The sequence below is a fragment of the Hymenobacter fastidiosus genome, from assembly GCF_039539565.1.
Lineage (GTDB): Bacteria > Bacteroidota > Bacteroidia > Cytophagales > Hymenobacteraceae > Hymenobacter > Hymenobacter fastidiosus.
In genome coordinates, this window is sequence record NZ_BAABDJ010000040.1 from 56146 (window position 1) to 170263 (window position 114118).

General features: G+C 60.4%; 103 protein-coding genes (2 of these 103 running past the window's edge). 35 read left to right on the forward strand and 68 right to left on the reverse strand.

Annotated features, from left to right (window positions below):
• Positions 1-212: the 3' end of a transposase gene (locus tag ABD833_RS18315; RefSeq protein WP_345074977.1), read on the forward strand. The gene continues 292 nt to the left of window position 1, outside the view; the window shows 212 of its 504 coding nt (coding positions 293-504); the start codon falls outside the window, past its left edge; its stop codon occupies positions 210-212.
• Here ABD833_RS18315 and ABD833_RS18320 read toward each other — a convergent pair.
• Positions 206-400 carry an AAA family ATPase gene (locus tag ABD833_RS18320; RefSeq protein WP_345074978.1) on the reverse strand — a complete coding sequence of 65 codons (195 nt, stop codon included), beginning with the start codon at positions 398-400 and terminating at the stop codon, positions 206-208. The genes ABD833_RS18315 and ABD833_RS18320 overlap by 7 nt on opposite strands.
• A gap of 38 nt (positions 401-438) precedes the next feature.
• Positions 439-570, reverse strand: a complete 132-nt coding sequence (locus ABD833_RS18325; RefSeq protein WP_345074979.1) for a hypothetical protein — start codon at positions 568-570, stop codon at positions 439-441.
• Here ABD833_RS18325 and ABD833_RS18330 point away from each other — a divergent pair.
• Positions 541-807, forward strand: a complete 267-nt coding sequence (locus tag ABD833_RS18330) for a response regulator (RefSeq protein ID WP_345075152.1) — start codon at positions 541-543, stop codon at positions 805-807. The two genes, ABD833_RS18325 and ABD833_RS18330, sit on opposite strands and share 30 nt — an antisense overlap.
• 12 nt (positions 808-819) lie before the next feature.
• Complete coding sequence (locus ABD833_RS18335; RefSeq protein WP_345074981.1) at positions 820-1143, forward strand: sigma 54-interacting transcriptional regulator; 324 nt, start codon at positions 820-822, stop codon at positions 1141-1143.
• A gap of 68 nt (positions 1144-1211) precedes the next feature.
• On the opposite strand, the gene ABD833_RS18340 is transcribed toward ABD833_RS18335, so the two are convergent.
• Positions 1212-2354 (reverse strand): J domain-containing protein, encoded by a 1143-nt coding sequence (locus ABD833_RS18340; protein ID WP_345074982.1) that lies wholly within the window; start codon positions 2352-2354, stop codon positions 1212-1214.
• A 151-nt stretch (positions 2355-2505) separates the two neighbouring features.
• Here ABD833_RS18340 and ABD833_RS18345 point away from each other — a divergent pair, with 151 nt between their 5' ends.
• Genes ABD833_RS18345 through ABD833_RS18355 form a run of 3 tightly spaced genes read left to right on the forward strand, consistent with a single transcriptional unit; the run spans position 2506 to position 4407 of the window.
• On the forward strand, positions 2506-2883 hold the full coding sequence (locus ABD833_RS18345) for a phage holin family protein (RefSeq protein WP_345074984.1): 378 nt from the start codon (positions 2506-2508) through the stop codon (positions 2881-2883).
• 8 nt (positions 2884-2891) lie between these two features.
• Positions 2892-3662, forward strand: coding sequence for a hypothetical protein (locus tag ABD833_RS18350; RefSeq protein ID WP_345074985.1), 771 nt, complete (start codon positions 2892-2894; stop codon positions 3660-3662).
• Positions 3640-4407, forward strand: a complete 768-nt coding sequence (locus tag ABD833_RS18355) for a geranylgeranylglyceryl/heptaprenylglyceryl phosphate synthase (RefSeq protein WP_345074987.1) — start codon at positions 3640-3642, stop codon at positions 4405-4407. Before ABD833_RS18350 ends, ABD833_RS18355 begins: the two co-directional genes overlap by 23 nt.
• 173 nt (positions 4408-4580) lie before the next feature.
• Here the strand turns inward: ABD833_RS18355 and ABD833_RS18360 are convergent, their stop codons facing one another.
• From ABD833_RS18360 to panC, 7 genes are all read right to left on the reverse strand, one after another.
• Entirely contained in the window at positions 4581-5504 is a 924-nt protein-coding gene (locus tag ABD833_RS18360; RefSeq protein WP_345074988.1) for a helix-turn-helix domain-containing protein, read from the reverse strand.
• Positions 5505-5662: 158 nt separating this feature from the next.
• A complete protein-coding gene (locus ABD833_RS18365) occupies positions 5663-6802 on the reverse strand; it encodes an acyl-CoA dehydrogenase (protein WP_345074990.1) in 1140 nt (379 codons plus the stop codon).
• Between the two features lie 286 nt (positions 6803-7088).
• Complete coding sequence (locus tag ABD833_RS18370; protein WP_345074991.1) at positions 7089-7787, reverse strand: zinc metallopeptidase; 699 nt, start codon at positions 7785-7787, stop codon at positions 7089-7091.
• Positions 7788-7799: 12 nt separating this feature from the next.
• Complete coding sequence (gene rfaE2, locus ABD833_RS18375) at positions 7800-8285, reverse strand: D-glycero-beta-D-manno-heptose 1-phosphate adenylyltransferase (protein ID WP_345074992.1); 486 nt, start codon at positions 8283-8285, stop codon at positions 7800-7802.
• Positions 8275-9321 carry a lysylphosphatidylglycerol synthase transmembrane domain-containing protein gene (locus ABD833_RS18380; protein WP_345074993.1) on the reverse strand — a complete coding sequence of 349 codons (1047 nt, stop codon included), beginning with the start codon at positions 9319-9321 and terminating at the stop codon, positions 8275-8277. Before ABD833_RS18380 ends, rfaE2 begins: the two co-directional genes overlap by 11 nt.
• Positions 9322-9404: 83 nt before the next feature.
• On the reverse strand, positions 9405-9752 hold the full coding sequence (gene panD / locus ABD833_RS18385) for an aspartate 1-decarboxylase (protein WP_129921588.1): 348 nt from the start codon (positions 9750-9752) through the stop codon (positions 9405-9407).
• 34 nt (positions 9753-9786) lie between these two features.
• Positions 9787-10662 carry a pantoate--beta-alanine ligase gene (gene panC, locus ABD833_RS18390; RefSeq protein WP_345074994.1) on the reverse strand — a complete coding sequence of 292 codons (876 nt, stop codon included), beginning with the start codon at positions 10660-10662 and terminating at the stop codon, positions 9787-9789.
• Between the two features lie 118 nt (positions 10663-10780).
• Between panC and ABD833_RS18395 the strand changes: the two genes are divergently transcribed.
• The 7 genes from ABD833_RS18395 to ABD833_RS18425 all read left to right on the forward strand — a co-directional run bounded on the left by ABD833_RS18395 (position 10781) and on the right by ABD833_RS18425 (position 18789).
• Positions 10781-11593 carry a glycogen/starch synthase gene (locus tag ABD833_RS18395; protein ID WP_345074995.1) on the forward strand — a complete coding sequence of 271 codons (813 nt, stop codon included), beginning with the start codon at positions 10781-10783 and terminating at the stop codon, positions 11591-11593.
• Positions 11577-13088, forward strand: a complete 1512-nt coding sequence (locus ABD833_RS18400) for a DUF4270 family protein (RefSeq protein ID WP_345074996.1) — start codon at positions 11577-11579, stop codon at positions 13086-13088. Before ABD833_RS18395 ends, ABD833_RS18400 begins: the two co-directional genes overlap by 17 nt.
• Positions 13089-13179: 91 nt before the next feature.
• Positions 13180-15015, forward strand: coding sequence for a glutamine--fructose-6-phosphate transaminase (isomerizing) (gene glmS / locus ABD833_RS18405; RefSeq protein WP_345074998.1), 1836 nt, complete (start codon positions 13180-13182; stop codon positions 15013-15015).
• A gap of 152 nt (positions 15016-15167) precedes the next feature.
• Entirely contained in the window at positions 15168-15551 is a 384-nt protein-coding gene (locus ABD833_RS18410; protein ID WP_345074999.1) for a Rid family detoxifying hydrolase, read from the forward strand.
• 167 nt (positions 15552-15718) lie between these two features.
• Positions 15719-17266: a glutamate--tRNA ligase gene (gene gltX / locus ABD833_RS18415; protein ID WP_345075000.1), complete on the forward strand. Its 1548-nt coding sequence runs from the start codon at positions 15719-15721 to the stop codon at positions 17264-17266.
• Positions 17267-17504: 238 nt separating this feature from the next.
• Positions 17505-17867, forward strand: a complete 363-nt coding sequence (locus tag ABD833_RS18420) for a hypothetical protein (RefSeq protein WP_345075001.1) — start codon at positions 17505-17507, stop codon at positions 17865-17867.
• Between the two features lie 139 nt (positions 17868-18006).
• On the forward strand, positions 18007-18789 hold the full coding sequence (locus ABD833_RS18425; protein WP_345075153.1) for a TIGR00266 family protein: 783 nt from the start codon (positions 18007-18009) through the stop codon (positions 18787-18789).
• Between the two features lie 25 nt (positions 18790-18814).
• On the opposite strand, the gene ABD833_RS18430 is transcribed toward ABD833_RS18425, so the two are convergent.
• From ABD833_RS18430 to ABD833_RS18445, 4 genes are all read right to left on the reverse strand, one after another.
• The gene (locus ABD833_RS18430; protein ID WP_345075002.1) at positions 18815-18979 is read right to left on the reverse strand and encodes a hypothetical protein; all 165 of its coding nucleotides are present in this window, start codon (positions 18977-18979) and stop codon (positions 18815-18817) included.
• Between the two features lie 278 nt (positions 18980-19257).
• Entirely contained in the window at positions 19258-20781 is a 1524-nt protein-coding gene (locus ABD833_RS18435; RefSeq protein WP_345075004.1) for a GH3 auxin-responsive promoter family protein, read from the reverse strand.
• A gap of 2 nt (positions 20782-20783) precedes the next feature.
• Complete coding sequence (gene lptB, locus ABD833_RS18440; protein ID WP_345075005.1) at positions 20784-21518, reverse strand: LPS export ABC transporter ATP-binding protein; 735 nt, start codon at positions 21516-21518, stop codon at positions 20784-20786.
• A gap of 136 nt (positions 21519-21654) precedes the next feature.
• Positions 21655-23496 carry a M61 family metallopeptidase gene (locus ABD833_RS18445; protein WP_345075006.1) on the reverse strand — a complete coding sequence of 614 codons (1842 nt, stop codon included), beginning with the start codon at positions 23494-23496 and terminating at the stop codon, positions 21655-21657.
• 182 nt (positions 23497-23678) lie between these two features.
• Between ABD833_RS18445 and ABD833_RS18450 the strand changes: the two genes are divergently transcribed.
• Entirely contained in the window at positions 23679-24062 is a 384-nt protein-coding gene (locus ABD833_RS18450; RefSeq protein WP_345075008.1) for a DoxX family protein, read from the forward strand.
• A gap of 14 nt (positions 24063-24076) precedes the next feature.
• Here the strand turns inward: ABD833_RS18450 and recJ are convergent, their stop codons facing one another.
• From recJ to pdhA, 12 genes are all read right to left on the reverse strand, one after another.
• Positions 24077-25801, reverse strand: a complete 1725-nt coding sequence (recJ, locus tag ABD833_RS18455; RefSeq protein WP_345075009.1) for a single-stranded-DNA-specific exonuclease RecJ — start codon at positions 25799-25801, stop codon at positions 24077-24079.
• 285 nt (positions 25802-26086) lie between these two features.
• Positions 26087-27928, reverse strand: a complete 1842-nt coding sequence (locus ABD833_RS18460; protein WP_345075011.1) for a tetratricopeptide repeat protein — start codon at positions 27926-27928, stop codon at positions 26087-26089.
• 199 nt (positions 27929-28127) lie between these two features.
• Positions 28128-30254, reverse strand: coding sequence for a peptidylprolyl isomerase (locus ABD833_RS18465; RefSeq protein WP_345075012.1), 2127 nt, complete (start codon positions 30252-30254; stop codon positions 28128-28130).
• A gap of 132 nt (positions 30255-30386) precedes the next feature.
• Positions 30387-30677 carry a hypothetical protein gene (locus tag ABD833_RS18470; RefSeq protein ID WP_345075014.1) on the reverse strand — a complete coding sequence of 97 codons (291 nt, stop codon included), beginning with the start codon at positions 30675-30677 and terminating at the stop codon, positions 30387-30389.
• A gap of 11 nt (positions 30678-30688) precedes the next feature.
• Positions 30689-31264, reverse strand: coding sequence for an LPS export ABC transporter periplasmic protein LptC (gene lptC, locus ABD833_RS18475; protein WP_345075016.1), 576 nt, complete (start codon positions 31262-31264; stop codon positions 30689-30691).
• Between the two features lie 10 nt (positions 31265-31274).
• Positions 31275-32624, reverse strand: coding sequence for a BamG family beta-barrel-assembly machinery protein (gene bamG / locus ABD833_RS18480; protein ID WP_345075017.1), 1350 nt, complete (start codon positions 32622-32624; stop codon positions 31275-31277).
• Positions 32611-33354, reverse strand: a complete 744-nt coding sequence (locus ABD833_RS18485) for a type III pantothenate kinase (protein WP_345075019.1) — start codon at positions 33352-33354, stop codon at positions 32611-32613. The genes bamG and ABD833_RS18485 overlap by 14 nt, the downstream gene beginning before the upstream one ends.
• A 101-nt stretch (positions 33355-33455) precedes the next feature.
• A complete protein-coding gene (locus ABD833_RS18490; RefSeq protein ID WP_345075020.1) occupies positions 33456-35357 on the reverse strand; it encodes a pseudouridine synthase in 1902 nt (633 codons plus the stop codon).
• Between the two features lie 172 nt (positions 35358-35529).
• A complete protein-coding gene (locus ABD833_RS18495; RefSeq protein ID WP_345075022.1) occupies positions 35530-35913 on the reverse strand; it encodes a TraR/DksA family transcriptional regulator in 384 nt (127 codons plus the stop codon).
• Between the two features lie 254 nt (positions 35914-36167).
• A complete protein-coding gene (gene ribH / locus ABD833_RS18500) occupies positions 36168-36644 on the reverse strand; it encodes a 6,7-dimethyl-8-ribityllumazine synthase (RefSeq protein WP_345075023.1) in 477 nt (158 codons plus the stop codon).
• A gap of 248 nt (positions 36645-36892) precedes the next feature.
• Positions 36893-37666: a tetratricopeptide repeat protein gene (locus ABD833_RS18505; protein WP_345075025.1), complete on the reverse strand. Its 774-nt coding sequence runs from the start codon at positions 37664-37666 to the stop codon at positions 36893-36895.
• Positions 37667-37721: 55 nt separating this feature from the next.
• Entirely contained in the window at positions 37722-38894 is a 1173-nt protein-coding gene (pdhA, locus tag ABD833_RS18510; protein ID WP_345075026.1) for a pyruvate dehydrogenase (acetyl-transferring) E1 component subunit alpha, read from the reverse strand.
• A gap of 64 nt (positions 38895-38958) precedes the next feature.
• On the opposite strand from pdhA, the gene recF reads away from it, so the two are divergent.
• The 3 genes from recF (at position 38959) to ABD833_RS18525 (ending at position 42043) form a co-directional block, all read left to right on the forward strand.
• Complete coding sequence (recF, locus tag ABD833_RS18515; protein ID WP_345075028.1) at positions 38959-40068, forward strand: DNA replication/repair protein RecF; 1110 nt, start codon at positions 38959-38961, stop codon at positions 40066-40068.
• 104 nt (positions 40069-40172) lie between these two features.
• A complete protein-coding gene (locus ABD833_RS18520; RefSeq protein WP_073105773.1) occupies positions 40173-40490 on the forward strand; it encodes a DciA family protein in 318 nt (105 codons plus the stop codon).
• A 992-nt stretch (positions 40491-41482) separates the two neighbouring features.
• A complete protein-coding gene (locus ABD833_RS18525) occupies positions 41483-42043 on the forward strand; it encodes an acyl-CoA thioesterase (protein ID WP_345075029.1) in 561 nt (186 codons plus the stop codon).
• 102 nt (positions 42044-42145) lie between these two features.
• On the opposite strand, the gene ABD833_RS18530 is transcribed toward ABD833_RS18525, so the two are convergent.
• A complete protein-coding gene (locus ABD833_RS18530; protein WP_345075030.1) occupies positions 42146-42532 on the reverse strand; it encodes a helix-turn-helix domain-containing protein in 387 nt (128 codons plus the stop codon).
• Between the two features lie 333 nt (positions 42533-42865).
• The gene (locus ABD833_RS18535) at positions 42866-43729 is read right to left on the reverse strand and encodes a glycerophosphodiester phosphodiesterase family protein (RefSeq protein ID WP_345075032.1); all 864 of its coding nucleotides are present in this window, start codon (positions 43727-43729) and stop codon (positions 42866-42868) included.
• A 184-nt stretch (positions 43730-43913) separates the two neighbouring features.
• On the opposite strand from ABD833_RS18535, the gene ABD833_RS18540 reads away from it, so the two are divergent.
• Positions 43914-44537, forward strand: a complete 624-nt coding sequence (locus ABD833_RS18540; RefSeq protein ID WP_345075033.1) for a DUF2939 domain-containing protein — start codon at positions 43914-43916, stop codon at positions 44535-44537.
• A gap of 88 nt (positions 44538-44625) precedes the next feature.
• Here ABD833_RS18540 and ABD833_RS18545 read toward each other — a convergent pair whose 3' ends face one another.
• The 6 genes from ABD833_RS18545 to ABD833_RS18570 form a co-directional block, all read right to left on the reverse strand.
• The gene (locus tag ABD833_RS18545) at positions 44626-44907 is read right to left on the reverse strand and encodes a PLD nuclease N-terminal domain-containing protein (protein WP_345075034.1); all 282 of its coding nucleotides are present in this window, start codon (positions 44905-44907) and stop codon (positions 44626-44628) included.
• Positions 44908-45021: 114 nt separating this feature from the next.
• Positions 45022-45666 (reverse strand): rhomboid family intramembrane serine protease, encoded by a 645-nt coding sequence (locus tag ABD833_RS18550; RefSeq protein ID WP_345075036.1) that lies wholly within the window; start codon positions 45664-45666, stop codon positions 45022-45024.
• A gap of 128 nt (positions 45667-45794) precedes the next feature.
• Positions 45795-46766 carry a polyprenyl synthetase family protein gene (locus tag ABD833_RS18555; RefSeq protein ID WP_345075037.1) on the reverse strand — a complete coding sequence of 324 codons (972 nt, stop codon included), beginning with the start codon at positions 46764-46766 and terminating at the stop codon, positions 45795-45797.
• Between the two features lie 202 nt (positions 46767-46968).
• Positions 46969-49479: a ribonuclease R gene (gene rnr / locus ABD833_RS18560; protein WP_345075039.1), complete on the reverse strand. Its 2511-nt coding sequence runs from the start codon at positions 49477-49479 to the stop codon at positions 46969-46971.
• Positions 49480-49988: 509 nt separating this feature from the next.
• Positions 49989-51938 carry an ABC transporter ATP-binding protein gene (locus tag ABD833_RS18565; protein ID WP_345075041.1) on the reverse strand — a complete coding sequence of 650 codons (1950 nt, stop codon included), beginning with the start codon at positions 51936-51938 and terminating at the stop codon, positions 49989-49991.
• A gap of 330 nt (positions 51939-52268) precedes the next feature.
• Complete coding sequence (locus ABD833_RS18570; protein ID WP_345075042.1) at positions 52269-52925, reverse strand: lipoprotein signal peptidase; 657 nt, start codon at positions 52923-52925, stop codon at positions 52269-52271.
• Between the two features lie 292 nt (positions 52926-53217).
• Between ABD833_RS18570 and ABD833_RS18575 the strand changes: the two genes are divergently transcribed.
• A complete protein-coding gene (locus ABD833_RS18575) occupies positions 53218-55158 on the forward strand; it encodes a hypothetical protein (protein WP_345075043.1) in 1941 nt (646 codons plus the stop codon).
• Between the two features lie 108 nt (positions 55159-55266).
• Here ABD833_RS18575 and ileS read toward each other — a convergent pair whose 3' ends face one another.
• Positions 55267-58776, reverse strand: coding sequence for an isoleucine--tRNA ligase (gene ileS / locus ABD833_RS18580; RefSeq protein WP_345075046.1), 3510 nt, complete (start codon positions 58774-58776; stop codon positions 55267-55269).
• A 163-nt stretch (positions 58777-58939) separates the two neighbouring features.
• Positions 58940-61363 (reverse strand): efflux RND transporter permease subunit, encoded by a 2424-nt coding sequence (locus ABD833_RS18585; RefSeq protein WP_345075047.1) that lies wholly within the window; start codon positions 61361-61363, stop codon positions 58940-58942.
• A 235-nt stretch (positions 61364-61598) separates the two neighbouring features.
• On the opposite strand from ABD833_RS18585, the gene ABD833_RS18590 reads away from it, so the two are divergent.
• The gene (locus ABD833_RS18590) at positions 61599-62006 is read left to right on the forward strand and encodes a hypothetical protein (RefSeq protein ID WP_345075048.1); all 408 of its coding nucleotides are present in this window, start codon (positions 61599-61601) and stop codon (positions 62004-62006) included.
• A 297-nt stretch (positions 62007-62303) separates the two neighbouring features.
• Here the strand turns inward: ABD833_RS18590 and ABD833_RS18595 are convergent, their stop codons facing one another.
• Positions 62304-63893, reverse strand: a complete 1590-nt coding sequence (locus tag ABD833_RS18595) for a glycine--tRNA ligase (RefSeq protein ID WP_345075050.1) — start codon at positions 63891-63893, stop codon at positions 62304-62306.
• Between the two features lie 319 nt (positions 63894-64212).
• On the opposite strand from ABD833_RS18595, the gene ABD833_RS18600 reads away from it, so the two are divergent.
• Positions 64213-65613, forward strand: coding sequence for an inorganic phosphate transporter (locus ABD833_RS18600; protein WP_345075051.1), 1401 nt, complete (start codon positions 64213-64215; stop codon positions 65611-65613).
• 198 nt (positions 65614-65811) lie between these two features.
• Here the strand turns inward: ABD833_RS18600 and ABD833_RS18605 are convergent, their stop codons facing one another.
• The 11 genes from ABD833_RS18605 to ABD833_RS18655 all read right to left on the reverse strand — a co-directional run bounded on the left by ABD833_RS18605 (position 65812) and on the right by ABD833_RS18655 (position 81989).
• The gene (locus ABD833_RS18605) at positions 65812-66297 is read right to left on the reverse strand and encodes a hypothetical protein (RefSeq protein ID WP_345075053.1); all 486 of its coding nucleotides are present in this window, start codon (positions 66295-66297) and stop codon (positions 65812-65814) included.
• Positions 66298-66485: 188 nt separating this feature from the next.
• Positions 66486-66977 carry a DUF4385 domain-containing protein gene (locus tag ABD833_RS18610; RefSeq protein ID WP_345075054.1) on the reverse strand — a complete coding sequence of 164 codons (492 nt, stop codon included), beginning with the start codon at positions 66975-66977 and terminating at the stop codon, positions 66486-66488.
• A 1166-nt stretch (positions 66978-68143) separates the two neighbouring features.
• Positions 68144-69769 (reverse strand): Ig-like domain-containing domain, encoded by a 1626-nt coding sequence (locus ABD833_RS18615; RefSeq protein WP_345075055.1) that lies wholly within the window; start codon positions 69767-69769, stop codon positions 68144-68146.
• Complete coding sequence (locus tag ABD833_RS18620; protein ID WP_345075056.1) at positions 69753-70082, reverse strand: hypothetical protein; 330 nt, start codon at positions 70080-70082, stop codon at positions 69753-69755. The genes ABD833_RS18615 and ABD833_RS18620 overlap by 17 nt, the downstream gene beginning before the upstream one ends.
• Before the next feature lie 36 nt (positions 70083-70118).
• Positions 70119-71009, reverse strand: coding sequence for a class I SAM-dependent methyltransferase (locus ABD833_RS18625; protein WP_345075058.1), 891 nt, complete (start codon positions 71007-71009; stop codon positions 70119-70121).
• A 101-nt stretch (positions 71010-71110) separates the two neighbouring features.
• Positions 71111-72979, reverse strand: a complete 1869-nt coding sequence (gene mnmG, locus ABD833_RS18630; protein ID WP_345075061.1) for a tRNA uridine-5-carboxymethylaminomethyl(34) synthesis enzyme MnmG — start codon at positions 72977-72979, stop codon at positions 71111-71113.
• A gap of 228 nt (positions 72980-73207) precedes the next feature.
• Positions 73208-73936, reverse strand: coding sequence for a GNAT family N-acetyltransferase (locus tag ABD833_RS18635; protein ID WP_345075063.1), 729 nt, complete (start codon positions 73934-73936; stop codon positions 73208-73210).
• Positions 73937-74165: 229 nt separating this feature from the next.
• Complete coding sequence (gene ybeY, locus ABD833_RS18640) at positions 74166-74657, reverse strand: rRNA maturation RNase YbeY (RefSeq protein WP_345075064.1); 492 nt, start codon at positions 74655-74657, stop codon at positions 74166-74168.
• On the reverse strand, positions 74654-75112 hold the full coding sequence (locus ABD833_RS18645) for an ATP-binding protein (protein WP_345075066.1): 459 nt from the start codon (positions 75110-75112) through the stop codon (positions 74654-74656). Before ABD833_RS18645 ends, ybeY begins: the two co-directional genes overlap by 4 nt.
• A gap of 43 nt (positions 75113-75155) precedes the next feature.
• On the reverse strand, positions 75156-78557 hold the full coding sequence (locus tag ABD833_RS18650) for a DUF4175 family protein (protein WP_345075067.1): 3402 nt from the start codon (positions 78555-78557) through the stop codon (positions 75156-75158).
• Between the two features lie 372 nt (positions 78558-78929).
• On the reverse strand, positions 78930-81989 hold the full coding sequence (locus ABD833_RS18655) for a M16 family metallopeptidase (RefSeq protein ID WP_345075069.1): 3060 nt from the start codon (positions 81987-81989) through the stop codon (positions 78930-78932).
• A 364-nt stretch (positions 81990-82353) separates the two neighbouring features.
• Here ABD833_RS18655 and ABD833_RS18660 point away from each other — a divergent pair, with 364 nt between their 5' ends.
• Complete coding sequence (locus ABD833_RS18660; RefSeq protein ID WP_345075070.1) at positions 82354-84075, forward strand: M28 family metallopeptidase; 1722 nt, start codon at positions 82354-82356, stop codon at positions 84073-84075.
• A gap of 215 nt (positions 84076-84290) precedes the next feature.
• Here the strand turns inward: ABD833_RS18660 and ABD833_RS18665 are convergent, their stop codons facing one another.
• Positions 84291-84752: a DUF6799 domain-containing protein gene (locus ABD833_RS18665; protein WP_345075072.1), complete on the reverse strand. Its 462-nt coding sequence runs from the start codon at positions 84750-84752 to the stop codon at positions 84291-84293.
• Between the two features lie 119 nt (positions 84753-84871).
• Between ABD833_RS18665 and ABD833_RS18670 the strand changes: the two genes are divergently transcribed.
• Positions 84872-85273: a hypothetical protein gene (locus ABD833_RS18670; RefSeq protein ID WP_345075073.1), complete on the forward strand. Its 402-nt coding sequence runs from the start codon at positions 84872-84874 to the stop codon at positions 85271-85273.
• 82 nt (positions 85274-85355) lie between these two features.
• Here the strand turns inward: ABD833_RS18670 and ABD833_RS18675 are convergent, their stop codons facing one another.
• The 5 genes from ABD833_RS18675 to ABD833_RS18695 all read right to left on the reverse strand — a co-directional run bounded on the left by ABD833_RS18675 (position 85356) and on the right by ABD833_RS18695 (position 91944).
• Positions 85356-86762 carry an MFS transporter gene (locus ABD833_RS18675; protein WP_345075075.1) on the reverse strand — a complete coding sequence of 469 codons (1407 nt, stop codon included), beginning with the start codon at positions 86760-86762 and terminating at the stop codon, positions 85356-85358.
• 133 nt (positions 86763-86895) lie between these two features.
• On the reverse strand, positions 86896-88740 hold the full coding sequence (locus ABD833_RS18680; protein WP_345075076.1) for an alpha-amylase family glycosyl hydrolase: 1845 nt from the start codon (positions 88738-88740) through the stop codon (positions 86896-86898).
• 96 nt (positions 88741-88836) lie between these two features.
• On the reverse strand, positions 88837-89544 hold the full coding sequence (locus ABD833_RS18685; protein ID WP_345075078.1) for an SDR family oxidoreductase: 708 nt from the start codon (positions 89542-89544) through the stop codon (positions 88837-88839).
• A 60-nt stretch (positions 89545-89604) separates the two neighbouring features.
• A complete protein-coding gene (locus ABD833_RS18690) occupies positions 89605-89982 on the reverse strand; it encodes a GxxExxY protein (RefSeq protein WP_345075080.1) in 378 nt (125 codons plus the stop codon).
• 57 nt (positions 89983-90039) lie between these two features.
• Positions 90040-91944, reverse strand: a complete 1905-nt coding sequence (locus ABD833_RS18695) for a glycoside hydrolase family 13 protein (protein WP_345075082.1) — start codon at positions 91942-91944, stop codon at positions 90040-90042.
• A 430-nt stretch (positions 91945-92374) separates the two neighbouring features.
• Between ABD833_RS18695 and glgP the strand changes: the two genes are divergently transcribed.
• Positions 92375-94033: an alpha-glucan family phosphorylase gene (gene glgP / locus ABD833_RS18700; protein WP_345075084.1), complete on the forward strand. Its 1659-nt coding sequence runs from the start codon at positions 92375-92377 to the stop codon at positions 94031-94033.
• A 264-nt stretch (positions 94034-94297) separates the two neighbouring features.
• On the opposite strand, the gene ABD833_RS18705 is transcribed toward glgP, so the two are convergent.
• The gene (locus ABD833_RS18705; RefSeq protein WP_345075085.1) at positions 94298-94876 is read right to left on the reverse strand and encodes an arylesterase; all 579 of its coding nucleotides are present in this window, start codon (positions 94874-94876) and stop codon (positions 94298-94300) included.
• A gap of 357 nt (positions 94877-95233) precedes the next feature.
• Here ABD833_RS18705 and ABD833_RS18710 point away from each other — a divergent pair, with 357 nt between their 5' ends.
• Both ABD833_RS18710 and ABD833_RS18715 read left to right on the forward strand, forming a co-directional pair.
• The gene (locus ABD833_RS18710; protein WP_345075086.1) at positions 95234-95557 is read left to right on the forward strand and encodes a thioredoxin family protein; all 324 of its coding nucleotides are present in this window, start codon (positions 95234-95236) and stop codon (positions 95555-95557) included.
• An 11-nt stretch (positions 95558-95568) separates the two neighbouring features.
• A complete protein-coding gene (locus ABD833_RS18715) occupies positions 95569-95811 on the forward strand; it encodes a DUF6952 family protein (protein WP_345075087.1) in 243 nt (80 codons plus the stop codon).
• Positions 95812-95847: 36 nt separating this feature from the next.
• On the opposite strand, the gene ABD833_RS18720 is transcribed toward ABD833_RS18715, so the two are convergent.
• The 6 genes from ABD833_RS18720 to ABD833_RS18745 form a co-directional block, all read right to left on the reverse strand.
• A complete protein-coding gene (locus ABD833_RS18720) occupies positions 95848-96462 on the reverse strand; it encodes a TetR/AcrR family transcriptional regulator (RefSeq protein ID WP_345075088.1) in 615 nt (204 codons plus the stop codon).
• 37 nt (positions 96463-96499) lie between these two features.
• Positions 96500-97189 (reverse strand): carotenoid biosynthesis protein, encoded by a 690-nt coding sequence (locus ABD833_RS18725; protein ID WP_345075089.1) that lies wholly within the window; start codon positions 97187-97189, stop codon positions 96500-96502.
• Positions 97190-97339: 150 nt separating this feature from the next.
• Complete coding sequence (gene crtD, locus ABD833_RS18730) at positions 97340-98830, reverse strand: 1-hydroxycarotenoid 3,4-desaturase CrtD (protein ID WP_345075090.1); 1491 nt, start codon at positions 98828-98830, stop codon at positions 97340-97342.
• Between the two features lie 30 nt (positions 98831-98860).
• Positions 98861-100063, reverse strand: a complete 1203-nt coding sequence (locus tag ABD833_RS18735) for a class I SAM-dependent rRNA methyltransferase (RefSeq protein WP_345075091.1) — start codon at positions 100061-100063, stop codon at positions 98861-98863.
• A gap of 405 nt (positions 100064-100468) precedes the next feature.
• A complete protein-coding gene (locus ABD833_RS18740; protein WP_345075093.1) occupies positions 100469-100909 on the reverse strand; it encodes an SRPBCC family protein in 441 nt (146 codons plus the stop codon).
• 299 nt (positions 100910-101208) lie between these two features.
• Complete coding sequence (locus ABD833_RS18745) at positions 101209-101391, reverse strand: hypothetical protein (RefSeq protein ID WP_345075095.1); 183 nt, start codon at positions 101389-101391, stop codon at positions 101209-101211.
• A gap of 54 nt (positions 101392-101445) precedes the next feature.
• Here ABD833_RS18745 and ABD833_RS18750 point away from each other — a divergent pair, with 54 nt between their 5' ends.
• Positions 101446-102318 carry a hypothetical protein gene (locus tag ABD833_RS18750; protein WP_345075096.1) on the forward strand — a complete coding sequence of 291 codons (873 nt, stop codon included), beginning with the start codon at positions 101446-101448 and terminating at the stop codon, positions 102316-102318.
• 216 nt (positions 102319-102534) lie between these two features.
• Here ABD833_RS18750 and ABD833_RS18755 read toward each other — a convergent pair whose 3' ends face one another.
• The 3 genes from ABD833_RS18755 to ABD833_RS18765 all read right to left on the reverse strand — a co-directional run bounded on the left by ABD833_RS18755 (position 102535) and on the right by ABD833_RS18765 (position 104614).
• Positions 102535-103032 carry a hypothetical protein gene (locus tag ABD833_RS18755; RefSeq protein ID WP_345075097.1) on the reverse strand — a complete coding sequence of 166 codons (498 nt, stop codon included), beginning with the start codon at positions 103030-103032 and terminating at the stop codon, positions 102535-102537.
• Between the two features lie 15 nt (positions 103033-103047).
• Positions 103048-104205: a porin gene (locus ABD833_RS18760; RefSeq protein WP_345075098.1), complete on the reverse strand. Its 1158-nt coding sequence runs from the start codon at positions 104203-104205 to the stop codon at positions 103048-103050.
• Between the two features lie 118 nt (positions 104206-104323).
• A complete protein-coding gene (locus ABD833_RS18765) occupies positions 104324-104614 on the reverse strand; it encodes a potassium-transporting ATPase subunit C (RefSeq protein ID WP_345075099.1) in 291 nt (96 codons plus the stop codon).
• A 129-nt stretch (positions 104615-104743) separates the two neighbouring features.
• Between ABD833_RS18765 and ABD833_RS18770 the strand changes: the two genes are divergently transcribed.
• Positions 104744-105409 (forward strand): DUF2461 domain-containing protein, encoded by a 666-nt coding sequence (locus ABD833_RS18770; protein WP_345075100.1) that lies wholly within the window; start codon positions 104744-104746, stop codon positions 105407-105409.
• Positions 105410-105546: 137 nt separating this feature from the next.
• Positions 105547-106176, forward strand: coding sequence for a flavin reductase family protein (locus tag ABD833_RS18775; protein WP_345075101.1), 630 nt, complete (start codon positions 105547-105549; stop codon positions 106174-106176).
• Between the two features lie 238 nt (positions 106177-106414).
• Here ABD833_RS18775 and ABD833_RS18780 read toward each other — a convergent pair whose 3' ends face one another.
• Positions 106415-106675, reverse strand: coding sequence for a 4a-hydroxytetrahydrobiopterin dehydratase (locus tag ABD833_RS18780; RefSeq protein WP_345075103.1), 261 nt, complete (start codon positions 106673-106675; stop codon positions 106415-106417).
• A 168-nt stretch (positions 106676-106843) separates the two neighbouring features.
• On the opposite strand from ABD833_RS18780, the gene ABD833_RS18785 reads away from it, so the two are divergent.
• The 3 genes from ABD833_RS18785 to ABD833_RS18795 all read left to right on the forward strand — a co-directional run bounded on the left by ABD833_RS18785 (position 106844) and on the right by ABD833_RS18795 (position 108454).
• A complete protein-coding gene (locus tag ABD833_RS18785) occupies positions 106844-107350 on the forward strand; it encodes a hypothetical protein (RefSeq protein WP_345075104.1) in 507 nt (168 codons plus the stop codon).
• Between the two features lie 73 nt (positions 107351-107423).
• Complete coding sequence (locus ABD833_RS18790; protein ID WP_345075106.1) at positions 107424-107651, forward strand: hypothetical protein; 228 nt, start codon at positions 107424-107426, stop codon at positions 107649-107651.
• Between the two features lie 98 nt (positions 107652-107749).
• Positions 107750-108454: a metallophosphoesterase family protein gene (locus ABD833_RS18795; RefSeq protein WP_345075108.1), complete on the forward strand. Its 705-nt coding sequence runs from the start codon at positions 107750-107752 to the stop codon at positions 108452-108454.
• A 69-nt stretch (positions 108455-108523) separates the two neighbouring features.
• Here ABD833_RS18795 and ABD833_RS18800 read toward each other — a convergent pair whose 3' ends face one another.
• Both ABD833_RS18800 and ABD833_RS18805 read right to left on the reverse strand, forming a co-directional pair.
• Positions 108524-109324, reverse strand: coding sequence for a tetratricopeptide repeat protein (locus tag ABD833_RS18800; protein WP_345075110.1), 801 nt, complete (start codon positions 109322-109324; stop codon positions 108524-108526).
• 67 nt (positions 109325-109391) lie between these two features.
• Positions 109392-109952, reverse strand: coding sequence for a hypothetical protein (locus ABD833_RS18805; RefSeq protein WP_345075112.1), 561 nt, complete (start codon positions 109950-109952; stop codon positions 109392-109394).
• A gap of 166 nt (positions 109953-110118) precedes the next feature.
• On the opposite strand from ABD833_RS18805, the gene ABD833_RS18810 reads away from it, so the two are divergent.
• The 3 genes from ABD833_RS18810 (at position 110119) to rpiB (ending at position 112995) form a co-directional block, all read left to right on the forward strand.
• The gene (locus tag ABD833_RS18810; RefSeq protein WP_345075114.1) at positions 110119-111408 is read left to right on the forward strand and encodes a serine hydroxymethyltransferase; all 1290 of its coding nucleotides are present in this window, start codon (positions 110119-110121) and stop codon (positions 111406-111408) included.
• A 113-nt stretch (positions 111409-111521) separates the two neighbouring features.
• The gene (gene tatC / locus ABD833_RS18815) at positions 111522-112391 is read left to right on the forward strand and encodes a twin-arginine translocase subunit TatC (protein WP_345075116.1); all 870 of its coding nucleotides are present in this window, start codon (positions 111522-111524) and stop codon (positions 112389-112391) included.
• A 172-nt stretch (positions 112392-112563) separates the two neighbouring features.
• Positions 112564-112995, forward strand: coding sequence for a ribose 5-phosphate isomerase B (gene rpiB, locus ABD833_RS18820; protein WP_345075117.1), 432 nt, complete (start codon positions 112564-112566; stop codon positions 112993-112995).
• A 73-nt stretch (positions 112996-113068) separates the two neighbouring features.
• On the opposite strand, the gene ABD833_RS18825 is transcribed toward rpiB, so the two are convergent.
• Positions 113069-114118: the 3' portion of a hypothetical protein gene (locus tag ABD833_RS18825; RefSeq protein WP_345075119.1), read on the reverse strand. 363 nt of this gene lie beyond the right edge of the window; the window shows 1050 of its 1413 coding nt (coding positions 364-1413); its start codon lies off the right edge, out of view — the gene reads right to left on this strand; its stop codon occupies positions 113069-113071.

Here is a 114118-nt window from a genome sequence, read left to right on the forward strand (position 1 = left end):
CGGCCCATGGCTCGTGGCTGAACAGGGCCGAAATCGAATTCTCCGTACTCAGCCGGCAGGTGCTCGACCAGCCGTTCACCACGACCGAGCAGGTGCGCCACGTAGTAGACCAGTGGCAAGAGCGCCAGAATGCCCGGCCCAAGCCGCGTAACTGGCAGTTCAAAACGGCGGATGCCCGCATCAAACTAGCTAAATTATACCCGACTCAATAATGTTTTTCAACCACTAGTGTTTCGGGACCTGAAATTCTAGCCGTTACCCGCGCTGCTGTGTATCCGAGCTTCAGCACATGGCTTTTCCCCGTACCATTGGTACCGACAATCACATTGAGCCCCGGCCCGAACGTGAAGTCAGCATCGGCGAAAACCGTGAAATCCTTGATGAGAAGGCGTTTCAGCATATTTCAAAACTACGGCTAATTGCTGACTGGCCAATTCATCATTCTCCTTTCTTCATCGAAACCATGCCCCCGGAACCCTCCTCATCGTCGACGATGAAGCCCGCCTGCGCCAGCTCCTGGCCCAGGAGCTGGCGCAGGCGCTGGAGCTGGAAGGCTACACGGTGCTGCAAGCCCCCGACGCCACCCGCGGCCTGGAGCTGCTGGCCCAGCACACCGACGATATCCTGGTGGTCATCTCCGACGTGAAGCTGCCCGACGGCCACGGCGTGGACCTCATCCCCTGCTTCAAAGCCAAGGCTCCCGAAGCCGAAATCGTGCTGCTCACCGCCTTCGGCACCATTCCCGACGGCGTACAGGCCATGAAAGCCGGCGCCTTCGACTACCTTACCAAGGGCGACTTCGAGTAGCAGCTCATTGTGGTGGTGGAGCGGGCGGCGGAAAAGGGTCGGCGGCGGCGGCGGGTAATCGAGCGGGAGCGAAGAGTAGGCCAGCAGTATCGGTTTGAGTCGATGATTGGCGAGTCGGCGGAGCTGAAACGGGTGCAGCAGCTGGCCCGGCAGGTGGCGCCCACCGGCAGCACGGTACGGCTGGAAGGCCCCACGGGCTCGGGTAAGGAGCTGTTTGCCCAGGCCATTCACCAGGCCAGTGAGCGGAAGCTCAAAGCCTTCGTGGCCGTGAACTGCTCGGCCTTCCCCAGGTACTTGCTCGAATCGGAGCTATTCGACTACAAGATGGTGGTCTAGCCTTCGGCCCCGTCCTGGGCTGGAGTGGAGTAAGGCCGAGGCCGCCAACCCTACCCGGATGAAGCCATTTACCGGCAGCTTTTGAGCCGGGCTTCCTGCGCGTACACGTAATTGAGCTTCTCCGCCCGCCGAAAAAACTCGCAGGCATCCGCCCTGTTGCCTTCCTGCTGCGCCAGCCGACCCAGCAGAAAAAGAACCTGGCCGTTCTGCGGGTTACGCTCCACCACCTGCCGGTAGTCGGCCCGGGCTGCCGTGAAATCCCGCTGCTTGTAGTACGCCAGCCCCCGGTAGGTCAGGTAATTGAGGGCCAGAGGCTGCTGGGCCATTTTCTGCTGCCGCAGGCCAGTGTTGAAATCCTGGATAGCCTCCGCAAACAGGCGCAGCTCAAACAACCGCAGCTCGCCGCGGGCCAGCCACGCCGCGCTAAGCGTAGAATCCAGCGTTACGGCCCGGGTCAGGTTCAGCTCCGCCGAGTCGGACCGGCCCAGGCTGGCCTGGCACTGCCCCAGCCGGAACAGTACCCCCGCCGTTTCAGGCCCCGATTTACTCTCGCTTAAGGCCGCGTAATAATCTGCCCGGGCGGCGCGAAAGTTATGATACACCAGCTGCTCAATTTCACCCCGCCGACGCAGGGCCGCCCCGTATTCGGGCTTGAAGTGAATCGCCTGGCTCAGAAAGCTGTGCGCCGTGCTCCATTTCCGCCGGGCGTAGGCCTGCATGCCATCCTCGTAGTTGCTCACGGCCGTTACGTGGTCCATGGTCACTTTCACCGACGCAATGAACAGCAGCAGCAGCAGGAATAAGCCCGCCGTGAGCAGGTAGTCGCGCCGGGTAAATTTCGGCCGCTGCTTCGGCATGGTCTGGTAGTGCCGCTCGGCCGAGCCAGCGGGCCGCCGGGTACGCAAGGGAGCCGGCGGGGGCATCGGCACCCCATACACATGCTGGGCCTGGGGCCGGTACTGCTGCTGCCGCCGGGCGTCCTGCATCCGGCGGGCGTCCTGACGCAGCTGAAAGTCATACGCGGTGCGCCGGACCGGGTCGCCGACCACCCGATACGCCTCGCTCACCGCCTTGAACTGCTCCTCAAACTGCGTGCTGCCGCCGTGCTTATCGGGGTGAAAACGCACCGCCAGCCGCTTATACGCCAGCTTTATCTCCGCTGCCGGAGCCGTAGCTGAAATGCCCAATACCTGATAGTGATTCTGACTCAAAACGCAGCAGTATAGAGTAAAAGTAACGCCTTTTTCAGACAAGAAGCCTACTTTCCCGTATGGAATGGACAGCTCGAAAAACACCGTCCCGGCATTGTTTTCGGCCGCTGTCCTTCTAAACATTATTCTCCGCCTTTCTTCTCCCCGCCGTATGGCTTACGACGACGACACGACCAAAACGCCCCGCAACGACAGTATTGTCAGCAACCTGATGGGCTATCTTGACACGCGCATCGACCTGGTGCGCCTGGAGGCCCAGGAAAAAGTAAAAACCGCCTTCATAGGTACTGTCCACGGCGCAGCCATGGGCCTGATTGGGATTCTGGCCCTGATTTTTCTGAGCATTTTTGCCGGACTAGCGCTGAACAGCGCCTTGGACAGCTCCTACTGGGGCTTTGGCGTCGTTGCTGGTTTCTACCTGGTGCTGCTCCTGGTCTTCCTTGTAGGAGTTGATAAGAAGCTGTTTCAGGGCGTGGCCGACAAGCTGCTGAACAATACCATCTACAAATCTGACAAACGTCAAGCATAACCTGACTTATGGCTGAGCTGCACAATCCGCTGTTCGAGGACGAAAAAGAGTTTCTGGAGCGCCAAAAGCTTGAGTACGAGCGGGCGTTGCTGGGCGACGTCGATACTATCAAAGAGAAAGGTCAGCAGGTCGGCAAATACGCGCTGATCGGGGCCGGGCTGGCCGGCAGCGTCTGGCTGATTTCCAAAGCCCTGGGGCGCAAGAAGCACGCTTACAACGATCAGGAGAATGAGGACCGGGAGTTAGAGTATCGGCGGCACCAGCTCCAGGCAAAAAAAACGCACAAAGGTGCTCACTTTGCGCCCCAGCACACCGGGGTCGATACTGCCGTAGCCGATGACCTGGGCTTCGGAGGTGGTCAGCACCAGTATGATCGGGGTCGTACCACGGCTACGCATGATCGGGCTCACCTGGCCCCCGACGTATACCATACCGACGCTGATGCCCCCTTTGAGCCGCAGTCTGAGCGGCTCCGGCAACCACGCCAGACGCCGGGGCCATACGAGGCGGCCACTTATAAAGCGCCTTCTTCGGAAGCCGCTAATCTGGCCGCGTCGGCCTTTCAGTCGTTCCTGCAGTCAGACACTGGTAAAATGTTGATTGCGCAGGTTACGGCCGTATTGATGGCTTACGTGGCCAAAAAAGTCGGGGAATATTTACCTATGGTCAAAAATCCCGACCTTGCCACTTCTCCCAGCTATACTACAACGGAGCCGGAGACCAAGGATATCGACTTTACGTACCACGAAGAAGCGGATGCGCCTCACCAGCCTCTATGAAACTCTAATTAAGCGTCGGGCGCGCGGCCAGAAGTCGCTGGCCGTGTTGCTCGATCCTGACAACCTTGATGAGGCCAGCTGTCGGCAGGTGCTTCACTTAAGCGAGCTGCACGCGGTGGACTACTTTTTCGTGGGCGGCAGCCTGGTGACGAGTGCTCACCAGGCGTCGCTCATTCGTTTGATAAAGAGCCTCAGCGCCATTCCGGTGCTGCTCTTTCCCAGCCACAGCCTTCATCTCGACACGCAGGCCGATGGCATCCTGCTCCTCTCCCTGATTTCGGGTCGGAACCCCGATTTCCTGATTGGCCAGCACGTTATTTCCGCGCCGCTGCTACGAGCCAGCAACCTCCAGATTCTGCCCACCGGCTACATGCTCGTCGATACCGGGCGCCAGACTACGGCCAGCTACATGAGCGGAACCACCCCGCTGCCTTACGATAAGCCGGCTATTGCTGCTTGCACGGCCATGGCCGGCGAGCAGCTCGGTTTGCGGCTGGTCTTCCTCGACGGCGGCAGTGGCGCTATGTACCCCGTATCGTCCGCCATGATCCGGGCCGTGCGCCAGGCGGTAGATATCCCCCTGATCATAGGTGGAGGCATCAACACCGCTGAAAAGGCTCATGCCGCCCTGGCCGCCGGAGCCGATGTGATTGTAGTAGGCAACCAGATCGAAAAAGCCCCGGAGTTTCTGGGTGAAGTATCGAAAGTGGTCCGCACCTTCAACACGGTCCTGGATATTATCTGAACCACGGATTCATCCGGATTTTTCGGATTTCACAGATTTTGTGGACGATTATTACCAACCAAAAAGGCCACCCGAGCGGGTGGCCTTTTTAGTTCGCAGTTGCTGATACTGGTGCTGACGTTCGCGCCAACTACAAAATCCGACCAATCCGAAAAATCCGGATGAATCCGTGGTTAGATATTCATGGCCGATTCGCGGCGGCGCATTTTGCCGGCCGGAATGCCGAACATCATCTTGAAGCGGCGGCAGAAGTACGCGGTGTCCTTGTAGCCCACTTCCTTGCCGATGTCACGGATACTTTTCTTGGTGGTGCGGAGCAGAAAGACAGCCCGTTCCATGCGCTGGTATTCGATGTAGTCCTGGGGGTTAATACCCGTCAGCATCTTGAAATACTGCCCCACGTAGTCTTCCGATACGTTGGCTACGCTTGACAGCACCTTGTTCGACAGGTCACCACCGATATTTTCCTTGATGTAATTGAACAGGTCGATGAGCCGTGGATCCTTGAAGTACGTGCTGTTGGTTGCCAGCTGCTCCACGAACATCTTGTTTTTGAGGATGTAGCGCACGATTTCCACCACAACGTTCTCGGTGTAGATCGTGATGAGCCGTTCCCGGCCCGGCAACTCCTGCATGCTCTCTTCCACCACCTTGATAACCAGATTGGCCAGCTTGGAGTTACCCGTGATCAGGAAGGCGGGCACGTCGAGCGACGCGAAGAAGTTCACCGAGTCAAACACCTTGGCTTCGAAACTCACGAAGCTGTGGCTTTCCTCCGCGTCACCAATCAGGTCGAGGTCACCATTGGAATGGAAAAACTTGTCCTTGTTGCTGATCAGATCGTCGTTGGTGATGCTCTTGCCGGCCAGTTCCCCATAGCTGACTTTCGTAGCCCGGCCCCCGGGAATGAACAGCATCTCTCCCTCTTCCACTACCTGTTCTTCGTCCCCGAAGGCAACCCGGCCCTTGTGGAGCAGAATTAGATTATTGCCTACATCATAGTAATTACGGACGGTAAAGGGCTGTTGCAGAACCAGATTCTTCGCTTTGATGTAGCGTACGCCAAGCGATTCAATCACTTTATTGTAATCTTCCATATTCCGGGTTCGGTTAAAGTGTCAGGGTATCACCGGGCAAATAGGAGTCCGGACTTAGACAATGCAAAATAACATATAAAAATTCACAAAAACGAAAAACCCAGCCAAAAAATGGCTGGGTTAAATGCAATGATTCTGACTTTTAGGCTATTCGGGTTTTATTTGAGCAATTCACGAGAGATTACAATTTTCTGAATCTCGGAAGTCCCCTCGTAAATCTGGGTGATTTTAGCGTCGCGCATCATTCGCTCGACGTGGAATTCCTTAACAAAGCCATACCCGCCGTGGATCTGTACTGCTTCCACCGCCGTGTCCATGGCCGTTTTGGAAGCAAACAGCTTTGCCATAGCGCCGGACTTAGCATAATCCAGGTGTTGATCCTTATCGTTGGCAGCCTGCAGGCACAGCAGGCGGGCAGCATCGATAGTGGTCGCCATATCGGCCAGCTTGAACTGGATGGCCTGGTGCTTGGAAATCTCGACCCCGAAAGCCTTACGCTCTTTGGAGTATTTCAACGACAGCTCGAAAGCCCCGGAAGCAATACCCAGCGCCTGGGCGGCAATACCAATCCGGCCGCCAGCCAGCACCTGCATCGCGAACTTGAAGCCGAAGCCGTCTTCACCGATGCGGTTTTCCTTGGGAACTTTCACGTCCGTGAACATCAGGGAGTGCGTATCGGAACCACGAATACCGAGCTTGTTCTCTTTCAGGCCCACCACGAAGCCCGGCGTGTCTTTGTCGACAATCAGTACGTTGATGCCCCGGTGCTTCAGCTCGGGGTTGGTTTGGGCTACCACCAGATACACGGAAGCGGAGCTGCCGTTGGTAATCCAGTTCTTGGTGCCGTTCAGCAGATAATGGTCGCCTTTATCCTCGGCAGTAGTCCGCTGCATAGTAGCATCGGAACCCGCTTCGGGCTCCGACAGACAGAAAGCCCCGATAATTTCACCGGAAGCCAGCCGGGGCAGGTACTTCCGCTTCTGCTCCTCGTTGCCATACTGTTCCAGGCCCCAGCATACCAGCGAGTTATTCACCGACATGATGACGGAGCAGGAAGCATCGACCTTCGAAATTTCCTCCATAGCCAGCACGTACGATACCGTATCCATACCGCCGCCGCCGTATTCAGGGCTCACCATCATACCCATAAACCCCAGCTCGCCCATCTTCTTGATTTGCTCGGCGGGAAACTTCTGGTGCTCGTCACGCTCAATCACCCCGGCCCAGAGTTCATTCTGGGCAAAGTCGCGGGCGGCCGCCTGTACGGCGAGTTGTTCTTCGGTGAGTTGAAAGTCCATACGGGAAAGCTTGGGTGGGAATGAAGAAGGCCGCCGGGAAGACGGGCCGGAATACGTCTCAAAATTAAGTCGCTCAGCCCGCAGAATAAGCAGGTGCCGCACATTTTTTCGGCTGCCGCGAATAGCAGACTAAGATTTAGGCTAGGCCTTTTGTTTTATCAGGAGCCCGGTAACCCTGCTCAGAAGCAAAATCACTCACCCCCCTGACTAACTGAATGTCATCCTATTAAAAAAAAGCAGCCACTCCAGGTTGCGGAATGACTGCGGTTTTAATAACAAAACAACTTTAACGACGGTCCCGACCACCCATGAAAATGCTTACGTAGTAGAGCAGCGTAGCCAGGGAACTGATGGCGGCTACTACATAGGTCATCGCCGCCCACCACAGCGCATCTTTAGCCATGGCATGCTCCTGCGTGGTTACAATACCCCGCTTATCGATCCAGGCCAAGGCGCGGCGGCTGGCATCGAACTCCACGGGTAAGGTCACAAAGCTGAACAACGTGGTAAGGGAGAACAGCACAATGCCCAATCCCAGAGGAATAATGCTGGTGCGGATCATTAGCACGCCGGCTATCAAAATCCAGGGCATGTAGGTAGAAACACTACTCAGCACAGGCACCATGGTCGAGCGGAACTGGAGCATGCTGTAGGCGGTAGCGTGCTGCACCGCGTGGCCGCACTCGTGGGCCGCTACGGCGGCGGCGGCGGCACTACGCTCCTCGTAAACGGCTTCGCTGAGGTTCACGGTCTTGTCGGCCGGATTATAATGGTCCGTCAGGCGTCCTTCGGTGGAAATGACGCGCACATCGGTGATGCCGTGGTCAGCGAGCATAAGCTCGGCAATCTGACGACCCGACAGGCCCGACTGCAAACCGATCTGGGCATACTTGCTGAATTTACTGCGCAACCGCCACTGGATCAGCCAGCTGATCACCATTGTCAGAATGACAAGCAGGTAAATAGGATTTGAGCTGAAAGGCATGATGAAGAAATCTTAAGAAGTGAAGAGCCGATGGATCCGCTCAACGATACCAGTGGTGCTGTAACCTGCCACGAGCGGTACGGTGAGCACCTGCCCACCCTTGGCTAACACCAACTCGTGACCCACAATTCCACTGATCGGGTAGTCGTCGCCTTTCACCAGGATGTTGGGTTGGACCAGCGTAATCAGTTCCAGCGGCGTCGGCTCGTCGAAGAGGACCACAGCATCGACAAACAAAAGGGACGCCAGAATGCGGGCACGTGACAGTTCGTCCTGCAGCGGCCGCCCCGGCTTGAGACGGCTTACCGAGGCATCCGTGTTCAGCCCCACCACCAGGGCATCGCCTAAGTGGCGAGCCTTCTCCAGATAGTCGACGTGGCCCAGGTGCAGCAGGTCGAAGCAGCCGTTGGTGAAGACCACCTTCTTGCCCTGCTCCCGCCACTGAGCCAACACTGGGGGCAGCGCCTCGGGGCCGAGGATCTTGTCCTTACTCCACATCGGCAGCGACCGTTAAAGGCTCTGCGGCCAGCTGCCGCGCCGAGCGGCCCGACTTGATCATGCTGGCCACAAAACTGATACCCCCCATGAGCACTACCAGCAAGGTCTGGGCCCCGTGCACGACCAGGGCGTAGGCAATACCGGCTTCTTTGGAGACGCCGTAAACCAGCAAAATGCCCTGCACCATAATGTGAAATGGACCAATGCCTCCGGCTACCGGCGCCGCCATGCCAAAAGCGCCAAAGGTGAGTACTGCCAGACCGGCCCGCATATCCAGCGAATACGTAGCCGGAAAGCACCTAAACGCCAGATAATCCATCAGATAATAAACCAGCCAGGTGAAGAAGGTATGAAACAGGAACAAGGCCTTGTTTTCCATCTTCAACACGCTGAACACTCCGGCCAACAGCCCCTGCCCAAAGACTACGACCTTGTTGAACAAGGCATTTTGCCGGAGCCGCTCCAGATTCCGGAACAGCGCGTAGGTCAACCCGACCAGCAGCAGCAGCGCAATACCAGTGGCCACCAGCAAAGGGGTACGGTTTCGGGCCAGTTCATCATAGCGGCCACCCATCACCTTATCGGTTACGAAAGACCAGAAGGTGTTGAAGTCCAGCAGCAGCGTACTACTCAGCAGCCCCAGCAGCATCAGGACATCGATTACTCGTTCGGTTACTACCGTACCCAGGGCTATCTGCACCGGCACCTTGCTGGTCCGTTGCAGCACCGAACACCGGATTACCTCCCCCATCCGCGGCAGCACCAGGTTGGCCAGGTAGCCAACCATCATGGCGTGGTAGACATCCCAGAAAGCAGTCTTCTGCTGGGCGGCGTCCAGTTGCATCTGCCAGCGGTATGCCCGGCTCAGGTACCCAAGCACCGACAACACCATTGTGACGATCAGCCAGGTATAGTCGGCTTCCCGCATGTGCCGACCGATGCTGCTCAGGTCTTGTCCCTGTACCGCATACCACATCAGCAACCCCGAAACAGACAGCAGCAAGGCATATTTCAGGATATTAAACAGTGTCTTCATGCAAAAGCGAAATAGAGCCAGCCGAAAACCGGTTAGCGTTCAGAAGTAAAAAAGGCTTATCCGCAGAGAGCTGCACAATAACCTTACACCAGCCGGTTGTGCTGGTCAGGAAAGATGACCGTAGGCTTGTGGGCGCGGGCTTCAGCAAAATCAATCAGGGCATACGAGATGATAATAACGATGTCGCCCACCGCGACGCGCCGCGCCGCCGGTCCGTTCAGGCAGAGGGTACCCGTACCCCGCTCCCCCCGAATCGTATAGGTTTCAAACCGCTCACCGTTGTTGACGTTCACGATAGTTACCTTCTCATTCTCCACCATATTGGCCGCATCCAACAGGTCTTCGTCGATAGTAACACTGCCTACATAGTGCAATTCGGCCTGGGTGACCTTAGCGCGGTGAATCTTCGATTTGAGAACTTCGATATGCATAGGTACTAAAGCTGAATTTGGGCCGCAAAGGTAATTAAAAGCACCCGAACCCCTTATCTGATGATTCCACTACAATGTTGTCGATCAGGCGCACGCCGCCCAAATGCGCGGCTACACATAACGCCACCGCCTGTGCGGGCTGCGCCCTACCGGTTAAGGGCTGCAAAGTGCCCGCATCAACGACTTCAAAATACTCCAGCGTAAGCGCTGGCTCCGCCCCCAGGTACTGTACTGCCACCTGCTGCGCGGCCGCTGCTGGCTTGCCGTCTATCACCATCTGCGAAGCCAGCGTCAGGGCTCCGTACAAACGCGGAGCCAGCATCCGGTCGGCGACTGACAAGCGACGATTGCGCGACGACATAGCCAGCCCGTCGGCTTCGCGCACCGTAGGGAAAGCCGTCAGTTCCAGATCGAATGACAAATCGGCAGTAAGCTGCCGAATGATGGCGACCTGCTGTAAATCCTTCTGCCCAAAGTAAGCCCGGTGGGGCCGGCTCAGATGGAAAAGCTTGCTGACGACGGTCGCCACGCCATTAAAATGGCCGGGCCGGTGCTCGCCTTCCATTACTCGTTCCAGCAAACCAAAATCGAAGGTCAGCATAGCCGGCTTCGGATACATTTGCTCTACTGCCGGCAAGAACAGCACCGTACACCCGGCCGGGGCCAGCAGGGCGGCGTCCGCCTCAGGCAGGCGGGGATAGCGGCGGAAATCCTCGGCGTTGTTGAACTGAGTAGGATTGACAAAAATGCTAACGATAACCACGTCGTTCTCGCGGGCAGCGGCTCGTACCAGTTGTAGGTGGCCTTCGTGCAAAGCTCCCATGGTAGGAACCAAACCGATGCGTTGGCCGGCTTGACGCCATTTTTCAGCTCGCGCTTGCAACTCTGCGGCTACTTGCAGTATCTCCATAGGTGAGGGCTAACGGCAGGCGCCGGCGGGGTAGTTGGTTGATATTTCGCTCAAAAATGCTTAATTTTGTGCGTCCCAAAGTGTTGCCCTTTCCCAATCATACCAACTGACCCTTAATATGTCCAAGTTGAGAATACTCTACGCTGCCACGGAAATCAATCCGTTTTTGCAGACGACCAAGGTAGCGGAGTTTCTGCGGATGCTGCCCCAGGGCATGCAGGAGATGGGGATGGAAATCCGCATTTTCGTCCCCCGGTTCGGTATTATCAATGAGCGCAAAAACCGTTTACACGAAGTAGTTCGCCTGTCAGGCATCAATATTGCTGTGGGCGAAGAGGAGAAGCCCCTGATTATCAAGGTCGCCTCGATTCCGAATGCCAAGCTGCAGGTCTACTTTATCGACAATGAAGACTACTTCCACCGCAAGTCGGTGCTGGTCGACAAGAATGATAAGTTTCACGCCGACAATGACGAGCGGGCCATTTTCTTTTGCAAAGGGGTTCTCGAGACCGTGAAGAAACTGGGCTGGGCGCCCGACATCGTGCATTGCAACGACTGGATGACCGGCCTGATTCCGATGTACCTGAAAACGACCTACAAAAAGGATCCAATCTTTAAGGATGCCAAGTCGGTGTTTACTATTTATAACAACGAGTTCAGTCACAAATTCGAGGGCGACATCATTGAGAAGGCCAAGATGCTGGATATTGATGATGAAATGCTGGCGGCCCTGAAGTCAGCCGACTTCGGCGGTTTCATTAAAGTAGGCATGGAATATGCCGACTCCGTAGTGAAATCTGACGAAGACTTCAGCGACAACCTGAACGCGATGTTCGCCGAATACTCGCAGAACAAGCAGTTTGGACAGGTCAGTGCCGACGAAAACCTGCTTACCTCTTACTACACGCTTTATAATGAATTGGCCAGCTAATAGCGCCTTCCGATTTGCCTCGGTTTCCTTTTTTTCCGCGACGTTGTTGTTTACCGCGGCGAGTTGTGAAGATCCCAACGATTTAGGCGTAGAACTCCCGGGGGCCGCGCCCATCAATGCAGAATACCGTGACTTTCCCGTCACAGCCTCCACCGTGCTTCAGACCCCTGTAGAAACGCTGAACTCCAGCCACTTTCTGGTGGGTCGGGTCCAGGATACCAAGCTGGGAACGACTACGGCCAAAGCCTTCGCGAACCTGCGCGTAATTTCTGCCGGCACCGTACTAACGCCTAGCCAATACACCAATCCAACTCTGGACTCCGTGGTAGTAGTTGCGGGCTTCGATCAGGTGTATGGAAGTTCTGCCCAACCAGTTTCGTTTGACATCTATGATCTGGCCAGTTCGCTGGATGACCGGGGCACGTACAATTCTACCACCACTATCCCGCTGGGCAGTCTGATTGGTGGTGAACGGACCAGTTCCCTTAATCGCACCAGAATTGAACTCCGGCCCAACGGGCTCAGGGCCAAGATCCTCGTGAATGGAGCAGTCGTTGATAGCGTTAGTAGCGTTGCTGTCGCCGATGCGACGGTACGTCTGACCCTGTATAGAAAAGCAGCGGGGGCCACGCTTCCCGAGATTCCTTCCGCTTTTGCCCAGAGCGTTTTCACGGCCATCAAGGATAAGAATACGCCCTTCACCCAGGCCGTTCTGACTAGTTTATGGAAGGGCATCGCCCTGGTGCCATCTACTACCTTTCTGGGTAGCGTAGTTCGCTTTAGTCGGGCGCTTGAAAACCGGGTGATTTTCTATTATCACGTTGATGGCTCCGATACTACCCCCGTACCTTACCTGTTAAGCTTCAGCAACAGCGCGGGTACGGCTAATGCTCCCCGGGTTTTCACCCAGCTTAATACGGCATTCAGGGCTCCGTTCGATCAGCTTGCTGACGGTACTAAGTCGGTGGCGCCCAGCGCCCCGGACCAGGTAGTCTACATGCAGGAGGGTCTGGGTTTGGGAACCAAGCTGGAAATTCCAGGCTTAGCGGAGTTAATCAACAACCGTCAAGGATTGGCGATTAACCGGGCGGAATTGCTCGTGCCTCTAAAACCTAATACCAGTCTGGTTTTTCCCGCACCAAAACAAGCATTTCTTTACGAGTTGGACGCCAACAACAAAATTCTACAGCGCATCGTGAATATTTCCCCTGTCGAGCGGATTGTTCAGGCTGACGGGGCCAATCAGCAAGGGGCCGGGATCAATGCTACGGCTACTTTCTACGACTTAGGCCCAGCTAACAAGTACTACAGCCTGAACCTGACGGGTTACCTCCAGTCGTATGTCTATGATATTCTGGGCGGTGAACGGCCCGCGGCGCTGATGCTTTATCCGGTTGTCCGCTATTCTCCCCAATCAGTAAACCTCACGCTGAACCGGGCCGTGCTAGACGCGCCGAACATCAAACTGCGCGTGTATTTTTCTAAGCTGCGCTAACTTTTTTCGTTTTTCATAATCCCTGCGGCACGGCCTTTGTTAAGGGCCGTGTCCTTTGATTTTCTCCCAACATCTCTTTCTCTGACACACTATGTGCGGAATTGTCGCTTATATCGGATACCGGGAAGCTTGCCCAATCATCATCAAAGGCCTTCGGCGGTTAGAATACCGCGGCTATGATTCTGCTGGCGTGGCTTTGCTGAATGGAACGCTCAACGTCTACAAAAAAAAGGGTAAAGTCCAGGAGCTGGAGAATTTCATAGCCGAGAAAGATACCCACGCGCACATTGGCATGGGCCATACCCGGTGGGCTACGCATGGTGAGCCCAACGACTCAAACGCTCACCCCCACTACTCCACCTCCGAGCGGATTGCCATCATCCACAATGGCATTATTGAGAACTACGCGGCGCTGAAAATCCATCTGCAAAAGCAGGGGCACGTGTTTCACTCCGATACGGATACGGAGGTTTTTGTCAATCTGATTGAGGAAGTTCAGAAGCAGAACAACTGCACGCTGGAGGAAGCGGTACGTCTGGCGCTGCACGAGGTGGTAGGCGCGTACGCTATTGTCGTACTCAGTAAGGATGATCCCAACCAGCTGATTGCCGCCCGCAAAGGCTCTCCCCTGGTAATCGGCATTGGCAAGGACGAGTTCTTCCTGGCCTCCGATGCCACTCCTATTATCGAGTACACAAACGAAGTGGTCTATGTAAACGACTATGAGATTGTGGTCATTCGCGATGGGAAGCTTGATATCCGGAGCAAGGAGGACGTGAAGCAGACGCCTTACATCCAGAAGCTGGAAATGGAGCTCGACAGCATCGAAAAAGGGGGCTACGAGCACTTCATGCTGAAGGAGATCTTTGAGCAGCCCCGCTCTATTCTCGACTCTATGCGGGGTCGTCTGGAACTGGAAGCTGGCCACCTGAACATGGGCGGTATCCGGGCCTATGAGCGGAAGTTCGCGAATGCCGAACGCATTCTTATTGTAGCCTGTGGCACATCGTGGCACGCGGGTCTGGTGGCGGAATACCTCATTGAGGATCTGGCCCGCGTTCCGGTGGAAGTAGAATACGCGTCCGAATTCCGCTACCGTAATCCGATTATTACCGAGCGGGATATCGTTATTGCCATTTCCCAGTCGGGTGAAACCGCTGATACCCTGGCCGCTATTGATTTGGCAAAGAGCAAGGGCGCTACCATTTTTGGTATCTGCAACGTAGTCGGCAGCAGTATTGCCCGCGCTACCGATGCCGGGGCTTACACGCACGCCGGGCCGGAAATCGGCGTTGCGTCAACCAAAGCCTTTACCGCTCAGGTGACGGTACTCACCCTGCTGGCCATGATTGTGGGCCATCAGCGCGGGACGCTCTCCGACACCAAGCTGCGGGAGCTGATGATGGAGCTCAGCAACATTCCCTCGAAAGTGGAGAAAGCGTTGCTGCTGGACGCGGAGATTAAGCAGATTGCCGAAATCTTCAAGGATTCAACCAACTTCCTCTACCTGGGCCGGGGCTACAACTTCCCGGTGGCCCTGGAAGGCGCCCTCAAGCTCAAGGAAATCAGCTACATCCACGCCGAAGGGTACCCGGCGGCCGAAATGAAGCACGGTCCGATTGCCTTGATTGATGAGAACATGCCGGTGGTAGTAATTGCGACCAAAGACAGTTCGTACGAAAAGGTAGTGTCGAATATTCAGGAAGTGAAAGCCCGCAAGGGCCGTATTATTGCCGTTGTGACTGAAGGCGATGATGTCATTCCCGGTATGGCTGAGTTCGTAATCGAGGTACCGGCAACGAGCGAAGCGCTGATGCCGCTGGTATCGGTGGTGCCACTCCAGCTGCTCTCCTACCACATTGCCGTGCTACGCGGCTGCAATGTAGATCAGCCCCGGAATCTGGCGAAATCAGTGACGGTGGAATAACTTCCCTGGTTAGTAGAGAAGGCCGCGCGGAAATTCCGGGCGGCCTTTTTTGCGCCGTTAGATTTACGGCAGGCGAACCGGCAGGGCATATTTTTCGCTTACTTTCGGCCAAAGAACTGATCTTTTCTCTTTCCCTTTTTCCGTTGCTTGTTATGGCCAACACCATCATTTATTCTGCCGCTGCCCCCGCCCCGATCGGGCCTTACAGCCAGGCCATCCAGGCGGGTGCTACCGTGTATGTTTCGGGTCAGATTCCGCTGGATGCCGCTGGCCAGCTCGTTGGCAACGGGGATGTGGCCGCCGAAACCCACCAGGTAATGCGCAACCTGCAAGCCGTATTAGAAGCGGCCGGACTCACCCTGCGTGACGTGGTGAAGTGCAGCATCTTCGTCAGGGACCTTGGTAACTTCGGCCTGATCAACGAAACCTACGGCAGCTATTTCCCGGCCGACTACGCGCCGGCCCGCGAAACGGTCGAAGTAAGCCGCCTGCCCAAAGACGTGCAGGTGGAGATTTCGTGTATCGCGGTAAAATAGTGAGGTGGTGAAATGGTGGGCCGGGGCGGTTGCTATTCTGCTGGTGCTGCTTACGCAGATTGAACATCAACCGCCCCAGCTCACAATTTCACCATTTCACAAATTCACCGTTCGTACCTTTGCGCGGCGTTTTTCTATCCTGAAGAATGCCGCGAACTGACATTTTTATGGAAAGAGAAGTACGGGTGCGCTTTGCGCCCAGCCCCACGGGGCCGCTGCATATCGGCGGCGTGCGCACGGCGCTGTATAACTACCTGCTGGCCCGCAAGCTAGGCGGAAAGATGCTGCTCCGCATCGAGGATACTGACCAGAACCGCTTCGTACCCGGGGCCGAGCAGTACATTATGGATGCCCTGCGCTGGTGTGGCATCGAAATCGACGAGGGAATTGAGCAAGGGGGCCCCCATGCCCCCTACCGCCAGAGTGAGCGGAAGCCGATGTACCGGCAGTATGCCCAGCAGCTCATCGACAATGGCCATGGCTACTACGCTTTTGACACGCCCGAGGAACTGGACGTGATGCGGGCCCGCCTCACGGCCGCGAAGGTGCCTAATCCGCAGTACAACAGCATCACCCGCGCCCAGATGCGCAACTCCCTCACCTTGCCCGAGGACGAGGTGAAGCAGCTGCTGGAAGGCGGAGCCCAGTACGTGATCCGGCTGAAAGTACCCCGTAAGGAGGAAATCCGCTTCAACGACCTGATTCGGGGCTGGGTGGTGGTTCATTCCTCGGCCGTGGACGATAAGGTATTGATGAAGTCGGATGGGATGCCAACCTATCATCTGGCTAACATTGTGGATGACCATCTGATGGAAATCACCCACGTTATTCGGGGCGAGGAATGGCTGCCTTCGGCCCCGCTGCACGTGCTGCTGTATCGGTACCTGGGTTGGGAAGATACCATGCCCCAGTTTGCTCACCTCCCCTTGCTGCTCAAGCCCGACGGGACCGGCAAACTCAGCAAGCGGGACGGCGACAAGCTCGGCTTCCCGGTATTTCCGCTGGAATGGCACGGCACCGACGCTGAAACCGGCCAGCCGACGGTGAGCCGCGGCTACCGCGAAAGCGGCTATCTGCCCGAGGCCTTCATCAACTTCCTGGCTTTCCTGGGCTGGAATCCCGGTACCCAGCAGGAGCTGTTTACAATGCAGGAGCTGATTGACACGTTCACCATCGAGCGCGTGAGCAAGTCGCCGGCCCGCTTCGATCAGAACAAAGTGCGCTGGTACAACGAACAGTATCTGCGCGCCAAACCCGACGCCGAGCTGGCCCACTACCTGATGGAGGCGCTGCACCAGCAGGGCATCGAAGTACCCGCCGGCAAGGCCGAGCAGATTGCCGGGCTGGTGAAGGAACGCGCCACCTTCCCCGACGATCTGGCCAAGGAAGCACAGCTGTTCTTTCAGCGCCCCACGGCCTACGACGAGCAGGTTATCAGCAAGAAGTGGAATGCGCCGGTAGCAGCAGCCTTAACCGCATTTGCGCAGGAGTTGACCACTGCCCCCGATACCACGCCGGACGGCATCAAAACGTTGCTTACTCAGGTAGTTGAAGGCCAGGGCCTGAAGCTGGGCCAGGTACTGCAGGCGCTTCGCGTAGCCGTCACGGGGGCCGCCGCCGGTCCCGATCTGATGCAGGTGATGAACATTCTCGGAGCGCAGGAAACGGCGCAGCGAATTCAGGCAGCGGTGACGACGCTGGCGGCCCAGGGCTAAGCATTTCGGGTAACGTTTTTATACAGCCCTGTTTCTACTGTCTCAAAAGCCGCCCGCAGGAAACTCCAGGCGGCTTTTGAGACAGTAGAAACAGGGCTGAAAGCGCGAGCCATCCGGGCCGGCCGAGGCAACTTTGCGCATCCGTCCCACGAGTTGTATCGTAAGCAGAGGCCACGGCGCGCCTTTCGAAAAGCAGCGCTTCGTTCCCCTAACTCGTCACCTCTAACCGGACGCGCAGATGGCTAAGAAACCCGTTAATAAAACCAAGAAAACTGACCCCGACAAGAAAGCCCGCGTGCATAAAGAGCTGGAAGGCTTTGAAATCAAAGTGAATCCGCTCGGAGAAATCACGTCCAACTATTCCATTGAAGACATCAACCTCTTTCTGAACCGCCACGTGCGCGATAAGAAGCTGGTGAATCGTGACGGGCAATTCGGAGAGAAGGACGACGACTTCCCCGTAGAAGACGGGGTGCAGGAGCCGGAGGAAACCGATGATGACTTCATGCGCCGTACTACCAAGGAGGCCAAGAAGAAAAGCGCTACGGGCGAAGCAGACGCCACAGAGGCCGATCTGAAGCGGGAGCTACCAGACGATTAGCGTCCTATCCCGGTTGCTTACAGCCCAAAAAAGGAGCTATCCGGGCGGGCAGCTCCTTTTTTGGGCTATTACCCGGCAATTTATCCGGGTTTCACTATACTTGCCTGATCGTTCTTTTCTCCTTTCCTTCCGCTTCGCCATGCTCTCCCACGACGTCGACTACCGCATTATTGGTTCTGATATTCAGGTTCTGGAAATAGAGCTGGACCCGAACGAAACGGTGATAGCGGAAGCCGGGGCGATGGTGTATATGGAGGAAGGCATTGCCTTCGAAACCAAGATGGGCGATGGCTCGGACCCCGACCAGGGCGTTCTGGGCAAACTGTTCTCAGCCGGCACCCGCCTGCTTACGGGCGAGTCGTTGTTTATGACCCACTTCACGCACCGGGGCCACACAGCGAAGAGCCGCGTGGCGTTTTCAGCCCCTTATCCCGGCACCATTATCCCGCTGGACCTAAGCACGCTATCGGGGGGCCTGATTGTGCAGAAAGACGGGTTTCTGGCGGCGGCCCGGGGTACCAAAATCGGGATTCACTTCAACCAGCGTTTCGGAGCCGGCTTCTTCGGCGGCGAGGGCTTCATTCTGGAGAAGCTTACCGGCGACGGCAAGGCCTTCATTCATGCCGGGGGCACCGTTATTGAAAAACGGCTGAACAACGAAATTCTGCGGGTAGATACGGGGTGCATCGTGGCCTTCGAGCCCAGCGTCAACTTTAGTATCGCCCGCGCCGGAGGGTTGAAATCGATGATTTTCGGGGGCGAAGGTCTGCTCCTGGCCACGCTGCAGGGAACCGGCCGGGTGTGGATTCAATCTATGCCGGTCAAGAAGCTGATTCAGGCGCTGATGCCTAATGGCACCAATGCCGGCAAGGAAAGCGGCGGCATGCTGGGTCGGCTGACAGGCGGCGTGCTGAACGAGTAGCGACAGTCGTCCGGAAGACACCCTTTCAGTCCGTCAGCCGGGGCTTGCGGGTGGTGTCAGCCACAGCAGCCGGGGCCGCGGCAGCCGGGTCATAGCTCAGCGGGATGGTATCGTCGTGCCCCACGGTGAAGGCAATAGCGCCCAGGCTTATAACCAACGTTGCCAGCAAGAGGCCCAGAAGCCCTAGCATCGTCTTACGCCCGGGCTTGATAGCAGCCCACCAGGAGGAACGATGCCGCCGCCGCCGCGGCGCATGGGGGCGATGAGAAGAGTCTGCGACAGTAGGCACGGTGGGAGCGTGAGTTTTAACAATTATACAATATACTTATAAATATCTAAGACGGATTTGCCGGCCACCCGTTTTTATGGGCAAATAGACTACCGTAAATACCTGTTTTTGATAGCCTGCCGGCTACGCCGGTCAGCATTCCCATAGCACGATGACCGCAAACCCGAGCGGGCCCTGAACTACTGATCTGATTCTCGTAGAATTTCTTCTACCACCTCCCGGGAATTGCTCAGGCGCGGTACCTTATGCTGTCCTCCTAGCTTACCCTTGCGGCGCAGCCACCGCTCAAAGGTACCCGGGGCCGCTATTGTCAGTACGGGTGCCACCAGGGCCAGGTCGCGGTGGCGCTTGGCATCGTAATCAGAGTTCAGCTGGCGCAGAGTTTGGTCCAGCACGATGGCAAAACGGGCCGGATCCCGGGGCGGACGACTAAATTCCACAAGCCATTGGTGGCCGCCGCGGGAAGCGCGGGTAGCGTCGAAATAGATGGGGGCCACCGTGAAATCCCGCACGGTGGTGCCGGTAGCGGTGCAGGCCGCCGCAATGGCCGCGTCGGCATTTTCGATGACCACTTCCTCGCCGAAGGCATTGAGAAAATGTTTGGTGCGGCCCGTAATGCGGATGCGGTACGGAGCCAGACTGGTAAACCGGACCGTATCGCCGATTTTGTACCGCCACAGCCCGGCATTGGTGCTAATCACCAGCGCATAGTTCTTGTCCAGCTCCACCTGTTCAAGGGTTAAGGTCCGGGGAAAGGCCGCCTCAAACTGCTCAGCCGGAATGAACTCGTAGTAGATGCCATGATCAAGCAGCAGCAGCAGATCCTGGGAGCCCGGCTGATCCTGCAGGGCGAAGTATCCTTCTGAGGCGTTATAGATTTCCAGGTAGTTCATCTGACTGCCCGGAATCAACTGACGGAACAGTTCCCGGTAGGGCCCGAAAGCCACGGCCCCGTGCAGAAACAACCGCAGGTTGGGCCATACGTCGGTGATGCTGTCAGCCCCCGCCAGCGCCGTAACGCGACGCAGCAGCACAATCATCCAGGTGGGCACGCCCGCCAGCACCGACACGTTCACATCCAGCACGTGGCGGGCCACGCGCTCAATCTTCTCCTCCCACTCATCCAGCAGGGCCAGCTCCAGCGGCGGCGTACGAATATATTCGGCCCAGCCCGGCAGGTTCTGCATAATCACCGCCGACACATCCCCGACGCGCGAATCCGAAGCATCCGGACGGAACGGGTTGGGCGCGTGGTTGCCCCCCAGCGACAGGGTTTTGCCGTCCAGCACCCGGGCTTCGGGATAAAGCAGCGTGGCCGTAGCCGTCATGTCGCGGCCGGCGCGGTAGTGGCAGTCGTGCAGCGAATCGTGGGTGACGGGAATGAACTTGCTGCGGGCATTGGTAGTACCAGATGATTTGGCAAACCAGAGCACGGAGCCAGGCCATAGTACATCGGCCTCACCCCGCAACACCCGTTCCAGCGTAGGGTAAAGGTCTTCGTAGCTACTCACCGGGACGCGCTGGGCAAATTCGTGCGGGCCCGGGGCATCGGCGAAACCGTAGCGCCGCCCCCACTCCGTAGCGCGGGCTTTAAGCAGCAATTCCTGGAACACGCGCTGCTGCACGTCGTGCGGGTGCTGGCGAAAGTGGTCGATGCTGGCCAGCCGTCGCTGCACGGCCCACGTCAGAAGGGAGCCAATCACGCTTAGTATACTTTGCGCTTCAGCTCGAAATGCTTGCCCAGGTACACGCGGCGCACCATTTCGTCGTCGGCCAGCTCTTCGGCGGTGCCGGCTTTGAGCAGCTTGCCCTCGAAAAGAAGATACGCCCGGTCCACGATACTGAGCGTCTCGTTCACGTTGTGGTCGGTGATGAGAATACCGATGTTCTTGTGCTTGAGCTTGGCCACAATGCCCTGAATTTCCTCCACGGCAATGGGGTCGACCCCGGCAAAGGGCTCGTCGAGCAGCACGAATTTGGGGTCGACGGCCAGGGCCCGGGCAATTTCAGTGCGCCGCCGCTCGCCGCCGCTCAGCACGCGGCCCAGATTTTTGCGCACGTGGGTCAGGCTGAACTCGTGAAGCAGCTCTTCCACCTTATCGCGCTGGGCCTGCTTGGGCATATTGGTCATCTGGAGCACCGATAGGATGTTTTCCTCCACGCTCAGGTCCCGGAACACGGAAGCCTCCTGGGCCAGGTAGCCGATACCGCGGCGGGCACGCTGGTAAATAGGCAGCCTGGTGATGTCTTCGTCGTCGAGGAAGATGCGGCCGCTGTTAGGCTTCACCATGCCCACCGTCATATAGAAACAGGTGGTTTTGCCGGCTCCGTTGGGCCCCAGCAGCCCCACAATCTCGCCCTGCTCCACCGTCAACGACATATCGTTGACGACGGTGCGGGACTTGTACGTCTTAACCAGGTGTTCAGCGCGAAGAATCATTGGCACAAAGGTAGGAAAAGCGGCCGCAGGCCGGGCCTCTCCCCAACCTGCGGCCGGTAGAACGACGGGCGGCAGCTTAACGTCTGTCTTGGTCTGCAGCAAACAAGCCAGTCGCCCTGCTTTTTCCGGAACGGCTCTACCGCAGCGGCTGCAGCACCTGGTCGCGCAGGGCTTGCTGGGCCGGGGTGGCGGCGGGGTTAGCTTCGAGCAGGTTTTTCAGCTCCACGTCAAACTCGCGGGGCTCCGCTTTTTTTTCCTGAGCTGCCGCGGCACCCGATTGGAACCGGACCGTTACGGGCTGGAGCGAAACCGGCTCGACGAGCGGACGCAGCAGCTTTTCGGCGTTGGCCATATCCAGCGCGGTGCTGTTCACGGCCAGGATTACGTCGCCCTCACTCAGGCCGAAGCTGTTTTGCCCGGGCTTGGTGGCCGCCACGATAAACTGCTTTTTATCGGTGTCGTAGCGGAATCCCAGGTTACCAAACGCCTTGATCCGGCTCTGCCCCGAAGTCTGGAAGCGCCAACCGATTTTGTCGAAATACTCCGGGTAGGGCAGCGGCTGGCTGCCGATAACGTACTGGTCGAAAAACTGCTGCAGGGCGGGGTTGGTCAGGGCCACGACTTCCGGAATCAGGTCCTGGTCGTTGAAGGAGCGCGTAGGGCCGTATTTCTGGCGCAGGGCCAGCAGCACGTCGCGCAGGCTTTGCCGGCCCTGGCTCAGCTCCTGAATGCGGATATCGAGCAGCAACCCGATAAGAGCCCCCTTGGCATACACGTTTTCATACATGTCCTTGTAGGGCGGCTCCAGAATGTTGCGGCTCATCTCGGTGAACGAAACGGAGGGATATTTCTCCGCTTTGTCGATTTTCTCCTTGATGCGCTGGCGGAATTCGCCGGGCGGCACGAGACCGCCGCGCACCTGCACCAGCTGGGCCATGTATTCCGTCACGCCCTCGTACAGCCACAGGTGCTGCGACATTTTAGGGTTGCGGAAGTCAAACTCCCCGATTTCGCGACTGTGAATGTTGAGCGGGGCCAGCATGTGCAGAAACTCGTGCGAGGCCACTTCCTGCACCATGCTGCGCAGGCGCTCGGTATCGGGCACTTCGGGCAGAAAGTACAGCGACGAATACGAATGCTCCATGGCCCCGTAGCCGCCCTTCTTACTGGCCAGCGGCGAGCTGAAGCTGGGGAAATACATCAGAAAGTGGTACTCCGGCACCGGCATCTGCCCGAAATATTGGGTCAGCGCCTCGGCCATAGGGCGCATAATTTCGCGCACCTGGGTGGCCTGCACCGCGCCGGTTTCCGAGACGACGGCTACCGAAATCCGGGCCCCGCCGGTGCTGAAGCTGGCCGTGTCGGGCTTGCTGTACAGAATGGGCGCATCGGCCAGGTCGACGTAGCTGGGGGCCGTGAACACGTCCTGGGTGGGGGTAGCACGGCGCGTGGCCAGGGAAGTAGCCCCGTAAAAGTCCGCGGGCTTGGCTACCGTCACCTCATAGGACCGCATTTTGTAGCCTTCGAGGTAGCCGTACAGGCCGTAGTGGTTAAGCACGAAGTTTTTACCCGCGTCGAAGTTGGTGCCCCCGGGCTGGAAGATGAAGCCGTCGTCCTGCTTCACGTCCCAGGTATCGTCGACGAAATATTCGAGGCGGACCAGGCTGGGGGCATTGTCGATGACGAACAGGTTGGCCCCGTTTTTCTTCACCTTCAGCTTGTTGCCTTTCCCGTCGTAGGCCGTGAAGCTGGTGACAAAGCGGCCGTAATCCTTCCTGGAGTACGAACCGGGGATAACGGAAGGCATGACGTACGTAGCCTGGGCTTCCTTCACCGGCGGCGTATTGACGACGATGCGTACCTGGTCGTTGGTGGCGCGCTGCAAATCCAGCGCAATCTGGTAGCCGGCTGGCTGCTGGGCCTGCGCCTCAGATGCCACGCCCAACGTCAGCCCGAGGGCGAGATAAGTTAGTTTCATGCGGTAAGAATTAGGATAAAAAGCCGGCGTAGCCAGAGCCAGCCGGCCGATACTGTTGCGGCCCCAAAGCTGGGGTTTTTCCGCCAGTACTATCGGCTAAACGTACGTCACATCCGGCAAGCTGCGTAGTTTGCCGCGACTACATTCTCCCGGCGGGCGGCCCGCTGTTTTTTTCCTGCGCTATGTCCCGTTTCAAAACCCTCAGCCGCTACGCGCTGGCCTTATTTTTCATTGGAACCGGCATCCTGCACTTTGTAGCGCCGGCCACGTTTCTGCGCATCGTGCCGCCCTACCTGCCGGCACCCGGGCTGCTGGTGTACCTGAGCGGGGCCGCCGAAATAGCGGGCGGCCTGGGGCTGTTGCTGCCCGCCACGCGCCGCTGGGCCAGCTGGGGGCTGATTGTGCTGCTGGCAGCCGTGTTTCCAGCCAACGTGTACATGCTACAGACCCACGGCGCGGGTCTGCCGGTGCCGCTGTGGGCCCTGTGGCTACGCCTGCCGCTGCAGCTGGTCCTGATTGGGTGGGTGTGGTGGTGCGGGCAGGAGGAACGCATCCCCGAGTCCTGATCCGTATTTACTGCCTACTCCGCCCAGCGGATATCCTTCACCCGCAGCTGCAGGTTTTTCACACCGCGGTATTCATTGATTTCCACCGTGTAGCACACGTTGAAGGGCTGGCCCTGCAGGATTCGCTCGTGGTATTCGCCCAGGCCGAAGCCGATGGCGTCGATGGTGTGCTGGCCGTCCTGGGTGAGGGCCAGCTTGAGGTGGGAGTTGCCCACGATGCGGGCCGAGTTGGTGGCCGCGTACACGTTTTCCGACTCGAACACCGGGTTGGGGTTGCCGGGGCCAAAGGGCTCCATCTGCTGCAGCAGCTTGTAGAAGCCGGTCGTGATTTCGCTCAGCGGCAGCACGGCGTCGATTTCCACCGGCGGAATCATCTGCTCGGGCAGGATGCGGCCCGCCACGATGCTCTCGAACCGAATCCGGAACTTGTCCACGTTTTCGATGGGCAGCGTGAGGCCGGCAGCGTACATGTGGCCCCCGTACTGATCCAGCAGGTCGGCGCACTCCTCAATAGCCTGATGCACGTCGAAGCCGACTACGGAGCGGGCCGAGCCGGTAGCTTTGCCGTTGCTCTGGGTCAGGATGATGGTGGGACGGTAGTACTTGTCGAGGCAGCGGGAAGCCACAATTCCGACTACGCCCTTGTGCCAGTCTTCCTTGTAGAGCACGGTGGAGTGGGCCGTGCGGTGGGCACTATCGTCCTCAATCATCTGCAGCGCCTCCTTGGTGATGCTGGTGTCGAAGCCGCGGCGCTCCTGGTTGGTTTTGTCGACCACGCCCGTTTTCTCGGTGGCCTCCTCCTTGGTTTTGGCCAGCAGCATGGCCACCGAGCGTTTGGCATCACCCATGCGCCCGGCCGCATTGATACGCGGCGAGAAGCCAAATACGAGGCTGCTAATGTTGAGCGGCCCCGCGCCCAGCCCGGCCAGCTCCCGCAGGGCATCGAGGCCAGGGCGCTGTCGGTAAGCCGGGTCGTTGAGCAGGCGCAGGCCATGGTACGCCAGGGTGCGGTTCTCCCCAACGATTGGCACAATGTCGGCGGCGATGCTCACGGCCAGCAGATCGAACATGGTGTGCAGCGGGGCTTCGTCCAGGCCCTGGTTGTCGCTGAAAGCCTGCATCAGCTTGAAGCCCACGCCGCAACCGGAAAGCTCCTTAAACGGGTACTCGCAGTCGGCCCGCTTGGGGTCCAGTACGGCCACGGCCCGGGGCAGCTCGGCGCCGGGTAAGTGATGGTCGCAGATAATGAAATCGACGTTCCGGGTGTTGGCGTAAGCTATTTTATCTACTGACTTCACCCCGCAGTCGAGGGCGATAATCAGGGCGTAGCCGTTTTCAGCAGCGTAGTCGATGCCCGCTTCCGAGATACCGTAGCCTTCCTTGTAGCGGTCCGGGATGTAGTAATCGATCCGGTCGCTGCCAAACAGCGGACACAGGTAAGAATACACCACGGCCACCGAGGTGGTGCCGTCCACATCGTAGTCGCCGAAGACCAGCACTTTCTCCCCTTCGTGCAGGGCCCGCACCAGGCGGGCCACGGCCCGGTCCATGTCGCGCATCAGCAGCGGATCGGGCAGGTCGGCCAGCGCCGGGCGGAAATAAGCGTAGGCTTCGTCGTAAGTACACACGCCGCGCTGGCAAAGCAGCGCCACGATGGCTTCATTCACGCGCAACGCCCCGGCCAGGTGGCGCACTTTCTCAGCCTCGGGCGCGGGCTTGCGAATCCATCGTTTTTCCATAATTTCGGGAGGCTGCCCTAGCGGGCTACCCCTCCAAAAGTAAGAAGAAAACCGCGTCCACCCCGCCCGTCGGTTCCCGGCCCGCCCCCCAATACGTACTTTTGGCTTTCCGCTTTCTTTCGTAAGCCGCCATGAACAAGCTCCGCGCCTTCTATCAGCAGTACCGGCACTACATCCTCTCCGACGGACTGATGTACCTGGTGTTCATCCTCGCGCTGGTCATCATGTTCATTTTCTTCCGGTAAAGGCCCGGCAAGTCCTGCTATCCGGCGGGCAGGGCAAACCTCAGTTTATGACGTCGCCGCGCAGCCTGCGGAAGCGCTTGCGGGCTTCCGCGGTGTAGATGCTGCCGGGATACTTCACCAGCAGCTGATTGTACAGCTCCTTGGCCTTTTCGTGGTCCTGGAGGTTTTCTTCGGTGATGCCGGCGGTCAGAAATAAGGCATCGTCGCTGAGCACGTCATACTTCGGATTGGCCGTGATCCGCTGCAGCGTAGTCAGCGCATCCTGGTAGTTGCCCATGCGCCGCTGCAGCTGAGCCTTCAGGTACCACGCGTCATCGGACAGCGCGTGGCCGGAATATTTCTGCAGGAGCTTATCGAGCCCCAGCACGGCTTCGGGCAGCCGGTTCTGGAATACGAGCAGCTCGACCCGGGAGTAGTCGCGCAGGGCCACCCCGGAAGTATCCATGGCGGTGTTATCGGTGATGAGCAGACTGAGCTGCATGGCGTCGTTGGCGATTTCGCGGCTGGTGGCTTCCTTCAGAATATCCAGATGACTCTTCGCCAGCTTGAAGTCACCGGCATAATAGTTCAGGCGGGCATTGCGCAGCTTGGCCTCATAGCCGACCGGCGAGTCCTTGTGCGACTTCTCCACCTGCGAATACAACAGCGTAGCCTCCCAGGGCTCGTTACGCAGCAGGTAGATGTCGGCCAGGTTGATCTTGGCGTCATCCACCACTTCCAGGCTGGTCCGGGGCAGGTCGATAATTTCCTGGAGCAGCGTCATGGCCTTGTCCTTCTCATCGAGCTGAAAGGCATACAGCGCGGCCATGTTGCGCAGAATCCCCGCCGTTTCCGGCGTCCGGCCCAGTTCGGTTAACACCTGCTGGTATTCGGCAATCAGCCCCCGGATCTTGGCGGGGTCTACCGGATACGTACTGCGCACCTGTTCCTCCCGGGTCTGCACCAGGCGCTGCCGGGCCAGACCATAGAAGGGCCCTTTCCGGTACTCCTGAATCACGTAGCTATACCCGTCGATGGCGCTTTCGTAATCCTTATTCCGCTGAGCAATGGCGGCCAGCTCCAGCACCCGCTGGCCCTCGGTCCGGCCGCGGCGGTCCAGCGCCTTGGCCTGCACCAGCGCCCCCCCAAAGTCGCGGCGCTGCACCTGCAGCCAGAGCAGCAGCTCGCTGTTGGCCGCCCGCTCGGGGTACTGCTGCACGTTGGTAATCAGCAGGCGCTCCAGGGCATCAAAATCTTTTTCCTCCCGCAGGCTATTCTGCAGCATGTTGCGCACGAAGGGCAGCTGCTTTTCGTCCTGCTGCACCAGCCGCAGAGTTTCGGACATCACCTTGTCGGTCTGCCCCGCCTGGGTGTAGAGCTGGATGAGCTGGGGGGCAAATTCAGTGTCGCGCTTAGCCAGCTCCCGTCCCCGCAGATAGGTTTTTTCGGCCCACTGGGGCAGCTTACGCTTCAGGAACTCAACGGCGACGGCCAGCACCTGCTCCGCCCCGGTCTGACTGACGACGCGCTCATACTGCTTGTCGGCCGCGGCCGCATCACCGGCCAGGGTGTACAGACTGCCGAGGGCCACCCCGTAGGCCACCTCTTCCGGGTGCTGACGAATGCCTTTTTTCACCAGCTTCTCGGCGTCCTTGTACCGCTTAAGGTTTTGCAGGACCAGCAGGTAGTCGGGCAGCACGTTGGCGGCTACCTGCTCTTCGGCCCGCAGGCGGCCGAAGAGGAAAGCGGCTTTCTCGTTTTCCCCTTTGCGGGTGTATTCGCGGGCCAGGGAAATGCCCCCGCCGGCCTCCTGTGCCCGGCCGGGCACGGCACCCAACAGCCCGCCGCTCAGTAGCAGGGCCAGAAAACATTTACGATACCGGGCTGAAGGAAACGGACGCATAGCGGGGGAAGTCCGGTGGAGGATAATGGTAAGGTAAACCAACGCGGGGCCGGTTTCATTGCAGGCCGGCCAGGAAATCAGGCCGCCGCGGCCAGCACTCCGGGTGAATACGGGGGCCACACCCCCAACACGGGCGGAAACAAAAAGGGCTGCACCCGAAGGTACAGCCCTTTTTGCTGGCTGCGCGGGGCGCAGGCGCTTAGAAAAACTTGGTCCGGTTATCCTTGATTTCGGCCCGGGCCTTCACCGCTTCGTAAATGGCTCCGTCAGCCCGCGCCGTGCGCTGAGCGGCCAGCTGCTGACGCAGGGCTTTCACATCCTGCGGAGCCGTAGGCTTCACAATGGTGCCGCCTTCGAGGATGAGCACACCCTGCTCGCCCTGAATCGGGGCGGACTTCTGACCGGCTTTCAGGCCAAAGGCCCGGCCCAGAGCTACCGGCTCGCCGCCCAGACCCTGGATGACGCCCGTGCCTAGTACTACGTCGCTGGCGGTTTTCACCTGAGCTGTCGGGCCGTAGGCGGCGGCAATCTGCTCCAGGGTTCCTTTTTTCGGATCGAGCTTGGCCATAATCTGCTTGGCTTTTTCCTCGTTGCGGACCTGGGCCGTCAGCTCGGGCTTCAGGCTGGCTACATCAGCCGTACCCTTGGCCCGCTCGCCGGTGAGGGCGGCAATAACGTATTGGTCGTTCAGGTCAAAGACTTCGGAAATGTCGCCTACTGCCGTGGTTTTACCTCCCTGGCCGGCCCCGTAGGCCCAGCGGACCAGCTCACGGGCATTCTGCAGCGCGCCTACGGCCCGGTCGCCCCGGCCCAGACCTTTGGCTTCCAGCTTTTGCAGGGCTTTGTCTTTGGTGACCAGCTTACGGAACGAGTCAAGACTGGTAGCCTGACCTTTCAGCTCCTGGGCTTTCGCATAAGCAGCCTCCCGGGTGGCATCGGAAGGAACAATGGTTTTCTGGACGGCCGCAATCTGATACGTCTGGTTGGTTTTCGGCGCCGTGACTTTGATGATGTGGTACCCGAAAGAGGTTTTCACCAGCGCGGGCAGCAGGCCGGCCGCCGACACGCCGAAAACGGCTTTTTCAAACTCGGGTACCATGCGGCCCTGGGTGAACCAGCCGAGGTCGCCCCCTTGCTCCTTGGTGCCATCGGTGCCAAACTGACGAGCCATAGCGGCGAAATCAGCGCCGGCTTTGATCTTGGTCAGCAGATCCTGGGCTTTCACCTTCGCCGCGGCCTCCGCTTCCGGCGTGGTGCCTTCGGGCTTGATAAGGATATGGCTGGCACGGGCCGAAGCCTGGGCGCCGAGTTTCTGTCCCGTCACCTTGAAGATGGAGTAAACCCCGTTCTCCGCGTAAGGGCCGTATACCTGCCCTAGCTGCAGGGGCTGCTGGCCGCGCAGCTTTTCGGGCATGTCGGCCGGCGAGACGTAGGCCGCGCTGTAGGGCTGGTCCGAATTGAGCTTCACGAACAGCGAATCGACCGGGGCCGTGCGGAACTGTGCCGTCAGCTCGTCCACCGTTTTGCGCACGCTCAGGCTGTCTTCCGACGAGGACGTTACGGGGATGATGACGTACTCGACGTCGCGGCCATCTTCCACTTTGTAGCGGCCTTTGTTTTTGTCGAGGTAAGCCTGAAGCTGCTCGTTGCTCACTTTCACCGCCGAGTCGGAGAGGGAGAAGTAGGGCACGAACAGATAGCGGAAGCTCGCCTTCGTGTTCTGGTTTTCCCCGAACAGCTTGGCCTCCGCCGCCGTGACGTAGGTCGAAAGCTTGATCAGGTTGTTGTATTTGTTGGCGAGGCGCTCCGGACCCAGATTGGCTTCAAAGCTCCGGAAAGCGTCCTGCGCCTGGGGGGGCAGCTTGTCGAGGTTGCGCAGGTACTCAATCACCTTGGTCCGGTCGAACTGGCCCGTCTTAGGGTCGGTGAAAGCCTGTTTGATACTGGGATGCACATTCTTGCCCTGAACCATATCCGTCAGCTCGTCGTCGGACACTTTCAGGCCCAGCTTGTCGAACTCTTTCTGGAAGGCAATGCGGTAGATGGTCTGGTTCCAGGCCTGCTCGCGCAGATAGCCCATCGTCTGCTCGTCGGGCTGGCGGCCCTGCTGGGACACAAACTGCTGCTTGGCCTGCTCGACGGCCGCCTGAAACTCGGTGAATTCTACTTTCTCGCCGGCGACTTCGCCCACTACGTTTTCATTGCGGTTAAACAGACGGTTGTTGCCGCCGATCAGGTCGCCTCCGACGATAAAAAGCAGCAGTCCGATGGCAACAACGCCAACGGCCCAGCTCGATTTTTCCCGAATCGTGTTAATTAATGCCATTTACTTGAAAAAAAGCGCGGTAAGAAAAGTAGAAAGAGGCGCAAAATAACCAGAATCCGCAACACATTCCAAGCGGGTGTGCTACCAGCCCAGCCAACAGCCCAGCTACGGGGGCAAGAAGCAGGCGCGGAGCTAGTTCCGGCGCTTATTGCGGGGGGGGATTTTAACGATTTTCCCGGCGGGCTTCAGCGGCGCCCGGGGCGGAAGGGCCGCTTCGCGTTCTTTTTCCCGCTGTTTGAGGTAGCGGTAGTACATGGTGCAGGCCAGCGAAATCATGAACAGCCAATAGTTGCGCTGCAGGCTTTCCATGGGCACCTTCGGATCATTTCCCGCCAGCGTCTGGTACACGCCTATCACGAACGTGACCACGCCCACGGAAAATAACACGGTCCGGCCCATTCCCGGGGCCCAAAATCGCTTCATACTCGGGCCGGTTAGGGTTTGGTTTTCGACTGATCGAGGGTGAAAACGCCTTCCGGCTTCCTAATCCGGTAGCGCGAGAAGTCCTGATTGGCGGTCAGCCCCTTGCCGGTGAGTACCTCCGTCAGGGTTTCCACCCGCACCGCCATTTCGGGACGGGTGTAGATGTGCGCTTTGGCTTTGTCGTAAAACAGCTCCTCGGTGTTCATGGTCTGCTGCTTCTCCTCATTTTTCACCCGCACGTCGCCCCGGATCACGTAGAGATTGGTGTTCTTCTCAAACTTGCCATAGTTGCCGCGCAGCGTATTGACCACGGTGCGGCCGCCGTTGCCGTAGAAGGTTACGGTCACGCCTTGGGGGTAGATCCGGTCGCCGGTTTCAAAGCTTTGCTCCAAAGGGGCCGCCAGTCGGACCTGCAGCTTAGCCGAGTCACTCATCAGCGTCACAACGTTGGTGACTTCTACGGTCGGGCCTTTGTATACCATCTTCTTAGCCGCCGCCGAATCCTTTTTCTCGCAGCCTGCGGTCAGCAAACCCGCCAGCAGCAGGCTGGTCGGATATCCCCAGGGCCGGATTTTTTGGATGAGCATAGCGGCCCGGTTACTCAATGCGCCGCTTAACAAACCAGCGGTTATTCAACGTTACGCCCAGCTGCAGCTTCAGGTAGTCGTCCTTCACATTGCTGACCGTGCGGGTGGTTCCGGCTTCGGTCAAGGGGTATTGGTCCAGGTTGCCGCGCTGCCCATACGTGAAGGCCAGGCTGATAATGGTAGCATCGAGGGGGGTAGCGCCCGGCAGCGGCAGGCCGAAACCCCAGCTTACGGACCGGTCGTAGAGCGTTTGGCCGTTCGGCTGATAGGGCATCTGGGTCGCATTCAGGCCCGCCCGGTAGGTGATCCGCTTAAAGTAATTGTCAACGGACGTGGCATCGGGGGTGAATTCGCCTCCTACCCCCAGGCGCACGGTATTCTTAAGATCAACCGCAACCGCGGAGCCCGTAAACGCCCGGTATTTTGACCACTGCTGATGCGCCGCGTCCAGATTAACGCTCCAGTTCTTGTTGTTGTCGAAGCTCACCCCACCCTGGGCCAGTGCGGGCACGATAGCCTTGCCCTTCTCGTCGATGACTTCATCCAGGCGCTCCAGTTCGAAGCCACTCACATTTTCCCGGGTCTGGGTCCGGCTGCGGGTGCCGTTCAGGTTGGTCTGCAGGCTGTACACGCCGGCCAGGTTATAGTTGATTTTATCCGTGACCTTACCCCGGTAATGCAGAGCACCCCGGAAGGCAAAATCGGAAAAATGCAGTTGCTCTATGCGGATGCGCTTGGTGATGTCTTCCGCGGCATCCGTACTCTTGACTATTGCCGTGCCGGTAGAGAAATCGGTGCTGCCAAAAACGTACGAAACGGTAGCCCCCACTGAGAGGCCTTTCCCGATGCGGTAGCCCTGCGACAGATAGGCCTCCGACAAGCCCCCTTTGCCCCGCTCCTGAATCAGCACCTGTGCTTTGTCGGGGTCGTTGAGGACGGTCGACAGGGTGTTTGACTCGTAGTCTACCGAGGTATACGGCTTCAGCCCGGCCGCGGCGCCCCAGCTTTTCGACAGTGGCACGGCCAGCGCCAGATAGCCCAGCGAGGCGCTGCCCGAACGATTGGCCTGACTCACGGTATGCAGCCGCCGAAACAGCGCGTTGAAGCCGGCTTCGTACGTCGTGCGCGACACGTAAGCCAGCATCGCCGGGTTCAGCTCGTTGACGTTTGTACTGTTGGGCGCGGCCAGTCCAATACCTCCCATGCCCTGCTGCCGTACCCCGCCGGTATTGCCCACGAAGTCGCCAAAGCCCACCCGGGAATACGGGGAGTTGCCAAGACCCTGTCCCTGGGTACGGGAAGCGGATACCAAGCCCAACAAAACCAGCCCCGCGAGGCCGGCGAATTTAGTTTTCAACATTATGCACCAGTATGCGGTGAAGCCCGAGTAGCACGAGCTCCGGAATGACAAAGATATGGCCTTTCAGCCGGGGTTGAAAAAAACGCGCGTCTCCCCCGGCCAGTATTACGGCCAGGCGCGGGCTGCTTGCCCGGTAGCGGGCTATGAGGCCTTCAACTTCGGCTACCGCCCCGTTGAGTACGCCACTGCGGATGGCCGCCTGGGTGTCGTCGCCCATCAGAGCTACAGCAGCAGTAGGGTCGGTGGGCATCGCTACCAACGGCAGGCGACCCGTGAGCTGGTGCAGCGCGGCGAAGCGCATCCGCAACCCCGGCGCGATACTGCCCCCGCGGAAGGTATGGCCCCTCTCGACCCAGTCGCACTTGATGGCCGTACCGGCATCAACCACCAAAGTGTCGCCGGAGGGCCGCAGCCAGGCCGCCCCCACTGCCGCCGCCAGCCGATCGGCGCCCAACGTGTGAGGCGTAGCGTAAGCGTTCCGGAGGGGTACCGGCGTCGTCGCCGGGGCGAATTCCACTACCGTTCCGGCCACCAGGTGGCGCAGCGGCTCTATCCAGTCAGCCGTCGACGCCGCTACCGAAGCGGCCAGCACGTGCTGCGGCTGGAGCCGTTGCACCGTGGTAAGCAGCTGGTCCAACGTCAGGCCGGCCGCGGTTTCCAGCAGTACGTCGTCTTCGAAGCAACCGTATTTTACGGCGGTGTTTCCTATATCGAAGACGAGGGTACGCATGAGGGCAGAGGAGTTATGGGCTGATCAGCTACCAGTGGCGAAACAAAACTGCTGCCAACTCGCTGCTCCTAAGAGTCGGCGGGTTGGCAGCAGGTTGCTTGTTACATGAAATACTTCAGCCGGATAACTTCCTTTTCGGTCAGGAAGCGCCACTTGCCGCGGGGCAGGTCTTTCTTGGTCAGGCCCGCGTACTGCACGCGGTCCAGCGCGACTACCTCGTAGCCGAGGTGCTCGAAAATGCGCCGCACGATGCGGTTGCGGCCCAGGTGCAGCTCAATGCCCACGAAGTGCGCATTGCCCGCTACAATGGCCACATCATCCACATCGGCCTTGCCATCCTCCAGCTCCAGCCCCTCCGCAATCTGGCGCAGGTGGTCTTCCGTCAGCGGGTTGTTGAGCTCCGCCTGGTAGATCTTCTTGTTCTTGTGCGAAGGGTGGGACAGCTTCTGGGCCACTTCGCCATCGTTGGTAAACAGGAGCAGGCCCGTCGTGTTGCGGTCCAGGCGACCTACGGGGAAGATGCGTTCCTTCGAGGCCGTAGCCACCAGGTCCATCACCGTTTTACGGCCCTCGGGGTCTTCAGTCGTCGTGATGAAGTCCTTGGGCTTGTTGAGCAACACATAGACCTGCTTCTCCCGGTTCAGATTGGTTTTGCCGTACTGCACCGTGTCGGTGGGCTGTACCTGGTAGCCCATTTCGGTCACCACCTGGCCATTCACTTTGATTTCGCCGGCGGCAATCAGCTCATCGGCGTCGCGGCGCGAACAGATACCCGCGTTGGCGATGTAGCGGTTCAGCCGTACCGAGTCGGCCTTCTCCTCCTCGCGCCGCCGTTTGTTGCCGCGGGTTTTGTCGTCTTCGTAGTGTTTCAGGTTAGCATACGATGGCGCCTCGCCTTCAACTTCCCCCCGCTTCGGCTTATCGGCCCGGTTGGACGTGGCAAAGCGCTTGTCGGAGCTGGGGCTGATGCGCGGGGTGCGCTCCGCGTAAGGTCTGGCCTCGTCGCGCTGGTCGGCTCCTTCGCGCTGGTCCTCAAAGCGGCGGGGCGCGGCATTCCGGTCGCTATAGGTGCCCCGGTCGCTGCCGGGCTTGGTGCCGAACGCCGGACGCTCGCCAAAGCTGCGGCTCCCCGTGCCACCTTCGCGGCGTTCGGGCCGCTCAAAAGAATCACTCCGCTTCTCGTCGCGGGTAAATTCTTCCGGGGGCTTGCGGAAATCGAAAGGCCGAGCGGGCCGGATGGCCCGGTTCGGTCCCATGTCAGCTTCCCGGTCGAAGCTCTCTACCGGCGGCAGGCTCGGCTGCGGCTGGCTGGTACCGGATTCCTGCTCGAAAGGACTGGCTTTTTTGAATTTGCGGTTACGCTCCCCATGGTCACCGCGGGGCACTGCGGGCTTACCCTCCTGACGGTAGGGCTGGCCGGGCCAGTTGGCTTTGGGCTCGTACGGGCGGGCGGGCCGCTCATCGCGCGGCGACTCACTGCGGCTGCTCCCCCGACGGTCATCCTCCCGGCTTTCGCCGCGCCGCGGCGCGTCCCGGTCGAAGGAGCGCGGCGGCCGGCTGTCCTGGTCCCGGTTGAAGGGGCGGGCGGGACGGCTGCCGGTGTCGCGGCTGCCAAAGGAAGGGCGGTCCTGGCCTTCCCGGTTAAAAGGGCGACGGTCATCACTCCCACCTTGCGGACGGGAAGTGGAGCCACCCCGGTTGAAGCCACCCGGAGTGCCAAACTTCTTGGGCCCCGAATCGTTCCCGCCAAAACGTTTTGCTCCCCCAAATCCTCCACCTTCGCCGGGCTTACCCGCCGAACGGCCGAAAGAAGATGGGCGCGCCGGGAAATCCCGGCCCTTGGAACCGTCGTTGCCGAAGCGGTTGCTGCCGCCGGTGCTGCCTTCGGCGGGCCGGGGGGTGAACTTACGCGGACCGTTGGGGCCGCCGGAGTTACCGGATGGGCGGGAACCGGAGTTGCCGCGGTGTTCCGGCTTGCCGCCGGAATAAGGTTTCTTGCTCATGGTTGCAAGGTAAAAGTGCCGTATCGCTACGGTACAAATGAAAACAGAAATTCAAAAATCAGACCGGGGAATTGCCCTAACGAGCTATCCCGGAAAACAGTGCCCGGACCAGCAACCAAGCCCGAACGAGCCGGTTGAAAGTCCGGGCAGAATAGTAGCAGCAGTAGCCGTTTTAGTCGCGGCGGGCCATTTTGGCTTCGATGGAGTGCTGCGTGTGCGGCACCGCCCGCAGGCGCTCCTTCGAAATCAGCTTACCCGTACCGATACACACGCCGTAAGTACTGTTTTTGATGCGGATCAGCGCGTTTTCGAGCTGTTGGATGAACTTCATCTGGCGGGAAGCCAGCTGGTTCATGCTTTCTTTCTCGGCCGTATCAGCCCCGTCTTCGAGTACCTTCGAGGAGGAGGCGGTGTTGTCAGTACCCGAATCGTTGCGGCGGCTCAGGGTTTCCTTAATAAAGGTTACTTCCTTCCGGGCTGCGATGAGTTTATCCTGGATAATTTCCTGAAACTCAGCTAGTTCTTCCCTGGAATACCGTAGGTTTTCTTCACTCATGTTAGGTCAGAGAAAAATTTAACGTATTGGAGGTTAGTGACTTGCCTGGTAGCGCGGCCTAGCCCGGGCCGGTATGGCTTTTTAACAAGAGGCCCAACAGATAAGTTTGTTGGTGTTTTGTCATTGAAAGCTCCCTGCCCGGTTTAATTCAGCCTCGCCGCGAACCAGCATGATCCGGGCTCAAAGCTACGCTTTTGTCTGATACTGAACTACCGTTGCCTTTTTCAGTGATTATCCCTTTACCGGTCAAACGATCAGAAGCCCAGCATGTGGATGGCCGCCACGGCGCCTTCTACCCCTTTGTTGCCGTGTTTACCACCGGCCCGGTCCCAGGCCTGCTCGAGGGTATGGGTAGTAACCAGACCGAAAATAACGGGCTTGTTGAATTTCAGCCCAACGTTAGTCAGGCCCGCGGCCACGGCGTGGCAGATGTAGTCATCATGCTTGGTTTCGCCCTGAATGACCACCCCGAGGCAGATAACGGCATCTATTTCCTCGTGCTGGGCCAGCAGCTGCGCCCCCAGAGTCAGCTCGAAGCTGCCGGGCACCGTGTTGCGAAAGATGTTTTCCTCTTTGGCCCCGTGCTTCAGCAGCGTCTCGTAGGCGCCCTGGCTGAGGACGTCAGTAATTTCGCGGTTCCACTCGGCCACAACCAGGCCGAAGCGTTTTTCCGTGATATCCACGAAATGGTCGGAGGTGTAGTCACTCAGGTTTTTGAGGGAAGTAGCCATATGGTGTGTTGCCAGTAGTGTGTTGCCGGTTATGTGTTGCCAGTTGCCAGTTGCGTGTTGCGTGTTGCCAGTTGCCAGTTGCCAGTTGCGTGTTGCCAGTTGTGCGTGTTGCCTATTGCCAGATACTGCTCCCTTTGTTGGTCATCAGAACAGACTGGCAACTGGCAACACGCAACTGGCAACTCATCTAAACAAAAGCTGCGCCTCCCCTCCCGGAAAAGCGCAGCTTCACTGAATTGCCGTTGAGCTTACTTACCCGCCAGTCCTTCGGCCCGGGCCTTGAACTGCTTGGCTTCGCTGGCTTCCGCCGAGGTCTGGTAGTCGGTCAGGATTTTGTCGTAAGCGGCAATAGCCTGGTCGTAGTCCTTGGTTAGCTCGCGGGCCGAGGCTTCCTTCAGCAGGTAGCCGGGCGAGAAGAACTCGTTGGCATTGTGGTTCGCGGCTTTGTTGTAGAGGTCGGCGGCTTCCTTGTATTTACCCAGTTCCGAGTTAGCATCGCCCAGCAGCGCGTAAGCCCGGGCCTGTACCAGCAAGTCAGCGGAGGTGAAGTCTTCCAGGTAATCGATAGCCGCCTGGAACTTGCCGTCTTTCAGCGAAGCCACTCCGGCGTAGAAGTTGGCCATGTTGCCCGCCCTGGTGCCACTGTACTCCGTAGCTATGGCTTCCAGGCCATCGTACTGACCATCGCCTTTCATCGCCTTTTTCAGCGAATCAGCTTCCCAGTAATTCACGGCCTGGAACATGGCGGCCTGGCCTTTCTCGTCCTGCGACGAGCGCCAGGTGTAGTAGCCAAAAGCGCCTACCACGGCCAGCACCACCATCGTCAGCACCCCCAGCAGCACGTTCTTGTTGCGGCGCAGGAAGTCCTCCGAATCGGCCAGGCGGGCTGCCAGCGCGTCCGGATCTTCGAACAGGGGGTGCTCGGGCGTCAACTCGCCAATCGGCTGATTCGGATCGGCGGGTACCGGCTGCTGCTGAGGACGGTTTTGCGGGCTGTTGCGCGTGTAGGGAATCTTAGACATTACAGTTGATTTCGGGAAAGACGGCCCTCAGGCCGGGTAAAATTCCGCCGCAGGGTTAGTCGCGGATGTAGGGATAGTCCTGCTGCACGTACACGTCCTTGTAGAGCTCGTCGGCAGTGGGATACGGCGAAGTTTCGGCAAACTCTACCGACTCGCTCACCCGGGCTTTGATCTTTTCATCAATAGCCGTCAGGTCGGCTTCAGTAGCCATGTTGTTGGTCAGAATAGTATGACGTACGGCTTCGATGGAGTCGCGCTGCCGGTACTCTTCCAGTTCCTCTTTGGTGCGGTACTTGGCCGGGTCGCTCATCGAGTGACCTTTGTAGCGGTAGGTTTTAAACTCCAGAAACGTGGGGCCTTCGCCGGCCCGGGCCCGCTCAGCGGCGCGGGCCACAGCATTGTGGATGTCTTCCACGTTCATGCCGTTCACCGGCTCCGAGGGCATGTCGTAGCTTTCCCCCAGCGTGTACAGGTCCGTCACGTTGGACGTGCGCTGCACCGACGTACCCATCGCGTAGCCATTGTTTTCGACCACGAAGATCACGGGCAGCTTCCAGAGCATGGCCATGTTGAAGGCTTCGTGCAGCGCGCCCTGGCGCACCGCTCCGTCGCCCATGTAGCAGATGCAGAGGTTGCCGGTCTTGTTGTATTTCTCAGCGAAGGCCAGGCCGGCCCCCAACGGCACCTGAGCGCCCACGATGCCGTGGCCGCCGATGAAGTTGACGTTCTTATCGAACATGTGCATGGAGCCCCCCTTGCCTTTCGAGCAGCCGGTGGCCTTGGCAAACAATTCCGCCATGATAGCATTCGGCGAAGTACCGAGCGCCAGCGGGTGCGCATGGTCGCGGTAAGCCGTAATCCACTTGTCGTCTTTGGTCAGGGCCGAAACGGCTCCGGCCACGCAGGCTTCCTGTCCGATGTAGAGGTGGCAGAATCCTTTAATTTTTTGCTGCCCGTAGAGCTGGCCGGCCTTCTCCTCAAACTTGCGCATCAGCACCATCTGCTCGTACCACTGCAGGTACGTCTCCTTGGGAAAGACTGGCTTGGCCGGGCTTGTCGCCTGGGGGGTATTATTGGCCGCCTGGTCTTGGCCGTTGGGCGGCAATACCGGGTCTGGCTGCTTCACCGTATCAGTGGCAGCGGTAGGGTTGGTAGTAGCCTTCTTGGCCGACGATTTACTCGTCGAATTGGAAGGTTTTGGAGTAGCCTTTACTTTCGTCTCCGCCATCGTGCTCAGTTGTTCGCGTTTGGGATGCGAAAGTACGTAAAAGGATTGCAATTCCGAACCCCGAATGATTCTTGAAACTCTGCATCTGCTGTTCTTCAAAAACTACGATGAAGCCAATCTGCGTTTCTCCCCGCATATTAATTGCTTTATCGGCGACAATGGCAGCGGCAAAACCAACCTGCTCGACGCCATCCATTATCTGGCCCTGACCAAGAGTGCCTTCACTCCGGCCGATGCCCAGAGCATCAAGCAGGGGGAAGAGTTCTTCGTGGTGAAAGGCCGCTTCTGCGCCCCGCCCGACGATACCCGCGACACCATTCAGTGCAGCCTGCGCCAGGGTCAGAAGAAAGCCGTGACGCGCAACAAGCAAGCCTACGACCGTATCGCCGACCACATCGGCCGCTTCCCCGTGGTGCTCATCTCACCCTACGACACCGACCTTATCCGGCAGGGCAGCGAGGAGCGCCGCAAGTATTTCGACAGCCTGATTTCCCAGCTCAACCACGACTACCTGGAGCTGCTGATTGCCTATAACTATATCCTGCGCCAGCGCAATGCCCTGCTTAAGCAGGCTGCCGACCGCCAGGGCTACGACCGGGACTACCTCCTGGCCCTGGACGAGCAGCTCGTGCCCGCCGGCGAGCAGATTGCCCGGCTCCGCCAGCAGTTCCTGGCCGAGTTCACGCCCATCTTCCAGCGGCATTACCAGCAGCTGGCGGATAGCCGGGAAACGGTGACGCTGGACTACAAGAGCCAGTTGCCGGGTGCGGACTTTGCCCAATTGCTGCGCACGGCCGAGCGCAAGGACCTGGCCCTCCAGCGCACCACCGTCGGCCCGCACAAGGACGACTTCATCTTTCTGATGGACGCGGGCTCAGTGAAAAGCTTCGGGTCCCAGGGTCAGCAGAAGTCGTATGCCATTGCCCTCAAGCTTGCCCAGTTTGAAATTCTGGCGGAACACAAGCAGCACAAACCGCTGCTGCTGCTCGACGACATATTTGACCGGCTCGATGAGAAGCGCATCACCCGGCTGCTCCAGCTCGTGGCTGACCGCACGTTTGGCCAGGTGTTTTTAACCGACACTCACCTCGACCGCACCGACCGGGTTCTGGCTAACCTGTCGGAGCAAATCAGCCGCTTCCGGGTAGAAAGTGGTACCGTCACGGCTCTTTAGCTTTCCTACCGGCTACCTTTACCCGCACCGCTGTTCCGGCTTATCCTGCTTTCCAATGCGGCCCTGGCACCGGTTAGCTTCGCGCGTTATTATACTCCCCCGTTTTGAAAAAGCATAGCAACTCCGAGAACTCCCGTCAGGCTGACATCGTCACGCTCAAGGACGGAATTACGGCTTTGCTTAAGGCCTACCGACTCCAGGGCAAGCTTAACGAGGTGACCGTGGTATCGAGCTGGGAGCGAATCATGGGTAAGGCCGTTGCGCTCAAGACCCAGGAGATTTATATCAGCCAGGGCAAGCTGTTTGTCCGGCTCAGCTCGGCCCCGCTCAAGCACGAGCTGGTTATGGCCAAAACCCGGGTGCTGGAAATTATCAATGCCGAAGTCGGAGAAAAGGTAATTCAGGAGGTCGTTTTTTTATAGGGCCTGAAGTCGGGTCATCCCGCCACCTTCGGCTTTGGCCGGCTTCGTTTACGGTCTTCCCCCGGTGCTCCGGCTTGTCGCCGGCCAACGAAGCGGTTTAGCCAGTCAAGCAGTCTGTCATCCTGAGCAGAGCGAAGGACCTTATCCCGGCTGAACGCTACCCGCTCGATGAACTACCAGGCGTGATAAGGAACCTGTTTAGGGTTTCGGTTTTTTCGTCGTTTGTCATCCTTCATCTGGCGTACGCTTGCGAAGGACCTTCTCACGACTGCTCATTTTGGCCCAATTCCAAGTGGCACGGACGTGATAAGGTCCTTCGCTCCGCTCAGGATGACAAACGCTTAGAAAAAACGACGTTCTAAACAGCTTCTTTAACCAATCATTGCTAACCGGGATCTTCCCTCTTGTTGAAACCGCGTGCCGCGTGGGTGAATGGGCGGGCAAGCACCTGCCTCTCTCTATTCCCGGTACCCTGGCCCGGGAACTGACCCAAGTGCTTATAGCGGTTTCATCGCCGGCATTCGCTTATGGAGCCGCTACACTTCGCGGCTCAGCCACCGCGCCGCTGCACCGATTGTCGTTCAACGCGGGATCCGCGAAGCACCGCGGCTCTACCCGCTATGCATATGGTTCGTAAAACGGCTCTATCTAATGAAGCTGTTTAGTCGTTCAAAATACCTGTCATCCTTCGCAAGCGGACGCCAGATGAAGGATGGCAGGCATTTTGAACGACTAAACAGCTTTAATAACATTCGGGGTGCCCAGCACCGGGCTGGAGCGAAATAAAGCCACCGGCCCGATAACTCTCCTTTAGGCCAGTCAGGGTCGGCATGAAATATAGCGGGGCGGGTATCGGCTAAAATCACCGCCTGATACGACCCGCTTTTCCCCACCTCTGGTTCTCGGATATGGCCCCCTGCTTCCGGGTCTTTGGCGCGGGAGTAGTTTTACCAGTTGCTTAATCCATCCCAAACCCTCCTACCATCTCCCGCATGAGTTACCCTAAACCCGAATTTCGTCCGGTGTCTTATTCCCGGGTCACGCTTACCGAACTGATGATCCCGGCCTACGCCAACTTCGGGGGCAAGATTCACGGGGGCATTCTACTTTCCCTGATGGATAAGGCAGCCTACGCCGCGGCTTCCAAACACGCGGGCAACTACTGCGTGACGGTGAGCGTGGACGGCGTCAACTTCCTCCAACCCGTCGAAGTGGGGGAGCTGGTATCCCTGCTGGCATCGGTCAATTACGTCGGGCGTACTTCGCTGTTGGTGGGCATAAAAGTCATTGCCGAAGATGTCCGCAGTGGAACAGTAAAGCATACCAACACCTCCTATTTCACCATGGTAGCCAAGGAGGATAACGGCCAGCCAACGCCGGTACCGGGACTGGGCCTGGAAACACTGGAAGACACCCGCCGCTTTGTGGAAGCCATCAAAAGACGGGAGCTTAAGGACCGCTATCGGATGGAGTTTGATAACGCCGTATCAGCTTTGGCGGTACCGCGCGAGCTACACTTGTTGGCCCACGAGCGGTGTCAAATCATGTATTAACCCCGCTCGGCCCTTGTCGCTTTTATCTACCCTCAGACCACGTTCCATAGAGGCATTAGCCACCCGCAGGGTGACAAAAATGTTTCACGTGGAACATTTTTGTCATTTAGGGCCGTACACTTTCACCAGCAGCTCATTATAGGCTTCCAACAGGGCTATATACTTCGTCTGAAGGGCCATGAGCTGTTTAATCGGCTCCTGCTCGACACTCTGTAAAGCCCCTGAACGCGGTGTAACACTGTTAACAACATTACTTGTTACACCAGAAGCAACAAAGGGCAACACTGTTTGCTGTAACGATGTAAAATCACTGGAAAAGTCGTGTCCGATAATATCACCAACGCGTTTTACAAAGCCGTAATCAAGTGTTTCATCCTTGAATTTACGATAGATCGTAGGGCGGGTTATCCCAAGCTCATCAACAATACGGGTAATGGATATACCGCTGCTTCTGATGGCATCCTGAAGGATTTCGCCCTGATGTGGCATAGAGGAGTGCTGTAATGTATTGGGAGTGTAAATATGTACAATATGTCTCAACTGAACAAGCCCCGGAGTGTAAAACCGGACGCATTACAGATCGTGTAACAAGACAAAAACACCTTTCTTTACACGTTACAATGTTCGTATTACAGTGTCATTGTAAAGCAGGCGCTTTAACACCTACTTACACCTCCGTTACAGCTGCCGGACTTAAGGCCCTGCAACAGGTTCTGAGGCCGTTTCCGCGGTCCACAGCCAAACCCAGGCACCACCTGCCCCAAGGCTAAGATCAGTTACGCCTTCGCTCATGGGCAGTGTGGATGAACAGTTAGCGGACAGCTAGCCCCGGCTGCTGTTCAGAACATCGCGCAGCCGGTCCGGATAGTCGGTGGTGAGGCCATCAACGCCGAGCTGCCAGAGGGCCAGCATAGCCCCGGTGGCATTCACGGTCCAGGGCACGAGGCGGATGCCTTGCGCGTGCAGATCAGCGACCAACTCGGCGGTAACCAGACGGTACTGGGGCCCATAAACCTCCGGGCGGAAACCCAGCGCCGCGACGTGTTCCGCACAGGGCACCTCGTCTTCGACCAGCAGGCAAACAGGCAGTGCCGGGGCCTGCCGGCGCCCTTCCCGCAGGATGCGCTTATCAAAGGAAAGCAGGGTACTGCGGCCCAGGATTTGTTCCTCAGCCAGGACCGCCAGCACCTGCGCCACGAAGGGCGCGGGCTTGGGATGAAATAAATCGTCGTCCTCAGGGCAGGATTTTATTTCAATACTGAAGCGGATGGCCGGCCGGTTCAGCTCCTGAACGCGCTGCTCAACGGCGCGGATTACGTCGCGCAGCAAGGGCTTGTAAGCCGCTATTGATTGTTGCCGCGGAAACCCCGGATGCGGGGTAAGCCCACAGTCGCAGCGCCGGATTTCGGCGTAGCTCATCCGGTACAGATTGTGTTGGCGCTCCGCTCCGGCTTCAACAGCCCGGCCCCGCGCATCGCGGCACAAAGACGACAACCACGGCTCATGCGACACCACTACTTCGCCATCGGCCGCTAGCACAACGTCCATTTCCAGGGCGTCGACGCCCAGCTCCAGCGCGTACAGGAAAGCGGGCAGCGTGTTCTCCGGCAATAAACCCCGACAGCCGCGGTGGCCGTGAATCTCGGGGCGGGCGGCAAGAATAAGGCAAGGCGGCGGGTGGAGCATAGTAGCAGAGCATACGCAGCCGGACTACAAAAAGCAACGGCAAGCCATCTGACCGGTCTGAATTCCTGCTTTCGTAAGCCTGGCCGCAACTCCGGTACGCCCAGCCATGGCGGCGTTGGAGCAACCCTACCAGATGGGCCGATAAAACCGGTATTTTGCGTCCGGATTAACTCTCTTCTCCTCTATGAAAAAAATCATCCTGTTGCTAGTGCTCCTAGCCGTAGCTATCGGCGGCTACTTCTTCTACCGCAGCCTGACCACGGGCCCCAAATACGCCCTGGTGCAAGCCGCCAAAGCCACCCAGACGCACGACATGGCTGCCTTTGAGCGCTACGTAGACGTGACCAGCGTAACCGGGAGCCTGGTAGACCAGGTGGCGGAACAGGGCTCGGCCTTGGGCTTGCTGAACCCCGGTGGATTTGCGTTTCGGGGCGCCTTGCAGCTGCTCAAGCCCCAGCTGGCCAAAGCCGCCCGCCAGGAAATAGAGACTTACATCGAGACGGGTTCTTTGGAAGCTGCGGCGGCGGCCCGGCCCGAGCGCACGGTGAAAGTTTCGATGCTGGGCATGGCCAGCAAAGTGGTCAGCTCCGACAGTAAGTTTAAGGACATAAAGTACGTGAACGAGCAGGGCGACCAGGCCCTGGTCGGCATCGAGTTCACCCAGCCCAAATATGACACGACGCTGGTGGTAGAGCTCAAGATGCGCGATAAAGGCGACCATTGGCAGGTGACGGAAATCACCAATACCGGGGAGCTGCTCAAGCACGTAGCCCGGCTGGAAAAGAAGCGGCGACTGGGCGGCAACTAAAGCGCCCGTCATCACTCCTACCGCAAACAAAAATGCCCGTCGCTAAGTAGCGACGGGCATTTTTGTTTACTGGTTTAGCTTCTTAAACCTAGAGGCTGGACTTGCCACGGCCGGCAAACAGGTAGTAAATGATCAGGCCCCCGATGGGGAAGAAGAAAATAATGGCCGCCCACAACAGCTTCTTGCCAATGGTCCAGGGCTGCCGGAAAACGTCGATCAAAGCCAGCACATCAAGTACCAGGATGATCATGCCCCAGAGGGATGTGCGGCCATTGCTGTTAAAACGGCTGCACGAAGAAACGGCGACAGTCAGGGCAATCAGCAGGCTGGCAACCGGCAGACGGCTGGCGAGAGAGGTGAGCTTATTCATCAGGAGTCAGGTGTAGGAGAGTGGAAAGGGAGTATGCCGCTCTGTACGCACGACGCCTTAATATAGATATACCGGATATCTTTTTACGTATGCAAACCTTTGATTATCATATTATTAAAATAAATAAGTCTGGATTTGCTGCCAGAAGTAGGTGGCGACGGAGGGGTAGAAAACCAGCGCCAGAATGACCCCATACAAGGCCCCGTAAAAGTGGGCATCGTGGTTGATGTTGTCGCCGGAGCGGCGGCCCTGGTAGTAGGAATACGCCAGGTACAGGAAGCCGAAGATGAACGGCTGAATCGGAAACGGAATGGGGAATATGATAATCCCCTGACCCTTAGGGGCAACGGGATTAAACATGATACCAGCAAAGATAACCGCGGCTACCCCGCCCGAAGCGCCCAGGCTCCGGTACTCCGGGTCGTTGCGGTGGCGAAAGTAGGTAGGCAGGTCCGACACCACGATGCCGCCGAGGTAGAGCGCCAGGAACTGCAGCAACCCGGTGGTGACACCCCCCAGCTGGACGAAGATGTTCTGCACCTGCTTGCCAAAGGAGTAGAAGGCAAACATGTTGAAGATAAGGTGGGCCCAGCCGGCGTGCAGAAAGCCGGAGGTGAGCAGGCGGTACCACTCGTTCTGCTTGCGCAGCACGTAGGGTCGCATGATCCAGCTTTCCATGAGTTCGTGGTTGGACCAGGCGTAGATGGAAATACCGGCGGTGAGCACCAGCAGAACCAGGGTGGCATCGAGAGTGAGCATAGGCAGGGAAAGAGTGAGAAGCGTTTTCGGGGCTTGCAGGACTTTATCCGTGTACAAAGCCAGGCGAAGACACGGAAGAATGATAAAATGCTGGCACAGGGCTTAAAAACGCCGTAAAAAAAGCCCTTTTAGCTTTCGCGCTCCATAAGCTGCAGCGCCAGCTGACGCAACGGCTCCTTGCGCCCGGCCGGGGCCACCACGCGCTCCAGGTGGTGCAGGGCATCCCGGAAGTAGTCGTTGATAAGCGCCTCGGTCTGGGGGCGGATTTCAAGCTCATCGTAGACGGTGCGCACGGCCTGCACTTTGGCCGCGGCATCGGCTACCGGCTGACCGATGTGCCGGGCCAGCACCGTACGCTGAGCCGCGCTGGCCTGGGCCTGGGCGGTGAGCAGCAGGAAGGTTTTCTTATCGCTCACGATGTCGCCGCCCACGCGCTTGCCGAAAGTGGCCGCGTCGCCGTACACGTCGAGCAGGTCGTCGCGGAGCTGGAAGGCCAGGCCGATATCGGTGCCGAACTGGCGCAGGTGGTCGGCATCCTGCGCGCTGGCCCCGCCGAGCAGGGCCCCCAGCTCCAGCGCGAAGCCCAGCAGCACGGCGGTTTTCAGCCGGATCATATCCAGGTACTGCGTGATGCTGACGGTGGCTTCGGTTTCGAAGTTCATGTCCCACTGCTGGCCCTCGCACACCTCGGCAGCGGTCTGGCTGAACCGGCGCAGCACGGTAGGCAGCAGATGGGCCGGAATGTCGAAGAACAGCTCGTAGGCCCGCACCAGCATCACGTCGCCGCTGAGGATGGCCACGTTGGCGTTCCACTTCTCGTGCACCGTGAGCTGGCCGCGGCGCAGCGGCGCCTGGTCCATAATGTCGTCGTGGAGCAGGGTGAAATTGTGGAATACCTCTACGCCCAGCGCGGGCTTCAGCACGGGGTCCAGGTTGTCGGTGAAGACGTGGGCCCCGAGCAGAGTGAGCAGCGGCCGGATGCGCTTGCCGCCCAGGGCCATGATGTAGCGGATGGGCTCGTAGAGAGCGGTGGGCTGCTGGCCGTAATTAAGCTGAGCCAGGCCGGCGGTGATTTTAGCGGAGAAGAAACTGAGGTCCACGGAGTAAGGAGGAGTTGCGGCGGAAAGGTACGGAAGAGTAGCTGAGTGGCTGAGTAAGCTGTAAGCCACGAAAACGTCCGTCATCCTGAGCAAAGCGAAGGACCTTATCCCGTAGGAACGAGCCGTTGTGGCGTCAACCGTTCTAACGTAATAGGGTCCTTCGCTTTGCTCAGGATGACAGACGTTTTATAGCAGGTGCCCCCTACCGGCGGCGCTTGCCCTTATCCCCACCGCCGGGGCGGCCGCCGCCGCTACGCTCGGGGCGGTAGCCGCGGGGCTTGCTGTTTTCGCGGCGCTCCTGCTGCTCGCGCTGCTTTACCGAGTCGGGGCGGTTATCTACCAGCTCGAAGTCGATGGTGCGGTCGAGCAGGTTGGCGGCTTTCACGATTACCTGCAGCTCGTCGCCGAACTGGATGATGCGCTTCGAGCCCCGGCCCACGATCCGGTAGTTGTCCTTGTCGAGCTCGAAGGTGTCGCCGGGAATGTCGCTCAACCGGATCATGCCTTCGCACTTGTTCTCCTCGATTTCGACGTACATGCCACGCTCAGTGAGGCCCGAGACTACGCCGGTGAACGTCTCGCCGATAACCTCCGACATGAACTCCACCTGCTTGTACTTGATGCTGGCGCGCTCAGCCGAAGCCGCTACTTTCTCCCGCTCCGACGAGTGCTTGCACTCCTCCTCCACTGGCGCTACTTCCACGTTGCCGCCGCCTTCGAGGTAGTGCTCGAGCAGGCGGTGGGCCATCATATCCGGATAGCGGCGGATGGGCGAAGTGAAGTGCGAGTAGTGCTCAAAGGCCAGCCCGAAGTGGCCCATGGGCTCGGTGGTGTAGATAGCCTTCGACATGGTGCGGACGGCCAGGGTCTGCAGCACGTTCTGCTCCGGCTTGCCCATCACTTCCGACGACAGGTCGTTGAGCTCGGTGCTCAGCTTCTTGGGATTGGTCAGGTCCAGGACGTGGCCGAACTTCTTGGCGAAGAGGGCGAAGTTCTGGAGGCGGTCCGGGTCGGGGGCCTCGTGCACGCGGTAGACCATCGTCATGCGCGGCTTGCGGCTTTTGAGTTTGAACACGAACTCAGCCACCTTGCGGTTGGCCAGCAGCATGAACTCCTCAATCATCTTGTGGGCATCCTTGCGCTCCTTCACGTACACGCCCAGGGGCTTGCCGTTCTCGTCGAGCTTGAACTTCACTTCCTGGGTTTCGAAGCTGATAGCGCCACTCTTGAAGCGGGCCGTACAGAGCTTCTTGGCGATGCTGTTCATCAGCACGACTTCCTCGGCGTAGTCGCCCTCGCCGGTTTCGATGCGCTCCTGGGCATCTTCGTAGGCGAAGCGGCGGTCGGAGTGAATGATGGTTTTGCCGAACCAGGAGTCGTAGAGCTTGCCGTTCTCATCGAGCTCAAACACGGCCGAGGAAGTGAGCTTGTCCTCGTTGGGCCGCAAAGAGCAGAGGCCATTGGACAGGCGCTCGGGCAGCATCGGAATCACGCGGTCGACGAGGTAAACCGAGGTGGCGCGGTGCTTGGCTTCGCGCTCCAGCTCGGTGCCGGGCCGCACGTAGTAGGTCACGTCGGCAATGTGGACGCCAATTTCCCAGTGGCCGTTTTCCAGCTTCTGAATCGAGAGGGCGTCGTCGAAGTCCTTGGCGTCGGCGGGGTCGATGGTGAAGGTGGTGATGCCGCGGAAGTCACGGCGGCGCTTGATTTCATCGGCCGGAAGCACCTCGGAAATGCCTTCCGACTCGGCTTCCACCTCGGGGGAGAACTCAAACGGCAGCCCGAACTCGGCCATGATGGCGTTGATTTCGGCTTCGTTGCCGCCGGCCTGCCCGAAGCTGCGCACTACTTCGCCCGTGGGGGAGCGGTTCGCGTCGTTCTCCGGGAATTCCGTGATGCGCACCAGCACCTTCTCCCCGTTGTTGGCACCGTTCAGGTTCTCGTAGGGCACAAACACGTCGAAATACAGCTTGCGGTTGTCGGGCTTTACGAAGCCCATGCCGCCCTGGATCTGCAGGCGGCCCACCACTTCGGGCCGGGCGCGCTTAAGCACCTCCACTACGTCGCCCACGGGCCGGCCGTCGCGGGAGCCGCGCAGGCGCAGGCGCACCGTGTCGCCGTGCATGGCAAACTTGAGGCGGTCGGTGAAGACGCGCACGTCGCTCTCGCTTTCTTCCGAAATCACGAAGGCAAACGTGTTGGTGGCCAACGATACGGTGCCAACGATGGTGTCGGCGGTATGCTTGAAGCCGGTGGGGCTCACTTCGGGCTGGTCGGTGTCAGGGAAGTCGAACCCGGCTTCGCGGCGGCGGTGCACCACGGGGTCCTGGCCAAACTCGGCTTCCATGGGGCGGCCACCGCGGCGGGCGGGTACCGGTGTGTTCTCCGGATTGCGCGGTTTGCGGCTGCTGGCGGGTGCCGTGGCCGCCTCGGCCGCACCGGGGTCGGTGAGGCGGTAGTCGTCGTTCTGGAGCAGCGTGAGCTGGCCGGAATTCTTCAGGGCCTTCAGGTGGGTGAATACCTCTTCGCGCTGCTCTTTGGTGGTCACGCCGAGGCGGCGGGAAAGCTGGCGGTAGGCGAATATTTTGCCGGGATTATCGCGGAATACGCGAAACACGAGGTCTTTGGTGATGGGGGCAGCAGCGGCTTGGTCGCCGCGGGCGGCCTTCGCGCGGGGGGCGCGGGGGGCAGCGGAATCGTCTTTTTCTTTCATCAGAAAATGCGGGCCGCCAGTGGTTGTCTTTTTCGCAGGCGGCTTGGGTTGATAAGAAGGCCCGCCGAAGAATTTCAGGCTGGCCCAAGTGAATGTACTGGAGCCCGGGAAAGGGCGGTGCCGGCCAATTGCCGGGCTTCGGGAAGATAATACGGAATATCTGGGCGAATAACTATTTCAGGCGGGAAAAGTAAGGTTACGGTTAGGTTAAGGGTAGGGTAATTTGAACGTCATGCCGAGCGAAGCCGAGGCATCTCGCGTGGGGTCGTCACCAAAGCCCCTGTCATCCTGAGCAGCGCGAAGGACCTGCCTCATTCCGCGCTGTAAAACTCCTTTCAACGCACAAGCTCCTTCTCCGCGCCACAGTGAAGGGCTTTACTCGTTTAATCAGGCTTGGCAGAATATCCGAGGCAGGTCCTTCGCTTTGCTCAGGATGACAGACGTGTATTTGACAATTCCTGCTCTATCGTTCTGATGACAGGCGCTTTTTTCGACTTCCCTCCTGCTGCCTACGCCCGGCTGGCTACGGCGGCCCGGATGTCGGCGGGCTCATCTTTGGGAATGGCGGCCAGCAGCTGGCGGGTGTACTCGTGCTGCGGATTAGCGTAGACCTCGGCCGCCGGACCGCTTTCCACAATCTGCCCCTGCCGCATCACCAGCAGCCGGTCGCTCATAAAGCGGGCCACCGACAGATCGTGGGTGATGAAGAGGTAGGTGATGCCGAAGTCACGCTTGAGCTGGTTGAGCAGGTTGAGCACCTGCGCCTGCACCGATACGTCGAGGGCCGACACCGATTCGTCGCAGATGATGCACTTGGGCTGCAGGGCCAGGGCGCGGGCAATGCAGATGCGCTGGCGCTGACCGCCCGAAAACTCGTGCGGGTAGCGCAGGTAGTGCTCGTCCTTCAACCCAACCGTAAGCAGCAGCTCCAGCACCCGGGCTTTCTGCTGGACTTTGGTACCGCCGACACCATGCACGCGCATCGGCTCCAGAATGGCTTCGCCCACGGTCATCATCGGGTTGAGGGCCGCGTAGGGGTCCTGAAACACCATCTGGAAATCCTTGCGCCGTCTGCGCAATTCGCCGGCGGGCAGCGCCGCCAGATCCGTGCCTTCGAACAGGATGCGGCCCGCCGTTGGTTCCACCAGCCGCAGCAGCGCCCGGCCCAGCGTAGTCTTGCCGCAGCCCGACTCGCCCACCAGCCCCACGGTTTCGCCGGGGTAAATATCGAAGCTCACCCCATCCACGGCCCGCACAAACTCGGGGTGGCGGTTGAAGAAGCCCTTGCGGATGGGGAAATGCACGTTCAGCCCGGAAACCTGCAGCAGCGTGGTGCCACGAATTGCCGCAGGCTTCGTGGTACCACTATCGTTGAACGACCCACCGGCGGATGATGCGCGGCTTTGGTCATGGTCTTGTTCAACGATAGTGGTACCACGGCTGGAAAAAGCCGGGGCACCACTCTGGTCCGCAACCGCATCATTATGTTCCACGGGGAACGTTTTGGCGGTTTCGAGGGAAATGTTATCGGAGCTGGCAGTTACGGCTAAAGTTGAGCTTGCGGGCTCGGGGTGAATGAGCTTTTCCACCAGATTACCCGCCGCGTCCTCGGTCATGAAATCGGCTACTACGGGCAGCCACGGCTTACCCACGGAGAGCTTGGGGCGGCAGGCCAGCAGCCCCTTGGTGTAGGGGTGCCGGGGGTTAGTGAAGATGTCGAGCACGGGGCCCTGCTCCACGATGCGGCCGCGATACATCACCAGGATGCGGTCGGCTATTTCGGCTACTACGCCCAGATCGTGGGTGATGAAGAGGACGGCAGTGTTGTGCCGGCGGCGCAGCTCGTCGATGAGTTGAAGCATGCGGGCCTGCACGGTCACGTCTAGGGCGGTGGTGGGCTCATCGGCAATGAGGATGGCGGGGTTGCAGGCCATGGCCATGGCAATCATCACCCGCTGCTTCTGGCCGCCGCTGATTTCGTGCGGATACGCCTTCAGGATCTTCTCCGGGCGCGGCAGCTGGGCCATCGTAAACAGCTCCACGGTGCGGGCTTCAGCGTCTTTCCGGCTCAATGACGTGTGCAGGCGCAGCGCTTCCACTACCTGGCTGCCGCAGGTGTACACCGGGTTCAGGGACGTCATCGGCTCCTGAAAAATCATCGAAATCTCGTTGCCCCGCACCTTTTGCAGCTGCTTATCGGGCAGCGTAAGCAAATCGACCTCGCCCAGCTCCTGCGAGTGGAACCGCGCCGTGCCGGAAGCCACCCGGCCCGGCGGCATCGGAATCAGCCCCATCAGCGCCAGCGACGTGACCGACTTACCCGAGCCCGATTCGCCCACGATGGCCAGCGTTTCGCCGCGGTGCAGCTGAAACGACACGTCGTTCACCGCCCGCACGTCGCCACGGTGCGACTGAAAATCGATGGTGAGATTGGAAACGGTGAGGATGGGCTCGGGCACGGGCAATAGATTCGGTTGAGCGGCAGGCGCTACGGGTAAAGATAAGAGCGGAGATAGTAGCGCGAACGTTGCTAAGCAAATTGCGGAAGAGCCACAGCGCGGCGACAGGTTTGTAGAAAATCGCGCAGTCGGCGGCTCAAAGCCGCGTAGCGGCGACAGAAACACCCGAACGGATCTGTCACCGCTACGTGGCTTTTATAGTCTCCCTGGACACTTGCTACAAACCTGTCGCCGCGCTGTGGCTCTCCCGCGCAAAGTTCGCGCTACTACTACCGAAAACGGCCGGCTGAATTGCTTCAGCCGGCCGTTTTGCTTTCAAAAAACCGGCTTTTAAGACGCTACTTCCGGGGTTTCCGCGTCATAGCGGGCTTTAGCGGCGGCGGTATCCCCGGCGGCCGGCGGCTGGGCTTCGGAGTGATCGAAAAAGCGGTTCTGGTTGAGTAGAATCAGCATCACCCCGATGAAAATGGCCGAATCAGCAATGTTGAAGATAGGCCAGAGCGACAGGTGGTAGCCGCCAACCAGCGGCCAGGTGGAGGGCAGAATGCCTTCGTAGAGGTCCAGGTAGAGCATGTCAATCACCTGCCCGTGAAACCAGGGCGTGGGCGCGCCAAACGGGGCGTTGTCGTAGATGATGCCGTAGAAAATGGAGTCGATCAGGTTGCCCACGGCCCCGCCCAGAATAAGCGCCACGCAGAGGATGAAACCCGTCGCGGCGCGCTGCCGCCAGAGCTTGTGGATGTAGTAGATCCCGCCAAACATAGCGACCAGGCGGAAGCTGGTCAGCAACACCTTCCCGTAGGGCGGCGGCAGCTCGACCCCGAAGGCCATACCGGGGTTTAGCGTGTAGTGCAGCTTGGCCCAGTCGCCGAGCAGGGTTATTTCGCCGGGCATGCCGGGCAGCATGTAGGTGTGCGTGGCCCACTTCGAGAGCTGGTCGATGGCGATGATGAGCAGGGCCACCAGGTAGTATTTCCAGTATTTCATAAGCACAAAGAGAAGCAGAATTATAGACCAACCCGCTCCGGAAGAAAAGCCCTGGGTATATGTTGGAGGAGTGGTTTTGTGCCGGTTTAAACCCTGATTTCCGGGGTTTGTGCGGCGCAGTACCAAATGCGGCAGAAGGCAAACTTACGGCAAAGCCCGCGGTTTTTGGCCGCCGGCGCCCGGGGCCGGCCGCTGGTGCGGATTGCGTAGCTTACGAAAACCGGGGCTGGCCCTAATCTGACGTCACAAACAGGAATTCAGGATGAGAAAAATGAGGTTGGCGCTGGTGGGATTGTGGGGTATACTGGCAGTTGAAAGCCGGGGGCAGGGGCCCGGGCCGGCAGCGGATACCCTGGGGCAGGAATACACGGATGCCCGGCTGGGCCTGCGTCTTTCCCTACCCGCCGGCTTCCGGATAGAGCCCTACCCCAGCAGTCCGCCCGACGGGGTCCTGCTGAACCAGCTCCGGCAGCTGGCCGGCGACAACGCGGCCCGCGCTTCGGTGGTAGCCCGGATCCGGCAGCCCACCGCCCCGCGCAGCGTGCTGTCGGTGCTGCATTTGCCGGGCGACAGCCTGAACTGGCTGGCCGCGGGCTTCCGGGCGTGGCGGCCGGGGCGCTATTATCGCAGCAGCACCGTGCCACCACTGCGCCAGGAGTTGGCCTGCGCCCTACCGGGCGGCGGCTGGCTGTATCTGCGGGCCGAGCTGCCGCGGGAACCCGCCGACCGCTCGGATCTTAATTTTTCCCGGCTGGGCCGCACGCTGGAAATCCTGTATGGCAGCCGGATTTTCCCCGCCCTGGCCCTGCTTCCCGACCCATTGCTGCGTACTCCGGCCAGCTTTGCCCGCTATGCCGACAGCCTGGTGCGCCACACGCCCGGCGGCAACCCGCTGCCGGCGCTGGCCGCGCTGGAAGAAGGCCGCCGCGCGGCGGGAGCCAGCCTGATTACGCCTGCTGAGAGTCAGGCCAATCCGGCCCTCACGCCGTATCAGTCCCGGTTTGGCCCCCGGCTACCCGCCGATTTCTGGTACCTGGGTGATGCCGTGGATAAGGTGGAATCCTGGACGAATGCGCCGGCCCAGCGGTGGCTGTTCAGCGAAACCAACCTGGATTTTATTTCGCTGCCCACACCGGAGTATGGCGGTGATGCTGCATATGCCTGCACCAGCGGGGCCGTGTACTCGGCGCGGGAGGCGCTGGCCGACATCCGGCAGCGGGCCCGCGGCAAGCAGGTAGTGCTGTTCAATGAAAACGTGTACCGCCCCCAGCACCGTACGCTGCTGGCCCTGGCCCTGCCCGATCTGTACGCCCAGGGATTTCGCTACCTGGCCGTGGAAACGCTGAACGGAACCGATGCCGACCTGAACCGACGAGCGTATCCCGGCCTGCCGCAGCACGAATTCGCGCCCGACTACCAGTTTGCCAACCTCATCCGCACGGCCCGCCGGCTGGGCTTCACGCTGCTGGGCTTCGCGGATACCACGCAGCCCGCGGGCTTCCAGCAAACTATGCCGCAAGGTATTTCGGAGGCTTTTGATAAAGCCAGCTGGGCGCGGCGCTACCAGCCCATCCGGAAGCTGCGGCGGGTGCTGGATACGCTGCCGCCGCAGGCGCGCGTAGTGGTGCTGGCCCCGGGCCTGCAAACCTTGTGGGAGGCAGATAGCTACGGCCGCAAAACCGCCGTGCGCCTGCTCGACGGCTGGGGCGGAAAAGCCGTGCTGACCATAGACCAGCTGCACATAGAGCAGGACGTCTGCGTCCGGTTCGGGGTGTTGCCGCCGTTGCAGCTACCGCCACCCTGGCAGCCGCTCGATTCGCTGGCCCGACCCGATATAGCCCGCACGCTGTACGTGCGCTACCCCGCCATCGACGGGCCCGGCCTGTCGCCCGCGCGGCCCCTGACCGATGCGGCCGACCTGACGGTGTACAACCGCCTCGACGCCCAGCGGCTGCCCCTGCCCTACCCGGCCGCCATCAATGCCCGGCTAATAGTGTTTGATCTGAGCCCCTACCGCGCCACCAGCGCCACCGGCCGCCGCGTGCTGCAGCTCTACCTCCTTAGCGAGCTGAGCGGCCCCCACCCGGACCAGGTACCACCGGTTTTCACCCACGAAATCGGGCCGCTGGCCGGGCCCCTCACGCTCCGGCTGTGCCCGGGCCGCTACCGCTACCTCATTCGTTCCTCCGGCCCGGCCACCGAGGTGCAGGCTGATTTAACCGTGCCGGAATAAGAGCCGCGCTGGTATGCGGAGCTATGCCTGCAGCGGCTCCATACACCATAAAAAGCCCCGAAACGGAGGTTTCGGGGCTTTTTATGGCATGCAATAACAGTCTGTTGTTTAACCTTTTGCCACGCTCAGCTGCACGGGCACCGAGTAGTCATCGAATTCGAGCACCGAGCCGCCGTTGACATCGGCCGCGAAATCCAGGACCAGGGCCTGCACTTCGGTGCGGATATAGTCGCCGAAGCTCTGCACGGCGGCTTCCAGCTCGGGCTGCTGCCCTAGCGTGACGCGGATTTTGTCCTGGACTTCCAGGCCGCTGTCCTTGCGCAGGTTCTGGAGGCGGTTTACCAGCTCGCGGGCCACGCCTTCCTGGCGCAGCTCGTCGGTCAGGGTCACGTCCAGCGCCACCGTCAATGGGCCGTCGGTGGCCACGAGCCAGCCGGGTAGGTCGTCGGTACGGATTTCTACGTCGTCGGGGGCCAGGGTATAGGTTTCGCCGTCGATATCTACGGTCAGCTGGCCGGTTTTTTCGAGGGTGCTGATTTCATCGGCCGTCATCTGCTGGATGCGGGCTCCTACTACCTTCAGCTTCGGACCGTACTGCTGGCCCAGGCGCTTGAAGTTGGGCTTCACCGACTTCACCAGCACCCCGCTGGTATCGTCGAGAAACTCCACGTGCTTCACGTTCACCTCGGCGCAGATCAGGTCTTCGACCAGACCAACCTGCGCCCGGGTTGTGTCGTTTAGCACCGGCACCAGGATGCGCTGCAAGGGCTGGCGCACTTTCAGTACCGACTTCTTCCGCAGCGAGTGGGTGAGTGAGGAAATCCGCTGGGCCAGCTCCATCCGCCCTTCCAGGGCTTTGTCGATTCGAGCTTCATCAGCCTGCACAAGTAGCGTCAGATGCACCGATTCGGGCGCTAACGGCGTGTTCTTGGCCAGGGCTTCCTCCCTCATGCCGTCAGTCATGTTCTTGTAGAGCCACTCGGCGAAGAAAGGCGCAATGGGGGACATGAGCTGCGAAACGGTTACCAGGCATTCCTGCAGGGTTTCGTAGGCGGCGCGCTTGTCCTGGGTCAGCTCGCCCTTCCAGAAGCGGCGGCGCGAGAGGCGCACGTGCCAGTTGGAAAGCTGGTCCGTCACGAAATCCTGGATGGCCCGGGCCGCCTTGGTCGGGTCGTAGGCGTCGTAGTGGCCGCGCACTTCCAGAATCAGGGACTGGAGCTTGCTCAGGATCCAGCGGTCCAGCTCGCCCAGCTCAGCGTGGGGCGTGCGGTCGAATTCGCGGGCCTGGAAGCCGTCGAGGTTGGCGTAGAGGGCGTAGAAGGAGTAGGTGTTGAAGAGCGTGCCGAAGAAGCGGCGCTGCACCTCGGTGATGCCGGCCAGGTCGAACTTGAGGTTGTCCCAGGGCTGGGCGTTGGCAATCATGTACCAGCGGGTGGCGTCGGGGCCGAACTGGCTGATGGTGGCAAACGGGTCGACGGCGTTGCCGAGGCGCTTGCTCATCTTGTTGCCGTTTTTATCCAGCACCAGGCCGTTGGCCATCACGTTTTTGAAGGCTACGGAGTCTTCCAGCATCACGGCCAGCGCGTGCAGAGTAAAGAACCAGCCGCGGGTCTGGTCCACGCCTTCGGCAATGAAGTCGGCCGGGAAGTTCTGCTTGAACTTCTCCCCGTTCTCGATAGGGTAGTGCCACTGGGCGTAGGGCATGGCGCCGCTGTCGAACCACACGTCGATGAGGTCGGTTTCGCGGTACATGGGCTCCCCGCTAGGCGAAACGAGGAAGATGTCGTCCACGTAGGGACGGTGCAGGTCGATTTTTGAGTTGCCGGTTGCCGGTTGCCGGTTGCCAGTGTCGTTCTGCTGGTCGCCTTCACTGGCAACTGGCAACTGGTCACTGGCAACTGAATACGGGTTGTGGGTCATGACTTTGGCGGCCACGGCCTTGTCAATTTCCGCGTTGAGCTGCGCGATGGAGCCGATGCAGATTTCCTCAGTGCCGTCCTGGGTGCGCCAGATGGGCAGGGGTGTGCCCCAGTAGCGGGAGCGGCTCAGGTTCCAGTCGACCAGGTTTTCCAGCCAGTTGCCGAAGCGGCCGGTGCCGGTGCTTTCGGGCTTCCAGTTGATGGTTTTATTCAGCTCGATGAGCCGGTCCTTCACCGCCGTGGTCTTGATAAACCAGGAGTCGAGCGGGTAGTAGAGCACGGGCTTGTCGGTGCGCCAGCAGTGGGGGTAGGTGTGCTCGTACTTCTCCACCTTGAAGGCCGTGCCGTCGCCCTTCATTTTGATAACGATGCTTTCGTCCAGCGTCTTGTAGTCGGCGCCGGACTCGTCGTGGCCGTCGTAGTTTTTCACCCAGCGGCCGCCGAATTCGCCCATCTGCTGCACGTAGCGGCCGGTGCGGTCCACGATGGGGCCGAGCTTGCCTTCATCATCGAGCACCATCAGGGCCGGGATGTCGTTTTGCTGGGCCACCCGGAAGTCGTCCGCGCCGAAAGTGGGCGAAATGTGCACGATACCGGTGCCGTCCTCGGTCGTCACGAAGTCGCCGGGGATGACGCGGAAAGCCCGCTCCTGCCCCTCAAACGGAGTAAAGTCGAACAGCCGCTCGTACCTGATGCCGACCAGATCGGAACCTTTGAAGCTGCCTTCGAGGTGCCAGGGCAGCACTTTGTCGCCGGGCCTGAAGTCCTCAAACGAGGCGTCCTTGCCCTTTTCGGAGAAGTAGCGGCTCACCAGCGCCTCGGCCAGCACCACCCGGATGGGCGCGTAGGTATACGGATTAAAGGTGCGCACCAGCACGTAGGGAATCTTCGGCCCCACGGCCAGGGCGGTGTTGGCCGGCAGCGTCCAGGGCGTAGTGGTCCAGGCCAGGATGAACACCTCGGGCTCGGCGTTATCGTCGCCGTAGAGCTGGGCCAGGGGCACTTCGTCCAGGCTCACGTTGTCGAACAGCATCTCCGACTTCTCATCCCGCTTCACCCGGAACTGGGCCACCACGGTCGTGTCCTTCACGTCGCGGTAGGTGCCGGGCTGGTTCAGCTCGTGGGAGCTGAGGCCGGTGCCGGCGGCCGGGGAGTAGGGCTGGATGGTGTAGCCCTTGTAGAGCAGGCCTTTGTCGTAGAGCTTTTTGAGCAGGGCCCAGCAGCTTTCGATGTATTCCGGCTCGAAGGTGATGTAGGGGTCGTCGAGGTCGACCCAGTAGCCCATCTTCTCGGTCAGATCGTCCCATTGGGCCTTGAAGCGCATGACCGTTTCGCGGCAGCGCTGGTTATAGTCGGCGATACTGATTTTCTTGCCGATGTCCTCCTTGGTGATGCCCAGCTCCTTTTCCACCTGCAGCTCGATGGGCAGGCCGTGGGTGTCCCAGCCGCCCTTGCGGTGCACCTGCTTGCCCAGCAGCGTCTGGTAGCGGCAGAAGATGTCCTTCACCGTGCGCGCCATCACGTGGTGGATGCCGGGGGCGCCGTTGGCCGAAGGCGGGCCTTCGTAAAACACGAACGTGGGCTGGCCTTCGCGGGTGCTCACGCTTTTCTCAAAGATGCCGTTCTGCTTCCACCAGGCCAGGATATCGGTGCCGACCTGGCCGTAGTTGAGCGGCTGCTTGAATTCGGGGTAGTTCATTGTTGGGTTGATTCTTAGCCTCCAGTCGCCTCACCCCCTGGCCCCCTCTCCAAGGGGAGAGGGGGGACTAGAGCTAGAGGCAATGCTATAGAGGTAGAGGTAGAGTTTATTTTTAGAGCTAGTTCCCCCTCGCCTTTTCCGGAGAGGGGGCCAGGGTGAGGCGCTACGAATCCAGCTTTTTCTGCAGCGGGATGCGGCGCAGATTGATGTCCACGTCGTCCTCTTCCTGGTAGGTATCGTCGAAGTGCTGGACGAAGGATTTATCGATGTCCTCGTCCTTGCCGTGCTCGAAGGTAACGAGCAGGGAAGGCAGCAGAATCAGGTTGGAGAAGTTGGTGATGAGCAGCGAGGCCGACATGAGCAAACCCAGGGCCTTGGTACCACCGAATTCGGAGAAGGCAAACACCGAAAAGCCCAGAAACAGCACGATGCTGGTGTAAATCATGCTGGTGCCGGCTTCGCTGAGCGTGGTGCTGATGGCGGCCCGCACCCGGTGGCCGTTGGCGGCCATTTCCTGGCGAAACTTGGCCAGCAGATGAATGCTGTTGTCGCCGTCGATGCCCAGGGCAATGCTGAAAATAAGCGCCGTGCTGGGCTTGAGCGGAATGCCGAAGTAGCCCATCAGCCCACCGGTAAGCACCAGCGTGACCAGATTAGGCAGCAGGGTGAAGAACACGGCCCGGATGCTGCGGAACAGAATCAGAACCACCAGCCCCACCAGCCCGAAGGCGATGAGCAGGCTTTCCTTGAGGCTGTTGATGAGGTACTCGTTGCCCTTGGTGAACAGAATGGTGGTGCCGGTGAGCTTCACGCTCATGCCCGTGCCGTTGAAAATCTGCTGGATTTGCGGCTGAATCTGGTTGGTGAGCAGCGTGTCGAGGTTGCGGGAGCCGATGTCGGCAATCTTCAGGGAGATGCGGGCCCGCTGGGCCGTGGAGTCGGTGAAGGAGCGGATCAGCTTGCTGTCCATGCCGCCGCCCTTGCCCTGGGAGCGGGCCAGGTAGCTCAGAATGAAGTTCTTCTCGGAGTTGTCGGGCAGGCGGTAGTACTCGGGGTTGTCGTTGTAGAACGCCTGGGTCGACGCCTTCAGGAACGTGACGATGCTGACGGGCGTGGTGAGCACCGGCTGGGTGCGCAGGTACTTCTCGAACCGGTCGATCCTCTCCAGGTTCTTGAGCTTCATGATGCCGCGCTTGGTGCCCGTATCCACCACGATTTCCAGGGGCATCACCCCGTTGAAGTGCTGCTCGAAGAACTTCAGATCGGCATTCACCGAGCTGTCCTTGGGCAGGTCGTCGACCATGTACGACACCGACTTAACCTTCAGAATCCCGCCTACCGACAGCACCACCAGCGCCGCGGCTACCAGGTACACCGTGCCCCGGCGCTCCAGCACGAGGTGCTCGAAAAACTCCAGCAGCTTGGTCAGCGGGGCGGCTTCGAGGTGTTCCAGCTGCCTGGGCGTGGGCGGCGGCAGGATGGTGAAGACGATGGGAATCAGAATGAACGAGACGATGAAGGCCACGAAAATATTGACCGTGGCCACCAGCCCGAACTGGTAGAGAATGGCAATGTTGGTGAAGCAGAACACCACGAAGCCGATGGCCGTGGTGGTATTGTTCATCAGCGTCACCAGCCCAATTTTGCTGATTACCCGCGTCATGGCCAGCACCTGATTGCCCGATTTGCGGTAGTCGTAGTGGTAGCGGGAAAGCAGGTAGGTGCAGTTGGGAATGCCGATAACGATGATAATGCTTGGTATCAGGCCCGTGAGCAGGTTGATTTTGTAGCCCAGCAGCACCATGGAGCCGATGCACCACGTCACCACGATGAGCACGATGAGCAGCGGAAACACCACCGCCGACCAGGTGCGGAAGAACATGAACAGGGTCACGGCCATCATGGCCACGGTCAGGGCCACGAACAGCTTCATTTCGGCGGCCACCTTGGTCGTCATCGTGGAGCGCACGTAAGGCAGGCCGGCGTAGTGCATCCGGATGCCGGTTTTCTGCTGAAACCGCTCGGCGTGGCCCAGAATCTCCTTCATCACACCCTCGCGCCGGGAGGAGTTCAGGAACCTGGGGTCCATAGTCAAAGCCAGCAGCGTGGCTCCGGTAGTAGGCGAAATCAGCTGACCCTTGTAGAACTCCTGGCGGTTCACGATACGCATCAGCGAGTCCAGCTCGGCCTGGGTCTGGGGAAACTGCCGGAAGATGGGGCTGGCCTTGAAGCTTTGCCTGGTGGTGTCCTTTTCGAGCCTGATGAGCTTGGTCACCGACAGCACGCCGCTCACGCCCTCCACCTTGCCCAGCGTGTCGGTCAGGCTGCGCAGCTCGTTGAAGTTGCCCAGCTTGTACACGCTGCTGTCCTGCAATCCCAGCACGAATACGTTGCCGTCTTCGCCGAAGGTGCGCTTGAACTGCTGGAAATACACCATGTCCGGGTCATCCGGACTCACGACCTGGGCAAAATCGTAGGTCATTTCGACCTTCCGGGCATGCCAGCCCATAAAAACGGTAATAACGGCCAGCAACCCGATGAGCAGTCGGCGGTTTTTAATAACGAAAAGCGCGAGGTTACTCCACATTAGGCTGCTAAAATGCAGCAAAGGTACGGAATGCCCCGCTGTCGGAAACGGCCGCCGCCAGTTGGCTTTGAATCGGAAAAACTTTGACTCTGCTTCTTTTATTTATTAACCTGCTGAATTACTTCTAAATATATGAAACTCAAAACCTTAGTTACCACGTACACCCTTTAATCAAGCTCAACGATTCGGAGGCTGCCCGCCCGGGCCCTCTGCATTGCCTTCCCGTTACCTTCTAATGATTCTCTACCAAACCACCGACGCCTCGCTTACCTATTCCGTCAGCACGGACACGATGTACCTGAGCTATAGTGCCAGTCGCCTGTCCGTATCGTTTGGCCAGGCCTACCAGCTGGCGCTGGAAGAAATGCTCCGCCAGAACGTAGGCAAGCTGCTGCTCGACCTCAAGCGTAATGGCCCGCCCGGCGACGACACCGATGAATGGGTGCTGGAACCCCTGGCCCGGACGTTACCGACGGAATTCACCCGCCCTATTTTCATTGCCGCCGTACTTTCCGAAGGACAATACCAGTACCAGATCGGCTCTTATCTGCCCAGCATTGGCTCTACCTTCGATACCGATCAGGTGGAGTTCAACTACTTCACCTCCCGCCGCGAAGCATCGGCCTGGCTGAACGCCAGCTAACCTTTTACCCGCCCGGATTTCTACCACCCCCATATAAAAGCGGCCCCGGAATATTTCCGGGGCCGCTTTTATATGGGTGATTTTTATCGCCGGTTCCAAAATCGGCTGTCATCCTTCATCTGGCGTCCGCTGGCGAAGGACCTTCCTCCGAGCGAAGCAGAAGCCCCGTGAAAAGAGCAAAGCCCTTTCCCGTCGGGCGCGGAAAAGGGCTTCAGACCTTGAAATGGATTTGGCAGTGACGAAGAGGAAGGTCCTTCGCTCTGCGTACGCCAGATGAAGGATGACAGACGTTCTTTCTTACAGCTTCTCGAAAATCCGGGAGAAGCTTACGGCCTCACCAATGTAGGCGCGCAGCTCCGCAATCGGCATGCGGGTTTGCTCGCGGGAGTCGCGGTGGCGCACCGTCACGGTTTCGTCTTCCAGCGTCTGATGATCCACGGCAATGCAGAAGGGCGTGCCGATGAGGTCCTGGCGGGTGTAGCGCGTGCCGATGGAGTCCTTCTCCTCCACCACCAGGCGGAAGTCGTGGCGCAGGCTGTTGTAGATTTCGTGGGCTTTCTCGGGCAGGCCGTCCTTTTTCACCAGCGGGAAAATGGCGGCTTTCACCGGGGCCACGGCCGGGTGCAGGCGCAGCAGCTTGCGGGTTTTGGTTTTCTGCTCCTCCCCTTCGCCCTCCACGATGGTTTCCTCCTGAAACGCCTGGCAGAGCGTGGCCAGGAACAGCCGGTCGGCCCCCACCGACGTTTCCACCACGTAGGGCACGTAGTTGCCGTAGGGCTTGCCGGTTTCGGGGTTCACGTCGTTGTCGAAGTAGTTCTGCTTTTTGCGGCTCAGCGTCTGGTGCTGGGTCAGGTCGAAGTCACCCCGCGAGTGGATGCCTTCCATTTCCTTGAAGCCGAAGGGGAATTCGTACTCGATGTCGACGGCGGCTTTGGCGTAGTGGGCCAGCTTATCGTGGTCGTGAAAGCGGAGCTTGGCGGCGGGCAGGCCCAGAGCCTCGTGCCAGCGGCGGCGGGTTTCCTTCCAGGTCTTGTACCATTCGCCTTCGGTGCCGGGGCGCACGAAGAACTGCATTTCCATCTGCTCAAACTCCCGCATGCGGAAGATGAACTGCCGGGCCACAATCTCGTTGCGGAAGGCCTTGCCGATCTGGGCAATGCCGAACGGCACCTTCTGCCGCGCCGACTTCTGCACGTTCAGGAAGTTGACGAAGATGCCCTGGGCCGTTTCGGGCCGCAGATAAATCTGGCTGGAGTCGCCGGCTACCGCGCCCACCTGGGTGCTGAACATCAGGTTGAACTGGCGCACGTCGGTCCATCTTGTGGAGCCAGTCCCCGGTTCGCCGATTTCCAGTTCGCGCATTGCGTTCTGTAGATCGAAAGGAGTTCCGATTGTCAGACTGTCAATTGCATACTTGATTTTACCTTCGATATCATGAATTTCTCCTTGATTATCCCAAGGCATACCCTTCACGGGTATTGCACCGTTTTCTCTCGCATTTTCTAATTCAACTTTTCTTTTTTCAAGCTGAACTACTGCTTCCTCAATGAGCACGTCGGCGCGGTAGCGCTTTTTGCTGTCGAGGTTGTCGATCATGGGGTCCGAGAAGCCGTCGATATGGCCGGAGGCTTTCCAGGTGAGCGGGTGCATGAAGATGGCCGCGTCGATGCCCACCACGTTCTGGTTGAGCTGGGTCATGGCTTTCCACCAGAGCTGCTTGAGGTTGTTTTTCAGCTCCACGCCGTTGGGGCCGTAGTCGTACACGGCGGCCAGGCCATCGTAGATTTCGGACGACGGAAATACGAAACCATATTCCTTGGCGTGCGATACGATGTCGGCCAGGGTGTTCTCCGCCGTGGCGGCAGTCTGCTGGGGGGCGTTGCTCATGAGGGTAGTCGTGGGGCTATGGGGTCGGCAAAGTAAACTACGGCTGTGCTTTCCGGAACGTGCCGACAAAAGTAGCAGAAGCTGTGCGGGTTTGACGATTGCCGGACTCACACCAACGTATTCAGCCCCGTCCGGGCCCATCGGCGGGCTTTGGCCTCACCCTTTTACCGCCCCCCTGAACCCCTCTCCCATTCCTGCGTTAAGCGCAAGCAAAAGTGCCTTATTACCAATGTGGCGTAACAATTTCATAATCTTGCCCCGCCTAAGGCCAACAGTACCTTTGGTTGCCGAAAACTGATTTTGAATTAAACCTCCCCTTATGCTTGGCTTAGAGCCTCATGTGCTGCTGCTGCTGATTTTGTGCCTGGTAGCGGCCTGTGCTTTTGAATTCGTCAACGGGTTTCACGACACGGCCAACGCCGTGGCTACCGTTATCTATACCAATGCCCTGCGGCCCTGGGTAGCCGTGGTGTGGTCAGGCTTCTGGAATTTCATCGGCGTGCTCACGGGCGGCATTGCCGTGGCCATGGGTATCGTGTACCTGCTGCCGGTCGAAAGCCTGGTCGATCAGAATGTGTACCACGGCATTGCCATGGTGGGGGCCCTGATTATGGCGGCCATTATCTGGAACGTGGGCACCTGGTACTACGGCCTGCCCTCGTCGTCGTCGCACGCGCTGATCGGCTCCATTCTGGGCGTGGGCATTGCCTACTCCCTGCTGCCCGAATCGCAGAATGCCGCCGTGAACTGGGGCAAAGCCGGCGAAACCGGCCTGGCTCTGCTCATCAGCCCCATCTTCGGCTTCTCGCTCACCATCATCATGATGTTTCTGCTGAAGCGCTTCGTGGCCAACAAAACCATCTTTAAGGAGCCCAACAAGCACAAGCCCCCACCCATCTGGATCCGCCTGATCCTGATCGTCACCTGTACGCTGGTCAGCTTCTTCCACGGCTCCAACGACGGGCAGAAAGGCGTAGGCCTGATTATGCTGATTCTGATTGGCATCGTGCCCATCCACTTCGCCCTCAATGAGAAGCTGAATCCGCTGGACATGCGTGCTTCGCTGACCAATGTGGAGATGGTGATACAGAAGATCAACGCCGATGGCCTGGGGGAAGCCGACCGCAAGCTGCTCACCGAAGTCCGCACCCAGACCAACACGCTCGACCAGATCTTCGTCGACAAAACCGACGTCAAGCAGCTGCCCGAGCAGGCCCGCTTCGAAATCCGGAAGGCGATTCTGCTGCTGAACAACCGGGCCAAAAAACTTATTTCCAGCGACAAAATACCGCTCAGCGCGGCCGACCGCAAGCTCTACGAAACCAGCATCACGCAGATGCGCACCTTCACCGACTACGCCCCGTGGCAGGTGTCGTTGATGGTGGCCTTATCGCTGGGCCTGGGCACCATGATCGGGTGGAAGCGCATCGTGAAAACCATCGGGGAACGAATCGGCAAAGAGCACCTGACCTACGCCCAGGGCGCTTCTTCGGAGCTGGTGGCGGCAACCATGATTGGCATTTCCACCTACGCCGGTTTGCCCACCAGCACCACCCACGTGCTGTCGTCGGCCATTGCCGGCTCCATGGTGGCCAACCGCGGCATCAAGAATCTGAACCCCCAGATGGTGCGCAACATTGCCCTGGCCTGGGTGCTCACCCTGCCGGTTACCATGACGCTGTCCGGGTTGCTGTTTCTCTTGTTCCGCGCCGTGATGTAAAAACCGGCTTCTTGGAATGACACAAAAAAGCCGACCCTGATGGGTCGGCTTTTTTTATTAAACAACGCTGCATCAGCTATTTACTATTTTCGGGAAACCTGACTTCTGACAAGCGAGTTTTCCACCAAAACAGCGGGTTATTAGCTACTTATCAACTTATCAACACCAAAAACCGGGGGTTTTGTGGATAACCTATAGTTAGGCCGGCCATTGGACCTCCAGTTCGTCGTTGATGAAGACGCCGAAATTCACGAATTGGAGCTGATCCTCATCAAAGTAAAGGTCAATCATCTCCTTTTCGTAGGACAGCCGTACGGCCCCTTCTTCCATCTTCTCCATCTCGCTCGACTGCAGACCGTGGCGGCTCATCAGGTCCTGTATTTCCTGAACGCTCCTGCCGTGAATGGCCTCGCCGAAAATGCGCAGCCCGGGATGGTCCGTTTCAATGCAGCTCAGGCGGTAGTCGTCTTCGCGGTCGAAATAGAGCGAGTAGCCTTCCTCCAGATAATTCCAGGCCTGGTGCTCAAACTCGTCGTCATCTTCCGACTCCTCAATCTCTTCGGGCTCGCCCATCAGGGCGCGTACTTCATCCTGCGAGGTGCCGAACTTCAGCGGGCCCATGCCGATGCCGAGGGTGATTTCGTTTTCTTCGGTACTGTTGGGTTGTGGTTGGGAGATTTGCATAGCCTTGGGGTGAGGGGTTTCGGGGTTAAAGGTAGGGAATGGGGACTTGGGGTCTTGGAGGCTTGGGGACTTGGGGACTTGGGGACTTGGGGAGAAGATAGTCGCGGATTCGAAACGGTGGGAAGCCCTTCGGTCTCATTACTCATTGCTCATTGCTCATTGCTCATTGCTCATTGATAATTGCTCATTCACTTCCCGTAGTGGGCTTTAAAATCGGCCATCTGCTGAACGTAGTCGGGGTGCTGCTTGGCCTCGTCCCATTTATGCTTGAAGATGGCGGCCGCAGCGGCTTTTTCGGGGTCTTCGGGGGAGCGGGGCAGCTCAGCGCGGCCGTGGGCGCCGCTCTGCCCCTTCTTGTCGTCCGGGACGGGCCCAGCGTACTTCTTGCCGCCGCGGTGGTTGGCGTAGCGCCTGGCTCTTGTAAAGCCCATCTGCAGGAACTTGCGGGCCATGTCGGCCCCCACGAAATCCCGGGCGGCCAGATAGCCGAGGAAAAGCCCGTAGATCAGCTCCGCTGATTCCTGCGCCACCGCGGGCGTCCGGAACCGCCAGTGCGGTAGTATTTCCGACTTATAGGGCTCCACCAGCAGCACGCCCTGCTCGCCCTTGCCCACGCGGTACAGGTCCGGCCGGTGGCGGAAATCGGTGTGGTGAAAATCGAGGGTGTAGTCGAACGGCATAGGGAGCGGCGGTGGCCCGTATACGCTGAAAAGGCTGGCGATGGTCAGCACCGCTCCTTATCCACGATTCAGGCGGTGGATAAGTGGATAACCTTTGGCTTCTACTAGCTGATAGTCAGATTCTTGAGGTATCAGCTAACGGATGGAGTGGTGAATAACAGCCGTTGGAGGCGCGGTAGTCGTCTGAGTATGCCTTCTCCAAACTGCCGGATTCGGCTTCACGACAAAAATCCAGCGACCCTGCATTTGAAAACTGAAGCCGGCATTTCAATTTTTGGCGGCCGGCTCGTTTATCCACACGGTTAATAACTTTTTAAAAGAGTTTATTTAAAAGATCTTTTTCAAACTCACTCGTTAGGGGTGTGCATAAGTGGATAAGATTGCCGAGTTATAAACAGGGTTGAAAACTTGTGTACAAGTTCCGGCTTATGCACCGTCTGTCAACAGGGGGTGTTGATAATAAAAGACAAGTTATCAGATCATTATACCGATTGTTCACAATCCACAGCGTTATCCACGAATCCACAATCCACACCTTTCGCGCAGTGTGGATTAGGGTGTTTTCCGGGGCAAGTTATCCACCGCTATCCACACTCATGGTGTGGGCAAGCAGGGGTGCAAATGGATTGAAAGCACCAAAAAAACTTATCCGCTATTTATCCACGGGTTATCCGGCGGTTTCCCCACTGTTATCCACAGATTACGCCAGACGACTGAAACCCGGTGGACAACCCTGTGGAAAAGGTGGGGAAAATCAGCTAGTAGCCTAAGGGCGAAGCCTCCCCGTGTGGACATCTTTTGACGCCGCCCGGCCCGGGCGGCCAAGCCGACTCCAGAGGTCAGGGCTACCGCTGCCAACTCTCCAGGGAGGTGGTTGATCGGCGGCCCGATGCGCCGGCCCCGCCGGAGCCGGATTTCTGCTGATCCGGAACCTTCGGAGTTCTTTTCCGGAACGACTACCGGGCCTGTACCGCCCGGCTCCCTTCCGGCAAAAACACCCCGGTCAGTTCAGGAAATGGCCCCCGATACCGACTTAGACGCTGGCAAGGCGCTGGTAAAGGCCATGATGAATCCGGGGAAAAGCACCGGCCCAGAAACGAGCCCGCGGCCCCCGGCAGGGTTACCGAAGGCCGCGGGCCGGCCCGCAACAGACGCTGGCAGGTGGCCTAGAATGCCACCTTTATATCATCGACCTCCCAGTTGGCGCGTACCTGCACGGTCTGGGGCGCCACGTACACCGGCTCGGCGGGTAACCGGAGCTTGGGGTCCCCGCCCCGCCAGGTACCGTCGCCATCAGTATCGATGAGGACGCGCAGCCGGTAGGTGCCGGGCGTGAGGTTGTCGAAGCGGAACGTCCCGCGGGGACTGTCCAGCACGGCCACCGGCTGGTAACTGGCATCGATCAGCTGGAGCTGGTAGCGCCTGGACTTGGTTTGAATGGTACCCGCCAGACTACCAAACGGCGACTCTTCCGTGACGGCCAGCCGCAGCGGCTTCAGCCCCAGGCGTTGGCCGGTACTGGATACCAGGGCCGTGCTGTCCAGAGAAAGGGTCACCGTTTTCCTGGCTTTGGTATTCAACCTGACGGTGAGCAGCGTGCGGTCGGGGCTGAGCGTAACTTCCTGGGGCACGCGCAACGGGCGGCGGGTGAGCGAGTCTTCGACCAAAGTACCTACCGGCTTAGTGGTTACCAGCGGCCGCAGGGGGGCCGTAAACTGAAGCCTGATAAGTCCCTGCCGGTACACGGTGCGCGGGCTGCCTTCCACGGAGTAGGCCGCGGCCCGGCGGGTGGGAAGCGTACCGGGAAACCGCACATTAATGGTGTCGCGCCCCGCATTGCCGACGCTGTCGGCAGAAGCCAATACGTAGCGGCCTTCCGTGAGCACATCCGTCTTGAACAACTGTACGGCGCGCCCTTTTTCGGTTATCGCGAGGCCATCGTTCAGAGTACCGGCCGTAGTGGCGGCGGCATCCAAAGGAGCCAGCGTAGCCTGGCGCAGGCCTTCGTTGAAGCTGACTTTGAACTGCGTGGGCTCGCCTTTCTGCCCCGTAATCAGCGGGCGGCGCGCATCCGGCCGCACCAGCGCGAAGTTGACGGAGTCGAGGCCGGGCCGAATGGTGAGCAGGTCGGGTAGGTAGCCGATCCGCTCCCCGCCATCGTAGCGGCCGTTCTGGTTTTTATCGGCCAGCACGTACATGCGGTAGCGGCCTTCCTTCAGGTTTTGCAGGGTGTAAGCGCCCGCCTTATCCGTTTGCGCCAGATAGTAGGGCTTGCCCCGCCGGATGTTGAGCGTATCCGCCTCCGGATAAAGCGCTACCGAAATTTCCCCGGCCGGCTGATCCGTCAGCAGCTCGATAACGGTTCCTTTCACCGACCCCGAATCGAGGCGGGCTCCGGTGCTGAAGGCCAGCATTACCGTTTCGGCCTTGTTGCTCTCCGTGATGTCGATTATGGCCTCGCGGAAGTTGAAGGAGTAGGTGGTGTTCGGGTCGAAAGGCTTTTCAAACGCCAGGGTGAAGGCCGTGCGCTCCTCCTTTATCTCGTACTTGTTGTCGGCCAGCACGGGCGCCACGAGCAGGTTTTTGACCAGATCCTTGAGCTGCACCGGTTCCGAAAACTCCAGCCGGATAAACTGCTGCTTCACGTTGCGGGCGCCGTTCGGCGGCGAGGTGCTGACCAGCTTGGGCGGCGTGGTATCCCGGGGGCCGCCCTGGGGCGAGCTGATGGTTGCACAACCGCTTAAAAAAGCTCCGGCAGTCAGTAAAAACAGCAGATCAGCGCGAACGGACATTGTACAGCAACAGGGTGGTAAGGGTAACAACGGCCATAGCCGCCACAATGTAAAGCGCCGACTTGCGCGTCACTTTATCGTCGTCGGGCACCAGGGCTACCGCCGCCGGGCGGACTTTCACCGTGTCGGCTACGCTGGTTCGTGCCCTGGAGGTATCGGGCCAGAGAACGGCGGGTGGGCGGGCCTGGTATGAGCCGGGCCTACCGCCAGCGGTGCCCGGGGCCGGCCCGCTGCCCGGAGCGGGCGACCAGGACGGCCGCCCCTCCCCTACCCCCGCCTTGGTTTCAGCCGCCGGAAGCAGGATCAGCAGCAAAAAAAGCCAGGGTAGAGCAGGCGCAGCCACGGCAGGTTAGCGGCGGGCCGCTACGTAAATCACGCTCGAATACAGCCCTTCGTGTTCTTCGGCGAACTTATTGGACTTGTAGCCGGCCTTGAGCACGGTAAGCAGCCCGCCGCCCCGCTCCGCCTTGTGCTTCTCGCTGAGCATGCTCACGTAGTAGGCATCGAGCGGCAAAGGCAGCATTTCGCGCACCGCGAGCTTGTGCTTCTTGAGCAGCAGCTTCATGGTTTTAGGGCTGAAGTGGTAGAGATGGCGGGGCACGTCGTAGGCGGCCCAGTCCTGGCGGTAGTGCTGGGCATCGAGGCTCTCCACGTTGGGCACGGCAATGATGAGCACGCCATCGGGCCGGAGCAGACTTACCAGCTGCTGCATGGTTTCGTTCAGCGTGTGCACGTGTTCGAGCACGTGCCAGAGCGTAATGGCATCGAAGGAGCCCTGCTGGAAGGAAACCAGGCTTTCGGAACCGATGGACTGGCCCACGCGCCGGGTGGCTTCTTCCCGGGCCCGCGGGCTGGGCTCGTAGCCGGTTACCTGCCAGCCGTTGCTTCGGGCCGCGGCCAGAAAGTGGCCGGTGCCGCAGCCGTAATCCAGGATTTTGCCCTTGCGGGGGGCCAGCTGGTTGAGCAGGGCCACCTTGCGGCGCATAGTGAAAAAGCGGGCCACGCGGTACGCCTGGTTGATGACGCCGGTGGCAGCGCTGTTGTGCGACACGTAATCGTCGGACTCGTAGTAGCGCCCGATATCCATCAGGCCCGGCCGCGGATTGGTAAACTGAAACGTGCAGGCCGTGCACTGCACAATGGCAAAGCTTTCCTTACTCACCGATTTATCCTCGACCACCAGCTTGTTGCGGAAGTCGTCTTTGCCGCACACCGGGCACTTCTCTACTCGTTCGTACACTTCTTTCAATTAAAAATTAAGAATTAAGAATTAAGAATTAAGCCCGGGAATGAAAGAAGCACCCCCAATTCTTAATTCTTAATTCTCAATTCTTAATTGATTTACCGGCCAAGGTACACCATCAGCACGGAAATGTCGGCCGGGGAGACGCCGCTGATGCGGGCGGCCTGGCCGATGGTTTCGGGCTGCACCTTGAGCAGCTTTTCGCGGGCCTCGTGCGAGAGGGCCGGCATTTGCAGGTAGTCGAGGCGGCCCTGAATGACGAAGTTTTCCAGCTCGGCCACGCGGGCGGCCTGCTGGTTTTCCTTCTCGATGTAGGACTCGTACTTGATGGTGATAATGGCCTGCTCCAGGCTGTCGGGCAGGTAGTGGCCCAAAGCCAGCGTCAGGTGGGGCAGCGTGCGGGTGAGGTGCGCCAGCTCCAGGTTGGGGCGGCGCAGCAGGTTGATGGCCCGGGTCCGCTCGTGCAGGGTAGCCGAGCCCAGCTCCGCCAGCAGGCCGTTGATTTCGGCCGGCTCAATGGCGAAATTCTTCAGCAATTCTACCACTTCATTCGTTTCCCGCTGCTTCTGCTCCACCCGGAACAGGCGCTCATCCGAAGCCAGCCCCAGGGCGTGGCCCAGCGGGGTGAGGCGCAGATCGGCATTGTCCTGGCGCAGCAGAATGCGGTGCTCGGCGCGGCTGGTGAACATGCGGTAGGGCTCGTCGGTGCCCTTGTTCACCAGGTCGTCGATGAGCACGCCGATGTAGGCCTCGCTCCGCTTTAACACGAACGGCTCCTTGCCGTTGGCCTTGTTGTGGGCGTTGATGCCGGCCATCAGCCCTTGGCAGGCGGCTTCCTCGTAGCCCGTAGTGCCGTTGATCTGACCGGCGAAGTAGAGGTTTTTCACCCGCTTGGTTTCCAGGGTCAGCTGGAGCTGGGTTGGCGGGAAGAAGTCGTACTCGATGGCGTAGCCGGGGCGGAACATCTTCGCATTTTCGAAGCCCACGATTTTGCGCAGGGCGCGGTACTGCACGTCTTCGGGCAGCGAAGAGCTGAACCCGTTGATGTACATTTCCACCGTGCTGCTGCCCTCGGGCTCCACGAAAATCTGGTGGCGGTCCTTGTCGGCGAAGCGGTTGATTTTATCCTCCACGCTCGGGCAGTAGCGCGGCCCCAGTCCCTTAATGCGGCCCTGGAACATCGGCGACTTCTCGAAGCCCTCCTTCAGGATTTCGTGGACTTCGGCGTTGGTGTAGGTGATGTAGCACGGCCGCTGCTTCGTCAGCGTGGGCGTGTCGAGGTAGCTGAACTTGCTTGGGGTTTCGTCGCCGGCCTGCTCTTCCATTCTGGAGTAGTCGAGGCTGCGGCCGTCGACGCGGGGCGGAGTGCCGGTTTTCATGCGGCCCGTCTCGAAGCCCAGCGCCAGCAGCTGCTCGGTGATGCCGGTGCTTTGCTTCTCGGCCGCCCGGCCACCGCCGAAGCTTTTCTCGCCGATGTGAATCAGCCCGTTGAGGAAAGTACCGTTGGTGAGCACCACCGACTTGCCCCGGAACCCGATGCCGAGCTGGGTTGTCACGCCCACTACGGTGTCGTTTTCTACTATGATGCCCATGACGGACTCCTGCCAGAAGTCCACGTTCGGGGTTTGCTCCAGCGTATGGCGCCACTCCTCGGCGAAGCGCATCCGGTCGCTCTGCGCCCGGGGGCTCCACATGGCGGGGCCCTTGGAGCGGTTCAGCATCCGGAACTGAATCATGGTTTTGTCGGTGATGATGCCGCTCTGCCCGCCCAGCGCATCCACCTCGCGCACGATCTGGCCCTTGGCCACGCCGCCCATCGCCGGATTGCACGACATCTGGGCGATGGTGTTCATGTTCATCGTGACCAGCAGCACCTTCGAGCCGAGGTTGGCGGCGGCGGCGGCGGCCTCGCACCCGGCGTGGCCGGCTCCTACTACAATGACGTCGTATTCTTCTTGCTGAAACATGGACCGCGGAGTTAAACGGATTGGACGGATTGCGCGGATCCCCGGCGGCTGAGCACGAACAGGGAGGTTCGGATTCAGCCGCCGGGCGCGGGCCGTTGGGAGCAAACAGGAAGCCCGGGCGGGAAAGTTCGCGCGGCTCCGTACAGAAAACGCCCGCGGCTGGCCCGGCGCAACCCGCTCAAAACGTGCGCAAAGATACGTACGCCCCGGCTTTTTTGCGCGGTATGGCTAATCCGCCGCCGCCCCGTCCGGCTCCTCCCCCGGCCAGTCGGCCAGCAGCCCGGCGGATTGCCGCGCTACGTCATCCCAGGCAAAGGGCCGCCAGCGGCCGGTGAGGCAGTCGAATACTTCCGTGGCGGCGGGGCAGGCAAACAGCTTGTAGTCGAATTTGGGATAGTCGTGCACCACGTAGCCGGGATAATAATAGGTGCATTGCTGGCGGCGGGCGTGCTCTATTTTGAGCAGCATCAGGTATTTGCCCAGGCTGTGCCTGCGGTAGTCGGGGTGGTAGAAGTTCATGATGCCGGCCAGGCTGCGGATGCCGCGGTCGAAAATGCCGGCTGCAATCAGCTGCGTCCCGTCCCGCACTTCGATTACGCTGGTATCGAAGGCATTGTGCTTGGCCCCGGCCAGCAGAAACGACTCCACGGTGGGCGGCGCATCGAAGGTGATGGTGCGGCGGTATGCTGCGTACAGCTCCTCCAGCTCCCGGGTGAGCTGAAAGGGGCGCAGCGCAACCGAGAACCGCCCGTTGAGGCGCAGCAGCCGGCGCTGCTCGGGGCCGTAATGCACGTCGGTCAGCACCAGGCGCAGCCAATGCACGGTGTACACGCCCCCCTCGATAGGGAGGAAACGGCAGGTAAACAGGTCCTGGTGCATTCGGTAGTAGCCCTGACTCAGGTAAAAATCCAGCGCCTGGCCGGGAATGATAAGGTTATGCGACGGGGTGGCGGACATAAAACAGGGAAGGGATATATAAGAACGTCATTCCGAGCGAAGCCGGGGAATCTCGCGCGCTGACTTCAGGAGGAGTAATCCAACGACGCCACGCGGGATTCCCCGGCTTCGCTCGGAATGACGGTCTGTTGCACGGAATACTGTCTGGGGTGCGGCCTTCAGAAACAAAAAACGCCCGCAGTCGGGCGGGCGTTTTTTTAAATCAGATTTCGGAAAGCCACGAACGGCCTCAGAATGTCCGCAGCGAAAGGCAGTAATCCTCTTTCTTGCGCATGGCCGTCTGGCTGAGCAGGTCCTTGTCGGCGTAGCCGAGCAGGTGGAGCACGCCGTGAATCATGACGCGGTGCAGCTCATCGGCGAAGGAAACGCCCAGCTGCTGGGCATTTTCGCGCACCCGCTCCACGCTGATGAAGATGTCGCCCTCGATAATATCGGCATCATCGGCGTTATCGAAGGTGATGACGTCGGTGTACGTGTCGTGGTCGAGATACTCGACGTTGACGCGGTGCAGGTACTCATCGGAGCAGAAGATGTAGGTGAGCTGGACGATTTCGTGCTCGTGGACTTCCGCAATGCGCTCAATCCAGGACGTCAGCGCCTCCGCCTCGGCCAGCTCAAAGTCGACCTCTTCCACCAGGAACTCAATGTCGTGCGACTCCTGTTCCTGCCCGGGCAGGTCGTCGTTCAGCTCATCCCCGTTACCGGGCGGGTGATGCTTCATACCGCGTGCCCGGAAGAAACAGTGTCGGAAGAAGATGATTCACCGGCGGTGGCGGGCGTCAGCAAGAAGGTGAGCTGCACGTTGCGGCCTTCCTTCTGGAACTCCACTTCATCAGCCAGGTGACGGATCAGGAAGATGCCGCGGCCGCCGGGGTTTTCCAGGTTTTCGGGGGCAGTCGGATCAATCAGGTTGTTGAAATCGAAGCCTTCGCCTTCATCTTCTACCTCGAACCGAACCCGGTCTTTGTTGACGTAAAGCGAGAGGTAGACGTTCTTGTCCTTGTCGAACTTGTTGCCGTGGCGAATGGCATTATTCACGGCTTCGGTAACGGCGACCATGATGTTGCCATAAATATCGTCTTCGATGTGGAACGTCTCTTTCGAATTATCGATAAAGCTCTCCACAACGCGGATGTTCTCAACGAGGGAAGGAACCTGAATTTTGACCTGCTTCATAAGTGTGGTAAAGGGAAGGACGGGCGGTAAAATTAGCGGAACGCTATTTCATTTTCTGAAAATATTCACTGACCTCGCGCTGATAGTACGGCGTAAGGGCGGGCGGCACCGTGCGGAGCAACTCCGTCTGCCGGTTTTTCTGCTGCTTATACTTGTCGAAAGCGGGCGGAAATACCGGTGGGCGGGGTTGCGCAGTCTGGGCTTCGCGCTTCTCATCCTGGTCCCGCTCCCGGGCCGATTTCTCGACTTCCAGCAACCGGGTAAGGATCTGACGCTGACGGAGCACCGTTTGCTCCGTTAGCCGCTTATTTACGAGGTCAGTTTCGGTTTGTTCCATTAATTTCTTCACGTCGCCGGTGCCGCCGCCGCCGTCCTGACCTTTGCCGTCCTTCGAGCCTTTTTTTCCTTTTTGCTGGAGCTTATCAAGCTCCCTGAGGGCTTCGCGCAGCATCTGCTGCTGGGCGGCCAGCTTGGCCAGGTCTTCACTCATGGCCCGGCCGGTTTTGCCGCTCTGCTGCAACTGCTGGATCTGCTGGTTGAGCTGCTGCTGCATGCGGCCCATCTGCCCGTCGCCGGCGGCGCTGCCCTTCTTCTTTTTCCTGCCGGGCTTGCCACCGCCCTGCTGCTGGGCCTGCTGGCCCTCGCGCTGCTCCTGCTGCATCTGCTGCAGGGCGTCGTTGAGCATCAACGCCAAGTTGTTCATGCTGGTCATGGCCAGCTGCTGGCTGCCGGTGGCGCGGGCCACGTTGCGCTGCCTGATCTGGTCGAGCGCCTCGTCCATGCGGCCGTTCATCTCCCCTACCTCACGGGTTACGAAGCTCTCCAGCTGCGACACGCGCCTGGCCAGGGCGTAGAGCGAATCCTGAATGATGGCGGCGTCGTCCCTGAGCTTGCGCTGGGTCTGGCCGAGCTGCACGAAGCGCGGATCGGCCTGGTCGACCTGGCGGAACTGCTTCATCAGGCCTTCCTCGTCGAAAGAGAGCTTGAGCAGGTTTTCGAGGATGTCGCGCAGGTCGTCGATGTTCTCCTGCTTCTGGTCGCTTTCCTCCTCTTTCTGCTGCTGGCGCATCTTCTGGGCCATCTGCTTCATCTGCTGGGCGGCTTTCTGCTGGCTCTGGCTGGCTTTCTGGTTCTGGTTTTTGCCCAGCTGCTCCTCACTTTCCTGCTGCTGCTCGTCCACTTGCTCCTGCTCCGGCTTCATCTCGTCGGCGCCGTTTTCGTTGCCGAGCTGCTCGTCCAGCTTCTTCAGGTCGCTGAGGTCCTTCTTGAGGTCTTCGAACTGCTGCTTTTTCTCGGCTTGCTGGTCTTTGAGCTGTTCGTTTTTGGCTTTCTGCTGCTCGTTGGTCGCCTTGTTGTCGGGGTTGTTCCTGTCGTTTTTCGCGGTCTGCTCAGCCAGCTTTTCCTGCTCCTGCGCCAGCTGCTCCAGCTTCTCGGTGGCCTGCTCCTGCTTCTGCTCAAACTGCAGCTGCTTGAACATCTCCAACGCCCGCTCCAGCTCTTTCTGAAGGGTGTTTTCTTTGTTTTCGAGCTGCTGCATCAGCTTCTGCAGGTCCACATCGGGCGTTTTCTGCTCCTGCAGCAGCTTTTGCAGCTGGTCGTAGAGCTTTTTGGTTTCGGGGTCGAGCAGCGAGTCCATCAGCTTTTGCAGCTCCCGGGTTTTCTCGGCCAGCTCCTGGCTTTTGGGGTCGAGCTGGTCCTGCTGCTGGTTGAGCTCCTCAAACAGCTTTTTCATGTCCGCAATCTGCTCGTCCATCTGCTGCTTCTGCTCCAGCATGTCCTGCAGCTGCTTGCGGTCCTGGAAGTTCAGCTCGCGCTTGGTCTTGAGCTTGTCCGAGGCCTTGGCCAGCTCGCGCTCCATCTTCTTGCTCTGCTCCTGCGACTTGCTAAGCTGGCTCTGCACCGAAGCCGACTGCGAGGCCAGCTGCTGGCGCAGCTCCGTCTTGGATGGCAGGCGGAACTCCGCTGCCCGGGTCCGCGCCGACTTGGGGCCGTGCACGCCGTCGTTGTCCCACACCTGCACGAAGTATTCGAGCCGGTCGCCGGGCTTCATACCCAGCGGGGCCAGATTCCACTGGTAGGTATAGCTCTGGCTGGGGCCGCTTTGCAGGGCCAGGGCCCGGACCTTGTAGTCGGCATTGGGCCGCGCTTTCGACGTGACGCGGTAATGCAGCTGCAGGCGCGAGAGGCCGTAGTCGTCGCGCACGTTGCCGCCCAGGGCCAGGTAGCGCAGGGAGGTCGTATCGGCAAAGCTTTCTACCGTCACCTCGGGCACCTGATCGGGCACGGCAGTAATCTGGTACTGGATGGGGTCGCGGTTGAGGCTGGCGGCATTCCGGAGGCGCACGGCGTATTCCTGGCTGCGCAGCACGCGCCGCGTCACCTGAAACTGGTCGTCGGCTGCCGTCGCCGTCACGGTTTCGGTAGGGTTCTGAAACAGCAGCTGGAGCTGATCGGTGGCGGCGGTGGTGAATTCCCAGCGCACGTTGCTGCCTTCCGGTACGGTCAGGTTGCCCGAGTTGCGGATGGTTTCGGCCGGCTTGCTCAGGTAGGCGGGGTAGGTGACCAGCACGGTGAAGTCGCGCAGGTTGGGCCGCTCCCGCACCGTCAGGTCGTAGTCGTCGGAGGTGAAACCGGCCCCGCTGAGCCGGAACTCCACGTCGCGCTGGAGCTGCCGGAACGCGTAGGTGTAGGTGTTGGCGGCGGCCCGGGTCAGGCGTCGCTCCCGGCCGCCGTAGCGAATGCTGATTTCGTTGGGCAGCGCGTCGCCTTCGATGGCCACTTCGAGCTTGAAATCCTCGTTCTTAAACGCTCTCAGGTCCTTGTTCTTCAGCACGAACCGGAATGGCGCGGGCGGGGCGTAGGCGTTGCGGTAGTGCAGAATCCGGTCGGTGCCCTGCACAAACAGGCTGGGCCACACCAGCAGCAGCAGCACCATCACCCCGGCCGGCACGGCCAGGTATTTCCACAGCGGCCGGGTCTGGGCTTTGATGTTGATGCCCCGGGCGAATTCGAGGCCCGTGAGCTGGCCCGCGCGCTGCTCCAGGCTGGCGGCCACCAGGGCATTTTCGCGGGCCTGGCCCTGGAGCTGGAGGGCGTTGAGGAGCTTATCCTGCACCTGCGGAAACAGCTCCCCCACGCGGGCGGCGGCCTGCTCGTCGGTGAGCAGGCGGCGCAGGTTGGTGAGGGCCGCCAGGGGCTGCCAGATCCAGTGCAGAAAAGTGTAGGCCACCAGCCCCAGAAAGCCGAACAGCAAACCGCCCCGCACCCAGGTGGGCAGGTAGAGGAAGTATTCGAGCAGGTTGAGCACCACGAACAGCGTGAGCAGCAGCCCGCCCGCCACCAGCCCCCCGCGGATCAGCAGGTTCAGGTAAAACTTGCGCTTAAAAGCATCCAGCTGAGCCAGCACCTGCTCCAGGGCTGGCAGTCGGGTAGTAGGCGTAGACACAGATTTGTTCGCTAATGGTATAGATAAGCTCATTTCAGAGCTTGGGAAAGATACGGATTGTGGCGGGCCGGCTGCACCAGTCGGCTCAGTAGCAAAACGACACGCACGGGGCCGGTTTTGTTCCGAAGCAAGATACGGCCGAAAAGGCTGCCCTCAGTTTTTGGCCGCGCTGACCTGGAACCGAACAACGACGGTTCCCGCTGAGGTACGCCGAGCGCGGAAGATGCTCCCGGAGGGGCCGCGGTAATTTCAGCCGGCCGGCCCGGCCGCTCTGCCAACGGCACCCGGGGCAATACTCCGGCCCGTTCAACCGTAAAACGCCCGGCTCCTTGGCGGAACCGGGCGTTTCACGGTATCAGAAGCATGTTCAAACTACTCGCCTTTCTCCTTCACTTTCACGCTGTTGTCGTCCTTTTTCTGCTTGCGCTTCGACTTGCGACCGTCGGCATCTTCGGTTTTCGACTTGGCTTTCTTGATGTCACCGGCGGGTACGGCTACCGTAGTCGGGGCTGCCGTCGGCGAGCCTAGCAGAGGCCGGGGCGTGAGGCGGTTGCCGGCCGCATCCATTTCCACGACTTCGTAGCCCAGCTCACTGATACCGGGGAACACCTTGGCCCGGTCGCCGACCACGACGATGTACATCTTATCGGTAGGCAGAACTTTCTGGGCCGTGGCCTGCACGTCTTCCTTTTTGAGGCCGCGCAGAATGGTGTTTTGCTGCTGCACGAAGTCCGGCTTCAAATCATATTCGAGCAGACGGGCGAGGAAGGCGGCTTTCTGGGGGCCGGTTTCATACTTCAGGGCTTCACTCTGGCCAATGGAGGTTTGCAGGGTTTTCAGCTCCTCGTCGGTGATGCCGTTGCGGAAGCCCTTGAGCTCCTTGTCGAACTCCACCAGCGAAGCCGTGGTAGCATCGGCGCGCACGCCGGCCTGGGCCGTGAATGGACCCACGTAGCGGGTGCCGCGGAAGCCGGAGTAAGCGCCGTAGGTGTAGCCCTTATCCTCGCGCAGGTTGCGGTTGATGCGGCTGGTAAACTCGCCGCCCAGCAGGTAGTTGGCCAGGTAGGCGCGGTAGAACTCACCCGTGGCGTCGTAGGGCAGTGCCAGGTAGCCGATGCGGATTTCCGACTGGGCCGCGTCGGCCTTGTTCACGAAGTAGATGCGGGTTTTGTCGGGGGCCGGGCCGGGGTTGCCGGCGGGCAGGGTAGCGCTTTTGCGGGCCCAGGTTTTCAGGAAGGCCAGCCTGGGCAGCAACTCCTGCTGCTCCACGTCGCCGACGACCACGAGGTGGGCGAGGTTGGGGGCGTAGTACTGCGCGTAAAACTGCTTCACGTCGTCGAGCGTGATGCTCTGCACCGTCGTCGTCGTCCCGCTCACGGGGGTGGCCATGATGTCGCCGGCACCATAAAGCAGGGCGGCGTAGGTGTTGTTGGCAATAACCACGGGCTGGGTAGCCTGGTTGGCAATGCCTTCCAGCGTCTGCTTTTTGAGGCGGGCGAAGTCGGCCGGGTCGAAGCGCGGGCGCAACAGCTTCTCTTCCAGCAGCGCCAGGGTGGCGGGCAGGTTTTTGGTCAGGCTTTGTACCTGCACCGTGGTGTTGTCGTTGCCGGACCCGATCTGAATGCTGCTGCCGAGGCGCTCCAGGGCGGCGGCCATCTGCTCACCGGTGTATTTCCGGGTGCCTTCGTTCAGCATAGCTGCCGTGAGGGCCGCCACGCCGGCCTTGCCCTGGTCGAGCTGCTCCAGGCGGTGGCCGCCGCGAATGGTGAGCAGCATATTGACCGCCGGCACCTCGGTGTTGCGGGTACCCATGATGCGCAGGCCGTTGTCGAACAGATCCTGCCACAGCGTGGGCACCGTCACTACCGGATTGGCGCCGGCGGCGGGTACCACGTTGCGGTCAAAATTGTCCTGGCCCTTCACGTAGGTCAGCCCTTTGTACTCGTCGGCGGGAGCCTGGTAGCCGGCCTTGGAAATGGTGAAGTTGTCGGGCCGGGCCGGCTTGGTTTCGCCCGTTTTGGGCAGCACGCTCAGCAGCACGGCTTTTTTGCCCTTGATGTACTGATTGTAGACCCGCAGCACGTCGGCTTTGGTGAGGGCGCGCAGGCGCTTCACCTGCACGGTGAGGTAGTTGGGGTTGCCGGTGTAGGTCTGGTTTTCGGCCAGCGTGCCCACCTTGCCATCGACGCTGCCCAGGCTGCTGACCAGCTGCGCCTCGCGGCTGGCCTTGAAGCGGGTGAGGTCTTCGTCCGTCACGCCGCGGCGCTCAAACTCGGCCAGGCTCTGGCGCACCCGGTATTCGAGGCTGTCGAGCCCCTTGCCGGGAAAGGCCTGGGCCGTAATGGTAAACTCGCCGCCCAGCTCGGCCGTGGGGTGGCCGGCGCGGGCCTGCACGGCCCGCTGGTTTTTGATCAGGTTTTTGTAGAGCAAAGAGTTTTTACCGCCGCCGATGATGTCGGCCAAGGCGTCCAGCGGCGTCTCGTCGGGGTTGTTCTGGGGCACGGTCGGAAACACCATCTGCAGCATCGGGAAGCGGATGTTGTCGGTGTAGCTCACGTAGCGGTCCTGGGTGAGCCTGGGCGCGGGCAGCTTCATGTTCTGCACCGCCGGCCCGCGCCTGATGGAGCCGAAATACTTTTCCGCCAGGGCCACCACGTCGGCCGGCTTCACGTCGCCGCCCACGGTGAGCGTGGCGTTGTTGGGGCCGTACCAGCGCAGGAAGAAGTTCTTCAGGTCCTGCACGCTGGAGCGGTCCAGGTCCTGGAGGTAGCCGATGGTGAGCCAGCTGTAGGGGTGGCCGTAGGGGTACAGGTTCTTGGCTACGTATTCGCTGGCCAGGCCGTAGGGGCGGTTGTCGTAATTCTGGCCGCGCTCATTCTTCACCGTAGCCCGCTGCACCTCGAAGCGGGGCTGGGTTACGGCGTCGAGCAGGTAGCCCATGCGGTCGGCTTCGAGCCAGAGGGCGCGCTCGAGCTGGTTGTTCGGAACGGTTTCGTAGTAGTTGGTCCGGTCGCGGTTGGTGCTGCCGTTGTTGGTGCCGCCCGAGCCGACCACGAGCTTGTCGAACGTGCCCTGGGGGGCGTGGTCGGAGCCCTCAAACATCATGTGCTCGAAGAAGTGGGCAAAACCCGACTTGCCGATTTGCTCCCGGGCCGAACCGACGTGGTAGGTTACATCGACGTGGGCCAGCGGGTCGGAATGGTCTTCGGTTACGATGAGGGTGAGGCCATTGGCCAGCACGTACTTCTCGTAGGGAATCATCAGCTCGCCGGGCTGGCGGGTTACTTTTTCCACCAGCCGGGTGCCGGCCGCGGTGGTCGGGCCAGCGGCTGGTTTGGCCGCGGCCGGAGCCGCTTTTTTCTGCTGGGCCACGGCCGGGCTTAGCGTAAGGGCCGTGCCCAGGCCCAGCAGCAGGAAGGATTTTGTGAGCATAGAGCAGGAATAGGGAAGGAAGTTCGGCTTGAAGGTAAGCGAGAAAAAGACACCGGCCCTGGGTAAGCGACAACGCTTTTTGGATGAGTGAAGCCCTTGCCAGCGTGTGGGGGCGGGGCTGGCCCCCGCCCGTCGTGGAACGAATCCGGCCCCAATCGTTCCACGACGGGCGGGGGCCAGCCACTTCGCGAGGGGTTAACCAAGATTTTGCGGGATAACCGAGGACGGTCCTTCGCAGGCTCAGGATGACGGGTGGTGGTAGCCACTGAAACGCCGCCCGGCACCCTGGATTGCCATGCGCCGTTTTTTCGGCACCTTGACCCCAAATTACTTCCCGCGCCATCCTCTGTCCCTTTCCCTGCTCATGCGCTTCTCTTCTTCTCCCCTACTCCTGGCCGGTGCCGCGCTGCTCACGCTGCTGGCCGGCTGCCAGAGCCGTACGTCCGACTCCGCCACCACGACCGCGTCGCCCGAAACAGCCGCTGCCCCGCCCGACACGACGGTGGCGCCTTCGCCCAACGACGGCATCACGGCCGCCGGCATTGGCGACTACATCAAAGTGCTGGCGTCGGACGAGTACCAGGGCCGCAAGCCGTTCACCATCGGGGAGCAGAAAGCCACGGATTTCCTGGCCGCGGAGTTTAAGAAGCTGGGCCTGCAGCCGGGGCCGGACGGCACGTATTTCCAGGCCGTGCCGCTGGTCGAAATTACCGGCACGCCCGCCCCTACCATGCAGATTACGGGGGGCCAGCAGCCTCTCACGCTGAACTACAAAACCGACTACATGGCTTTCACCGAGCAGGAGAAGCTGAAGGTGGCGGTCAACAACTCGCCGCTGGTCTTTGCCGGCTACGGCGTGGTGGCCCCCGAGTACGGCTGGAACGACTACGCCGGCCTCGACGTGAAGGGCAAAACCGTGGTGGTGCTGGTGAATGACCCCGGCAACGCGGGCAACGACACGACTATGTTCAAGGGCCGCGCCATGACCTACTACGGCCGCTGGATGTACAAATACGAGGAAGCCGCCCGCCAGGGCGCTACCGGCCTGCTCATCATCCACGACACCAAGCCGGCGGCGTATCCGTGGTCGGTGGTGCAGAGCAGCTACTCGGGGGCCAAGCTGCGCCCCCAGACCGCCGACAAAGGCGCCAGCAAGTGCGTGCTCGAAGGCTGGGTGACGCTGGACGCGGCCAAAAAGCTGTTCACCGCGGCCGGCCAGAACTATGATGAAGCCTACGCCGCCGCCAACAAGCCCGGCTTCCGGGCCCGCCCCCTGAACCTGCAGGTCAGCACCAGCATCAGTAATAAGCTGCGCCGCCAGACTTCCCGGAACGTGGTGGCCGTGCTGCCCGGCACCACGCGCCCCGGCGAGTACATCTTCTACTCGGCCCACTGGGACCACCTCGGCATTGGGGCCCCGGTAAACGGGGACTCGATTTACAACGGGGCGGCCGATAACGCCAGCGGCTGCGCGGCCCTGCTCAGCATCGCCAACGCCTTCCGGCAGGCCAAGGAGAAGCCCGGCCGCAGCATCGTGTTTCTGGCCGTAACGGGCGAAGAGCAGGGCTTGCTGGGCTCGATGTACTACGCCAGCCACCCGCTGTTTCCGGTGAATAAGACCGTGGCCGACCTCAACATGGACGACCTGCCCAACATGGGCCCCATGCGCGACCTGACCGTTATCGGCTACGGGCAGTCGGAGCTGGACGACTACGCCCGCGTAGCCGCCCGGGAGCAGGACCGCTACATCCAGCCCGACCAGAACGCCGACAAGGGCTACTTTTTCCGCTCCGACCACTTCAGCTTCGCCCACGTGGGTGTGCCCTCGCTCTACGCCAGCGGCCAGGCCGACAGCCGCCTGAAAGGGAAGGCGTACGCTCAGCAGCGGGCCGAGGAATTTGAAGCCCACACGTACCACCAGCCTTCGGATGAGTACGACGCGAAAGCCGACTTCCGCGGCATGGAGCAGGATGCCCGCCTGCTGTTCCGCGTGGGCCAGCGCCTGGCCGCTGAAACCACCTTCCCGCAGTGGAAAGTGGGTTCGGAGTTCAAGGCTATCCGGGAGAAGTCAATGAAAGGGAAGTGAGAGCGGAGAACTGGGAATACGCCCAATGGAGCTGTCATCCTGAGCTTGCGAAGGACCTTCCTCTTCGCCACTGAAAAGTTGTTTTGAACGAGCAAAGCCCTTTCCCGCGCTGTGGGAAAGGGCTTTGTGAATTGAAACGGCTGCAGTAGTAGTCGAAGAGGAAGGTCCTTCGCTCTGCTCAGGATGACAAACGATTTCAGGCTGACCGTCAGCACCTAATCGTCGTCGTCGTCGTCCTCTTCCTCATCGGGCAGGCGGCGGCCGTGCTGGTCACGCTGCCGCTTTTGCTCGTAGTGATACCGGCGGACGGTGGTCGAATTGCCCGTGGCAGCGGCTTTGGCGGGCTTTTCCAGGCGCACGGGCAAGGGCAGGAAGGTGGTGCCGTCGGGGTTGGTGGCGCGCCGGACAAACCAGGTGCCGGTGCGCAGATCCACGCCGTCGCCGGCCAGGAGCTGACCCTGACGGCCGTAGGCCAGAAGTACGTGGCCGTTGGGCCGTACGCGGGTTCCGTTGGGCAGCCGCACTTCCCGGGTTACGGGGCGGGTGGTGCCGTTTTGCAATAGCAGGAGCCGGCCGTCGGACCAGAGCAGGCCGTCGCGCCCAGGCGGCGGGGTGGTTTGGGCGGAGGCGGCGAAACCGATCAGGGCCAGCAGCAGTCCGAATACAAGGCGGATCATCAGGAAATTTTCAGTCAGCCCGGACATTTTCCACCATTGCTGGTTTAGCTGGTATCACAAAGTAACGGGCTTTTTCGCCCCGCCGCCCGCGGCCTGCCGTTTCGTCGTTTTTTGCCTCTATGCTCGTTCCCAGCCTCGACCTCACCTACCTGCGCCTGTCCCACCGCCCCGACCTGCAAATCCTGTTTTTGCGCTGGAACCGGCCCGTGTCGTCGCAGGAGCACCGCGACGGCTACCGCCAGGCGCTGGCAATGGCCCAGGTGCACGGGGTAGGCCACTGGCTCATCGACCTGCGCACCCGCGGGCTGGCCAGCGCCGAGGATTTCGAGTGGGTGCTGACCGATTTTCGCCTGCAGATGGCCCAGGCTTTGCCCCAGGCGTCGCGCCGCCTGGCCTATTTCGTCACGCCCTACCACCAGCCGACCATCGATGAGCGGATAAAGACCCCGGAGCTGCGCAGCCTCCACCGGGTTTTCATCGAGGAAACTCCGGCTCAGCAGTGGCTGGCGACGGGCAGGTAAGCCGCTTCCCGGAATCTTCAATTCAAGCAAAAGGGCCGCTTCCAACCAAGGAAGCGGCCCTTTTATTTTCCGATCAGGCGGACTACACCCGCGGATTGGTTTGCATGGGCGAATCGTAGGCCGGGTTGTCCAGCGTGGGCTGCTCCTCGGGCAGGCGGATGTCGTCGGTGTCGTTGACGCGCAGGGTCAGCAGGCCGGCGATGATCATCGAGCAGCCGCCCAGCACCAGCGTGTACACCGATTCGCCGTGGAACACAGTCTTGGTAAAGAAGCCCAGAATCAGGCCCGCCACCACCTGCGGAATCACGATGAAGAAGTTGAACACGCCCATGTAGTAGCCCATCTTGTTGGCGGGCAGGGCCCCGGCCAGCATGGCGTAGGGGACGCTCAGGATCGAAGCCCAGGCAATGCCCACGCCCACCATCGACAGCAGCAGCATGTTGGGGTCCTGGATGAAGTAAATCGAAATCAATCCCAAACCCCCGGCCGTAAGGCAGATGAGGTGGGTGACGCGACGGCTGGTAGCGCGGGCAATGGCCGGCAGCAGCAGGGCCGCAATGGCCGACACGCCGTTGTAGACGGCAAAGCAGATGCCTACCCAGTCGGCCCCTTCGTTGTAGAGCTTAGACGTGGCGTCGGAGGTGTGGTAGATATGGCTCGTGACGGCGGGCGTGGTGTAGATCCACATCGAAAACAACGCCAGCCAGGAGAAGAACTGCACAATGGCCAGCTGACTCATCGTCTTCGGCATGTGCGCGATGCCGGCGAAGGACTCGCGGATGCCGTTCAGAAAGCCCGAGGTGCGGCGCTTTTCTTCCTCAAACTCCGCTAAGTTCTCCGGCGGGTATTCCCTGGTCCGGATTACGGTCCAGAGGACGGCCAGGAAGAACACGATGCCGCCGATGTAGAACGCATACTTCACCGACGGCGGAATCTCGCCGGCCGGGGCCGTATTGGGCACGTCGAACCAGTTGGTGAACATCCAGGGCAGCGACGAGGCCACTACCGCGCCTATGCCGATAAAGAACGTCTGGGCGGCGAAGCCCGTGGTCCGCTGCGAGGCCGGCAGCAGGTCGCCGACCAGCGCCCGGAAAGGCTCCATGCTGATGTTGATGCTGGAGTCCATAATCCAGAGCATGCCGACGGCCATCCACAGGGCCGTCACGTTGGGCATTACCAGCAGGGCGAACGAGGCCAGAACCGCGCCCACCAGGAAAAACGGGCGGCGGCGGCCCCACTTCGGGCTCCAGGTACGGTCGGACATGTAGCCGATAATAGGCTGCACCAGCATCCCGGTGAGCGGGGCGGCCAGCCAGTAGAGGGCTATTTCGGTGCCGCCCAGGGTTTCGAAAATGCGGCTTACGTTGGCGTTCTGCAACGCGAAGCCGAACTGGATGCCCAGGAAGCCGAAGCTCATGTTCCAGATTTGCCAGAAGCTCAGGCGGGGTTTTTCGCGGGTGCTGGCCGGGGCCGCTACACTGGTTGCCATTAGGGGAATTTTTAGGGGTTGGTGCCTGGGGCCTGGTTTTTGGTTTTTAGTTTTTGGTTTTTAGTTTTTGGTTGTTGGTTCGTTCAACGATTACCAAAAACCAAAAACCAACAACCAATAACCAACAGCCAGGCTATTTCTTAGGGTTGATTTCGAACACGTAGGCGCTGAGCGGCGGCAGGGTGAGGGTCAGGTTTTCGGTGGCCGGAGCGTTGTTCAGCAGGTCGGTGTAGGTGTAGAACTTCGTGGGGTCGAGACCCATGATCGTCAGCGCCGACTTCGGAATTTCGATGGTGGGCTTCAGGGTTTTGTCCTTGCTGAAGTTGGCCACGACGAGCAGCTTCTGCTTGTCGGTGTAGCGCAGGTAGCTGTACACGATGCGCTGGTCGTACTGCTTGCCCAGGTTGTTGGCGTCCTGCAGCTCGTAGAACTTGCCGCGGCGAATGGCGTCGCTGCCGGCCGTGAGGTTGAGCAGGCGGGAGTAGAACTCGCGCAGCTGCTTCTGGCCGCCGTCGAGCTTGCCGCCGTCAAACTTGCCGCCGTTCATCCATTTCTGGTGCTCGGGCACGCCCCAGTAGTCGAAGATGGTGGTGCGGCCGTCGATGCCGCTGAAGCCTTCGCTGCCGTTGGCGGGCTCGCCCACCTCCTGGCCGAAGTAAATCATGACGGGCCCCGAAGCCAGCGTGGCCGACACCGTCATGGCCGGAATAGCGGTGCGGGCGTCGCCGGCGAAGTCCTTGGAGGCAATCCGCTGTTCGTCGTGGTTTTCCAGAAAGCGCAGCATCCGGGAGCCGAAGCCGCGGCTTTCTTCCTTCCACACCCTGGTGATATCCTCGGTGTTGCCGCCGCCGCTCATGAGGCGGCGCAGGCCGTCGTAGAGGCCTACTTTGTCGTAGAGGTAGTCGAACCGGCCTTTGTCGAGGTAGGTTTTATACTCCTTGGGGTTGTAGGCTTCGCCGATAAACACGATATCGGGCTTCACCTTTTTCACCTCCGGAATCACGTAGGCCCAGAACTCGACGGGCACCATTTCGGCCACGTCGCAGCGAAAGCCGTCCACGTCTTTCTGTGCCCAGTACACGAGGATGTCGCGCATCTTCACCCAGGTATCGGGCACGGGGCTGAAATAGGGTTTACGCTCGCTCTGGTAATCGACGCCGTAGTTGAGCTTCACGGTCTCGTACCAGTCGTCCACCTTCGGGGCTTCCGAGAACACGTCGTTGCCGGTGGCTTTGGCGGGGGTTTCATTGAACTTGCCATCTTCCCTGGGGCCCAGGGCCGCCGCCAACGGGTTGCCGGCTTTGGGTACCACCAGGGTTTTGCCGGGCAGGTAGTAGAAGTTGTTGTTGGGCGCGAAGGCCTTGGTCTTGTCGTCCTGACCACCCAGGTCGATGGTGCCGGCGGGCTTGGCGTTGGAAGCGTAGGACCGGGCTACGTGGTTGGGAATGAAGTCGATGATGACTTTCAGGCCATTGGCGTGGGTGCGCTTCACCAGGGCGTCGAACTCCTGCTTCCGGTTTTTCACGTCCACGGCCAGGTCGGGGGCAATGTCGTAGTAGTCGCGGATGGCGTAGGGCGAGCCGGCCCGGCCTTTCACCACGTCGGCATCGTCGGGGCCGGGGCCGCCGGCTTTGGAGTGGTCCGTCATGGTGGCGTGTTCGAGCACGCCGGTATACCACACGTGGCTCACGCCCAGCTTCTTGATGGCCTGCAGGGCCGTGTCGTTGATGTCGTTGAACTTGCCCACGCCGTTTTCGGTCACGGTGCCGTAGGGCTTGTTGGCCGCGACTTTGTTGCCGAACAGGCGGGTCATCATCTGGTAAATCACCAGCTTATGATCCTGGGGCACTTCGTCGGTGGTGTTGGGGTCCGCCAGGGAAAGGGATTCAGGCACGGCAGCAGGGGAACTTGAAAAAGGGTAAGCGAAAGATGCCAGGGCCAGGGTGGCCGCCGCGGCCGGCAGGAGCAGTTTTTTCATAATGACGGATAAGGTAGTGAGTTGCCCGTTACCAGTTGTCAGTTGCCGGTTTGTTTAGTGACCATAACCGGCAACTGGCAACTCGCAACCGGCACCTCAATACTCCTGGGTGAGGGGGTGAATCATGAGCTCATCGACGACCACGTGGGTTGGAGCTTCGAGGACGTAGCGCACGGCCTGGGCAATGTCGGCGGGCTTGAGGTGCGTTTTCTCGGCCTCCACGCGGCCCGGCTTCGAGTCGTTGAAGTAGGTATCGACGAGGCCGGGGTAGATGGTGCTGACCTTGACCCCGAACGAGCGGACTTCCTTGCGCAGGGTGCTCAGCACGGCATCCTGGGCGTATTTGCTGGATCCGTAGGCGGCTCCGTGCTGGAAGGTGCGCTTCGCTACGTCGGAAACAATACCGACGATGTGGCCGCCGTGCTGGGCTTTGAGGTGGGGCAGAATGGCTTTGCAGAGCAGAAAGGTGCCCTTCACGTTCACGGCAAACATCTGGTCCCAGTCGGCGGTGCTGAAGTGCTCGAGCAGGTTGAAGGAGCCTACGCCGGCGTTGCAGACCAGAATGTCGACGCGGCCGAAGTGGCGGATGGCTTCGTCGATAACGTGCTGGGCATCAGCTTCGTCGGCAACGTCGGCGGGTACGGCCAGGCCGGCGGTTTTGAGGGCTACTTCGGTCAGCTCATCGGCCGAGCGGGCCACGCAGACCACTTTGGCCCCCTGCATGGCCAGCAGCAGGGCAATGGCCCGCCCGATGCCGCGGCTGGCTCCGGTGACGATGGCGACTTTATCGGTTAGGTCCGTCATGGCTTTAGGTTTTCTCGCAGAGGTCCGCAGAGGGATGCGCAGAGGTAAAGGGAGGTAGCCCTATAGGCCGTTGGCAAGGCGGATGATGCCGTCCTTGACGTGTGGCGTGTTGAAGTTAATGAGTAGTCCCAGCTTCCGTTTTGATAATCGCAAATACGTCAGCAGTTGCTTATGATGAACATCCAGCAGTGCGTCTACCGACTTAATTTCGACAATTACTTTGTCTTCTACCAGCAAGTCAATCCGAAAACCCAGTTCCAGTTTCACTTCATCATAGTATGCTGGTAACCCCACTTGGCTGGCTACCAACAGCCCGCTCTTCCGAATTTCATAAGCCAGAGCAGCCTCATAGACCGACTCCAGTAACCCTGGTCCCAGGGCAGTATGAACCTTAAAAGCGGCTCCCCGCACCGCATACGCAATGTCATTTTCACTCATGTTATCCCTGCCTCTAACCTCTGCGCATGCCTCTGCGGACCTCTGCGAGAAAATAAACTACCGCTTCAGCTCCACCACCCAGGCCGTCCGCCCCGGAATCCGCAAAGTCTTCAGATCCGCCACCGCCGCGCCGGTTGTAATTTCAGTACCCCCCGAAAACCCGTTGAGCCGCTCAGCAAACCGGCTGGTTTCCACGGTTTTCTCCTCCTTGTTGGAGTTCATCATCACCATCACCGCTTCACCCTGGTCGTTGTAGCGGAAGTAGGTATACACGCCCTGGTCAGGAATGAACTGCATGAGCTTGCCGGAGTGCAGCACCGGGTGGGTTTTGCGGTAGTTGGCCAGCTTGCTCACGTAGCTGAAGGCTTCGGCCTCCTGCCCGGTGCGGGTGGTGAACAGGTTTTTCTGGTCGCCGGCGAAGCCGCCGGGGAAGTCCTCGCGCACCTTGCCGTCGGGGTTGCTGTAGTTCTTCATCAGCACCTCGGTGCCGTAGTAGAGCTGCGGGATGCCCCGGCAGGTCAGCAGCCAGGCCAGGCCCATCTTGTACTTGGCGAAGTCCTCGCCGATGACGGAGTAGTAGCGGCTCAGGTCGTGGTTGTCGAGGAAAAGTACGTTGCGCATGGGGTCCTGGTACATCCAGTCGGCCTGCAGCGTGTAGTAGATTTTGTTCACTCCCTCGGTCCAGCCCGCGTCGCGGGTCAGGGCTTCGTTGATGGCGTACTGGAGCTGGAAGTCAGTTACGCCGGGCAGGTTGGCCTTGAAGCCGTCCACGGTCGGGAAGATGTTCTGGGCGAAGTACGCCTGCTGGGCCGTGCCCTGCACCCAGGTTTCGCCAAACAGGCCAATCCGCGGGTACTCTGCCAGAATGGCCGCGCCCCAGTCCATCAGGAACTTGCGTTCGGAGTAGCCATACGTATCCACCCGGTAGCCGTCGAGGCCGGTGTTTTCCACCCACCAGATAAAGTTCTGGATGATGTAGTTGGAAACCAGCGGGTTGCTCTGGTTCAGGTCGGCCATGTGCTTGTCGAACCAGCCTTCGCCGAACTGCTTGCGGTCGTATTGCGACACGTAGGGGTCGTTGAAGGCGGCGTCGCGGAAGTTGCTGCGCGTGAAGTCGGACCATTGGTGAAACCAGTCTTTGGCCGGGGCATCCTGCACCAGGTAGCCCGAAGTGCCCATGTGGTTGAGCACCACGTCGTGAATCACCTTCAGGCCGCTGCGGTGCGCGTTCTGCACAAACTGCACGTACTCCTCGTTGGTGCCGTAGCGCTTGTCAACGTTGTAGAAGTCGGTGAGAGCGTAGCCGTGGTAGCTGGTTTTGGGCTCGTCGTTTTCCACGATGGGCGTGGGCCAGATGGCCGTTACGCCCAGCTCCCTGAGGTAGCCGAAGTGGTCCTGAATGCCTTTCAGGTCGCCGCCGTGGCGGCTGTACATGGAGTCGCGGGCCACGGCCGGGGCCCGCATGCCCTTGATGTTGTCGTTTTTCGGGTCGCCGTTGGCAAACCGGTCGGGCATGAGCAGGTACACGAAGTCGGCGCTGGTCACGCCCTGCACTTTCGTGGGGTCGTTCGGCGTGGTCCGGGCCCGCAGGTCGTACTGGTAAGTCAGCTTTTTCGCCCCGCGGAATTCCAGCGCCACCTTGCCGGGCTTGGCCGTGGGCGCGATGGTCAGGTTAACAATCAGGTAGTTCGGATTCTCCAGCTTCTGGGTGCCGTCCAGCGTCACGCCGGCGTAGCTCAGCGCAACGGTGCGGTTGCCGATGCCGGGGCCGTGTACCAGCAGCTGCAGCCTGGGGTTCTTCATGCCCACCCACCAGAAGGTGGGGTCGATGCGGGTGATGCCGGCGGCTTTGGCTGGTGCAGCAGTCAGCGGGGCCGCCGGGGCGCTGGCCGCCACCGCTTGGGCCGGGCCGGAAAGCAGGGCGCCGGCCGCCAGCAGGGACAAAATACGGAGTGGGTTCATAGACAGAATCAGATCAGCAGGGTAAGAGGACCGGCAAGGTAGCCGGAGCAGGCGGAGTGTGCAATAAAAAGGATAGCACCTGCTGCCAAAACTGCCAATACGCTTGTTTTTGCCCCAAATAAGCCTCACTACTCAGGCACTGCCCCGGCTTTTTGTTGCGTGATTTATTTAACATTGCCCCGCCCGGGCCAAAGAAATAGTCCGGGACCCGCAGCAAGGACCCCGGCCTCAGTTTTCGCCTGGTGGCGGAGAAGACGGTTTTCCGGGCTCCGGCGGCCGCAGGACCGCAGACCAAGGCGTCATCAGTGCAAACGTTTGCCCTGGATTTCCTGAAAGGAGCGCTTTTTTTTAGGCGGGATTGTGCGGAACTTGGGGCCCCGCAAAGCCGGAAACCGGCCCGTTGCCGCGGTTCACTTCCTTCTGAATTCTCATGTCTTTCCAGTTCCAACCCTACACTCCCGCCCCCGAATTTCAGGCGCAGGCCGCGTATTTCTCCATGGAATTCGCCCTGGATCAGGCCCTCAAAACCTACTCCGGCGGCCTGGGCTTCCTGGCCGGCTCGCACATGCGCTCGGCCTACGAGCTTAAGCAGAACCTGATCGGCATCGGCATGCTGTGGACCTACGGCTACTACGACCAGGGCCGCAACGAGGACCAGACCATGCGGGCCGACTTCCGCCACAAGGCCTACTCCTTCCTCGAAGATACCGGCCTGGTGTTCCCGGTTACCATCCACGGCGCCGACGTGCAGGTGAAGGCTATGTACCTGGCGCCCGACACGTTCGGCACGGCCCCGATGTTTTTCCTGACCACCGACCTGCCCGAAAACGACTACATCTCGCGCACCATCTCCCACCACCTCTACGATGCCGACACCGCGGCCCGGGTGGCCCAGTCCATCGTGCTGGGTACGGGTGGCGGCAAGCTGCTCGACCTGCTCGGCGTGCAGGTCGATACCTACCATCTGAATGAGGGCCACGGCCTGCCGCTGGCGTTTTACCTCTACGAAAAACACGGCCGCAAGCTGGCCGAAGTGCAGCAGCGCCTCGTGTTCACCACCCACACGCCCGAGCTGGCCGGCAACGAGGAGCACCCGATGAAGCTGCTCACCGACATGAGCTTCTTCGGCACCATTCCTGCCGACGAAATCCGGCGCGTGGCCCGCGTGGAGCACAACGACATCCTGAACTACACCCTCACGGCCCTGCGCTTCTCGCGGCAGTCCAACGCCGTATCGAAGGTGCACGGCATCGTAGCCAACCAGATGTGGGGGGCGCATGAGGGCATCTGCCCCATCATTCCGATTACCAACTCCCAGAACGGCACCTACTGGCGCGACAAGGCCCTGCACGAAGCCCTGGAAGCCAACGACGACACCGCCCTGAAGACCCGGAAGCGGGAGCTGAAGAAAGCCTTGTTCGACCTCGTGGCCGACCAGACCGGCACCCTGCTCGACCCGGATGCGCTGACGGTGGTATGGGCCCGGCGCTTTGCCGGCTACAAGCGCGCCGACCTGATTCTGCGCCACTTCGAGCGGTTCCAGGAGCTGGTGACCAACCAGGACCGCCCCGTGCAGGTCATCTGGGCCGGCAAGCCCTACCCGAAAGACTACGGCGCTATCGGCATGTTCAACGACATTATTCAGAAAACCAGGCAGTTCAAGACCTGTGCCGTGCTCACGGGCTACGAGCTGGCGCTGTCGGCGGCCCTGAAAAAGGGCTCGGATATCTGGCTCAACACGCCGCGCTTCCCCCGCGAGGCCTCCGGCACCAGCGGCATGACGGCCGCCATGAACGCCAGCCTGAGTCTGAGCATCCCCGACGGCTGGATTCCGGAGTTCGTGCGCCACGGCGAAAACGGCTTCCTGCTGCCCCTGGCCGAACTCAACGAGCATGAGCACGTGAAGGACGATATCGAAGCCACCGGCGTGCTGGACGTGCTGGAAAACGAAATTGTGCCGCTCTACTACGGCCAGCCCGCCCAGTTCCTGAGCGTGGCCAAAACCGCCATGCGCGAAGTCGAGCCCGAGTTCGAGTCGCACCGCATGGCCACCGAGTACTACGAGAAGATGTACACTTTGGGGTCTTAGGGTCTTAGGGTCTTAGGGTCTTAGAGTCTTGGGGACTTGGTTTTTTGTCGTTCTGTCATCCTGAGCCTGCGAAGGACCTGCCTCTGCCCAACCACTCCGGCATTTTTAAAAGAGCAAAGCCCTTTACCTGCACACGGTAAAGGGCTTTGCTTTTTTACAGACGGACTGTGGTCAGCAATGAGGAGGGTCCTTCGCTCCGCTCAGGATGACAGAGCGACAAAAAACCAAGCTCCCAAGCTCCCAAGCCCCCAAGCCCCCAGCGCCCTAAGCTCCCAGCACCCCACCCAGCACGGCCCACACGTTATCGGCCAGGATCTTCTGACCAGCGGCATTGGGATGCACGCCGTCGGGGAGGTTCAGCTCGCGGCGGCCCAGCACGCCCTGGAGCAGGAAGGGCACGAAGTCGAGGCTGTTTTTCTCGGCCAGCTCCCGGAACAGAGCTTTGAACTCGGCGGCGTAGCGGCCGTATTGGTGGCCGCCCAGAGCGCTCAGATCGAATGGAAACTCCAGCCCTACCAGCACGATGCGGGCCTTAGGATACTTCAGGCGGACCTGGTCGATGATGGCCTGCAGGTTCTGGGTGGTTTCGCGGACGGGAATGCCCCGCAGGCCGTCGTTGGCGCCCAGCTCCAGCACGAATACGTCGACTGCCTGCCGGGCCAGCACGCCGGCCACCCGCTGCCGGCCCCCGGCGGTGGTTTCGCCACTCACGCCGTAGTTGAAAGACTTGTAAGGCAGTTTCAGCGAGTCGATGCGGGCCTGAAGCAGGGTGGGAAAGGCGGCGCTGGCGGGCAGCTGGTAGCCGGCGGTGAGGCTGTTGCCGAAGAAAATGATGTGTTGCATACGAATGGGTAGGGGCAGCGCCGGGGCAGGAGCGCGGGCTTGCACCGCTTCGGAGCCACTGCCCGACTGACAGCCGGCGAGTACCGACAGGACAAGAACGAAACTGACAAACCGCATAGCTATCCGGAGGGTGATGAATCGGAGTGGTCCCCCATATACTGGGTCGGCTCCCTTCAGGTTAATCCGCCCCGTAAATCACGAATCCGGCCCGGTTTCCACCGGCAGGAAGGCCCCGAGAACAGGGAGAAGTTGGTACCCTGGCAAACTTTTTTGCCGGTTGAAGGGTTAGCTTTGCTGCCTGGTCAGGAACATCTTAGGCTGGTGGCTGCCGCTTTTTTTTACCAAAATTCCGTTTCCATGTCCGTCACGAAAGCAACCGACGCTGATTTTCAACAACTCCTCGAGTCTAATGAAAAGGTCGTAGTGAAGTACTACGCCGACTGGTGCGGCAACTGCCGCCTGTTTTCCCCCAAGTTCAAGCGCATGGCCGAGGCCGAGCACAACCAGGACGTGGCGTTTCTGGACGTGAACGCCGAAACCAGCCCCGCAGCCCGCAAGCTCGCCAACGTCACTACCCTGCCCTTCTTCGCCATTTTCCAGAATGGCCAGCTGCTCGATACGGTATCGGCCAGCAAGGAAGAAGCCGTGGCCGAGCTGATCGGCAAGCTTAGCCTCAACTAATTTCCGCGGTCATGAAAATCCCCGCCATTAAGCGCCTCGTGGAGTCGCAGACGCTGGCCAGCCTGCTCGAAGCCGAAGAAGCCCTGCTCGACGAGCGGCAGCCCGATTTCGAGGTGGAAGGCGAAGATGAGGGCGAAAAGCTCACCCACGTATTTGCCGCCATCTTCGTGCTGAACCACATCCAGGACCACGGCTCCGAATTCAAGGATGCCCTGCGCGAGTACACCAAAAAGGTGCGCGTATCGATCAGTTAAGCAACAAAAGAGGAGCCCGCCGGGCTCCTCTTTTGTTTACATGCGGGCGAAATAGGCCGAAGCGGCCTTGATGCCTTCGTCGGTGCAGAGGCCCCGGATATAGTACAGGTACACGCTGCGGAACACTTCGGCCACGTCGTAGCGGCTGGGCGGAAACACCTGCTCGTTGAGCACCATGTTGAGCTGCTCGATGATGATTTTACTCACTAAAGTGATGTTGATGTCGCCGCGCAGGAATTTCTGCACCACGCCATCGTTGAGCAGGCCGTGAATCTGGGGGTAGGAGTAGTCGTCCAGGTGCTGCATGCCCACGGCCCAGGCGGCGGGGTAGTGCTGAATCAGGTCGGAGAAATAGTCGGGCGATTTGACTTTGCGCAGGTCGCGGATGCCCAGCTCCAGCAGGCTCAGGATGCGGCCCACGGGGTCGGGCACGCGGGCAAACAGCTCGGTGTGCTCCCGCTTCTGCCGGGCAATGTCGTAGTGCATGATCTGCAGGGCCAGATCTTCCTTATCGCGAAACATTTCGCGGAACGTGGTGGGCGAAATGTCCAGGGTGGTCATGATCTGCTCCAGCGGCAGGTTGACAATACCTTTGGTCTGGAAAAGAAGCAGCGCCTCTTCCAGCAGCGTTTCACGTAACGTTTGATTCATAGTTGGTCGGTCAGAAGGCGGGCTCAGGCTCTCAAAGTTAGCGAATAAACCAGCTCAGGCCGAAGAAAAACAGCAGCTGCAGCAGGTAAACGAACGGCACCAGCGGATTGCGCTTCCCGAACTCGGTACGGTTGAAATAGACCTGCAGAATGAGCGCCACGGCAAACCAGCCTTTGAAGTTCTGCAGCGGAATCAGGTTGTACTGCCAGCTCCAGAAGTCGTAGTGGACGGCCACGGGCTCGATACAGACATCCATCCCGACCATCAGGACCGCCGCGGCCAGGGCCCGGATGAAGCCCGAAACGGGCAGATAGCGGGCCAGTATGCCCGTCATGTAGGTTAGCATCAGCCAGTTGAGGCCAATAATCAGGGGCACGCCCAGCCATTTGATGCCCAGAGTGGCGCCGTACTCGTACACGCCAAACAGCCGGCCGGTGCGAATACCCGCCACTTCCACAAAAAAGCCCACGGCCATCACCACCACGCAAAACACGGCGAACATGGTACTGCGGTCGGGCTGGAAAGCCAGCAGCAGCAGGGCCGTCAGCAGCAGGTTCAGCGGCACAAACTGCAGGTAGAAGGCCGGATCCTGGGAAAAGGCCAGCCCCAGAAATCCCGTGCCGTGGAACAGCAGCAGAATGCCCTGGGCCACGCGCAGACGACGGGTACTGGTATCGGGAAGCACCGGCGGCACGAGCAGGGGTTGAGTGGACTCGGTAAAGGACATCAAGGGGGAATTAATAATTAATAATTAAGAATTAATAATTAAGAACTGAGCGTCCGCAGGAGGCCAGGAGAGTTTGTCCTTGTTCTCTCACGGAATACGCGCACCCGATTCCTGACTGTTAATTCTTAATTCTTAATTCTTCATTACTAATTATTTAATCAGGTCGGCCACGATTTTGGCCGACAGCAGGCAGAGCGGAATGCCGCCGCCGGGGTGCACGCTGCCGCCGCAAAAGTACAGCCCTTCCAGCTGGCCCGAAAAGTTCGGGTGGCGCAGAAAAGCCGCCAGCGCATTGTTGGAGCTGCTGCCGTATAACGCCCCGCCAAAGGAGGAAGTGCGCTGCTCGATACCGCGCGGGTCCCAGACCTGCTCGGCCCGCAGCAGCGGCTCCACGGCCACCCCCAGCACCCGGCTCACTTTTTCCAGTACGGCCCGGCGGGTGGTTTGGATGAGCGCGTCCCAGTCCTGGCCTTCGTTGTGGGGCACATTGACCATCACGAACCAGTTTTCGTGACCGGCCGGCGCGTCCGGCGGGGTCTTCTTCGAGGTAATGTTCACGTACACCGTCGGGTCGGCGCTGACGGTTTTCTGCCCGAAGATAGCTGCGAACTCCTGGCGGTAATCCTGGGAGAAGAAGATATTGTGCAGACCCAGCTCCGGGAACTCGCGGGCCACGCCCCAGTAGAAAATCAGGGCCGACGAGGAGCGGGGCTGGCCCAGGGTGCGCTCGGGCGCGGGCTGGGTGGGCAGCAGGCGGCGGTAGGTGGGCACCACGTCCATGTTGCTCACCACCAACCCAAAGTCGTACCCGTCCTGGCCCGTGCGCAGGCCCGTTACGTGCTTGTCGGCCGTCAGGATTTCCAGCACCGGCTCACTATAGCGGAACTGCACCCCCAGCTCCTGGGCCAGCCCCACCAGGCTTTGGGCAATGCTATAGATGCCGCCCTCGGGATAGAATGCGCCGATGCCGTGCTCCAGGTGCGGAATCAGGCTGAGCGTGGCGGGCGCCTGGTAGGGGTCGGAGCCGTTGTAGGTGGCGAACCGGTCGAAGAGCTGCACGAGGCGCTCATCCCGGAAGGCGCTGGCGTGGCGCTGGTGCATGGTGCCCGTCAGGCCCAGGCCGGGCAGCGCGGCCACGGCCTTCAGCACGTCGGGGCTCAGGTAGGTGCTGGCTTTGTGCAGCGACTTGTGCAAAAAGGTGCTTTCGGTGGCGGCGTAGGCCCGGCCGCTGCGGCGCAGGAACGCCAGCACGTCGGCGGCCGGCGTGCCCAGCTTCTGCTCCACTTCGGTGGCAAACTGCTCCTCCCCCGCCCAGGCCGTCAGGCGGGTGCCGTCGGCGAAAAAGTACTGGGTGATGGGGTCGAGCCGCTCGTAGCGGAAGTGGTCCTGCGGGTTGCGCCCGGCCAGCCGGAACAGCTCATCGACCAGCGCCGGCAGCGTAAACAGCGACGGCCCGGCATCGAAGCGGTAGCCGCCGGGCAGCGTAAACTGGTGCATCTTGCCCCCGAACGTATCCTGGGCCTCGAAAACCGTGACGGCGTGGCCCTTCAGGGCCAGCCGTACGGCGGTGGCAATACCGGCAATACCAGCCCCGATGACGGCGGCGGGCTGTTTGGGGGCGGGGGTTCGTTTTTTGGTCACAGCCTACTAACAGCGGCGAAGGGAAGCGGTTTACTCCACCGCCAGCACCAGCCCTTTCAGGTACGCGCCTTCGGGGTGAAACAAACTCACGGGATGGTCGGCGGGCTGGGTGAGGCGGTGCAGGATGCGGGCCGGGCGGCCCGCTTCGATGGCCGCGGCCAGCACGGCGCCCTCAAACAGCTCGGGCGACACCACCTGGGAGCAGGAGAAGGTGAAGAGCAGTCCGCCGGGGGCAATCTGGCGGATGCCGGCGGCATTCAGGCGCTTGTAGCCCATCAGCGCGTTGTGGCGGGCGGAAAGATGCTTGGCGAAGGCCGGCGGGTCGAGGATGATAAGGTCGTACTGCTCCTGGCTGCCTTTCATGAAGTTGAATACGTCCTGGGCATAGGCTTCGTGGCGGCCGGCGGGAGCCCCGGCTTCCTCGGCCAGCGTAGCGTTGCGCTCGGTCAGCTCGATGGCGCGCTTGGAGCTATCGACGGAGTGCACCAGCTCGGCGCCGGCCTGCAGGGCGTAGGAGCTGAAGCCGCCGGTGTAGCAGAACGTGTTGAGCACCCGCCGGCCCGGGGCGTAGCGGGCCAGCAGCTGGCGGTTGTCGCGCTGGTCGATGAAGAAGCCGGTTTTCTGGCCCGTTTCCCAATCCACGGCGAAGGGCTGGCCGTTTTCGCGGACGATGTGCTCCTGGCCGGTGCTTTCGCCGAACAGGTAGCTGTTCTTGGCGTCGGGGGCGGCTTTGGCGGGCACTGTTTCGGCACTCTTGTCGTAGATGGCGCGGAGCTTATCGCCGAATACGGCCTGCAGGGCGGCGGCAATCTGGGGGCGGGCGTGGTACATGCCCGCGCTGTGGGTCTGCACTACGGCCACGTCGCCGTACACGTCGATGATGAGGCCGGGCACGCCGTCGCCCTCGGCGTGGGCCAGGCGGAACACGTTGGTGTTGCCGTCGCCGGTGAGACCCAGGCTCTGGCGCAGCGCGTAGGCATTCCGGATTTTCGCTTCCCAGAAGGTGGCGTCGGGGGCCGCGGCGTCGGGGCCGAAGGCCAGCATGCGCACGGCAATGGAGCCGGGGGCATAGTGGCCCATGCCCAGCACTTCGCCGTTGGCGGCCTGCACCAGCACTACTTCGCCTTCTGTCACCTCGCCCTGCATCCGGCCGATAGCGCCCGAAAACACCCACGGGTGCAAACGACGCAGGGAATGATCTTTACCGGGTTTGAGGGTGACGATGGCGGTCATGAGCGAGGAAAAGTAAAAGCGGAACACAAAGGTAGACCACGGATTTTTCGGATTCGCCGGATTGGTCGGATTTTGTGGTCGGCCCCGGGTTTTACCTGTTCGCAGCCTTACTCTGCGACTTACTGCTGCGCTTATGTCCTGATGTTACGCAGCGTGAGGTGGGTTGCCGGCTGTGAGAAGTTAGGAGTGGGAAGCCAGGGGTTTAGGGGGCAGTGGGTGGGCACTGGGGCAGGCGGCCATCGTCGAAGCCCGGCAGCTCGGGGCCCGCCACCTGGAGCTGCTCTCCAACTCGCGCCTGACCCCGGCGCTGGCCTTGTACCGCAAGCTAGGATTCCGCGCCGTGCCCGTGCCACCCAGTCCCTACCAGCGCACCGATGTTAAGATGGTCCCCGACCTGTAATCCGCTTAGGTGAACCAGCGCCGGTAGATGGGCTTACGCCAGGCAAACTGCGCCCACATGGCCGGGTACAGCAGCGCATCGAGCAGCGGCGAGGCCGTCCGGAACTCAATAGCGTCCACGATGACGCTGCCGCCGTGCGGGCCGGGCTCGATGAGGTGGCGGTGCCGCCAGTAGCGCAGGGGCGCGGGGGCGGTCTGGGCTTCATCCACGAAGTAGAGCGTGCCGTCGGGCCGCTGGCCGTGGTCGGTAATCAGGCTGGTCCAGCGCTGGTGCAGGGGGCCGGTTATCAGCTCAATTTCCACCCGGTCGCCGGTGCGGCAACCATCGAAGCGGTGCAGCCTGAGCTTGGGGAAGGGCGGGGCCAGGGCCAGAAACAGCTCCCGGGTGAAGCCGGCCAGAACCTGGGCGGGCGGTTGCGCGACGGGCGTGCGGAGGGTGAGGTGCATGAGGAGCGTTTGGACGAAAGCGAAGAGGCTCGTTTGGGAAGGGAAACGGGCTTCAGGGGTGGGTTGTTTTGGGGCGGCATCACCTCACGGACCATGCTTACGCGGCTCGTCTGGTACTCAATACTGGTAAGGGTGCTACCATGACAAAATCGTTTTGGTCAATCAGCTCGAGCAATTCAGGTTTCAGGCGCGCCCAGAAGCACTCCGCCTGGGCGTTGTCGTAGCCGTTGCCCCGCCGGCTCATTCTGCTGGGCGCCATGTTGGGCAAGCCGGTGGCGGAAGCGTCGGGTGAGGTTTGCTCACGGCTGCACCCGCACTTTGGGGTGGCTGGACTTACCGTTCACCACCACCCGCAGGCGCTGGGAGTCCTTCGGCCCGTCGGCCCGCCCGCCAGCCCCGGGTCGGGGCTGGCGGGCGGGTTTTTCATGCTCGGTACGTCGACGAGGACGGTGCCGGGGCACGGGCTTTTTTAACGTAGCCAACTGCTGAACAATCGCGCCAGCCCGGAGCTTTGGAGGAGGTAAACTCTCCTCCCGATGAAGCTCTTAAACGTTGTAAAGCAAACCTACGAACCCGTGCGCGACTTCTGGGAGAGCCGCCGCACCAATCACTTCCTCAGTGGGGTGCTGGTCAGCGTATTCGTGCTGTGCATGGTGGTGGCCCTGCTCAATTACCTCGGCTGGCTGCCGGTGGGCGGCCTGCTGAGCCGGGTGCATTTCCTGCAGGCGGTGGAAATATCGTTTACGCTGCTGCTGTTCTTCGAAATGATCAGCCTGGTGTTCGTCATTCCGCAGTCCATTGCCAACTCCATCGGCAAGCAGATTGAGATTCTGAGCCTGGTGCTGCTGCGCTCGTCGTTCAAGGAATTCTCGCACTACAATTTTCAGCTGCCGCTGCAAAGTCAGCTCGAATCGGTGTACAAAATGGTGTCGGACGGCGTGGGCGCGCTGCTGGTATTTTTGCTGCTCTCCACCTACTACGGCGTGCAGCGCCACCGCGCCATCACCGAGGAGGGCGACCGGCAGGAGTTCGTGGTCCTGAAACAGTTTATCGCCCTGCTGGTGCTGGCCACCTTGCTCGCCCTCTCCGGCCACGACCTGCTGCACATGGTGCGCAGCGGCGTCTGGGTGCAGTCGGTCGACCGGTTCTACCTGATTCTGATTTTTGCCGACCTGTTGTTTATGCTCGTCGCGTTTCGCTACACGCTGCACTACCCCGATATTTTTCGCTATTCGGCCTTCGTGCTGGTCACGGTGTTCATTCGGTTTTCGCTGCTGGCACCGGTGTACTACAATACCCTGCTGAGCTTGTTTTCGGTGCTGTTCGCCATTGCGGTGGTGTATTTCCATAACTTGTTTACCGATGGCCGGTTGGCGTACCTCAACAAAAACCAGCCGCCCGCGAAGTAGCGGACGGGCCTTTTCGTGGGGGGGCGCAACCCCTGAGCGGCCGGGTCTGGTATCCTGCAGGGCAGCGTGAATGCGGCTGTTGTTGGTGTGCGCGTAGCCGCGGGGCAACGCCTGTTGGGCTGCCTTATTCCACTGCCGGAGCTACCGACGTACGCCTTGTGGCGCTGGCCAGGTTATGCTTCACTTCACCAGCATCCTTAGCGCTGCCAAACTGCTTTACGGTATTGCGGCCCTTGGTGGTGTGCGTCGCCCTTGGGCCTGACTGCTGGTTTCCCGCATTCGCTTTATCCTGGAGGCGCTTCCCGGCCGATGTTCTGCTAAAAGATACCCGTTGCCTTGCGTCCTGATGCCGTCCGCCGCCCCTGTGTTTGCGCCGCCCCACGCGCTGCTCCGGCAATGCGCCGGCGGTGGTGGCCCAGCGGGTGGGCCTTGGGCATATGCCCGGCCTTTGTAGAACAGCGTTTTGCGCGGGACCTGGGGCAGCTTCCGGGGCTGGACCACGGTGCCGGGGCGGCCGTGGGTTTCCCCGTAGCCCAGCACCACGTCCACGGCGTGGGCGCGCAGGTCCCGGGCTTCGAGCAGCATGCGGGAGGTTTTGCCCCCGCCGGCCGCCAGCCCGATGTAGACTCTCAGCCGCCCGCGCCGCCGCTCCTGCACCAGGCGCAGAAACCGTTCGGCCGACTGGTCGCGCAGCGGGTTGTCGGCGGGCGTCATGGGAAGGCGGAGGCGTTAAAACGAAATGGCAATGCTCGACGTCACGTTGCCGTAACTGTCGGAGGGCTGGCCGTCTTTGTGCTGGAAGACCTTCTCCTTAGCGTTGAGCACCCGGCCCTCCACCCGAAACAGCACGTTGCCGGAGGGGGCATAGTCGAGGCCGAGCGAGCCGCCCCGCACGAACGAGTCGGGGGTGCCCACGGTGGGCGCGTACGAGCTGATGATGACGCCGCGCTCCGCTTTGTAGTACTCGCCGCGCAGGGCGGTGGTCCACTGGTCGGCCAGCTTGTAGCGCACGAAAGCCGCGCCGGTGTGCCAGGTGTCGTATTTTTCGCCGTTGTCGCCGGCCAGCCGGGCGGCCTGCTGCTTGCCCACGTCAAACACCAGGGCCAGGCTCAGCCGGTCGGTGGCCGCGTAGCTGACGTAGAAATCGTGGAAGTAGCGGCGGCGGCGCACCGAGTCGGTGGGCTGCTCGTTGCCGTAAAACGTGCTGCTGTTGATGAGCAGCCTGGCGGTGGGCTTCCACTGAATTTGGGTGGCCAGGGCTTTGGCCTGGTTGTATTCGCGCATGTTCTGCCAGCCGTTCAGCACCAGGCCGGTCAGCGTCAGCTTGGGGTCTAACTCGTAGGTGAAGCGGGCCCCGGACTCATAGTAGGGCGAGTTCTCCGCCATGATGGAGCGGGTCAGCGTCCAGTTATCTTTCGAGATGGCCGACTCAAACCCGATGTGCGAACCGAAAACGCCCACGTCGAGCCAGGCTTTTTCCAATGGCCGGAAGCCGGCGTAGGCTTCGTAGAGGTGCTTGAATACCTGGTCCTCGGCCGCGTAGTTGGCGCTGACGTAGGAACCGGCGTGGATGCCGAAGGCCCCGCGCACCTTACCGTCGTCGTAGCGCAGGCCCAGTAGGCCCTGGTTCACGGTAAACTCGTTCTGGCGGGCGTGCGAATACAGAAAACCGGGGCGGTTCTGGGTGTCGTTATTCTTAAAATCGTAGCCGTAGTAGCTGTCCACAAAGCCGTAAAAAGTCAGGACCTGCTGGATGGGCTTACCGACAACTGTATCAACGAAATCGTAAGGCCGACGAGTTTTGGTAGTGTCAGAAGTTTGGGCTGGGGCGGTACTTGCGGTTATGGTGCCCAATAGGGTTAGCGTAAGGAGCAAAATAGATTTCATGGGTAGGGACGCGCTCCGAAAAATCCGGTTGGGCGCTTAAAAAGAAGTTGAAAAAACGAATTCCAGGGCTCAAACGTTGCTCGAAGCAACGGAATAAACGCCGGAGAAAAAGGCCGGCCTACCGGCCGCTCATCGCATCCAGGGCCGGGTTCAGGCGCAGCACGTTCACCCGGTCGGGGGCCAGCAGGCCGTGCTTGGTCGGGGCCGCCACCAGGGCCTGTACTTTGGCGGCGTCAAGGTTGCGCGCCCGGGCCACGCGGGCCACCTGCCCGGCCGCACCGGCGGGTGAGAGGTGCGGGTCGAGGCCTGGGAAAAGGGCGGCAGCGCCGTGCCGGCCTACACTTCGGGCCGCAACGGCAGCCAGTTCCTGCTCCAGCTTCCCACCACCGCGCCCGGGCGGTAAGCGCATTTGCGGCGGCCGGATCGGCAGAAGCCTGAAGCGCTGGTGGAATCAAGGTACCGGTAGCCCCACCCGGGTGCCCCGCGGCGGCGGTGGTTTGCCCGGCAGTAGCGTACTTGCCGGCTTAAGCCGCCCCCGATGCTTCAGTCTGCCACGCTCACCTTTCTGACCGGCCTCCGGGCCAACAACTCCAGGCCCTGGTTCGACGCCCAGCGCCCGGCTTACGCGGCCGCTAAAGCCGATTTCCTGGCGCTGGTGACGGACGTCCTCACCGACGTGCAGGCGGCGGACCCGGCTGTTGCCCAATCGAACCTGCAGCCCCAAAAGTGCGTGTTCCGCATCAACCGCGACGTGCGGTTTTCGGCCGATAAGTCGCCCTACAAATCCAACTTCGGGGCCTGGTTCAACGCCGGGGGTAAAGGCGCGCCCACGGCCGGCTACTACCTGAACCTGGAGCCGGGCGGCTCCTTCGTGGCCGGCGGGCTGTATATGCCTGACGCTCCCGCGCTGGCCGCCATCCGCCAGGAAATTGACTACGACCTGCCCGCTTTTGAGCGGCTGCTGGCCGGGCCGGAATTCTGCCGGCACTTCAACGGGCTGAGCGCTGACCATACCCTGAAACGGCCGCCGAAGGGCTACGACGCTGCCAATCCGGCCTTGCCCTACCTCAGGCTAAAGAGCTTCACCGCCGCCCACCCGCTTACCGACGCCGACGTGCTGGCGCCGGATCTGCGCCCGCGCCTGGCGGCAGCCTGCCGCGGCTTACAGCCCCTGATAGAGTTCCTGAACCGCGGCCTGGACTAGCTTCAGATACCATCGGCCGTAGTCCTCGGGCAGGCCGGTCTGACCAGCGCCGGCCGAACAATAAACCCCGGCGGAGGCTGAACATTTCCGGCAGCGCGCGGTCCTTGTCCCGCTACCCTTCCTTTTTCTGCTTCCCTATGCGCCATATTACCGCCGCCGATATTAAGAGCTTCGAGCGGATCTACCGCCTCAACCTCGTCAACGGCCTGCCCGGCTTCAAACCGGCTAACCTGATCGGTACGGCCGCCCCGGACGGGGCCACCAACCTGGCCGTGTTCAGCTCGGCCCTGCACCTGGGCTCCGACCCGCCCCTGCTCGGCCTCGTAACGCGGCCGACCACCGTTCCCCGCCACACCTATCAGAACCTGAAAGCCAGCGGCTGCTACACCCTCAACCACGTACCCCTGGCCCGGGCGGCGGCAGCCCACTACACCTCCGCCGACTTTGCCCCCGACATCTCGGAGTTTGACGAATGCGGCTTCACGGCCGTTTACCGCGACGGATTCCCGGCTCCCTACGTGGCCGAAAGTCCGGTGAGCATCGGGCTGCGGCTGCACGAGGAACTGGCCATTTCCAACGGTACGGTACTGCTGGTAGGCACCGTAGAACACGTATACCTGCGTGAAGAAGGCTTGCGCGCCGACGGCACCCTGGACCTGGCCGCTCTCGGCGAGGCCTGCATTTCCGGTCTTGATGGCTACCACGGAGTTCTGCCGCCGGTACGCTTCGCCTACGCCCGGCCGGGCCAGCCTCCCGTAGCGGAGTAAGCAATCAGGAGCTTAACGATGCGACTGGTGGAGGTCTGAAGCCGCCGGCGCGACTTCCAGCCGGACGTCCGGGGCAAGTCTGCTGACTTGCGGGAAAGGAGCTGCCCCACGCGGCGGTTGTCAGTCGGGAGACTGACCGCGTGTTTGCGGCTGGAAGTCGCGCCGCCGCTGGCGGCTTCAGACTTCCGCCAGCCAGGCGGCTTCAGGCTTCCGCCAGCCAGATTGGCCCACGGTTGAATCAGACGTTGGGGGTGGTCTCCGGAAACCGTGCGGCTACGGTATCAATGGCGTCTGCCAGCTGCTGGTCGCGCCGGGTCACGGTATTGCCCGCATCGTGGGTACGGAGGCGAAATTCGACGGTATTGTACTCATTGGCCCACCACGGATGGTGGTCGAGACGCTCGGCTTCGGCGGCTACGGCCGTCATGAAGGCGAAGGCCGTCCGGAAATCCGGGAACCGAAAGGTTCGGCACAGGGCGTTTTGTTGTTCAGTCCACATTATAAGGGCGTAGTCAAGGTGGGAAAAGAAGCCCCCGCTATTTGCGGCCGGGCAGAGCCCCATAAGCAGAAGAAGCAAACAAGCCGGGGGCTAAGCTAAACCCAAAATCCCAAACCGGAGTACACCTCCTTACCCGCCCTCCACATTCACCCCTAACTTTTCCGCCCTATGGCCATTGACCCTAATAATCGTCCCGTCCGCGTCATCAACGACGACACGACCGACCAGGAGCTGGCGGCCGGCCACATCATTCCCGGAGCTAATCCACCCAAGAATGAGGCGGCCCGCGGGGGCTTCGGCAACCGCGACGGCAAGGAAGGCTTCGGCACCGACAGCGGGGCCGGCAGCACGGCCGTATCGGTGAATGAGGATACCGACCGTGCCGGGCGCAACGCCGACAACATCCGCACCGTCGACGAAGGAGCCGACCAGCGCTCCAACCAGGATATGCCCATCGATGACGACCTGGATGCCCCCCAAGTCTCCCGGCGCGTAGACGTGCGGGATGCTGACGATGAGCGGGCCGGCCGGGACGAAATGCGCAACCCTGACTCGCGGGTCGGCATGGGCCAGATGGAGCAGGTGCAGCCCGACCCGTCGAAGGTCGGGGCCAACACCCAAACCAATGCCGAGCTGACCGACCCCAACGCCCAGGATTCCGCTATCGACCAATAGCTTTTTTTACCGGGCCGACCGGCGCATTGGCGGCCGGCCCGGTTTTTAGTTTCATCTCTTAACGCCAGGTATCATGTCCAGCAAGAGCAATCAGCAATCCAAAGAGCACCACGGTGACCCGGCCGGCCAGGGCCAGTCCAAGGGCGACCCGACCAGCACCCCGGTAAACCTCGACGCCGAAACCAAGCGGCTGACCGAAGAGTACACCCAAGATGGGGTGGACGAGATTCCGCCGACGCTGGTCAACAACCCCAACCGCAACACCGACAAGACCGACCTCGACAACACGCCCTACACCTAGGCGCCGGGTCCTGAGCCTGCCTACAATGCCTCTGCCCGACCCGCAGGGGCTTTTTTTGTGCCCCTTGCCGCCATTCCTCCCGCTTTCCCTGCCCGCCAATGGCCCGCTACGTGACTACTGACCTGCACGGCTGCCTGCACACCCTACGCCACACCCTGGAACACGTGCTTCCCCTGAAGCCCCAGGACGAGCTTTACGTACTGGGTGACTATGTGAACAAGGGCCCCGACAGCCGTGGTGTGCTCGACTATCTGATGCAGCTTCCCGGGCGCGGCTATCAGGTGTGGTGTCTGCGCGGCAACCACGACCAGGAGCTGCTCGACGCCGCCCGGGGCCGCACCGAGGGGCTGTGGGCCGCCGCCGCCGACCGCCGGCTTACCCTGCGCAGCTTCGGCGTAAACCACGCCACTGGTATTGCGGAGCCCTACCTCCAATGGCTCGAAGCGCTGCCCTACCAGCTGGATATTCCCGGCTTCACCCTCGTCCACGCCGGGTTCGACTTCCGGCAACCCGCCAACGAAATGCGCACCGATCCGCACACCATGATGAATATCAAGCAGTTTGCCTTCGATGCCTCCCGGCTGCAGGGCCGCCGGCTGCTGCACGGGCACGTCCCCACGCCGACGGTGCTGGTACGGCAAAATGTGCGCAACAAAGCCGGCTGCATCGGGCTCGATACCGGCTGCGTGTACCGCCACAACCCTGAGCTGGCCCACCTGGCGGTGCTGGAGCTGGATTCGGGTAGGCTTATCCTCCAGCCAAACCGGGAGCCCGCCTATCCTATAGCGCGCCGACCAGAGTGAGCTGATGAGTTTGCTGATCCTTTTGCGCATCAGGCGCCGACCGGACATCAGATCCACCAGGTCAGTACTTTAAAGCGAGTCCGGGTTATGAATCACTTTGGCATCCAATACCTGCCGGGCCGGCTTGCGATAGGGATTAATAGAGTCGGAGGCTACTTCCCGCAGGGCAGCCCGGGCCTCGGGCAGCTGATTGGCCATCCAGTAGGCCATGCCCAGGTGGTAGCGGGCCCTGATGGCCAGGGCCGACCCGGGCAGCTGGCTCACGCGCTTCAGGTAAGACCGGGCCGCCGCCGCCTGCTGCTGGCGCAGCAGGAATACCCCGTTGTAGTACAGCACCGTGTCCTGGCCTACGTTGTCGGTGGGCACCCGCCGCAGCGCGTGCAAAGCGGCCGGATAGTGCCCCGCGCGGTACTGCTGCATAGCCTCGGCCAGCAGGGGCCGGTGGCTGGCCAGCGAGGCCGACGCCGGCAGGCCCGGGTCCGGCACGTAGTACTTAATCCAATTATGCTGCGGGGTACGGGTGGGCGTGCGCAGGGCCAGCCATACGCCCGCGGCGACCAGAATAATGCCGGCCACCACGAAAATCCAGCGCCGCTGCTGCCGTCGCTGCCGCCGCCGCATCCGGGTCAGCGCTTCCTGACGCTGGTCCAGGCGCATATCGAGTCCCTGCAAACGGTGCCGCAAAGTTTCATGACCGGCTACCCAGCGCAGGTCCGAAGTAATCTGCTCGTACAGCTCATAAGCCTGCTGCAAGCCCGGGTCGCGCTCCAGCCGCAGCTCAAAAGCCTCCTGCTCAATGGGCGTCATCTGGCCATCGTCGAAACGCTCCAGCTCGTCCAGGTAAGGGCGCAGGTCAACAATGGGCGTCATAAAAGAGAGCAGCGGGTGAGCACGAAGGGAAAGCAGCAGAACAACAACGGGGCTAAACTACGCAGAATCAGTTAGCCAACGAGGAAGCGCCGGCCGCATCAGCGGCGGCCCCCTGGTCGCGGGTCATGATTTCGTAGAGCTTGCGCAGGCAGGTGGCCTTCTGCAGCCGGGCTACGTTGGCGTTGGCGTAGCCCATCTTGCCGGCCACCTTATCGAAGCTTAAAGCCTTGAAATAGAAATACATGAGCAGCAGCTGACTGTCGGAGCCCAGCAGGCGAAACAGGCGCAGCATCCGCTGGCGGCGGCTGGCTTCCACTGCCGGCAGCTCCTGGGTACCGGTGCTGGCCCGCGACGCCGCTTCCACGCGTTCCTGCGCCATGCCGTAGAGGTGGTTACGCACGTCGGCGGGCATTTTGGTCAGGCGGCCGTCGGCTACCTGGTCGTAGAAATCAACCAGCACCGTGCGCAGCAGCTCGTGGGCCGGGCCCGTCTCCAGCTGGTGCTGCCGACGGGCCCAGCGGGCGAAATGGTCGCGGTTGTCCTGGTAGAAATTAATCAGAAACGACTGGTCACCGACACGCATCTGCGTCAGGATTGCGGCAAGCGGCTGGTTGGCGACGGCGGACATAAGGGCAAAGACTAGGCGGACCCGGACAACTGCGCCCGGCGGCGGAACAAGATAAGGCAGAACCAGCACACTCCGGTGCGTTCCCTGATTCGGCGGCAACGGGCCGACGCGGAACCCGCGGCGGCGTAAGTTGGTAGTTCCCCACCCCCGCCGTACTTTTGACCTTATGGAAACCCGCACCGCAATTGCCCAGGACACGGTCCTGTTCGACCTCATCCGTCAGGAAAAAGAGCGTCAGACCCACGGTATTGAGCTTATCGCCTCCGAAAACTACGTTTCGGAGCAAGTGATGCGGGCCCAGGGCTCCATCCTGACCAACAAGTACGCCGAGGGCCTGCCCGGCAAGCGCTACTATGGGGGCTGCGAAATAGTGGATCAGGTGGAGCAGCTGGCCATCGACCGGGCCAAGGAGTTGTTCGGGGCCGCCTGGGTGAACGTGCAGCCCCACTCCGGTGCCCAGGCCAACGCCGCCGTGATGCTGGCGGTGCTGAACCCCGGCGACAAAATCCTGGGCTTCGACCTGAGCCACGGCGGCCACCTCACCCACGGCTCGCCGGTAAACTTCTCGGGGAAGCTCTACAAGCCCAGCTTCTACGGCGTGGAGCCCGAAACCGGCCTGATCGACTGGACCAAAATCAAGGAAATTGCCCGCCGCGAACAGCCCAAGCTGATCATCTGCGGGGCTTCGGCTTATTCCCGCGACTGGGACTACAAAACGCTGCGCGAAGCTGCCGATGAGGTAGGCGCCCTGCTGCTGGCCGATATTTCCCACCCTTCCGGCCTCATTGCCAAAGGGTTGCTCAACAATCCGTTCGAGCACTGCCACATCGTAACGACGACGACCCACAAAACCCTGCGCGGCCCCCGCGGCGGGCTGATTATGCTGGGTAAGGACTTCGAGAATCCCTTCGGTCTGAAGACGCCGAAAGGCGAAATCCGGATGATGTCGGCCCTGCTGGACTCGGGCGTGTTTCCGGGCACCCAGGGCGGACCGCTGGAACACGTTATCGGGGCCAAGGCCGTAGCCTTCGGCGAATGTCTGAGCGACGCCTACACCGACTACACCCACCAGGTGATCAGGAATGCCCAGGCCCTGGCCGGCGCTTTCGTAGAGCACGGCTACCAGATTATTTCGGGCGGCACCGACAACCATTTGATGCTCATCGACCTGCGCAGCAAAGGCCTCACGGGCAAGCTGGCCGAAAATACCCTGGTCAAAGCCGACATTACCATCAACAAGAACATGGTGCCGTTCGACGACAAGTCGCCCTTCGTGACGTCGGGCATGCGCATCGGCGCGGCGGCCGTGACTACCCGCGGCCTGCGCGAAACCGACATGGTCCGCATCGTGGGCTTCATCGACGACGTGCTGACGCACCACGCCGACGAGGCCCATATCCTGCGGGTGCGTGGGCAGGTGAACGAGTGGATGCGGCAGTATCCGCTCTTCGCGTAGCGAAGCAACCGGGCAGCTGACCGACGGCGGGAATTCCGGCCCCAACATCCTTGCGGGCGTTCTTATCGTTAGTGCTCCTTTCGCTTCCTCCTTCCAGTTACTTTCCCTTCTCCGTGGATCAACACCAGCTTTCGCCCGACGCCAACGTGGGTGAACCACACGAAATGTCGTTTATCGACCATCTGGAGGCCCTGCGATGGCATATCATCCGCTCGGCCATCTCGATTGTCATTTTTGCCACCGCCGCTTTCTTCGCCAAAGACTTCCTGTTTCACGACCTGATTCTGGGCCCTTCGCGCAACGATTTCTGGACCTACCGCATGTTCTGCAACTTTGGCAACTGGGTAGGGGCCCCGAGCCTGTGTATGGACAAGGTCGGCTTCATCATCCAGAACCGGCAGATGAGCGGGCAGCTGACCATGCACATCAGCACCTCGTTTATCGTGGGGCTGGTGCTGGCGTTTCCGTACACCTTCTGGGAGCTGTGGCGCTTCATCAAGCCCGGTCTGTATCCGCACGAGCAGCAGAATTCCCAGGGCGCGGTGTTTTTCGTGTCGGTGCTGTTTGCCCTGGGGCTGCTGTTCGGCTACTACATTGCCGCGCCGCTGAGTATCAACTTCCTGGCGTCGTATACCGTCGATCCGACCATCGAAAACCAGATTGACCTGCAGAGCTACCTGAGCACGCTCACCACAATGTCGGTTTCCACGGCCTTCGTGTTTGAGCTGCCCATGATTGTGTTCTTCCTGGCCAAAGCCGGCCTGATCACGCCCGAAATCATGCGGCTCTACCGCAAGCACGCCATTGTGGTCATCCTCATCATTGCCGCCGTCATCACGCCCCCCGATATTTCGGCCCAGATCATCGTCACCATCCCGATTATGATTCTTTACGAGCTGAGCATCAACATTGCCCGCGTGGTAAGCCGCAACCGCACCCAGCGCCTCAACGCCGAGCTGGCCGCGAACAACGGAGTGTCTTAATGTGCTGATGTGTTTTTAATGTGGAAATGTGTTTTTAATGTGCTGATGTGGAAATGTGCTGATGTGCTTCTACCTCCGCGCACTTCCACATCGGCACATTAGCACATTCCCACATTTCCACATCAGCACATTAATCCACATTAGCACATTAAGACACATCAGCACATTAAACATGAAGACCATTGCCATCGGCTCCGACCATGCCGGCTTCGAGTATAAGCAGATGCTGGTTCAGTGGCTACGAGACAGCGGCTACGAGGTCCGCGACTTCGGCACCGATTCTTCTGCCTCCGTCGATTACCCTGACTTCGTCCATCCGCTGGCCACGGCCATTACCGGCGGCGAGCTGGAGCGCGGCATTCTGGTGTGCGGTTCGGCTAATGGGGTGTGTATCACGGCCAACAAGCACCAAGGTATCCGGGCCGCCATTGCCTGGGAGCCCGAGCTGGCCGAGCTGGCCCGGCAGCACAACGATGCCAATATCATCTGCCTTCCGGCCCGCTTCGTGAGCGCAGAAGCCGCGCGCACCATTGTGACGCAGTTTCTGGACACCGCCTTCGAAGGTGGCCGCCACCAGAACCGGGTGAACAAGATTGACTGCTAGCAGTGAAATGGTGCAGTGGTGAGTTGTCGTTCTAATATTTTGAACGACAACTCACCACTGCACCATTTCACTGTTACCGCCACCGGTACACGTTGGGCAGGCTGGTGGGCTGGTAGCGGCCGAATACTCTCGGCACTTTATATTGGAGCTCCCGCATCAGCCGGGCATCGTCGATGATGTATTCCGGGGGCTGCCGGGCGAAGTTCTGCGCCACCCGGAAAACGGCGGCGTACTCATTCAGGTGTCCGAAATCAACCTGCGACAGCTGCCAGTCGAGGTAGGGCGTAGCCAGGGGCGCCTGCATGTACGGGCGCCGGTCGGGACCCAGAACCAGCACGCTGCGGCCCTGCAGGGCGGCGTACGCCGGATTGGGCTGCCCGGCGTAGCTCTGCTCCGCCGGGATGGGCACAGCTTTTTCCAGGCCCAGCACCATCCGGTAGCGCACCCCTACCACGAGGCCCAGCAGCAGCAGCAGCACGACTTCCGGAATCCAGGCGTGCCGGGTTTTCTGCCACAGAAACAGGCTGAAATAAGTAAGTGGCGGCAGGGCCAGCACAAACGTACCCGGAGCCGTACCCCGGCCCGCCGCGGCCATGGCCACGGCCACCAGCAGCCAGATCAGCATCAGCTGCTGGAACTTGATCTGGAATACCAGCCCCAGCGACGTAGTAAACGAGCGGCCCAGGGCCACCAGCAGCACGAGGCCCGGAATCAGCAGCAGCCGCAGCTGCACGAACAGCGGCAGGCCATCGGCTCCCGCCACCAGCCCGCTCAGCGTGGGCCGCAGATGAAACTGGGCAAACCCGGGCAGCGAATCGGTATACAGAAAGTAGGTGGCCGCAACGGCGTAGGGAAACAGAAACCCGCATACCAGCAGCAGGAAGCTGCGAAACGAGTTGGCCGCGAAGATGATAACGGCAAACAGCCCCACCAGTAGAAACAGCGCCAGCGGCAGGTAGCACAGCGCGGCTACCCCAATCAGGAAGCCCGCCCGGAACAGGCGGCGGTTGTCGTAGCCCTCCCGGGAAGTGGGCAGCAGGGCGCTCAGGCCCGCGATGATGAACGTGTGCCCGAGCAGCAGGGGGGAAAGCGTGTCGAGGTCGGCCGTGAAGCTAGCCAGCAC

Bases quoted from the DNA above. Each gene is read 5' to 3' on its own strand.
- ABD833_RS18320 (WP_345074978.1), bottom strand. From the start codon at position 400: ATGCTGAAACGCCTTCTCATCAAGGATTTCACGGTTTTCGCCGATGCT.
- ABD833_RS18345 (WP_345074984.1), top strand. From the start codon at position 2,506: ATGGCTTACGACGACGACACGACCAAAACGCCCCGCAACGACAGTATT.
- ABD833_RS18350 (WP_345074985.1), top strand. From the start codon at position 2,892: ATGGCTGAGCTGCACAATCCGCTGTTCGAGGACGAAAAAGAGTTTCTG.
- ABD833_RS18355 (WP_345074987.1), top strand. From the start codon at position 3,640: ATGCGCCTCACCAGCCTCTATGAAACTCTAATTAAGCGTCGGGCGCGC.
- ABD833_RS18360 (WP_345074988.1), bottom strand. From the start codon at position 5,504: ATGGAAGATTACAATAAAGTGATTGAATCGCTTGGCGTACGCTACATC.
- ABD833_RS18365 (WP_345074990.1), bottom strand. From the start codon at position 6,802: ATGGACTTTCAACTCACCGAAGAACAACTCGCCGTACAGGCGGCCGCC.
- ABD833_RS18370 (WP_345074991.1), bottom strand. From the start codon at position 7,787: ATGCCTTTCAGCTCAAATCCTATTTACCTGCTTGTCATTCTGACAATG.
- rfaE2 (WP_345074992.1), bottom strand. From the start codon at position 8,285: ATGTGGAGTAAGGACAAGATCCTCGGCCCCGAGGCGCTGCCCCCAGTG.
- ABD833_RS18380 (WP_345074993.1), bottom strand. From the start codon at position 9,321: ATGAAGACACTGTTTAATATCCTGAAATATGCCTTGCTGCTGTCTGTT.
- panD (WP_129921588.1), bottom strand. From the start codon at position 9,752: ATGCATATCGAAGTTCTCAAATCGAAGATTCACCGCGCTAAGGTCACC.
- panC (WP_345074994.1), bottom strand. From the start codon at position 10,662: ATGGAGATACTGCAAGTAGCCGCAGAGTTGCAAGCGCGAGCTGAAAAA.
- ABD833_RS18395 (WP_345074995.1), top strand. From the start codon at position 10,781: ATGTCCAAGTTGAGAATACTCTACGCTGCCACGGAAATCAATCCGTTT.
- ABD833_RS18400 (WP_345074996.1), top strand. From the start codon at position 11,577: ATGAATTGGCCAGCTAATAGCGCCTTCCGATTTGCCTCGGTTTCCTTT.
- glmS (WP_345074998.1), top strand. From the start codon at position 13,180: ATGTGCGGAATTGTCGCTTATATCGGATACCGGGAAGCTTGCCCAATC.
- ABD833_RS18410 (WP_345074999.1), top strand. From the start codon at position 15,168: ATGGCCAACACCATCATTTATTCTGCCGCTGCCCCCGCCCCGATCGGG.
- gltX (WP_345075000.1), top strand. From the start codon at position 15,719: ATGGAAAGAGAAGTACGGGTGCGCTTTGCGCCCAGCCCCACGGGGCCG.
- ABD833_RS18420 (WP_345075001.1), top strand. From the start codon at position 17,505: ATGGCTAAGAAACCCGTTAATAAAACCAAGAAAACTGACCCCGACAAG.
- ABD833_RS18425 (WP_345075153.1), top strand. From the start codon at position 18,007: ATGCTCTCCCACGACGTCGACTACCGCATTATTGGTTCTGATATTCAG.
- ABD833_RS18430 (WP_345075002.1), bottom strand. From the start codon at position 18,979: ATGCTAGGGCTTCTGGGCCTCTTGCTGGCAACGTTGGTTATAAGCCTG.
- lptB (WP_345075005.1), bottom strand. From the start codon at position 21,518: ATGATTCTTCGCGCTGAACACCTGGTTAAGACGTACAAGTCCCGCACC.
- ABD833_RS18445 (WP_345075006.1), bottom strand. From the start codon at position 23,496: ATGAAACTAACTTATCTCGCCCTCGGGCTGACGTTGGGCGTGGCATCT.
- ABD833_RS18450 (WP_345075008.1), top strand. From the start codon at position 23,679: ATGTCCCGTTTCAAAACCCTCAGCCGCTACGCGCTGGCCTTATTTTTC.
- recJ (WP_345075009.1), bottom strand. From the start codon at position 25,801: ATGGAAAAACGATGGATTCGCAAGCCCGCGCCCGAGGCTGAGAAAGTG.
- ABD833_RS18460 (WP_345075011.1), bottom strand. From the start codon at position 27,928: ATGCGTCCGTTTCCTTCAGCCCGGTATCGTAAATGTTTTCTGGCCCTG.
- ABD833_RS18465 (WP_345075012.1), bottom strand. From the start codon at position 30,254: ATGGCATTAATTAACACGATTCGGGAAAAATCGAGCTGGGCCGTTGGC.
- ABD833_RS18470 (WP_345075014.1), bottom strand. From the start codon at position 30,677: ATGAAGCGATTTTGGGCCCCGGGAATGGGCCGGACCGTGTTATTTTCC.
- lptC (WP_345075016.1), bottom strand. From the start codon at position 31,264: ATGCTCATCCAAAAAATCCGGCCCTGGGGATATCCGACCAGCCTGCTG.
- bamG (WP_345075017.1), bottom strand. From the start codon at position 32,624: ATGTTGAAAACTAAATTCGCCGGCCTCGCGGGGCTGGTTTTGTTGGGC.
- ABD833_RS18485 (WP_345075019.1), bottom strand. From the start codon at position 33,354: ATGCGTACCCTCGTCTTCGATATAGGAAACACCGCCGTAAAATACGGT.
- ABD833_RS18490 (WP_345075020.1), bottom strand. From the start codon at position 35,357: ATGAGCAAGAAACCTTATTCCGGCGGCAAGCCGGAACACCGCGGCAAC.
- ABD833_RS18495 (WP_345075022.1), bottom strand. From the start codon at position 35,913: ATGAGTGAAGAAAACCTACGGTATTCCAGGGAAGAACTAGCTGAGTTT.
- ribH (WP_345075023.1), bottom strand. From the start codon at position 36,644: ATGGCTACTTCCCTCAAAAACCTGAGTGACTACACCTCCGACCATTTC.
- ABD833_RS18505 (WP_345075025.1), bottom strand. From the start codon at position 37,666: ATGTCTAAGATTCCCTACACGCGCAACAGCCCGCAAAACCGTCCTCAG.
- pdhA (WP_345075026.1), bottom strand. From the start codon at position 38,894: ATGGCGGAGACGAAAGTAAAGGCTACTCCAAAACCTTCCAATTCGACG.
- recF (WP_345075028.1), top strand. From the start codon at position 38,959: ATGATTCTTGAAACTCTGCATCTGCTGTTCTTCAAAAACTACGATGAA.
- ABD833_RS18525 (WP_345075029.1), top strand. From the start codon at position 41,483: ATGAGTTACCCTAAACCCGAATTTCGTCCGGTGTCTTATTCCCGGGTC.
- ABD833_RS18530 (WP_345075030.1), bottom strand. From the start codon at position 42,532: ATGCCACATCAGGGCGAAATCCTTCAGGATGCCATCAGAAGCAGCGGT.
- ABD833_RS18535 (WP_345075032.1), bottom strand. From the start codon at position 43,729: ATGCTCCACCCGCCGCCTTGCCTTATTCTTGCCGCCCGCCCCGAGATT.
- ABD833_RS18540 (WP_345075033.1), top strand. From the start codon at position 43,914: ATGAAAAAAATCATCCTGTTGCTAGTGCTCCTAGCCGTAGCTATCGGC.
- ABD833_RS18545 (WP_345075034.1), bottom strand. From the start codon at position 44,907: ATGAATAAGCTCACCTCTCTCGCCAGCCGTCTGCCGGTTGCCAGCCTG.
- ABD833_RS18550 (WP_345075036.1), bottom strand. From the start codon at position 45,666: ATGCTCACTCTCGATGCCACCCTGGTTCTGCTGGTGCTCACCGCCGGT.
- rnr (WP_345075039.1), bottom strand. From the start codon at position 49,479: ATGAAAGAAAAAGACGATTCCGCTGCCCCCCGCGCCCCCCGCGCGAAG.
- ABD833_RS18570 (WP_345075042.1), bottom strand. From the start codon at position 52,925: ATGAAATACTGGAAATACTACCTGGTGGCCCTGCTCATCATCGCCATC.
- ileS (WP_345075046.1), bottom strand. From the start codon at position 58,776: ATGAACTACCCCGAATTCAAGCAGCCGCTCAACTACGGCCAGGTCGGC.
- ABD833_RS18585 (WP_345075047.1), bottom strand. From the start codon at position 61,363: ATGTGGAGTAACCTCGCGCTTTTCGTTATTAAAAACCGCCGACTGCTC.
- ABD833_RS18590 (WP_345075048.1), top strand. From the start codon at position 61,599: ATGATTCTCTACCAAACCACCGACGCCTCGCTTACCTATTCCGTCAGC.
- ABD833_RS18595 (WP_345075050.1), bottom strand. From the start codon at position 63,893: ATGAGCAACGCCCCCCAGCAGACTGCCGCCACGGCGGAGAACACCCTG.
- ABD833_RS18600 (WP_345075051.1), top strand. From the start codon at position 64,213: ATGCTTGGCTTAGAGCCTCATGTGCTGCTGCTGCTGATTTTGTGCCTG.
- ABD833_RS18605 (WP_345075053.1), bottom strand. From the start codon at position 66,297: ATGCAAATCTCCCAACCACAACCCAACAGTACCGAAGAAAACGAAATC.
- ABD833_RS18610 (WP_345075054.1), bottom strand. From the start codon at position 66,977: ATGCCGTTCGACTACACCCTCGATTTTCACCACACCGATTTCCGCCAC.
- ABD833_RS18615 (WP_345075055.1), bottom strand. From the start codon at position 69,769: ATGTCCGTTCGCGCTGATCTGCTGTTTTTACTGACTGCCGGAGCTTTT.
- mnmG (WP_345075061.1), bottom strand. From the start codon at position 72,979: ATGTTTCAGCAAGAAGAATACGACGTCATTGTAGTAGGAGCCGGCCAC.
- ABD833_RS18635 (WP_345075063.1), bottom strand. From the start codon at position 73,936: ATGTCCGCCACCCCGTCGCATAACCTTATCATTCCCGGCCAGGCGCTG.
- ybeY (WP_345075064.1), bottom strand. From the start codon at position 74,657: ATGAAGCATCACCCGCCCGGTAACGGGGATGAGCTGAACGACGACCTG.
- ABD833_RS18645 (WP_345075066.1), bottom strand. From the start codon at position 75,112: ATGAAGCAGGTCAAAATTCAGGTTCCTTCCCTCGTTGAGAACATCCGC.
- ABD833_RS18655 (WP_345075069.1), bottom strand. From the start codon at position 81,989: ATGCTCACAAAATCCTTCCTGCTGCTGGGCCTGGGCACGGCCCTTACG.
- ABD833_RS18660 (WP_345075070.1), top strand. From the start codon at position 82,354: ATGCGCTTCTCTTCTTCTCCCCTACTCCTGGCCGGTGCCGCGCTGCTC.
- ABD833_RS18665 (WP_345075072.1), bottom strand. From the start codon at position 84,752: ATGATCCGCCTTGTATTCGGACTGCTGCTGGCCCTGATCGGTTTCGCC.
- ABD833_RS18670 (WP_345075073.1), top strand. From the start codon at position 84,872: ATGCTCGTTCCCAGCCTCGACCTCACCTACCTGCGCCTGTCCCACCGC.
- ABD833_RS18675 (WP_345075075.1), bottom strand. From the start codon at position 86,762: ATGGCAACCAGTGTAGCGGCCCCGGCCAGCACCCGCGAAAAACCCCGC.
- ABD833_RS18680 (WP_345075076.1), bottom strand. From the start codon at position 88,740: ATGAAAAAACTGCTCCTGCCGGCCGCGGCGGCCACCCTGGCCCTGGCA.
- ABD833_RS18685 (WP_345075078.1), bottom strand. From the start codon at position 89,544: ATGACGGACCTAACCGATAAAGTCGCCATCGTCACCGGAGCCAGCCGC.
- ABD833_RS18690 (WP_345075080.1), bottom strand. From the start codon at position 89,982: ATGAGTGAAAATGACATTGCGTATGCGGTGCGGGGAGCCGCTTTTAAG.
- ABD833_RS18695 (WP_345075082.1), bottom strand. From the start codon at position 91,944: ATGAACCCACTCCGTATTTTGTCCCTGCTGGCGGCCGGCGCCCTGCTT.
- glgP (WP_345075084.1), top strand. From the start codon at position 92,375: ATGTCTTTCCAGTTCCAACCCTACACTCCCGCCCCCGAATTTCAGGCG.
- ABD833_RS18705 (WP_345075085.1), bottom strand. From the start codon at position 94,876: ATGCAACACATCATTTTCTTCGGCAACAGCCTCACCGCCGGCTACCAG.
- ABD833_RS18710 (WP_345075086.1), top strand. From the start codon at position 95,234: ATGTCCGTCACGAAAGCAACCGACGCTGATTTTCAACAACTCCTCGAG.
- ABD833_RS18715 (WP_345075087.1), top strand. From the start codon at position 95,569: ATGAAAATCCCCGCCATTAAGCGCCTCGTGGAGTCGCAGACGCTGGCC.
- ABD833_RS18720 (WP_345075088.1), bottom strand. From the start codon at position 96,462: ATGAATCAAACGTTACGTGAAACGCTGCTGGAAGAGGCGCTGCTTCTT.
- ABD833_RS18725 (WP_345075089.1), bottom strand. From the start codon at position 97,189: ATGTCCTTTACCGAGTCCACTCAACCCCTGCTCGTGCCGCCGGTGCTT.
- ABD833_RS18735 (WP_345075091.1), bottom strand. From the start codon at position 100,063: ATGACCGCCATCGTCACCCTCAAACCCGGTAAAGATCATTCCCTGCGT.
- ABD833_RS18740 (WP_345075093.1), bottom strand. From the start codon at position 100,909: ATGCACCTCACCCTCCGCACGCCCGTCGCGCAACCGCCCGCCCAGGTT.
- ABD833_RS18750 (WP_345075096.1), top strand. From the start codon at position 101,446: ATGAAGCTCTTAAACGTTGTAAAGCAAACCTACGAACCCGTGCGCGAC.
- ABD833_RS18755 (WP_345075097.1), bottom strand. From the start codon at position 103,032: ATGACGCCCGCCGACAACCCGCTGCGCGACCAGTCGGCCGAACGGTTT.
- ABD833_RS18760 (WP_345075098.1), bottom strand. From the start codon at position 104,205: ATGAAATCTATTTTGCTCCTTACGCTAACCCTATTGGGCACCATAACC.
- ABD833_RS18765 (WP_345075099.1), bottom strand. From the start codon at position 104,614: ATGCGCTTACCGCCCGGGCGCGGTGGTGGGAAGCTGGAGCAGGAACTG.
- ABD833_RS18770 (WP_345075100.1), top strand. From the start codon at position 104,744: ATGCTTCAGTCTGCCACGCTCACCTTTCTGACCGGCCTCCGGGCCAAC.
- ABD833_RS18775 (WP_345075101.1), top strand. From the start codon at position 105,547: ATGCGCCATATTACCGCCGCCGATATTAAGAGCTTCGAGCGGATCTAC.
- ABD833_RS18780 (WP_345075103.1), bottom strand. From the start codon at position 106,675: ATGTGGACTGAACAACAAAACGCCCTGTGCCGAACCTTTCGGTTCCCG.
- ABD833_RS18785 (WP_345075104.1), top strand. From the start codon at position 106,844: ATGGCCATTGACCCTAATAATCGTCCCGTCCGCGTCATCAACGACGAC.
- ABD833_RS18790 (WP_345075106.1), top strand. From the start codon at position 107,424: ATGTCCAGCAAGAGCAATCAGCAATCCAAAGAGCACCACGGTGACCCG.
- ABD833_RS18795 (WP_345075108.1), top strand. From the start codon at position 107,750: ATGGCCCGCTACGTGACTACTGACCTGCACGGCTGCCTGCACACCCTA.
- ABD833_RS18800 (WP_345075110.1), bottom strand. From the start codon at position 109,324: ATGACGCCCATTGTTGACCTGCGCCCTTACCTGGACGAGCTGGAGCGT.
- ABD833_RS18805 (WP_345075112.1), bottom strand. From the start codon at position 109,952: ATGTCCGCCGTCGCCAACCAGCCGCTTGCCGCAATCCTGACGCAGATG.
- ABD833_RS18810 (WP_345075114.1), top strand. From the start codon at position 110,119: ATGGAAACCCGCACCGCAATTGCCCAGGACACGGTCCTGTTCGACCTC.
- rpiB (WP_345075117.1), top strand. From the start codon at position 112,564: ATGAAGACCATTGCCATCGGCTCCGACCATGCCGGCTTCGAGTATAAG.